The organism is Paenibacillus sp. FSL H7-0735, assembly GCF_038008505.1.
In the GTDB taxonomy this organism is placed as follows: domain Bacteria; phylum Bacillota; class Bacilli; order Paenibacillales; family Paenibacillaceae; genus Paenibacillus_AQ; species Paenibacillus_AQ odorifer.
In genome coordinates, this window is the sequence record NZ_JBBOZH010000001.1 from 1499460 (window position 1) to 1614802 (window position 115343).

At 43.3% G+C, this 115343-nt stretch carries 106 protein-coding genes, 1 pseudogene and 1 riboswitch (2 of these 108 cut by a window edge); of the genes and pseudogenes, 88 read left to right on the forward strand and 19 right to left on the reverse strand.

Going from position 1 to position 115343, the window contains the following annotated elements:
* Positions 1-130, forward strand: the 3' end of a protein-coding gene (locus NSS82_RS06905) for an adenylate/guanylate cyclase domain-containing protein (protein ID WP_076272081.1). The gene continues 608 nt to the left of window position 1, outside the view; 130 of the gene's 738 nt are visible here — the last part of the coding sequence; its start codon lies beyond the left edge, outside the window; its stop codon occupies positions 128-130.
* Positions 131-138: 8 nt separating this feature from the next.
* On the opposite strand, the gene NSS82_RS06910 is transcribed toward NSS82_RS06905, so the two are convergent.
* Both NSS82_RS06910 and NSS82_RS06915 read right to left on the reverse strand, forming a co-directional pair.
* Positions 139-1104, reverse strand: coding sequence for an adenylate/guanylate cyclase domain-containing protein (locus NSS82_RS06910; protein ID WP_076272080.1), 966 nt, complete (start codon positions 1102-1104; stop codon positions 139-141).
* A 57-nt stretch (positions 1105-1161) separates the two neighbouring features.
* Positions 1162-1506 (reverse strand): helix-turn-helix domain-containing protein, encoded by a 345-nt coding sequence (locus NSS82_RS06915; RefSeq protein WP_076272079.1) that lies wholly within the window; start codon positions 1504-1506, stop codon positions 1162-1164.
* Between the two features lie 143 nt (positions 1507-1649).
* Between NSS82_RS06915 and NSS82_RS06920 the strand changes: the two genes are divergently transcribed.
* The 4 genes from NSS82_RS06920 to NSS82_RS06935 all read left to right on the forward strand — a co-directional run bounded on the left by NSS82_RS06920 (position 1650) and on the right by NSS82_RS06935 (position 6227).
* A complete protein-coding gene (locus NSS82_RS06920; protein ID WP_076272078.1) occupies positions 1650-2087 on the forward strand; it encodes a hypothetical protein in 438 nt (145 codons plus the stop codon).
* Positions 2088-2090: 3 nt separating this feature from the next.
* Positions 2091-4544 (forward strand): AAA family ATPase, encoded by a 2454-nt coding sequence (locus NSS82_RS06925; protein WP_076272077.1) that lies wholly within the window; start codon positions 2091-2093, stop codon positions 4542-4544.
* Between the two features lie 18 nt (positions 4545-4562).
* Entirely contained in the window at positions 4563-4841 is a 279-nt protein-coding gene (locus NSS82_RS06930; RefSeq protein ID WP_076272076.1) for a hypothetical protein, read from the forward strand.
* A gap of 186 nt (positions 4842-5027) precedes the next feature.
* Positions 5028-6227 (forward strand): AlbA family DNA-binding domain-containing protein, encoded by a 1200-nt coding sequence (locus tag NSS82_RS06935; RefSeq protein WP_076272075.1) that lies wholly within the window; start codon positions 5028-5030, stop codon positions 6225-6227.
* Positions 6228-6296: 69 nt separating this feature from the next.
* Here the strand turns inward: NSS82_RS06935 and recJ are convergent, their stop codons facing one another.
* Positions 6297-7946 carry a single-stranded-DNA-specific exonuclease RecJ gene (gene recJ, locus NSS82_RS06940; protein ID WP_081386535.1) on the reverse strand — a complete coding sequence of 550 codons (1650 nt, stop codon included), beginning with the start codon at positions 7944-7946 and terminating at the stop codon, positions 6297-6299.
* 127 nt (positions 7947-8073) lie between these two features.
* Here recJ and NSS82_RS06945 point away from each other — a divergent pair, with 127 nt between their 5' ends.
* The gene (locus tag NSS82_RS06945) at positions 8074-8736 is read left to right on the forward strand and encodes a hypothetical protein (protein ID WP_076272074.1); all 663 of its coding nucleotides are present in this window, start codon (positions 8074-8076) and stop codon (positions 8734-8736) included.
* 80 nt (positions 8737-8816) lie between these two features.
* Here NSS82_RS06945 and NSS82_RS06950 read toward each other — a convergent pair whose 3' ends face one another.
* Positions 8817-12359: a PIN domain-containing protein gene (locus NSS82_RS06950; protein WP_076272073.1), complete on the reverse strand. Its 3543-nt coding sequence runs from the start codon at positions 12357-12359 to the stop codon at positions 8817-8819.
* Between the two features lie 205 nt (positions 12360-12564).
* On the opposite strand from NSS82_RS06950, the gene NSS82_RS06955 reads away from it, so the two are divergent.
* The 15 genes and pseudogenes from NSS82_RS06955 (at position 12565) to NSS82_RS07025 (ending at position 30128) form a co-directional block, all read left to right on the forward strand.
* The gene (locus tag NSS82_RS06955) at positions 12565-13032 is read left to right on the forward strand and encodes a hypothetical protein (RefSeq protein WP_076272072.1); all 468 of its coding nucleotides are present in this window, start codon (positions 12565-12567) and stop codon (positions 13030-13032) included.
* Between the two features lie 326 nt (positions 13033-13358).
* Positions 13359-14156, forward strand: a complete 798-nt coding sequence (locus NSS82_RS06960; protein ID WP_076272071.1) for a TnsA endonuclease N-terminal domain-containing protein — start codon at positions 13359-13361, stop codon at positions 14154-14156.
* Positions 14157-14168: 12 nt separating this feature from the next.
* On the forward strand, positions 14169-16349 hold the full coding sequence (locus tag NSS82_RS06965) for a Mu transposase C-terminal domain-containing protein (protein WP_081386534.1): 2181 nt from the start codon (positions 14169-14171) through the stop codon (positions 16347-16349).
* Positions 16350-16354: 5 nt separating this feature from the next.
* Positions 16355-17998 (forward strand): ATP-binding protein, encoded by a 1644-nt coding sequence (locus tag NSS82_RS06970; protein ID WP_076272069.1) that lies wholly within the window; start codon positions 16355-16357, stop codon positions 17996-17998.
* Between the two features lie 15 nt (positions 17999-18013).
* The gene (locus NSS82_RS06975) at positions 18014-19912 is read left to right on the forward strand and encodes a TnsD family Tn7-like transposition protein (protein ID WP_256718375.1); all 1899 of its coding nucleotides are present in this window, start codon (positions 18014-18016) and stop codon (positions 19910-19912) included.
* A 5-nt stretch (positions 19913-19917) separates the two neighbouring features.
* On the forward strand, positions 19918-21807 hold the full coding sequence (locus NSS82_RS06980; protein ID WP_178944163.1) for a TnsD family Tn7-like transposition protein: 1890 nt from the start codon (positions 19918-19920) through the stop codon (positions 21805-21807).
* A gap of 315 nt (positions 21808-22122) precedes the next feature.
* Entirely contained in the window at positions 22123-22635 is a 513-nt protein-coding gene (locus tag NSS82_RS06985; RefSeq protein WP_076272066.1) for a hypothetical protein, read from the forward strand.
* 55 nt (positions 22636-22690) lie between these two features.
* Positions 22691-23044 carry a hypothetical protein gene (locus NSS82_RS06990; RefSeq protein ID WP_076272065.1) on the forward strand — a complete coding sequence of 118 codons (354 nt, stop codon included), beginning with the start codon at positions 22691-22693 and terminating at the stop codon, positions 23042-23044.
* A gap of 489 nt (positions 23045-23533) precedes the next feature.
* Positions 23534-23872 (forward strand): annotated as a pseudogene (locus tag NSS82_RS06995) (type II secretion system F family protein); the annotation flags it as partial.
* 13 nt (positions 23873-23885) lie between these two features.
* Complete coding sequence (locus NSS82_RS07000; RefSeq protein WP_076272063.1) at positions 23886-24074, forward strand: Flp1 family type IVb pilin; 189 nt, start codon at positions 23886-23888, stop codon at positions 24072-24074.
* On the forward strand, positions 24071-24742 hold the full coding sequence (locus tag NSS82_RS07005; protein WP_256718374.1) for a TadE family protein: 672 nt from the start codon (positions 24071-24073) through the stop codon (positions 24740-24742). The genes NSS82_RS07000 and NSS82_RS07005 overlap by 4 nt, the downstream gene beginning before the upstream one ends.
* 27 nt (positions 24743-24769) lie before the next feature.
* A complete protein-coding gene (locus NSS82_RS07010) occupies positions 24770-26998 on the forward strand; it encodes a hypothetical protein (RefSeq protein ID WP_076272061.1) in 2229 nt (742 codons plus the stop codon).
* A gap of 18 nt (positions 26999-27016) precedes the next feature.
* On the forward strand, positions 27017-27997 hold the full coding sequence (locus NSS82_RS07015; protein ID WP_076272060.1) for a TadE/TadG family type IV pilus assembly protein: 981 nt from the start codon (positions 27017-27019) through the stop codon (positions 27995-27997).
* A 25-nt stretch (positions 27998-28022) separates the two neighbouring features.
* Entirely contained in the window at positions 28023-28532 is a 510-nt protein-coding gene (locus tag NSS82_RS07020) for an A24 family peptidase (protein WP_076272059.1), read from the forward strand.
* Positions 28533-28595: 63 nt separating this feature from the next.
* The gene (locus tag NSS82_RS07025; RefSeq protein WP_076272058.1) at positions 28596-30128 is read left to right on the forward strand and encodes a DUF6382 domain-containing protein; all 1533 of its coding nucleotides are present in this window, start codon (positions 28596-28598) and stop codon (positions 30126-30128) included.
* 27 nt (positions 30129-30155) lie between these two features.
* On the opposite strand, the gene NSS82_RS07030 is transcribed toward NSS82_RS07025, so the two are convergent.
* Positions 30156-31058, reverse strand: coding sequence for a TIGR01777 family oxidoreductase (locus NSS82_RS07030; protein ID WP_306031458.1), 903 nt, complete (start codon positions 31056-31058; stop codon positions 30156-30158).
* Between the two features lie 48 nt (positions 31059-31106).
* On the reverse strand, positions 31107-31568 hold the full coding sequence (locus tag NSS82_RS07035) for a DUF2621 domain-containing protein (protein ID WP_036681700.1): 462 nt from the start codon (positions 31566-31568) through the stop codon (positions 31107-31109).
* A 172-nt stretch (positions 31569-31740) separates the two neighbouring features.
* Between NSS82_RS07035 and NSS82_RS07040 the strand changes: the two genes are divergently transcribed.
* The 14 genes from NSS82_RS07040 (at position 31741) to NSS82_RS07105 (ending at position 47311) form a co-directional block, all read left to right on the forward strand.
* Positions 31741-32850 carry a deoxyribonuclease IV gene (locus tag NSS82_RS07040; protein ID WP_038569120.1) on the forward strand — a complete coding sequence of 370 codons (1110 nt, stop codon included), beginning with the start codon at positions 31741-31743 and terminating at the stop codon, positions 32848-32850.
* A gap of 65 nt (positions 32851-32915) precedes the next feature.
* Entirely contained in the window at positions 32916-33815 is a 900-nt protein-coding gene (purU, locus tag NSS82_RS07045; RefSeq protein ID WP_036681703.1) for a formyltetrahydrofolate deformylase, read from the forward strand.
* A 175-nt stretch (positions 33816-33990) separates the two neighbouring features.
* Entirely contained in the window at positions 33991-34740 is a 750-nt protein-coding gene (locus tag NSS82_RS07050) for an SAF domain-containing protein (protein ID WP_076272056.1), read from the forward strand.
* Positions 34741-34752: 12 nt separating this feature from the next.
* Positions 34753-35817 (forward strand): hypothetical protein, encoded by a 1065-nt coding sequence (locus NSS82_RS07055; protein WP_076272055.1) that lies wholly within the window; start codon positions 34753-34755, stop codon positions 35815-35817.
* The gene (locus tag NSS82_RS07060; protein ID WP_076272054.1) at positions 35814-37259 is read left to right on the forward strand and encodes an ATPase, T2SS/T4P/T4SS family; all 1446 of its coding nucleotides are present in this window, start codon (positions 35814-35816) and stop codon (positions 37257-37259) included. Before NSS82_RS07055 ends, NSS82_RS07060 begins: the two co-directional genes overlap by 4 nt.
* Before the next feature lie 12 nt (positions 37260-37271).
* On the forward strand, positions 37272-38321 hold the full coding sequence (locus NSS82_RS07065) for a hypothetical protein (protein WP_076272053.1): 1050 nt from the start codon (positions 37272-37274) through the stop codon (positions 38319-38321).
* An 11-nt stretch (positions 38322-38332) separates the two neighbouring features.
* Positions 38333-39202 carry a hypothetical protein gene (locus NSS82_RS07070; protein WP_076272052.1) on the forward strand — a complete coding sequence of 290 codons (870 nt, stop codon included), beginning with the start codon at positions 38333-38335 and terminating at the stop codon, positions 39200-39202.
* Positions 39203-39259: 57 nt separating this feature from the next.
* On the forward strand, positions 39260-39469 hold the full coding sequence (locus NSS82_RS07075) for a hypothetical protein (protein ID WP_036681712.1): 210 nt from the start codon (positions 39260-39262) through the stop codon (positions 39467-39469).
* 5 nt (positions 39470-39474) lie between these two features.
* A complete protein-coding gene (locus tag NSS82_RS07080) occupies positions 39475-39618 on the forward strand; it encodes a hypothetical protein (protein WP_155288092.1) in 144 nt (47 codons plus the stop codon).
* Positions 39619-39633: 15 nt separating this feature from the next.
* A complete protein-coding gene (locus NSS82_RS07085; RefSeq protein ID WP_036681716.1) occupies positions 39634-40014 on the forward strand; it encodes a hypothetical protein in 381 nt (126 codons plus the stop codon).
* Between the two features lie 20 nt (positions 40015-40034).
* Positions 40035-40532, forward strand: a complete 498-nt coding sequence (locus NSS82_RS07090) for a hypothetical protein (protein ID WP_076272051.1) — start codon at positions 40035-40037, stop codon at positions 40530-40532.
* Between the two features lie 36 nt (positions 40533-40568).
* Positions 40569-41237 (forward strand): hypothetical protein, encoded by a 669-nt coding sequence (locus tag NSS82_RS07095; protein ID WP_076272050.1) that lies wholly within the window; start codon positions 40569-40571, stop codon positions 41235-41237.
* Between the two features lie 5 nt (positions 41238-41242).
* Complete coding sequence (locus tag NSS82_RS07100) at positions 41243-43504, forward strand: PKD domain-containing protein (RefSeq protein ID WP_076272049.1); 2262 nt, start codon at positions 41243-41245, stop codon at positions 43502-43504.
* Positions 43505-43516: 12 nt separating this feature from the next.
* The gene (locus NSS82_RS07105; RefSeq protein WP_076272048.1) at positions 43517-47311 is read left to right on the forward strand and encodes a hypothetical protein; all 3795 of its coding nucleotides are present in this window, start codon (positions 43517-43519) and stop codon (positions 47309-47311) included.
* Between the two features lie 88 nt (positions 47312-47399).
* On the opposite strand, the gene NSS82_RS07110 is transcribed toward NSS82_RS07105, so the two are convergent.
* Entirely contained in the window at positions 47400-48032 is a 633-nt protein-coding gene (locus tag NSS82_RS07110) for a hypothetical protein (protein ID WP_036681725.1), read from the reverse strand.
* Positions 48033-48335: 303 nt separating this feature from the next.
* On the opposite strand from NSS82_RS07110, the gene tkt reads away from it, so the two are divergent.
* Positions 48336-50378, forward strand: a complete 2043-nt coding sequence (tkt, locus tag NSS82_RS07115) for a transketolase (RefSeq protein ID WP_076272047.1) — start codon at positions 48336-48338, stop codon at positions 50376-50378.
* A 33-nt stretch (positions 50379-50411) separates the two neighbouring features.
* Positions 50412-50729 (forward strand): pyrimidine/purine nucleoside phosphorylase, encoded by a 318-nt coding sequence (gene ppnP / locus NSS82_RS07120; protein WP_076272046.1) that lies wholly within the window; start codon positions 50412-50414, stop codon positions 50727-50729.
* 1745 nt (positions 50730-52474) lie between these two features.
* Here the strand turns inward: ppnP and NSS82_RS07125 are convergent.
* Positions 52475-53377 carry an NAD(P)-dependent oxidoreductase gene (locus NSS82_RS07125; protein WP_076099037.1) on the reverse strand — a complete coding sequence of 301 codons (903 nt, stop codon included), beginning with the start codon at positions 53375-53377 and terminating at the stop codon, positions 52475-52477.
* A gap of 234 nt (positions 53378-53611) precedes the next feature.
* Between NSS82_RS07125 and NSS82_RS07130 the strand changes: the two genes are divergently transcribed.
* From NSS82_RS07130 to NSS82_RS07140, 3 genes are all read left to right on the forward strand, one after another.
* Positions 53612-54967, forward strand: coding sequence for a glucose-6-phosphate isomerase (locus NSS82_RS07130; protein WP_036681734.1), 1356 nt, complete (start codon positions 53612-53614; stop codon positions 54965-54967).
* Positions 54968-55113: 146 nt separating this feature from the next.
* Complete coding sequence (locus NSS82_RS07135) at positions 55114-55746, forward strand: YigZ family protein (protein WP_076104841.1); 633 nt, start codon at positions 55114-55116, stop codon at positions 55744-55746.
* 3 nt (positions 55747-55749) lie between these two features.
* Positions 55750-56331 (forward strand): TetR/AcrR family transcriptional regulator, encoded by a 582-nt coding sequence (locus NSS82_RS07140; RefSeq protein WP_036681739.1) that lies wholly within the window; start codon positions 55750-55752, stop codon positions 56329-56331.
* A gap of 146 nt (positions 56332-56477) precedes the next feature.
* Here NSS82_RS07140 and NSS82_RS07145 read toward each other — a convergent pair whose 3' ends face one another.
* On the reverse strand, positions 56478-56879 hold the full coding sequence (locus NSS82_RS07145) for a secondary thiamine-phosphate synthase enzyme YjbQ (protein WP_036681742.1): 402 nt from the start codon (positions 56877-56879) through the stop codon (positions 56478-56480).
* Between the two features lie 208 nt (positions 56880-57087).
* Between NSS82_RS07145 and cysT the strand changes: the two genes are divergently transcribed.
* The 7 genes from cysT (at position 57088) to NSS82_RS07180 (ending at position 64766) form a co-directional block, all read left to right on the forward strand.
* Positions 57088-57903: a sulfate ABC transporter permease subunit CysT gene (gene cysT / locus NSS82_RS07150; RefSeq protein ID WP_038569140.1), complete on the forward strand. Its 816-nt coding sequence runs from the start codon at positions 57088-57090 to the stop codon at positions 57901-57903.
* Entirely contained in the window at positions 57900-58697 is a 798-nt protein-coding gene (locus tag NSS82_RS07155) for a sulfate ABC transporter permease subunit (protein ID WP_036681745.1), read from the forward strand. The genes cysT and NSS82_RS07155 overlap by 4 nt, the downstream gene beginning before the upstream one ends.
* Position 58698: 1 nt before the next feature.
* Positions 58699-59763 carry a sulfate/molybdate ABC transporter ATP-binding protein gene (locus NSS82_RS07160; RefSeq protein ID WP_076104838.1) on the forward strand — a complete coding sequence of 355 codons (1065 nt, stop codon included), beginning with the start codon at positions 58699-58701 and terminating at the stop codon, positions 59761-59763.
* A 317-nt stretch (positions 59764-60080) separates the two neighbouring features.
* Positions 60081-61148, forward strand: coding sequence for a sulfate ABC transporter substrate-binding protein (locus tag NSS82_RS07165; protein ID WP_076272045.1), 1068 nt, complete (start codon positions 60081-60083; stop codon positions 61146-61148).
* 139 nt (positions 61149-61287) lie between these two features.
* The gene (locus NSS82_RS07170) at positions 61288-62073 is read left to right on the forward strand and encodes an MBL fold metallo-hydrolase (protein WP_076272044.1); all 786 of its coding nucleotides are present in this window, start codon (positions 61288-61290) and stop codon (positions 62071-62073) included.
* 309 nt (positions 62074-62382) lie between these two features.
* Positions 62383-62964 carry a GNAT family N-acetyltransferase gene (locus tag NSS82_RS07175; RefSeq protein WP_076272043.1) on the forward strand — a complete coding sequence of 194 codons (582 nt, stop codon included), beginning with the start codon at positions 62383-62385 and terminating at the stop codon, positions 62962-62964.
* 56 nt (positions 62965-63020) lie between these two features.
* Positions 63021-64766, forward strand: a complete 1746-nt coding sequence (locus NSS82_RS07180) for an ABC transporter ATP-binding protein (RefSeq protein ID WP_341109722.1) — start codon at positions 63021-63023, stop codon at positions 64764-64766.
* A gap of 71 nt (positions 64767-64837) precedes the next feature.
* Here NSS82_RS07180 and NSS82_RS07185 read toward each other — a convergent pair whose 3' ends face one another.
* Positions 64838-65641, reverse strand: a complete 804-nt coding sequence (locus tag NSS82_RS07185) for a Cof-type HAD-IIB family hydrolase (protein WP_036681768.1) — start codon at positions 65639-65641, stop codon at positions 64838-64840.
* A gap of 12 nt (positions 65642-65653) precedes the next feature.
* On the reverse strand, positions 65654-66601 hold the full coding sequence (locus NSS82_RS07190) for a DMT family transporter (protein ID WP_076104833.1): 948 nt from the start codon (positions 66599-66601) through the stop codon (positions 65654-65656).
* Between the two features lie 228 nt (positions 66602-66829).
* Between NSS82_RS07190 and NSS82_RS07195 the strand changes: the two genes are divergently transcribed.
* From NSS82_RS07195 to NSS82_RS07220, 6 genes are all read left to right on the forward strand, one after another.
* Positions 66830-67543: a metal-dependent hydrolase gene (locus tag NSS82_RS07195; protein WP_038569151.1), complete on the forward strand. Its 714-nt coding sequence runs from the start codon at positions 66830-66832 to the stop codon at positions 67541-67543.
* Between the two features lie 59 nt (positions 67544-67602).
* Positions 67603-69414: a cache domain-containing sensor histidine kinase gene (locus NSS82_RS07200; RefSeq protein ID WP_076272041.1), complete on the forward strand. Its 1812-nt coding sequence runs from the start codon at positions 67603-67605 to the stop codon at positions 69412-69414.
* Positions 69407-70606, forward strand: coding sequence for a response regulator transcription factor (locus NSS82_RS07205; protein ID WP_076272040.1), 1200 nt, complete (start codon positions 69407-69409; stop codon positions 70604-70606). Before NSS82_RS07200 ends, NSS82_RS07205 begins: the two co-directional genes overlap by 8 nt.
* A gap of 189 nt (positions 70607-70795) precedes the next feature.
* Complete coding sequence (locus NSS82_RS07210) at positions 70796-72127, forward strand: ABC transporter substrate-binding protein (RefSeq protein ID WP_076142159.1); 1332 nt, start codon at positions 70796-70798, stop codon at positions 72125-72127.
* A gap of 107 nt (positions 72128-72234) precedes the next feature.
* Entirely contained in the window at positions 72235-73110 is an 876-nt protein-coding gene (locus tag NSS82_RS07215; protein WP_076272039.1) for a carbohydrate ABC transporter permease, read from the forward strand.
* Positions 73111-73140: 30 nt separating this feature from the next.
* The gene (locus NSS82_RS07220) at positions 73141-73968 is read left to right on the forward strand and encodes a carbohydrate ABC transporter permease (protein ID WP_036681776.1); all 828 of its coding nucleotides are present in this window, start codon (positions 73141-73143) and stop codon (positions 73966-73968) included.
* A 90-nt stretch (positions 73969-74058) separates the two neighbouring features.
* Here the strand turns inward: NSS82_RS07220 and NSS82_RS07225 are convergent, their stop codons facing one another.
* Positions 74059-75060: a lipoate--protein ligase gene (locus NSS82_RS07225; protein WP_036681778.1), complete on the reverse strand. Its 1002-nt coding sequence runs from the start codon at positions 75058-75060 to the stop codon at positions 74059-74061.
* Positions 75061-75287: 227 nt separating this feature from the next.
* On the opposite strand from NSS82_RS07225, the gene cobD reads away from it, so the two are divergent.
* The 4 genes from cobD to NSS82_RS07245 all read left to right on the forward strand — a co-directional run bounded on the left by cobD (position 75288) and on the right by NSS82_RS07245 (position 78941).
* Positions 75288-76376 (forward strand): threonine-phosphate decarboxylase CobD, encoded by a 1089-nt coding sequence (gene cobD, locus NSS82_RS07230; RefSeq protein ID WP_076272038.1) that lies wholly within the window; start codon positions 75288-75290, stop codon positions 76374-76376.
* 129 nt (positions 76377-76505) lie between these two features.
* Positions 76506-77243, forward strand: coding sequence for an adenosylcobinamide amidohydrolase (locus NSS82_RS07235; protein ID WP_036681780.1), 738 nt, complete (start codon positions 76506-76508; stop codon positions 77241-77243).
* A 49-nt stretch (positions 77244-77292) separates the two neighbouring features.
* The gene (gene cbiB / locus NSS82_RS07240; protein ID WP_036681783.1) at positions 77293-78252 is read left to right on the forward strand and encodes an adenosylcobinamide-phosphate synthase CbiB; all 960 of its coding nucleotides are present in this window, start codon (positions 77293-77295) and stop codon (positions 78250-78252) included.
* Positions 78253-78260: 8 nt separating this feature from the next.
* Positions 78261-78941, forward strand: a complete 681-nt coding sequence (locus tag NSS82_RS07245; protein WP_076272037.1) for a histidine phosphatase family protein — start codon at positions 78261-78263, stop codon at positions 78939-78941.
* Positions 78942-79040: 99 nt separating this feature from the next.
* On the opposite strand, the gene catA is transcribed toward NSS82_RS07245, so the two are convergent.
* Positions 79041-79700 (reverse strand): type A chloramphenicol O-acetyltransferase, encoded by a 660-nt coding sequence (catA, locus tag NSS82_RS07250; protein WP_076272036.1) that lies wholly within the window; start codon positions 79698-79700, stop codon positions 79041-79043.
* A gap of 143 nt (positions 79701-79843) precedes the next feature.
* On the opposite strand from catA, the gene NSS82_RS07255 reads away from it, so the two are divergent.
* The 8 genes from NSS82_RS07255 to NSS82_RS07290 all read left to right on the forward strand — a co-directional run bounded on the left by NSS82_RS07255 (position 79844) and on the right by NSS82_RS07290 (position 87384).
* A complete protein-coding gene (locus NSS82_RS07255; RefSeq protein WP_036681786.1) occupies positions 79844-80380 on the forward strand; it encodes an AAA family ATPase in 537 nt (178 codons plus the stop codon).
* Positions 80381-80504: 124 nt separating this feature from the next.
* Complete coding sequence (gene pdxR, locus NSS82_RS07260; RefSeq protein ID WP_076272035.1) at positions 80505-81956, forward strand: MocR-like pyridoxine biosynthesis transcription factor PdxR; 1452 nt, start codon at positions 80505-80507, stop codon at positions 81954-81956.
* Between the two features lie 13 nt (positions 81957-81969).
* The gene (locus tag NSS82_RS07265) at positions 81970-82902 is read left to right on the forward strand and encodes a D-alanine--D-alanine ligase (protein WP_076224705.1); all 933 of its coding nucleotides are present in this window, start codon (positions 81970-81972) and stop codon (positions 82900-82902) included.
* Complete coding sequence (locus tag NSS82_RS07270; protein WP_076272034.1) at positions 82895-84058, forward strand: aminotransferase class I/II-fold pyridoxal phosphate-dependent enzyme; 1164 nt, start codon at positions 82895-82897, stop codon at positions 84056-84058. The genes NSS82_RS07265 and NSS82_RS07270 overlap by 8 nt, the downstream gene beginning before the upstream one ends.
* 95 nt (positions 84059-84153) lie before the next feature.
* The gene (gene cobT / locus NSS82_RS07275; RefSeq protein WP_076272033.1) at positions 84154-85215 is read left to right on the forward strand and encodes a nicotinate-nucleotide--dimethylbenzimidazole phosphoribosyltransferase; all 1062 of its coding nucleotides are present in this window, start codon (positions 84154-84156) and stop codon (positions 85213-85215) included.
* The gene (cobU, locus tag NSS82_RS07280; protein ID WP_036681798.1) at positions 85212-85760 is read left to right on the forward strand and encodes a bifunctional adenosylcobinamide kinase/adenosylcobinamide-phosphate guanylyltransferase; all 549 of its coding nucleotides are present in this window, start codon (positions 85212-85214) and stop codon (positions 85758-85760) included. The genes cobT and cobU overlap by 4 nt, the downstream gene beginning before the upstream one ends.
* Positions 85757-86572 carry an adenosylcobinamide-GDP ribazoletransferase gene (cobS, locus tag NSS82_RS07285; protein ID WP_076272032.1) on the forward strand — a complete coding sequence of 272 codons (816 nt, stop codon included), beginning with the start codon at positions 85757-85759 and terminating at the stop codon, positions 86570-86572. The genes cobU and cobS overlap by 4 nt, the downstream gene beginning before the upstream one ends.
* Positions 86573-87057: 485 nt before the next feature.
* Positions 87058-87384 (forward strand): YnfA family protein, encoded by a 327-nt coding sequence (locus NSS82_RS07290; protein ID WP_036681801.1) that lies wholly within the window; start codon positions 87058-87060, stop codon positions 87382-87384.
* Between the two features lie 1025 nt (positions 87385-88409).
* Here the strand turns inward: NSS82_RS07290 and NSS82_RS07295 are convergent.
* Positions 88410-90098: a methyl-accepting chemotaxis protein gene (locus tag NSS82_RS07295; RefSeq protein ID WP_076099024.1), complete on the reverse strand. Its 1689-nt coding sequence runs from the start codon at positions 90096-90098 to the stop codon at positions 88410-88412.
* A 367-nt stretch (positions 90099-90465) separates the two neighbouring features.
* Positions 90466-90511: riboswitch (PreQ1 riboswitch) on the forward strand.
* Positions 90512-90521: 10 nt separating this feature from the next.
* Here NSS82_RS07295 and NSS82_RS07300 point away from each other — a divergent pair.
* From NSS82_RS07300 to NSS82_RS07345, 10 genes are all read left to right on the forward strand, one after another.
* The gene (locus NSS82_RS07300; RefSeq protein WP_076272031.1) at positions 90522-91235 is read left to right on the forward strand and encodes a queuosine precursor transporter; all 714 of its coding nucleotides are present in this window, start codon (positions 90522-90524) and stop codon (positions 91233-91235) included.
* A 278-nt stretch (positions 91236-91513) separates the two neighbouring features.
* Positions 91514-92995 carry an AMP-binding protein gene (locus tag NSS82_RS07305; RefSeq protein WP_076272030.1) on the forward strand — a complete coding sequence of 494 codons (1482 nt, stop codon included), beginning with the start codon at positions 91514-91516 and terminating at the stop codon, positions 92993-92995.
* Positions 92992-94143, forward strand: coding sequence for a thiolase family protein (locus tag NSS82_RS07310; RefSeq protein WP_076272029.1), 1152 nt, complete (start codon positions 92992-92994; stop codon positions 94141-94143). Before NSS82_RS07305 ends, NSS82_RS07310 begins: the two co-directional genes overlap by 4 nt.
* Positions 94140-94541, forward strand: a complete 402-nt coding sequence (locus NSS82_RS07315) for an FAS1-like dehydratase domain-containing protein (protein ID WP_076272028.1) — start codon at positions 94140-94142, stop codon at positions 94539-94541. The genes NSS82_RS07310 and NSS82_RS07315 overlap by 4 nt, the downstream gene beginning before the upstream one ends.
* The gene (locus tag NSS82_RS07320; protein WP_051491210.1) at positions 94516-94857 is read left to right on the forward strand and encodes a MaoC family dehydratase; all 342 of its coding nucleotides are present in this window, start codon (positions 94516-94518) and stop codon (positions 94855-94857) included. The genes NSS82_RS07315 and NSS82_RS07320 overlap by 26 nt, the downstream gene beginning before the upstream one ends.
* A 2-nt stretch (positions 94858-94859) precedes the next feature.
* Positions 94860-95681 (forward strand): SDR family NAD(P)-dependent oxidoreductase, encoded by an 822-nt coding sequence (locus NSS82_RS07325; protein WP_081386532.1) that lies wholly within the window; start codon positions 94860-94862, stop codon positions 95679-95681.
* Entirely contained in the window at positions 95682-96482 is an 801-nt protein-coding gene (locus tag NSS82_RS07330) for an energy-coupling factor transporter ATPase (protein ID WP_036681818.1), read from the forward strand.
* A complete protein-coding gene (locus tag NSS82_RS07335) occupies positions 96467-97324 on the forward strand; it encodes an ATP-binding cassette domain-containing protein (RefSeq protein WP_038569181.1) in 858 nt (285 codons plus the stop codon). The genes NSS82_RS07330 and NSS82_RS07335 overlap by 16 nt, the downstream gene beginning before the upstream one ends.
* On the forward strand, positions 97317-98120 hold the full coding sequence (locus NSS82_RS07340) for an energy-coupling factor transporter transmembrane component T family protein (RefSeq protein ID WP_076272026.1): 804 nt from the start codon (positions 97317-97319) through the stop codon (positions 98118-98120). Before NSS82_RS07335 ends, NSS82_RS07340 begins: the two co-directional genes overlap by 8 nt.
* Positions 98121-98126: 6 nt before the next feature.
* Complete coding sequence (locus NSS82_RS07345) at positions 98127-99092, forward strand: NAD(P)H-dependent flavin oxidoreductase (protein WP_076147478.1); 966 nt, start codon at positions 98127-98129, stop codon at positions 99090-99092.
* 85 nt (positions 99093-99177) lie between these two features.
* On the opposite strand, the gene NSS82_RS07350 is transcribed toward NSS82_RS07345, so the two are convergent.
* Positions 99178-100272 (reverse strand): M24 family metallopeptidase, encoded by a 1095-nt coding sequence (locus tag NSS82_RS07350; protein WP_036681827.1) that lies wholly within the window; start codon positions 100270-100272, stop codon positions 99178-99180.
* A gap of 225 nt (positions 100273-100497) precedes the next feature.
* Between NSS82_RS07350 and NSS82_RS07355 the strand changes: the two genes are divergently transcribed.
* Both NSS82_RS07355 and NSS82_RS07360 read left to right on the forward strand, forming a co-directional pair.
* Complete coding sequence (locus NSS82_RS07355; RefSeq protein WP_038569185.1) at positions 100498-101340, forward strand: SDR family oxidoreductase; 843 nt, start codon at positions 100498-100500, stop codon at positions 101338-101340.
* A 25-nt stretch (positions 101341-101365) separates the two neighbouring features.
* Complete coding sequence (locus NSS82_RS07360) at positions 101366-101869, forward strand: GNAT family N-acetyltransferase (protein ID WP_036681829.1); 504 nt, start codon at positions 101366-101368, stop codon at positions 101867-101869.
* A 17-nt stretch (positions 101870-101886) separates the two neighbouring features.
* Here the strand turns inward: NSS82_RS07360 and NSS82_RS07365 are convergent, their stop codons facing one another.
* Positions 101887-102231 carry a winged helix-turn-helix transcriptional regulator gene (locus NSS82_RS07365; protein WP_076272025.1) on the reverse strand — a complete coding sequence of 115 codons (345 nt, stop codon included), beginning with the start codon at positions 102229-102231 and terminating at the stop codon, positions 101887-101889.
* 91 nt (positions 102232-102322) lie between these two features.
* Between NSS82_RS07365 and NSS82_RS07370 the strand changes: the two genes are divergently transcribed.
* The 10 genes from NSS82_RS07370 to NSS82_RS07415 all read left to right on the forward strand — a co-directional run bounded on the left by NSS82_RS07370 (position 102323) and on the right by NSS82_RS07415 (position 110457).
* On the forward strand, positions 102323-102583 hold the full coding sequence (locus NSS82_RS07370) for a YqkE family protein (protein ID WP_076272024.1): 261 nt from the start codon (positions 102323-102325) through the stop codon (positions 102581-102583).
* Positions 102584-102811: 228 nt separating this feature from the next.
* Positions 102812-103759, forward strand: a complete 948-nt coding sequence (locus NSS82_RS07375; protein ID WP_036681839.1) for an ABC transporter permease — start codon at positions 102812-102814, stop codon at positions 103757-103759.
* Between the two features lie 2 nt (positions 103760-103761).
* Entirely contained in the window at positions 103762-104706 is a 945-nt protein-coding gene (locus tag NSS82_RS07380; protein WP_076272023.1) for an iron chelate uptake ABC transporter family permease subunit, read from the forward strand.
* Positions 104700-105455 (forward strand): iron ABC transporter ATP-binding protein, encoded by a 756-nt coding sequence (locus NSS82_RS07385; protein ID WP_036681845.1) that lies wholly within the window; start codon positions 104700-104702, stop codon positions 105453-105455. The genes NSS82_RS07380 and NSS82_RS07385 overlap by 7 nt, the downstream gene beginning before the upstream one ends.
* Before the next feature lie 121 nt (positions 105456-105576).
* Positions 105577-106581: a siderophore ABC transporter substrate-binding protein gene (locus NSS82_RS07390; protein WP_303396593.1), complete on the forward strand. Its 1005-nt coding sequence runs from the start codon at positions 105577-105579 to the stop codon at positions 106579-106581.
* A 157-nt stretch (positions 106582-106738) separates the two neighbouring features.
* The gene (locus NSS82_RS07395; RefSeq protein WP_038569189.1) at positions 106739-107242 is read left to right on the forward strand and encodes a sigma-70 family RNA polymerase sigma factor; all 504 of its coding nucleotides are present in this window, start codon (positions 106739-106741) and stop codon (positions 107240-107242) included.
* The gene (locus tag NSS82_RS07400) at positions 107235-108428 is read left to right on the forward strand and encodes an anti-sigma factor (RefSeq protein ID WP_038569190.1); all 1194 of its coding nucleotides are present in this window, start codon (positions 107235-107237) and stop codon (positions 108426-108428) included. Before NSS82_RS07395 ends, NSS82_RS07400 begins: the two co-directional genes overlap by 8 nt.
* Positions 108429-108630: 202 nt before the next feature.
* The gene (locus NSS82_RS07405; protein ID WP_036681852.1) at positions 108631-109137 is read left to right on the forward strand and encodes a metallophosphoesterase family protein; all 507 of its coding nucleotides are present in this window, start codon (positions 108631-108633) and stop codon (positions 109135-109137) included.
* A gap of 101 nt (positions 109138-109238) precedes the next feature.
* Positions 109239-109700, forward strand: a complete 462-nt coding sequence (locus tag NSS82_RS07410) for a GNAT family N-acetyltransferase (RefSeq protein WP_076224728.1) — start codon at positions 109239-109241, stop codon at positions 109698-109700.
* 34 nt (positions 109701-109734) lie between these two features.
* Positions 109735-110457, forward strand: coding sequence for an HAD family hydrolase (locus tag NSS82_RS07415; protein WP_076272022.1), 723 nt, complete (start codon positions 109735-109737; stop codon positions 110455-110457).
* Positions 110458-110778: 321 nt separating this feature from the next.
* Here the strand turns inward: NSS82_RS07415 and NSS82_RS07420 are convergent, their stop codons facing one another.
* Together NSS82_RS07420 and NSS82_RS07425 are read right to left on the reverse strand one after the other, a co-directional pair.
* Positions 110779-111885 (reverse strand): FAD:protein FMN transferase, encoded by a 1107-nt coding sequence (locus tag NSS82_RS07420; RefSeq protein ID WP_076272021.1) that lies wholly within the window; start codon positions 111883-111885, stop codon positions 110779-110781.
* A gap of 173 nt (positions 111886-112058) precedes the next feature.
* Positions 112059-112991: a glycosyltransferase family 2 protein gene (locus tag NSS82_RS07425; protein WP_076147442.1), complete on the reverse strand. Its 933-nt coding sequence runs from the start codon at positions 112989-112991 to the stop codon at positions 112059-112061.
* Positions 112992-113226: 235 nt separating this feature from the next.
* Here NSS82_RS07425 and NSS82_RS07430 point away from each other — a divergent pair, with 235 nt between their 5' ends.
* Positions 113227-113949: a DsbA family oxidoreductase gene (locus tag NSS82_RS07430; protein WP_036681863.1), complete on the forward strand. Its 723-nt coding sequence runs from the start codon at positions 113227-113229 to the stop codon at positions 113947-113949.
* A gap of 138 nt (positions 113950-114087) precedes the next feature.
* On the opposite strand, the gene NSS82_RS07435 is transcribed toward NSS82_RS07430, so the two are convergent.
* A protein-coding gene (locus tag NSS82_RS07435) for an oleate hydratase (RefSeq protein WP_076128088.1) crosses the window boundary here: on the reverse strand, positions 114088-115343 show its 3' portion. 325 nt of this gene lie beyond the right edge of the window; the window shows 1256 of its 1581 coding nt (coding positions 326-1581); its start codon lies off the right edge, out of view — the gene reads right to left on this strand; the stop codon is at positions 114088-114090.

The following is a 115343-nucleotide window of genomic DNA, read 5'->3' on the forward strand; positions in this document are numbered from 1 at the left end:
AGTTAAATACGTAACTACTAAAGATTATTGGGGAAATGATCAGAAAGAAGATATTTGGAAATCAAATACCTTTCAATACAATGATAGTTGGGAAACCTATTACAGTACGAGTTATCATTGGCCCTTGTAACAAAAGGTCTACGGTAGCTCGAAAAACGCAAAATGGACATCTCCCCCATAAATCGTTTCGGTGAAATTGGATAGTGGTTCTTGTGTTTGTTTCTTCCACCAACCGTTCACTAACGCTTTATCTTCGGGAGACTCCATTTCTAGACCTTCATATACATCCTCTGTAAATAATATCGGCGGAGTCGTAAATGAGGAAGTCGAAGTACCCTGATAATGGATGAAAGAGGTGAAGTTTGGATCTTTATGATTAAGGACAGTAGAGGATGTCTTTTCCAGATTATCTAAGAAAGTAGTAATGTTTCTTTTGTACCAAGCTGATTGCTTTGAGTATTTATATTCATGGCGTTCTTCAATTATCGTTTCTTTTTGGGATAGGGTGGTTGTTTTATTCGCTGCATCTGTAAGTTTAGAGGCAACATTTGCGGGTCTTCCGAGCCAAACGAGCGATTTATTGGAGATATTTTCAGCACCGTACTTAATGATTCCATTTTTTGAAACCAGCATTTTCCCGTAATCGATGCCGATCCCGCACTGGATGTCATTTTTGTTGAAGTGTTTGTTTAGCAAATACTCGCTGATGGAATGCATGAGTATCGCGGTGTTTAGAGCATTGGTACAGCATTGATAAGAATCAAAAACGACCATTACACGGTCCCCTACAATCCCTCTGACCTTACCTCCATATTGCTCCGCCGCTTTGACCATGGAACGGATAAATGCAGAATAAAGCTTCGTGACCGTTTCCTTACGATGAGTAAGGTTGAGTTCGGTAGAGCGGCGAATATCAATGTATAGTACGCACGTTTCAATCAGCTTGACTTTTTGCTGCATTGTTTCCAAGTTCGGATATGTAATAAGGGAATCATCGATAGTAGGAACAAACATCGTCTCCGATACAACAATTTCGTAATCCGACGATAAGATGAGGTTGATTTCTTCATCCAACAAATTTTTCAAATCCATGATGCTCCCCATAGGTAGTACTCCTTAGAATTATAGATTTTAAAAAGCACTTGGCGGTTGCCAGGTGCTTTATTTTTGCATTTGTTTGAGTAATTCGGCAATTATAGGCTTTACCTTAAGAATTGATTGAAGATCCTGCTTGTACAACATGACGTTAATCTCCTGAATCTCTTTCATTTTTTCACTTTGTTTGGTTTCTCCAGTAAGGGAGTATGTAAAGAAGTCGGCTTCACTTACCTCAAGGGCTTGGGCGATTTTCTCCAAAGTTTGAAGCGAAATATTTTTTTGTCCCCGTTCAATACGTCCGACGTAGCTATACGAAGCCCCGATCCGTTCTCCGAGCGCTTCCTGCGTCAATTGTTTCTCTAGTCGTATTTCTCGAATTCGTAGTCCGATCGTTTCTAGTATGTTCATACGTCCCTCCTCTTCTTTGAGTCTAAAGAATAAAGGTAGACTCAAAAATGGACTGATAGGAACAAAATTAAATATAGTACCCCATAGGAACAATGTGATAAAATATCTGGGAAACTAAGGGAATAATTAAAGGGGGTCTATGGGTGGAGTGTTACAAACATCAAGGAATGAGTGCGGTTGCACAGTGTCACAACTGCGGGAAAGGGATATGCTCCGAATGTTCGGAACGATCTTCGCTGATGCTCTGCGAGTATTGTTTACTTGCGAATAATGAACAGGCGAAGAGGAAAGTAATCGTTAGTTTTGCATTTTCTATTATCTTTGCTGTCATTGGCGTATATGTTGGAGTTCACTCGGGGGTATCGGGTGTGGTGGGAGCCATCGGCTATGCTTATCTGGGCTTCAGTGTACCGTGGGGCTATTCGTTCTTTGGAAAGTTTATAGTAGCTCCTTATTTTAAGGCTATTTTGACCTTGTTTTTAGGCTGGGCTATTGCGCCATTCTCGATTTATCGAAACATCAAGGAACTTAAGACGATTCAAGCTGCGAAGCAAGATATCAGTAGCAACATGAGTGTATAAAACATGGAAAAAGACATGGATCGTACACTTAACATCCTAAATCGAATCTTTTTAAGCCTAACAGCTATCTATGCATTTATGGCTGTACTAGGTGCGTTTTCCAGCGATCCCGCTGTTGATAATGCCGAAGTCGTATTTATATGCTATGGCGCCACTGTTTTTTTTCTATTCTTATCAGGTCCTTCTCTCCATCGAAAAATAGCAGAGGTTTGTGCCATTATTGCTTACGGCTTTTTTGCTTTTAGCGTTGCGTTTGGCCTCTTTGGTTTGTCGATGGCAGGGTTTGCCGCAGGCATTGCAGTTATCGTTGCAATTATGCGTCAGCGATATCAAAACCTGGATTCCACGTTTCTCACGGGAGTGATGTTTGCCTACTGGATCGTTATGTATGGATTCTCGGCCACTCTCATTGGAAAGGTACCGCTAATTAATAAAGGCTGGGATGTAATTTTTTACCCTTTTTATTTTGAGGGAATTAAGCACATTGCACTTAGCTGGAGGGGGCTTTTTATCTTGTTCGGAGGTTGGCTATTTGCGCGGTTTGTGAACCGCGCTAGAATGGCTGCCTATCAAACAACCAAGCAGCGTACGGAAACTCCCGCGCAGGTTTATTCGCCGCCTGCGCGTCCAGTAGTTCAGCATGTTTCAGCAACATCGGCTCCTGCTCTTGCAGCACCTGCGCCAACTAACATTCAAGAGTTGGTTGATGGAGAGGAGTACGAAGAAGAATTCATAGAAGACCATGAAGATGAGAACGAAATCCCAGAAGATCGTGAAGAAGTGCTATATGCGGCCTTAGCGGCACTCGACGCCATGATCGGGCTGGCTCCATTGAAAGCAGAGATCCAAAGCTTTATGAAGCAAATGCAGGGACACTTGCTTACCCAGAGGCTGGGTAAGATCACTTCGTCGAAGCCGACGCTTCATATGGTCTTTACAGGGCCGCCTGGCACAGGCAAGACCGAGGTCGCACGTATTATGTCTGATTTGCTCTACGGACTGGAGCTTACCGATCAGCGCGTACTCATTGAAGCCGATCGCTCCAGTATTGTCGGAACACATATTGGTCAGACGGAAGAGAGAATGAATCATTTACTAGAAGCAGCCTGGGGCGGTGTGCTGTTTATTGACGAGGCCTATGCCCTGGCTAAACTCGATTCGCCGAATGACTTCGGCCAGGAGGCCATTGACGTGTTGATTAAAGCAATGGAGGATTATCGGGAGCATCTTGTCGTTATTATGGCAGGATATTCGAGTGACATGGAACGTTTCCTTAATATGAATCAGGGTTTCCGTTCTCGTGTGCCGTACACCCTTGCTTTCGCCGATTATACGCCGCATGAGCTGTCGCAAATTGCGCTGCGTATGCTAGAAGCAAAGGGCTATGATTGCAGCTTTATCGAGGGTGAAATCCAAGGGATCGTGAATTTCTGCCACCGTAATGGTGGGGTTCAGGGAAATGGTCGCTGGGCACGAAACTTTGTAGAACGCATCGTTAAAGAACACAACGTGCGAGTTTCGACAGACGCCAATCCTCAGTTGATCGGTAAAATCCTGTCAGACGATTTAAGGCTGGCCGCAGGCATGGGAGCTGCTCGCGCCGATGGCAATGTTGTCGCCGATGGCAAACGTGAACTGTGTGAAGAAGCACTGAGAGAGCTTCAGGCCATGGTCGGTTTATCCACTCTTAAAGAACAAGTCCAAAGCATTCTCTATCACGTGGAATTGGAACAAAAGCGAATGCAGCAAGGGCTGTCGACCGAAGCCATAAGTATGCATATGATGTTTGAAGGCTCGCCAGGTACAGGTAAAACGACGGTCGCACGCATTATCGGGAAGTTCCTGAACGGGCTGGGCCTCCTCGCGAACGGTCATGTGGTGGAGACGGATCGTTCGGGTATGGTCGGTAAATATATCGGCCATACCGAAGCAAAAACAAAGGAATTAATCAACCGTGCGAAAGGCGGCGTCTTGTTCATTGATGAGGCCTATGCACTCGCACGTTCGGAGTCCACAAACGACTTCGGTAAAGAGGCTATGGATGTCCTCGTGAAGGCTATGGAAGATCACCGAGCTGAACTCGTAGTGATTCTAGCGGGGTACAGCGAGGAGATGCAGAATTTGCTTTCGATAAATCCTGGATTAAGTTCTCGAATCCCATTCCGATTTAACTTCCCAGACTATGCTGCGAATGAAATTATCGAGATCGTCAAACGATCGTTTCAGTCTAAGCAGTTTCTCTTGACGGCTAGCGCAGTAGAGACCTTAGAGCAGCAGGTTACTGCTCTTTCCGCCCTGGCAGGCGGCGCGTTAGAGGGTAACGGCCGCTGGGCCCGAAACCTCGTGGATAACGTACGGATGGCGCAGAATAATCGCCTGGTCCGAACACATAGTAACGATAGCGATTTGATGACGATTGAGGCCGAGGATATTGAGCGTGCAATCCAGCATATATAAATCGAGAGGAGCGCGTCTATGGCGTTATTGGAATACGTTGCTGCCAAACTTGTAAAGAAAAATTCAACGCGAGGCACAAAATCAATCATGAATGAAGTTATTGGTTTGATAAAGGCTCTTGTATTGGGGATTTTGAAATGGGCGCTCTGGGTGTTCAATCAACTCGTTCCAAAGTGGGTTCGAATAGCGTTGTTCTTTATTGTGTTGTACTTTCTATACTTCTCTTATCAACAGTTTTCAGGGCACGATGGATTCCCTCAGATGATGGATGATTTAATGAATATATTTTTTCATTGATAGTACCTCCATAAATAGTAGGATAAGAAACGGTTGCCTTGGGCGACCGTTTCTTATTGAGCATTATCTATATATTAGAGTAATTTGTTATGGTAAAATGTTCTTAATATATGAATAGATTCAAATAATTAAAGAATTAAAGATATGACCTTTATTTGATGTAAAGTTTATTCATGGAGGTAATTTATGAGATTGTTTGGCAAAGTAACAAAAGACTTAAACCATGATGACATTGAACGACTTATACAGAATAAAGTAATGGAGTCGCGTGTACTTGACTACAAGCAAACAATGCCAAAACCGAATGATGCAGGTAAGAGAGAAATTCTTGCAGACATCACCGCAATGGCCAATACAGATGGTGGACTTTTAATATTTGGAATTCAAGAAGCACAAGAAGATGGGAAAAATGCAGGATATCCAGATAAAATCATTGGGGTCACAGCCCCAGACGGTACTGATTTAAATGTAGAGCAGTCTAAACAATGGCTCGATAGTGTAATTCGAGATGGGATTGAGCCAAGAATCAGTGGTATAGAATTTCAAGATATCATTTGTGATACTAAGGTTGTATTTATCATTAATATTCCAAGATGCTTACAATCACCTTATATGGTTAAGTTTAGTGGGGACTCTAAATTTTACGCAAGATCTAATACAGGAAAATATCAGATGGATGTGAGACAAATTAGAGAAGCTTTTTCATTAACTGATCATTGGAGAAATTCTTCTGAGGATTTTAGAAAGAAAAGAATTGAAATGTATCCTGAGAATGCAATTGGAATTTCTGCTTCTGAGTCTACTCTTTTACTTCAAGTTTTACCATTAGGAGAGAGAGAGTTAATAGATATTAAAGGAAAAGCAAAGCAAATTACTAACCTACTACCAGCTATATCAGCAACAGGTTGGTCCTCTGATTATAATTTAGATGGAATTGTAAAGCGTTCTGCTGATGGAAGTGGTAGCTATATCCAAATCTTTCGAAATGGAGGGATGGAGGCATCAGAACTTCTCAATTTTGCTGAGAAGGATTCAGATGGGAAATGGCAGTTATCTTTAGGGCTTATAACCACGTTATGCATGAAATATTTGCACTACTATTTAAAATTTGCGGGACACTACCAAATTGATCCTCCATTTGCCGTATATATAAACATTATTAATATGTCAGGATCTTATATTAAAACAGGAATTAGAGGAAAGGTTCCATTTGCAAATGGAAGAAATCAAGTTCTGTTACCAGGTGTGTACATTGATGATATGAGTGTGAATATTGATCAGGCGCTTCGCTCAAGTTTTGACATGATTTATCAATCATGTGGATTATCACATTGTACTGATTTCTCAGAAGATGGTGCTTTTACTATGGACTACTTGGAAGATTAGAAGTTCATATTCTTCATTTATATAAAACAAACGGACAATTATCGCGAATGGTGTCCGTTTGTTTTTTTTCTATATCAATTTTAAATCATTAACAATAAAATCTTTTTTCGTATAGGAATTTACACTGTACAAGAACTCGATGTGGCAGCTTTGGGAATCGGGAAAAAGAGGGGCTTTGTGAAATGCCAGAGCTTTTTTTCGATGAAATAGTAGGGAAGCGTGAACTTGTTCCTTCCCAAAGCACTCCACTCGATAGTGGCTTGGGATTGCAGAACTGTAATACAGTGGCTTCTCATTTCCAATGCCAAACGGCTCCATCATGAAATGGTGTTCAAAGAATTCATCTTCAAATTTCTGAATGGGGAGTTCATGATGAAACATTTTAGAGGGTTGGATGATGGATTGTTTTCGAGTCGCAATTTGAATCGCAGCCGTAAAGAAATCAAGCTGGTTGATTTCTAGCGAGAGCCCTGCTGCGGCGTGATGCCCGCCAAACGTCTTTAAGTACTGGCTACAATTTTGAATGGCGTCCACAATAGAAAACGACGTATTTGAAACCGAACGCGCAGACCCTTTCCCTCGCTCCGTAAACACGATGGCGGGCTTTTGATATTTCTCTGTAATTTTAGCGGCTAAAATCCCAATCAAGCCTTCATGTAGCTCATCGGCTACAACAATCAGATCTTGCTTAAAGAGACGCAGCCTCTGTATGGTCTCATCAACTTGCCCAAACTGGACCTCCGTCAGATATTTCCGCTTTTCGTTTAAATCAATCATAAAAATGATCGCATCTTCACGGCTTACTTTCTCTGTTAAGAGCTTGACCGCAAAATTAGGATTGCCGATGCGACCAACCGAATTAAAAATAGGAGCAATCAAAAAAGAAATGGTGGAGCTATCAATATTTGAAAGCCGTAGAAGTTGAAATAGTTTCTTGAATGGTTCTGAAGGATCGTTATTCATTTTGTAGAGCCCTAATTTAACAAGCGTACGGTTTTCGCCTACCAGCGGCATTAAATCGGCGACCGTCCCCAGTGCTACCAGCTCCAGATACTCCCAAGCGTATTTATGCCAATCGAGATCTTTACGCACGGCAAACAGCGCTTGGACAACTTTAAAGGCCACCCCAGCTCCGCACAGGTAGGTGCAAGGATAGGTATCATCTTGTCGTTTCGGATTGATAAAGGCATAGCATCTAGGGAGTTCGCCCGTGATCTCGTGATGATCCGTTACAATAACATCGATTCCTTTGACTACCGCAGCGGCTAAAGCCGCATGCGAATTCGATCCATTGTCGACAGTGATAATGAGAGCAGGATTTTCTTCTGCCATTCTCTCAACAGCTTCTGGTGTAAGCCCGTACCCTTCCATGCGAGTGGGTACCCTTACGGATACATTTCCTTTCAGAAAACAAAGCGCGCGATATAGCAGCGCACTTGACGTCATACCATCTGCATCATAATCGCCAAAGATGCAAATTCGTTGACCAAGCACAATAGCTTGATAGATGCGATACACTGCCTTTTTCATATCTTTAAAGAAGTAGGGATTGTGCAAATCGGATAAGTTTGGGTAGGCATAGGTGTGATATAAATCTTCATTTGTTATGCCAGCGGTAAGAAGAGCCTTTGTTAGAAAAGGGGGGAGTAAAAACTGGCGGGCGTAATACTGGACCATTCCAGGCGAAAATTGATCAGAGTCTTGTAACTGCCATTGCAAGTGCAACACCTCCACCTAACGGTATTGCCAAGAACGTATGTTTATAAACCACTCGTGATTTTAATTATTGAAAATAAGCTATTTGATTAGGTAGATTGAGAAGAGTTATGAAAGCGGAGGGGAATATGTGAATATAACAGATATTAACATTGAAGTGGTAAGTCGTGTCCTTGAACGGAATACAAGTCGAATTGAGAAGATGGAAGCCAAAATTAAATTGAGTCGAATGTTAAGCGAAGTGACAATCTTTACAGTGATAATTTTAGGGCTTTCTGCGTTATCCTATTATCTTTTTAATATTTTTGATTTCAGGTTTGCTTCATGGTTAATTAGTTTTATCCCAGTCAGTTTGCTTTATATTAAGAAAATTCCTAAAGTAGTAAGCGTGTGTATATTATTTTTAACCTTATTTATTATTTCAGGTTCTAATGCTATTACAAACTTGGTGTTGTTATTTCCTTTTAATATCAAAACCATTAACCCGCTTATGCCTAGTTATATAAGTCTATGTTTGGTATTATGTGTGATTTCCTCGATTTTGCTATGGTATTTTGTTCAACTTATGGTTGAGACAATACGAATTAAATATTTTAAAACAGTAATATTAGAAATCAAACTCATTGGAGAACCACCGCAATTATATAGATTAATTAATATCACTCGCCGAGGAGATTATATTGTCAACACAATGAGGGGAAAAAATAATTCGGAAAGAGAAGTGCTACTTAATCGAAGAAATATATTAATGGTTACATATATAACTGAGAAGGAAAATGAAAACGTCAGGTAGTATTTTTGACGAACTTTATATGGGATATGGCTTCAATCTAAAGGGGGCTCATTTAATAATAATGAACCCCCTCAATTCAATTAGATATTTTGTTGTTCTAACCAAGTGTGAATTTCCATTTTCATTTCTCTGAATCGATCTTGATTTGATGAAGAGAAAAGGGGCTCGGTAATATCCAATAGTTCTTGGATTACTTTGTTCGTGTTTTTGTTATGGGTAACGACAGTGCAAAGGGCCTCCGTAATCGATTGTTGCTGTGAGGAGGGTACATCATCTAACCAGATCCATTGTAGAATTACCCCACAAACGCCAAGAACATACTCATGACCTATTTGATCCTTCTTTAAATAATTCAATAACTGATGGATTTTATCGTCCAATACATACTCATTTTTCTGTAGATGATGTAGTATCGTAAATTCATTAATAGGAAGTAAAGTATACCCCATACTAAGTAAGTTCCCCATATCCTCAAAATAACGTCCTACAGTAATTCTTCTAATTAAAACCAAGTTGATTATCCACTCCACGGTATTAAAGGATTGAATGTTAAAAAGTTCTTTTGCAACCCCGCTTATATGATAACTATCTGACAACAAGTTCAAATGTTCATCTTTACATGCTTCCAAAGGCTGAAGTAAAAAGCTGATTTGATCATCTAATTCATTATTTGTTATGGGATTCCCAATTTTTGTACAGTTGTTATTGATCCAATATATGAATTCCTCGTTATTTTTAAGATATTTTTGCATTTCCTCAGCGCTATTTTTATGATGATTAACCTGTCCGTTGTTGTAGCTGAGGGTAGCTAATCCTCGCTCCCCTATCGTTTTTTTATGAGAATATTCGTTGGAAAGTTCATTATAGTCATTTTGATGAATATATAAATCGTACATCTCAGCTAGCTCATCAAGATGACCGAGCTCTCTAATCGTCAGAAGGGTATACGAATCACAGAAAACTTTTTTTGAATCCTTAGATATTGATACTCTGTGATCTATATCCTGAAGATCAGGACCTTGATATACCCCAAATTCCATATCTGAAGAGAAATAATAAATCCATGTTTCATAAGGGCCCTTGTTAAGGAAGGCAGCCAAGAAACTTGGAGGGAATTGATTTTCTTTCACTACGTTTAGCTTATGGTAGTAGGACTCACTATGGCTCTTCAGCATTTCAATGATTTGATCAGAAAGAGTTTTATCATCATTGAAGGCTTTAATGGCTTGGAAAATTGGAGTTTCTGTTGGGAAAGTTGCACTGAAATGTTCAAAGATGAAATGATAGGTATTAATCCATTCTGGTAAGGGATTGCTTAATTTTTGTGTAACGCTAAGGAACAAGGAAAAATAGGAACGCCAAACTTGAGGGTCCTGCTTTCCAATTTCGAACATTTTATAAGCATATTCTAATGACTGGTAATAGGCCTCGGCTTCCAAATAGCTCTTGCTTAGTAAATGAAAACGTTCTGCTGTAGGTTCTCCATTTATTCTTTTCTCTATAGAACGCAGCACGTTAAAACATTCTGTAATTGATCCTAAGCGAAGCAAACAACTCGCATACCTAGATAGAAACGTGATATCGTTTGTTTTTTGGAACAGAGCTTTATAATGTTCTTTTGCTGGTCCATACCACTCAAAGTTAAAGTATATCTCGCTAACAATCTCCCGTAAGACAATACTAGGTGTTGAAAATTGTTCAGCTAATTCTATGACGTTACTATACTCTCTTAGTTCATACAGACCTCTAGCGTAACGATTAACCATGGATTCATGTTGACGCCAAAGGGGGACTTTCTCGATTAACTTTACTAATTGCTGATAATCATTTGGTGTACCTCTGTTCATATATGCTTGTGATAAACTCATTGCAGCTTCTACAAACAATTCTTCAGATAAATTATCTATGCATGATTCCCAGTGTAAGATTGCATTGTCCCAATCGTGGAGAATTGTGGCCCTATAAGCCTTTAGGGCGTTAATCCCAACATGAGTGTACTGTTTAGCCTCTAGAGTATCAATTGTAGTTTGAATTTGAGAATGGTTTAAGGCACTTGCTAAGCTTTCTAAATATACAAAATAGTATTTTATTGAAAATTGATCATTCATATTTACAAGCTCGAATTGTTCTTCAAGTAAATCTATAGCTCGCTGAGGATTACCAGAGTTTGTATAAACATTAGCCAACACAACAATATCTTTAATGTCTACTTTACCTACTGTAATTCGTTCCTGAAGTAACTGAATGGATGTACTCCAGTCTTCATCGCATAAGCAACAATAAAGGAAACCGTTAAAGTAGAAGTCTTTATTTTCATATTCATGATTGTACAACCATTCAAACGTAATCTTTGCTTCCGAATAGCGATTACTCCACAATAAAATTGGTGCTTTTAGTTCCTGAAGACGTTTATTAATTCGCTCACTTTGTTTCTTGTGACTCTCTAACTTCTTTATGATGGGCAATATCAATTGATATTTTTCTTCTAAATCTATTATGCGTCCAGTAGAGCCCTGATCTTGAAGGTCTAAAACCATAGCTTCAAGCTTAATAAGCTGCCATGCGAAGTTTTCTGGTTCTGTTTCTAACATTTTTTGGGCCAATGTCAGGGTGTCATCAAACTGGTGATTTCCTAGCAACGTGTATGCACGAAGCACCTTCAATTCAGGTGCATCATATTTATCTAAAAGATCTATTGCTAATTGATGTTGACCTTGCCTTCTGTAAATTTCGACTGATTTTTCGATGTTAGCTGGAGTATAACCTTCTTTTTCGATGGCTCGATTAACGTATGTCAGAGCGTCTTCGAATCGTTCTTGGATAAGTTTAATCAATGAAAGCATACGGAACTTTCTTGATTCATTTTTACAATGATTAACTGCGGTTTGTAAGTAAAAGATAGATTCTTGTTCTTGTCCATTCATAATAAAGCAGGAAGCAATGACAGCATTCAATTCCATAATTTCTTCATCAGTGTGTACCTTTTTACTATGAAGTCTTTCGAGGGCTCTTTCACGTGCAATAAGTACATCACCCGCGATTATAAGTTCATTTAAATCGGTAAAGGAAACAGGTTCGAATAACTTATTTAACAGAACACTCTGTTCATTCAGTGTCTGATTAAACTGTCCTTGAGCAGCCTCCATTTTGTCAAACCCTTGTTTTAGGTCTTCCTTAAGTTCAAGATTCAGGGATCGAACTTGTGATAAAATCTGCAAAAATCCAGGATTCCAGTGAATTTCTTGGAAATCATGAATTTTGGCCAGGATTGTTATGAAAAATGCTTCAAGGTAGTCTTGGTACTGAGGGTATCTTTCTATATATGGAAGTAGGTTTAACTTTGATGACTCGAAATCTTCCATCGTTATCCCTTCAATAATCCAGCGAAAGATTTCATCACGGTTTATTTTATCTTCTAACAAATCATTTATTAACTCATCTGAAATGTCGAATACTGCTTTAGAGTCAGCAATTGCAGCCTTAAACATATTTTTAACTTGAGTTGAATAATTATCCTTGGACCACTTTGCTTGTAAATCACGATAAACTTTCATATTTTTAATTTGTGGCAATACATAAGCAAAGAATTTTCCCGCAATTCGTGAAAGTACAACTGGCTCCAATATATATCCCCTCAATCTCTATATAAAGTGAATTGATAAGATAAGTGTATCACTTTTATTACGGTGTAAACCAGAACAAGCGTAATGAAAAAAGATTGTCCGAGACTGAAAATTTATGCTTAGATTAATTTCTATACAGCAGGTATTTGCTAATAAGAAATTGAATTAGTTAATAGTTGGAAATCTATTTTTCTGAGGTGTAAATATGTACATACAGAACATTCGTAACTCGATTTCTAAATTTAATGATCAAGAATATGAACTTTTTCTAAAGAAGCTTAGAAATATATTGCGTTTTCAATATGGAAAAGAATCTTTAAAACCCTCTCAACTTAGACAGCGTGTGGATGAGTTTGTACATGGGAAAGAACCAAACAGTGATTATCTCGAAGCATACATGCTTACCTTTGATGAGATTAATAACAATGGGGCAATAAATGCGCTTCTAAACGGTAAGGTGGAGTCTCCACAGAACTTGCGGGAACTGCTTTTATATGTAACGGAAAACCATATATTTTCTACGAGGCTGTCAAAACATATGGAGGATGAAAAAAATTTGTTAGAAATTAGAAAACTGTTTTTCGGTTGTTTGCGTCATTGTTACAGTGACGATAAAGAACAGTTTTTTAAGAATCTGTATAGCTTTAATCACTTTTTAGAAATCAGTGAATAAATGGTATTTCAATTAATGTAATCCTCAAGTTACTTACTTGAGGTTTTTTTGTTTTGTAAAGGGGGTTTTAAAATTACGTTATTAGGGAATATAAGTAAAATAAAGGTATTATATGTTACTTGGAGTGCTTTTTCGTTATTTCCATTTTTCAAAATTCCCCATAAAAGCGCTTTTTTGAAAAAACCAAAATTATTAAGCCCCATAAAAATTGTAAAATATTGTGCTATGAATTCTTCTGGTTCACGATATATTATGCAAACAGAAACAATTTTGAACTGGAAGAAAGGATGCAGGACCTTGGAAATTCAGATTAGCGAGGAGGAACAATGGTGGCGATAAAAAAACAAAGAACGATTCTAGAAGAATACAAGTTTATGGTCCAGAAGGGGCGGGGCCAAGGTGAAGGACAATATTATGAGCCTTGGCTTAAAGTCAGAGAAATACCATCTAAAGGATTTTCTCATCGAATCTTAGGATGGAAAACGGGCAGAGTCCATCATTTGTTATCCAATCTGGAGCTTTCCTACTTTTATATATTGGAATGGAGATCAAATGTAAAGGATATTCGGGAACGGTACCCACTTGATCCAAAGCAAACACTTGAAATTGCGCATATGCTGAAAATTCGCCATCCTATTCACCCGAAAACAAAGCAGTTAAGAATAATGACAACAGATTTTTTCATTACCGATGAACAAGGCCAACACACTGCCATATCAGTAATGCCTATCACAAACCTAGAAAAAAAACGGACGATTCAGTTGCTGGAGATAGAACGAATGTATTGGCAACAAAAAAATGTTGATTTTGCAGTTGTTACTGATTTCGATATCCCTGAACCATTAATAGATAATATACGTTGGCTTCACAAAGCACGACGACTTATTGACGGCCCTGAATTCTTATCACAAGAATTAATCATGGAATTAGAATCTTATTTTTATAAGGTTATTAGCCAATCGTCTCAACCGTTAGCGCATTCGTGTTCCGAACTGGATCGTTATTATGATTTTCCGATTGGAACTTCCCTATGGATTGTTAGACACTTCTTTGCCAACAAGACTTGGAAAACGAATATGTTGGTGCCAATTGATACTGCCAAACCGTTAAAACTTAATAGCTAAGTAAAGGAGGATATGATGTTACCATTTGGAGTGAATTCATTAATTGAATGGTTTACAGGTGACAGTCCTGAAAGCAATCCAGTAAAAAGAATCTTATTTATTTCTCATAACAACGATAAAGTTATAACTTTTGATGTAAATGATCGTTTAGCTTTTCCACAAATCATGAATACAGAAGCGCTATTAGAGGATTTGAAAAATCAAGAAGCAAGTATTTTGACGGAGGATCGTTTTCTGCGTATGGATATTCCCGATGTAAAAACTAAATTGAAACATTTCGAAAATCGGGATAACGCATGGGGAAAAATTAAGGACATCGTTGCCGATGAACCAGATATTTATGATCCTTCGCTTCTTAGCGTGATGGTGGAAGAAGCAGCAGTTAAACATAATACCCAAATCAAATATATCTACAAATATCTACGAAGGTACTGGAGAGGCGGTAAGAACAAAAATGCGTTATTCCCAACCTTTAGTCATTGTGGTGCTAAAGGAAAGGATCGCCTTACAAATGGGGGGAAGAAAAGGGGAAGAAAATCAGTAGTTGAACTTATGACAGGGACTACAGGTGTAAATGTAGATGTGAATATGTTGTCTAAAATAATGGCTGGATACAGTATGTTCTATGAAAATCGAAAACGGTATTCTTTACGGAAGTCATATAATGAAACGATTGCTCATTTTTTTAGTATCGGCAAAAAAATGGAACGTGGTCATGAGGTTCATGTTTTGCCAGATCAGTCAAAATACTTTACGTATGAAACATATTTGTATTGGATTCGCAAGAAAAGAAATTTGAAGAAAAAGATCATTTCTCGCGAAGGTGAAAAGGAATTTAATCTGAACAAACGGCCTGTATTAGGAAAGTCCGAAAGAGAGAATTTTGGCCCAGGGTCCATCTTTCAGATTGATGCAACAATAGCAGATGTGTACTTGGTGAGTAGTTATGATCGTACCAAAATAATTGGGCGCCCTGTTTTATATGTGGTCATAGACGTATTTAGTCGAGCTGTTGTTGGTTTTTATGTGGGTTTGGAAGGTCCGAGCTGGGTCGGTGCTCAAATGGCATTGCTCAACACTTTTGAGAATAAAGTTGACGTCTGCCAAAGATTTGATGTCGATATCACTGAGCAAATGTACCCCTGCTGTCATTTGCCTGAAAAATTAATAGCGGATAGAGGCGAATTGATATCAGATCCTTCAGGTGCTCTGTCTGAAAATTTCAATATTGATGTAGTTAATACTCCACCGTATCGAGCTGACTGGAAGGGAATTGTCGAACAACAATTTCGATTGCTCAATTTAAATACCATTTCATGGCTACCAGGCGCCATTAACAAGCGGCACCGACAGAGAGGTGAACCTAACCATGCTTTAGATGGTACCTTGGATATAAATGAATTTACAAAAATCATTATCAATACCATTTTGAAATACAACAATAGTCATTATTTGCAGGGCTATGACAGAGATGAGTTTATGATAGCTAAACATGTTACACCAATCCCTAATCAATTATGGCAGTGGGGAGTACAACATCGAAGTGGGCATTTAAGACAATGGGGAGCAGATTTTGTAAAGCTCAATCTGATGCCTCAAAAGTATGCCACTGTTACCGAAAAAGGTATTCGATTTAAAGGGATGCACTACTCGTGTCCTACAGCAATAACAGAGCAGTGGTTTATAAAAGCTCGGAAAAGAAGCTGGAGAATAGATATCTCGTTTGATTTTCGAAATGTTAATGTAATTTATTGGCGTGAAAAAGGGACAAATCGATTTGAACGATGTGAATTACTTGAACGCGAGCACAAGTACATGAATCATCGATTTGAAGATACTCAAGAGTTGATTGCTCAAGAGCTGATTACAGCTAAACTTCAGGTAGCTGCTGAACTACAAGCGGATGTGGAGCTAAGCAGTATGAATAATGACATTAGCGAATCAGCGACTGAGCAGACGAAAGAACAACTTCAAATTGTTGATCTTAGTGACCGTCAACGATTAATGGGAATCAAAGAAAATCGAGCCCATGAACGTGAAAAACGTAGAGAAGAAGAGAAGTTTGATGTCGGAGGGACGTTTGATTCACAAGACGTCTGGGATGCACCTAAACCTGAAGTAGAAATACCTGTATTACCATCATCAAAATCAAAATCAAGGTTAGATATGATAAAACAAATGAAAAGAGGATGAATCATATGGCAAAGAAAATTTCAGCAACTGAAGGCGGTAAATATGTTTTCACAGGTAGAACTGTGAATGCAAACTATATTGAGCAGGAAGAACCGACATATCAACACAACCTGTGGATTGAAGCATTACCTCCAATCCTCACACAAGAAGAGGCATACCGCAAAATGAAACGATATCCCGTTTATGAAAATGAAGAACGAAAAAAATCGAATGAAGCTCGTTTGCATGCAGTACAACGAATTCGAACATATGTAGAACCATTGCCTATGCTCTTGGATTTGGAAGAACGTTTCTCTAGAATGATTCGTCAAGGGTATCTTGCTCGAAATCCGATCGATGCGGAATATGTAAGACAAATGAGAGCGGGTTTTACCGATTTAGAGCCAGGCGAAATTCCAGTGATACGTTCGTCTTCTGCGGGGTTTGCTGTGATTGGGCTTAGCGGTATGGGGAAAACAACGGCGGTTGAAAGTGTGTTAACACTTTATCCTCAGGTCATTCATCATACCCAATATAACAAAACTGTTTTTCATCGTTCTCAGGTAGTGTGGTTAAAGTTGGAGTGTCCTTCCAATGGCTCTATCAAAGGATTGTGCTATAAGTTTTTTCAAGTTCTTGATTTAATCCTTGGGAGTGATTATTACAATAAATTTTGTAGAGGTAAAGTCACTACGGAAGAGCTGATCCAGGACGTTGCCTTTATTGCCTCGACGCTAGGGCTTGGGGTCTTAATTATTGATGATATCCAGCACTTAAATGCGGCTAAAAGTGGTGGGGCGGATACTATGCTTAACTTCTTCGTGGATTTGGTCAATTCTATTGGAATTCCAGTGGTTCTCATTGGTACGAATGCTGTTATTCCATTGCTCCAAGGCACATTTTCTACTGCACGGAGATTTTCTGGTCAAGGTGATGTAATTTGGTCTAATCACGTCGAAGAAGATGAGGTTTGGGATTACTTTGTTGAACAACTTTGGAGATATCAATGGACGAATAAACCCACTATTTTAACAACAGCATTAAAGAAGACTTTATATGATGAATCACAAGGCATAATGGATATTGCAGTTAAGTTGTATATGCTTTGTCAGTGGAGCCTTATTGGTGCAGATAAAGAGCAAATTACGTCAACGCTTATTCGAAATGTAGCCAAAGAATCATTCCAGCTACTTAAACCGATATTGGAGGCACTCAAGAAGAAGCAAATCGGTAAATTAGCAAAAATACGAGATATTTATGTGGATGAGGAAACGATGGACAATTTCCTGAAAAATTCTAAAGAACGTGTCATGCTGCATGGGTCATCAAGCACAATGCATAATCAAAAAGCGGCAAACGCTAACGAGCAGGAAAGTGATCCGATCATGATTGTAACAACATATCTTTTAGATATGGATTATAAGCCTTTGATTGCTAAGGAAGCTGCTCATATTGCGGTGTCACAAAATGACCAAGCTACAGACATTAAAAAAGTGATAAAAGATGCAATGAATATAGCTTTCAATATGGATACGGATACGTCTTTTGGAGAATTATTATCGCCTGATGATATGCGGGCATTGACGAAGCCAATGTCAGAAACAGATCATTCCAGCAACTATGAGCGCTTAAAAGAAGCAGGTATGATCCAAACTATTGAATTGGAGTGAGTACAATTGCTGCCAATGTTTCCTAATCCGTACCCCGATGAAATTTTTAATAGTGTTATGGCTAGATATCATTTTTGGTCAAGAGGGAAAAGCTGTTCAGCTACCATTGGGGAGTTATTTGGAACGGAGAGGTTGGCAGCCATTGTTGATTTTCCATGTGGATTATCTTCATTACAGTCAAAAGTATCTGCTCATCACTCTTTTAAAGAGGAGAATTTGATTCAATATCACACTTTTTTTCCTTTGCACCAACCATTCTTGTCGTCTGAAAAAGTGGACGCCATCGTTTGTAAATTAAAGGTTGGAGGAAATAAAGGCGGTGGAGTACACGCACTTTTAGGTTATGGCGGCTCGTCGGTCAACATATTCTCGTCAACGCTTCGTTACTGTTCATGTTGCGTACAGGATGATATCGAACTGTACGGAGAAACATACTGGCATCGAATTCATCAGATTAGCGTAATTCAGGAATGCCCAATTCATAACAACCCACTGAAAATTTCGACCGTGCCGTTTCGTGACCGTCAGCATAAATATCAATTTGTTGATCTGAATGATGTAATAAATGGTCTCACCCCACGTCCATTAAAAAATAACGAAACTGAAGTGTATTTTAATTCTGATTTATTATCGAGTAATACACAGTATCTGCTCAACAATGTAGTAACACCATTGGATTTTGAAAGTTTTAGAAAACGCTATGTTTATCTGCTAAAGACTGCTGGGTATGCAAGCCTTTCAGGTAAGGTGAACATTTTAGCATTATCAGAAGATTTTGTTAAGAGGTATGGACGCAACTTTTTAGAGCAGATTGGCTGCTTGCCGAGCCCTAGTAATGAAAAGAATTGGCTGAATTCGTTCGCCAGATATTCCAGATTTATGATCAGTCCTGTCAAACACCTCCTAATGATGGCATTTTTGAAAATAACGGCTGCGGATTTCTTTGAAAATATATCATTTGATGAACCCTTTGGAAACGGACCTTGGCCTTGTTTGAATATCGGTGCGGACCACTACAGAAAAGAAGTTATACAAGCGGTGAAAATGAAAACTCATCCTAAAGATAAAAAAATCGTAATAGGAACATTTCAATGCGATTGTGGATTTGTATACACCAGATATGGACCTGAAAAGAAAAACTCTGAACAAGAACGATATTCATACAATTATGTTAAACAATATGGGGGTGTCTGGGGAGAAAAGCTGAAATATTTATTGACGGTTGAAAAGAAAAGTCAAAGGGAAGTAGCTAGCCACTTTCAAGTCAGTTGGATTACCGTAAAAAGGTATTCTGCTCATGGAGAGACTCGTAAACGATCACTTAAAATGTTGGTTCCAAAGCTGCCAAAAGGGTTTGTTCAAAAACGTTCTCTATATAGAAGTCAGTGGAGGGACCTTCAAATTCGATACCCTGAAAAAGGAAAAACTCAACTATCAATTCTTTTGCAAAACCCATTTTATTGGTTGAAAAAATATGATAAAGAATGGCTAGAAAAAAACTCGCCTCCACTTAAAAAGGCTATGCGATACAATCCATCTCCGATTGATTGGAATAAGCGGGATGAAATGTTGTTATTGAAGTGTAAAAAAGCCGTCCAACAACTTTTAAGTTCTAAAGAACCAGTACGGTTAACAATAAATTCGATTGGTGAAGTAACAAGTTCGGTGCGATTGTTGACTCGGAAAAAGTCTGAAATTCCTAAAACAATGGATTATATTCAACATATTGTTGAAAACCATGAAGACTTTCAGATTCGTCGTATTCAAAAGGCGGCAATTATTTTGCGGGCGAATGGAGAACGTCTTGTAGCCTGGAAATTGAGAGAGGCAGCCCACATTGAAAAGGCGGCATTGAGCAAAAAAGTGAATGAGCAAATCAATAAAATAATCAATGAATATGATTTGGGAGGATAATGAAAGTGATACCACTATTTCCAACCCCCTACCCTGACGAACTGCTGTATAGCATTGTGGCGCGATATCAATTTTGGAGTCGAAATCGATCATATGCTTCTTCTGTAATAGATCTTTTTAAAACTCCAAGTATTTCCATTAACGTTGATTTCCCATTTAAGATAGATCAACTTGTTGATAGCTTAAATTTATTATCCGATATGAACTCAGATTATTTTATTTCACATCATACGTACTTTTCTCTAATCATGCCCTTTATTCAAAAAGAGCAACAGAGCGATATTCTAGAGCATTTAAGAAAGGGCGGGGGGAAAATTAAGAATGTCGCCTCTGTTCTGGGTGCTAATAATGTAAAGCTTACCAATCAATTTTTAAAGTATTGCCCTAAATGTTACACCGCCGATAAACAAAAGTATGGGGAAGCATATTGGCATCGCACTCACCAACTTAATGGAATTAGCGTCTGCCCATTACACGAAATCGCATTAATAAATATATTTTGGATGAGACAATCAAAGATCATTGATATAAATCAGATTTCAGTTTCTTTAACCGATTTACAAAATGTTCCTATATCAAAATGGGATATTACTTTTTCTAAAATGACACAGTGGTTTTTCGATAACGAATTATCATTAGATATTATCAATTTAAAAGAAATTTACTCTGAACAGTTAAAATGCAAATCCTTAGCGTACCCATCGGGAGTCATAAAACATGTTGATTTGCTTGACGCACTCAAAGATTACTATGGTTTAGAATTTTTAAAGGGCCTTTCAACGATAATGAACGTTGATCTTTCAGTCCAACTGAAACGATTGCTTAGTTTGAATTTCACAAGCCCTCCTTTTGTTCACCCTATAATTCATTTTTTGCTGTTGGTATTTCTAGAAATAGATCTTAATCTATTAAGAAAGGATGTAGATTATTTTAAGTATCGTCCTTTCGGTCTTGGACCTTGGCCTTGTTTAAATCCTACATCAATGCATTACAAAGAACATGTAATTCCTGATTGCGAAATCAGTTGCAGTGCGAAGGATAGAATTAAACCTTTAGGTATATTTCGTTGCAGTTGTGGGTTCGAATATTCCAGGAAAGATGCAGATACAACTAAAGAGTCCGTTTATCAATATTCCACTGTTATTAAGTATGGTGAAATATGGGACAGGTCACTTGTTGATTTGGCACATAATAAACGACTTAGCTTCAGAAAATTATCAAAAAAACTCTTAATTAGCCCTGATTTAGTAAGGAAAGAACTTAAGCGTATTGAAGAAATGGGAATTGGAATACCTGATAAATACAATAGCTTCTTTAATACTAAAGCTCATCGTTTTAATGATTTAGATTCACTGAAATTTAAGTATCGTCAATCTTGGACTGAATTGATACAAAGATATCCTGATGCTGGAAGAAGTGATTTGAAATTATTAGATCCAAAAGTGCATAGATGGATTACAAAATATGATAATCAGTGGTATAAAGATATCACACCTTCAGCCAAGTCATCTGGTCGGAAGAAAAAAAACTGGAAAGATGAAGATAATTTGTTTTATGAGCAGCTTTTACAGGCAATAACGAAAATGAAAAATTCGAATAATAAGCCTTTCAGAATAACAAAACATTCTTTATCCCAATATATGAAACAATGTTCATCTGACACATTTATAAGAAAATTAGAAAGTATGCCACTGACTAAAGAACTCTTTTTTCAATCCATTGAAAGTCTAGAGGACTTTCAAATCCGTCGTATACAGTATGTTCTAAGAACTTTTATCGGTTCAGGGGAAGCTATTACCGTAAGTAAAGTGATGGTGAGGGCCTCATTATACGACGGAAGAGCTTCTAAAAGAGTTCTTGATTTTGTTGAAACTGAAGTAAAACAGCACTTATAATTACTAAATTTTGTTTGTAACAACATAAAAGGAGTGCCAAAACTGTTACCAGTTTGCACTCCTTTTACTTGTCACAGGAATGTGTTTCTTAATATCAGATTATTTAATTAATAATGAAGAACTTTATACGTTGTTAAGCGACATGGAAACGATATTTGATAAAAAGGAAAAAATCTAGTGTGTGATATTATATGGTTGTTATATCCAGTATATTTTGCGATTATCCTAGAAATAACATCTTTATTATACTATGGAAAATGCTGTTTTCCGTGGTACCATATTCTTACTTATTATAAAAAGAAGGGGCGTAGAAAAATGTCGGATTTTTCAAAAAAAGAAATTAATAAAAATGTGTTACATGATAACATTCGTGTATTTAAAATTAATAAAGAAGGAAATCCAATTACGGAGCTGAAATTAGATGATAAGTCTGGGGAAATAATTCAAATACAAGCTAGTATTAAGGATATAGAAGGAGAAACTCCTTCGTTAATCTCTATAATCGATTCAAGCGACATTGAAAGTGAAGTAAAAAGAGCTATTAATGAATACTTTAAAAAGGACACTCCAATAAAAAATCAAATCATTTTTCTGAAAGAGGATATAAATCAATTGGATCAGAAAGGAGATGAGAAGTTGAAAGAGAATTATGGAATAGCTGAAGATATTCAATCACTTTTTGGAGAAGTTGTTCAGAAGGCTACAAAAGAAGAGCTACAGATTGATGTAGACTCAGCTCGCGCCTCTTCTGGATACGATACTGTGGAAGAATATAAAAAAGCCATTTCTGAAGGTAAAGTTAAAAATTATTCAAGAGCCTTTTTTTGAACACGCGTGGGAAGCTGAAAATATTATAACGAGACTTGAAGATCGGGATGTTTTATTGAGATTAGGTAATTTCAAAAATATTCATGCGGGAGAAGAGATGAATTGGGCGGATTTCCCGCTTAGGTTTGTTGACGGTTCAGTTTTGATGATAGCTCAGACTTTAAGGCCATTGGGCAACAGAAAGTTGGAGTTAATTCAATCAATTTTTGTCTTTGTCAAAGTGGTGGAGGGAAGAGCTCAATATGTTTTTCATTATGATAAAGTTGTAGATATACCTAACCACCCTGATAACCACTTGCAAATTGAATTTGATAAAAGTGTTAATACTCCCAGATTTGATAAATATAAGTTTGTAGAGCTAGAGGAAATTATAGGTATGATTATTCGCGATGGATTAATTATGAATTAGGATTTCTTAATGAGAAAGAAGATTAGTAAACCTCATTCTGAACGATGAATGATTTCCTTCTTAAGGATGATTCCAGTTACCTCACCTCAGAATTAAATACCTTCCAGAGACTCTTCATGATATGTAACCTTATCACATTGAAAACTTTTTATGCCTCATGAAGGATAAAATTCTTGGATAATCCCCCAGAGTTTTCACTCATGTGAAGTTTTGATAATGAAAAGTGTTAAGACCATCGATTGCTATGATGGTCTTTTTATTATGGATATTGAATGTTGCGAATCTTTATTGCCAACATTAAATACCGCATTTTTTTGGCTAAAGAAATTTAGGGATGTTTTCATTGCCAACATTAAATATCACGCTTTTTTCGACGGAGAATCCAACTTTAAATTAATCATTGTTAACCTTCGACTCAAAAAATACATGTAGTATTAAGGATCTATATTTCCAACTTTATTTAACTGAAACATGGAAAGCCACCGAGGGGATGCGAATCATCCTCTGTATAAGGAGCTAATGATTATGACTAGTGAATGGGAGGGCGGATATTCCTTCCAGCAGGCGTTTGAAAATTTCAGCAAGAGATGCGCTGTGCAGGAGGTATCGGTATTCACAACGACAGTTCTGCTGAATTATCGCAGAGGTGGAGCGGATTTTGTGCTATCGCTACGTGATCTGTCGCGGATGCTGTGGGATAAACGAAAGGCACTTAGCCGGACGCGCGGAGAGCAGGCATCCTCCAAATTAGTTTTCCCGATGGTAGTTATCTTTTTAATAGTAATTGTACTGGTGGGAACGCCAGCATTTTTGATGTTAAAAATGTAGGAGGCTGAAGCTGATGGTATCAACAATGTTGGACAGTATGAAGAACTTTTGGGAAGACGAGAAAGGTTTAGGAACTTTGGAGATGATTTTGATTATTGCTGTCTTGATTGCGGTTGTTCTTTTGTTTAAGGACAAAATTCAAGAGGTAGTAGAAGCCTTAATTAAAACGGCGGGTGAAAAGAGCCAGGAAGTATTCGATTGAACAAGCTTAAGGGTGATCAAGGCAGCTTTACCATTGAAGCTTCACTTCTGTTGCCGATCGTCATGTTTATTACGATGCTTCTTTTGTTTTTTTGCTTGTATAGCTATCAGAAGTCCATGCTGTTGCAAGTGGCCTCAGGAGCTACTGAGCGGGCGGCTTACAACTGGGACAACAGTCACAAGGAGGTCTCTGGTTCTTACATGGCTGGTGAGTATGACTCCCTTTATTGGAGAATTGGGGATGATGCCTTGCTAGCCTCATTATTCGGTGCAGAAGCTGGCAGTGCTGGCGTGACAATAGAGTTGCCCGGTGAAGTATCAGATAAGGGTGATTTGCCAGTGCTTAAACTGGGCCATTCGTCTACCATGATTCCGGACAATATGCCAGGAACTATGCGTTATGCTCACAGCCTTACAGGACGGAGAGTAAGCGCTGAGTTAAACCGTCTGCTGAGCTTACAAGTGCTTGATAAGGTTCTATCGGATGAGGCTAAACCAACTGTCGAAGCCCAGTCTATCATTGTTGAGCCTGTTGAGTTTATTCGTACGGTCGACCTGATGCGTTATTTCGGAGCTAAATTTAAAGGGGGCCCTGAGGGCAGTGGATCAGCAGTTTACATGGATAAGAAGGATGCTTCTGCTATGCTGACCAAGCTTCAGGATAAGTAAAATCTCTGCTCAAGGGAGGGGGTTTTAATGAAAAGTAAATTTACCGGTTGTCCTGCTAAGGGCAAAACAGAAGGCTCAGTTACAATTTTTCTAATCATGGTGCTGGCTTTCGTCTTTCTTTTTACTGCTGTGCTGATTGATTATGCGCGAATTGCTGCGTTCAACGTTCAGGAGGAACGATTAGCGAGAGCCAGTGTCCGCTCTGTTATGTCTTCATATCATGTTGAATTACGAGAGAAGTACGGTTTGTTTGCATTTGGTGATAGCAATGGAGATATGCTGCTGTCCAAAGTGCTCAATGAAAATTTGCATAAAAGTGGGCGGGGGGATACGTTCAATCTCTTACCCTTTGCACTGGAATCCTCCTCCTTGGAATGGAGCCGGCCGCTGGGAAGTTATGATGTTTTTCGTCATCAAATACTGGAAGAGATGAAGTATAAGGCTCCGGTAGATTTCGCCTTGGAGCTGGCAGGTAAATTCAAACCGCTGTCAGGCGTAATGGCAGAGACCTCAAGAGCTACCGAATTACTTAGTAAGCTGCAACCTTTATATGATGAACGTGAAGAGAATTTGGATCTAATGTTAGAGCGGAGAAGCCAAGCGGCGGAGAGTGGAAGAAGAATACTGCTATGGATTATGAATCCGCCCGGGGATTCTATCTCGGCCCATTCGCTCGGAAGCATGCAAGCAGCCGCGGATATACCAGCACAGTATAGTGACTATCTCGGGAAATATTACGACGATCTGTATCGTGATAGTAAAAAGCCTGCAAAGTACACTTATCAGTTGGCACTTTATCAGAGCCGAACTTCAGAGATGTTATCGCGGCTCCCAGCCTTATTAACAACCTTTCGTGAAGAACATGGACAATCAATGGAGGAAGCGAAGGATGCGTTAAACAAGGCGCAGCAATTGAATGACGAGATGAGAGATGTTTTGGCAGCTTCCCGAATAAGTGGCGTAAATCTGGCGGACGATCCTGCTAAAGACTGGGATATTCCGGGAAGTTCAGGGGAAATAAGTGCTGAGCCACTTAAAAAGCTGCATGAACAGGAAGATGCCTTGATCCTCTCTTCGGCTGACATTAGTAGTATGGAGAATAGTTTATTTATGCAACAAAGTGTGTACGAATCCATTGAACCGACGGTAACAGGATTGTCAGCAGAGCTGCATGAAGCTTTGGGAGTCAACGGCGATTCCTACCAAATGATTTCCTCTGTTCTAGGGGCTTCGCATGTAGTGGACAACTATTATAAAAAATACGGTAAGAAGGGAAGTGTTATCGCTAGTGATTTGGCTTTTCTTGAACAGCATCGCAGCTCGGATAAAGCACGTAAGCAAGTAGAGTGGGAAGCCAAATCCAAGCTGGACGAGGTTAGAGCACTACTGAACAAGATTAGAATGCTAGGTAGCGGAGCGGCAGCTTCGATGGAACGTTATCAAATCCTTCATCAATTTTATGAGGACAATGTTTCATTTAACAACGGATTGGAGTCTCAATCCTCTGATAAATCTGAAGTATCCTCAGATCCCTATGCTGCTGGAAGTTCGGCGATGAAGGATATTGACGGGATTTATGCAGCAATGAGTGGCATTATGGGGGGCGCTAGAGACAGGCTTTTTCAAACGGAGTATTCCGCGCTTTATTTTCAGCATTTTGATGTTTCAAAGTTAGCTAGTCTGGCACTGAATTCTCTGGAAGACACTAGTGAGCTCACAGATCAGCTTGATCCTCGCGCTCAGGAGCTGGAATACATTTTATACGGATTTCATAATCCCGCGGGGAATGTGGCCGCAGCCTATGCCGAAATATTCGCGATGAGGTTGTCCATTCGCACGATGGAAGGTTTTATAGAGAAGGCAACCTTGGGAAATCCACTGGCTGTTCTAGCGGCGGCACTGTTGTATGGAATCCAGCATGCCATTCAGGATATGTTGCAGCTTTGTGAGAAGGATGCGATTCCTTTATCTAAATATATGCCGGCGCAGCTGACTTACCGTGATCATCTGCGACTGTTCATGATAATGCATGGAGGCGGGGAAGTGCAGCTATCGCGGATGCTGGCTCTGATTCAACTGAACACAGGAATAAATCCAGAGGAAAGAAACACCTATGTATCATCGGACATTAAGCTCCAAATGCAGTTATGGTTTCTGCCAGGTGTAGTTAAAATGTTGAATTATACTGCTGGTTTTCCGGGAGATGTACAAGGGAATAAGTATCTGAGGGCAGTAAAAGCTGATTATTCTTATTAGCGGGAGGTTGGTAAGGTGATGGGGGATGGGTATGGAATCAGAGGGGAGGACAAGGAAGAAGGTAGCATGGTAGTAGAAGCGGCGATGATTCTTCCGTTCTTTCTGCTATTCGTCCTGTTCCTGATATCTATCGTACAGATGACCTTGTATTCGACAGCTTTGCAAAGTACAGCATCAGACACTGTAAAGTCTATTTCAACTCATATGTATCCTGCGGCTTTGGCGGTGCAGAAATGGGGAACATCCAGCGAAGTAAGTGATGATTCAGGGTGGGATGACAGTGATCATTCTGCTGGCCTGAATTGGACTATTCCTCGCTTGTCACTTACTGATTGGGGCAATAGTTATGCTGAGTCTTTACCCAATCCGTTAAATGAGTGGGTTATGTCCGCTTTAGAAAGTGGTGAGGGACCGTTGCAGAAGCTTCAGGCAGAGACCAGTGAAAGTGTACTTGATCTTGCGATCAAACCTTTATTGAAACCATACCTGACATCAGATTTACTGGATTATGAGCGAATTCATGTATCCAATGTTATGGTGCCGGAGCTAAAAGAGGGTACTTGTCCATACCTTGGGCTAGTGGTTAGTTATAAGCTGCCGATGAAAGTCCCTTTTCTAAACCAAAGTATTGTATTAGAAGCAAGTGCTGTTGAACGTCTCTGGATCGGGGATACAGGAGAAGGCACAACCAAGGAGGGGAACGGTACTGGCCAACCAGAAGAATTCATTGAAATCTTAGAAAAGCCGAACCCGGCTGTAGCGAATAAGCAAGGCAAGGTTCGTGCCAGAATACCGCCGGATGCTTCTGCCAGCTTGTCAGTCTTTTATAAGAGCGGAGGCAGTACTGCCAAATATTTAGGCTGGAAACAAGCGGATGCAGATGGATATATCGAGTGGGAATGGAAAATTGGCGTAAATACCACACCGGGCTCGTGGCCGTTTGTTATACAACTGGATGACGGTAGATCTGTTGAGGTTATGTTCACAGTAGTGAAGTGAAAGGGTGGAAAAAGGAGTGTAATAAATGGCAGAGTGGGCATTTTGGGGATGTCTACCGTTTTTAGCAGCGGCACTAATTACAGATTTAAAGTCGATGAGAATACCAAACTGGATCACCTTGTCAGGCTTTTTCACTGGTCTGCTTGCACAAGGGGTGATAAATAGCTGGCATGGACTGCTGAGGGCTTTCGGGGGAGCTGCTGTAGGATTTACAGTCCTTCTGATCATGCATTTAATAGGGACGGTTGGCGCGGGGGATGTTAAGCTTTTTGCTGGAATCGGCGCGTGGACAGGGATGTTTTTTACGCTGCAAGTCGTGATGTACTCCGTACTATTTGGAGCTTTAATAGGCTGGCTAATTGTTTTAAAGAGACGGGAGGCGATCAGTCGTTCGCGTAAGATCATCAGCAGAATTTCTGGATTCATTTTATGGAAGAGCCCGTTACTATTAAAAAATAACGATAGTGAACTGTTGAAATTCCCTTTCATGCTGGCTGTTATCCCTGGTTCCATATGCGCTTATCTATACTTTTAGTTCGGGAGCTGATGTTTGTTGTTCGGATTAACCCATGATTTTATACAACAGGATGGTATATATATGATCCTTGGTGAACCCGAAGGAATACCTGCGGAGAAGCTTAATTTGATTCAGGCACGCATGCTGATGAACACCGACATTCCTCATCATTTGAGGCTGTTACTTAGAGAAATAGATATGAAGGTTACTATGGAATACGCTGTTTTACGCAAAAAAATGCTTAGTCATCTACTCAAAGGAGAGAAGCTAAGTATGAACTCGTTTTACGGGTTATTGCTGCAAATTGCCCAAGGCATGGAAGATGGCAGGTTATATATGCTGCGGGCGGAACAGTATGCTTTGCATGCAGATTACATTTTTATTGAAGGGTCGTTACAGAGCGGTAAAGTATACCTAACCTACATACCCATTCAGGAAAATAAGTCTGGTTCAAAGCTTGGAGAGTCACTCAAGACACTGATTATGGTGTTAATGGCATCTATCACAGAGCTTACTGGCAGTGGTGTGCAAAGACTATTGCAATATTGCAGTGAAGAGGGATTTACTCCAGCTGGCTTAAAGATTCTTTTATCAGAGTTGCTGACAGAAAGAGAGCCCGTTACACCTGAAAGACAGCTTCATGAAGGCGTAAAAGAATATCTAGTGAAAGAGGCAGCAGCTCCACCATTAAGAAAAATATATGAGCATCGCGAAGATAAGGAATTGGAGCTGCAGCCGACTGCTACTCCTTGGATCAGCAGCTATCCTAATCTTAAGATAAAAGAGGAGGAGAGCCTGTCTCTAAGCTTGGAGGATGAGCAGGTAACGAATCCACAAGCCTCAAGCTCAAGAACCTATATAGTGCTAGGGTTTCTATTAGGCGATGCACTACTGTGGAAGTTTCTATATTTGGATAGTCCCAAGCCGTTATGGCTTGCCGTCTGTGGAGTTGTGACGATTGTATTGGCTGTTTTAAGCTGGATGGTTTGGAGCGGAAGGCTAAAGGTTGGTAAAGAAGATGTTGATGGCCTGGGTGAGGATTCTGAAGATACTAACTGTAATCCGAGTCGAAAAGAATTGGAGTGGAATTTTGGCAGGAACCCTGTGACTTCTACGCGTTCTCCAGCAACAATTCCAAAGATAACTCCGCAATCCTCGGATTCAGCAGCTAGCGTTCCGGCGACACGTTATGAATCACTAGCAGAGGAACAAAGTTCTGTTAAAGCACCAGAAGCAATAGCTCCAACAACCTTATTATCACAGGAGAAACCGCCTGAGCAAGGACGACAAATCGAAAAGCTGGATCGGAGTATTCCTTATCTCCAAAGAAGCGGTGAGGAGGGCGAAGAGGCAGAGATGATCGAGTTAAATCGAACTAGCTTCATTATCGGCCGATCGGCAGAGGTGGCTCAATATGTGGAAAGATCAGAAGGCGCCTCTAGAGTACACGCTGAGATATCTAGAAGCACCAGCGGATATATTCTGAAGGATCTTGACTCCAGAAATGGAACGCTTTTTCAAGGTGAAGCCATGGTCCCGTATAAAGAGTATCCACTAACAGAGGGGACCACATTTAAAATTATAAAAGGAAGCTACACATTTCATACAGTATGAAGGTGAGTTCTAACGATGAATGTGGCTCTACAATTTTTGTTTTTTCAAATCTTCTAAAGCGACTTGAAGTGTAGGGAAGGTAAAGTCAAAGCCATGATTTAATGCCGCTGCGGGCAGGACGCGCTGACCTTTAAGTAAGATTTCGGATAATTCTCCGACTGCTGTTTTTAACAGGAAGGCTGGTAAAGGGAACCAATGCGGCCGTTTGTAGACTGTGCCGATCGTTCTGCCGAACTCTTCGTTCGTTACCGGATGTGGAGCAGTCGCATTAACAGGTCCGTTAATCGTTGGATTTTGCGTACAGAAATCAATTAGACGGATGATATCCGTCAGATGGATCCAAGAGAGCCACTGCTTTCCAGAGCCAATGTTTCCGCCAAAACCTAATAAATAAGGCAGCTTCATTTTGGGGAATGCTCCGCTCTCATTGCCGAGCACAACTCCGGTACGCAGCTTGACCACGCGGATATCATGGTAGGTTTCATCTGAAGCCTCTTCCCATGTCTTAACTACTTCTGAAGGGAAATCCATGACCTGGGCTGGTGAGGACTCATTAAAAGTATCCTCTAAAGAGGTACCGTAAATCGCCACGGCGGAAGCCTGAATGATTACGGAAGGCTTTTGCTTCATTTGATCTACTAACTTAGCTGCTGCGGAAACGGTTGCAAGTCGGGATTGCATAATCGCTTTTTTGCGACTTGGACTCCAGCGCTGGCTAAGGGAAGCTCCGGCGAGATTAATTAGGGCAGCTGCATTTTCCACTGGAGCGGGATTAGAACTTAGACTGTCCCAGGTGTGGTAACTCAGCTTAGGATGAATTGTTGTTGCGTCTTTTGGTAAATTCCGACCTACAATAGCAACTTCATTACCTGCTTGCAGCCAGTATTTTGCTAGTTCGCTACCTATAAAACCGGTGCCGCCACATATCACATATTTCAAAGGAGGGCCTCCGTTCTAAATCGTACAATTCATTAAAAATTACTTAAACAAATGCTGGTAAGCAGAGTAATCGATTTTATTCTTTTCGAGAAAATTGACAAGAAAACGGTTATCGCGCCGCGGTGTGGCAACTATGTAACCTTTAATACAGTGATCGCGAGTAACTTCTTTTGCATTGCTCTCGACTGCGATTTTTCCGATCTCGGCAGCAATAGAATGCTTCGCAATATCACGAAATGGCCCAGGTACAGGTTGAACAAGCTGGTCCAAAAAGGCCTTTGTTTCGTCACTCCAGAGCGGGCGGCTACGTTCCACCCAGTAATTTTGCCAGTCTAGCTTTGACTTTCCATCAGCTTTGGGCAGGACCTTTAGGAATTTGCGGAACATAAAAAAACCGCCGATACACATGGAACCAAGCAGCATAAATGTCCAGAAAGCGATAGAGTTCATAAACCAATTGCTCGGTGTGGATAATAAACCAAGTCCTGATTGGATAAACATGCATACACCACCTTTTGGCAATGAGGATTCTCACACGAATTATTCTCATATTAAAGTATAGCTTATTTCCAAAGTTTTGCGAAGCAGAACCCGGCATATTGGCCTCGTCTAGATTTATTTTTCCGATCACGGTAGAATAGGGGTTAATTCGTGAAGGAAGGAGGGAAGAAGTATGCTGAAAATAGGTTCACACGTGTCTTGCTCGGACAAGGGTCTTTTGACCGCAGCAAATGAAGCAAATGAGTATGGTTCCAGCTCGTTTATGATATATACAGGAGCGCCGCAGAATACGCGCCGCAAGCCGATTGATGCCATGTATCCCAACGAAGGGAAGCAGGTTATGAAAGAGAATGGTGTAGAGGAGATTGTTGTCCATGCACCTTACATTATTAATCTCGCTTCCTATAAAGAGAATACGTATCAACTGGCTGTTGATTTCCTGCAAGAGGAAATTCGCCGTACCCATGCACTTGAGGTCAAGCATATTGTATTACATCCAGGTGCGTTCACTGATAAAGATGCTGAATATGGTATTCAGCGGATTGCAGATGGTCTGAATGAGGTGCTTGGAGGCACGAACGAAACGGAAGTGCATATCGCTTTAGAAACTATGGCTGGTAAGGGAACAGAGATCGGCCGCAGTTTTGAAGAAATCGCTTCTATTATTGCTAAGGTCGAACATAACGAACGTCTGTCGGTCTGTCTTGATACTTGCCACATTCATGATGCTGGCTATGATATCGTTAATGATTTGGACGGTGTTCTCAACAAATTTGATGAGACTATCGGATTGAACCGTCTTGGTGTAATCCACATTAATGACAGTAAAAATCCATGTGGCGCTCGCAAAGACCGTCACACTCCAATTGGCTCGGGTTGGATTGGCTTTGATACGATTAACAAAATCGTACACCATGAAAAGCTGGAAGGTCTGCCTTTCATTCTGGAGACCCCATGGATTGGTAAGGATGCTAAGACACAACGTCCGATGTATGAGGTGGAGATCGCTTTGCTGCGTGGTAATGTAGCTGAACGGTTTGGAGCGGAATTCGTGCAGGATGTTGAAACATTACGTGAATTTTTTGCCAAGCAGGAGATCGATTCCCGTCAATATGTACTTAATGTCTGGGAGCTGCTGAAGAACGATGCCAAAGCTAAAAAAGCTGATCCACGTGAACCACTGGAGCGTCTATACGATGAAGTTGTCGCTGCCCAGCTGTTCCCGCAGCTAAGCGAGGAAGCTATTAATCATCGCTTAATTGCTTGGTTAGCAGGCAAATAAGTGCTCGTGAACGCTTAAGCTATACTTCAGATTGCGTATGTAGATGAGAGGATGGGAAGAGGGTCATGGAATTACACGTAAAAAGAAACAATTCGTCAGGTGTCGAGCATTATTCCAACCGGGCACGTATGCTCATTTCCTGTCCTGACGGACCGGGAATTGTGGCGGCTGTATCACACTTTCTGTATCAGCATGGCGCAAATATTGTGCAGTCGGATCAGTATACGATGGATCCAGATGGTGGAATGTTCTTTATGAGAGTCGAGTTTGACCTACCTGAATTAGGCGATCGTCTGGAAGAGATTCGCTCTCAATTTGGCGGAGTGGCGGAGCGTTTTAAGATGGACTGGAAGATCTTTAATGTCCGTCATAAGAAGAAACTTGCCATATTCGTCTCTAAAGAAGACCATTGTCTTGTTGAACTGCTCTGGCAGTGGCAAGCGGGCGATCTCGATGCCGATATTGCCCTCGTCGTTAGTAACCATTTGGATATGAAATCTTATGTCGAGTCGTTTGGCATTCCATTTCATCATATTCCAGTCACAGCGGATACTAAGGCTGAAGCAGAAAAACGCCAGTTAGAGGTCATCGGAGACGATATCGATGTTATTATATTGGCACGGTATATGCAGATTATCTCGCCGTCCTTTATTGAGCATTATCGCCATCAGATCATTAATATTCATCACTCTTTCCTGCCTGCCTTTATTGGCGGCAATCCATACGCCCAAGCGTATCAACGTGGGGTGAAAATTATCGGGGCAACTGCTCACTATGTTACTGAAGAACTAGACGGTGGACCGATTATTGAACAGGATGTACAGCGGGTAAGCCACAGTGATGATGTTATTGAGCTGAAACGGATTGGACGTACCATTGAACGTGTTGTTCTGGCTCGTGCGGTGAAATGGCATATCGAAGACCGGATTCTCGTCCATCAGAATAAAACTGTAGTATTTAAATAAAGGTATTCTCCGGTGAAAGCAACGGTTATGCCCGAGGGCTTTCACCGGAATCCTTTAATTTAATAGTTCACTAAATCTCTATCAGGTAAAAAAGCATTTTACCAGCAGCTTGGCTATTTATGCCAAGGTGCTTTTTGTCGTTCTCAAAAATCATGTAGTTAAGGAGGTGGAAGGTTTGGCGTTACAGCGGGGACGTTTGTTAAAACGTAATTATTTTTTCGCAAGTCTCATTTTGATTACTGGATTCGGGGGATTGCTAGGTTATGATCTCTATTTCAAGCCCTACGTGCTTTCCCAAACCGTGGTCAAAGTTAAGGTGCGAGCTGGGGAGTCTCTACCTAAAAATTATGAGCTGAAAGCAAGTGATTTATATCTGGATTCTGTTCAGACCAAGGACATACCCTCTGGTGTAATTACGGAAATCGCACAAGTGGAGTACAAAATTACGAATGTGAATCTGACTAACGGTAGTATTTTGACAGCATCACTGGTGGATGTTAGTGATTTAGAGCCTTTGCGGGATGAAGGTATATTTCCTATTCCGAAGGAGGCCATCTATGCCATTAATGGTTCGTTGCGAAGCCGGGATAAGGTAGACATTTATCTTGTAGAAGGTGATCGAGAGAAGCAGCGAGAGGCGCTCGTTTCAAATACAGGGGAAAAAGAAAACGAGGAGCAGGTGAAAGAACAAAGCTGGCTTAGCGATCCTGCTAAAGAGATCTTTTTATCTGGAGTTACCGTGAACTATGTGCGAACAGAAGACAATAATGATGTGCAGGATTCTGAGAAAGGTAACAACAATAACCGATTCACTTCTACTGGCAAAGTGGCGACACCAGAATTGAAGCTGAAGAAAAGTGAGGGTCAAAGGCTAGGACAATTTTTGGAGCAGGGCAAAAAGCTGTGGATCGTACGGGTAGAGTAGGGGGGGATTGCCTTGAAAATATTTAGTCTGGGCATAGATCAGTTAACGATTAATGATATCAAAAACGCGGGATTTAATGTAGTTACACAAAACGTGTATCCCGATCCGGCGCATACCGAAGGTCATATGTTAATGGTTACTAGTGACCAGGTATCTGTTCAAGCGCTTAGCGAGCTGCGGCACAAATATTCAAGTTCTACGATCCTGTATTTATATCTGCAAAAGGGAATTCGCGGCTATCAAGCTGTGCATATGTTATGTGAAAGCTTAGGTCTATATTTTATTCCTCCTCGTTCTACCTCGTCAGCAGTGCTAGAGAAGATTCGTTTTATCCTGGAAGAGGATGGCGAGGAACGGAGCAATTTGGTTGGCTTTTTTGGCTCAGGTCCAGGCATTGGTTGCACAAGTGTGGCGAAGCTGTTCGCAAGACGAATTGCTGCGGCAGGTCTACGTGTTCTTGTACTTGGTTTGGATCTATATGATCCCGGGTATGAGCGCAAAGCTACGATCAGTCTAGACAAACTGCGCCCCAAGCTTACAGGGAAGATGATTCATGATGAAGATTTCCAGCAATTGATTAGACAGGATGGCTATTTGTATCTACCGGGAAATTACGACTATTTAAGTGTTCAGGATTATCTGGAGGAGGAGATCGAATATTTCTTGGCTAGAGCTGGAGCAAATGCAGATGTGGTTATTGCTGATTTCGGTTCAATTCCCGAGAGTGCTGCGTGGTATGTCGGTATGCAAAAGTCGTCGTTACGCATGATTGTCACTCATCCTAAACATGAATACAGATTAGAACCTCTTTTCGAGCTTACGGGGCATATAGATCTGCGTCCGCATGATTTCCAGCTGATCATTAACCGCAGTAATGTGGAGGAAATATCTTCGTCCAAAAATATGGCCCTTAGATTTGGCACTGAAATCTTGCTGGAGTTACCGTATTACCAGCCCTTGCAGGAAAGCTTGCCTCTAGGCAAAAAAGAGCTGCAGCATGTGGATGATAAGGTACATTCTCTATTGGTGTCGATGGGATTAGCGCCAGAGGCCAAAAAGAAAGGGATATTTCTATGATTGAAACTCTCGCGAGTCGTCCACTCTTTTCTCTAAAACAAAGCGTGTTACGCACTAGCAAACCGGGCAAGGAAGATTTTTATGCTTTTTTACAAAAAATGAAGACCGAGATGAACGAAGGATTAGAACGTGAGGATGACGCTTACTTCGAGCTAAATGCAAAGGCATTAATTGGCGATCCGCAGGCAGTTAGCTTTTTTATGAATGAAATTGAGAAGTACTTACGAAAAACACCTTTTACTGGAAAGGTTCCAGAAGCGTACCGAACGGCGGCAGAGGCCCTGTATCACGAGTGGAAGGGTTTTGGACCAGCGTATCGTTGGTTTACGGATCGTGCATACAGCGAGTCAACCGGATTACAAATGATTGGGAAGCAAATTTTTTATAACCATAAAGGTGAGTTTATAGCTTATCCGTATGAGATGCCTTCACTGGATCGGGTCGAGCAGCTGAAGCGTTCCTTGCTAAAAAGTGATCCCAATAAAAAGCTGAACAAGGATAATCCTTCGGTGGAGTTCAAAATGGATGATCCGCTTTGGCCAGGTAGATTTATTCGGCTTGCGATTTGGGTATCACCTAGGGTCTGGGAGGGTTTTACTACGATATCACTGCGGCGACAGGTTGTGGAATTTCTGGATTTGGAGGATCAAGCGGGTACGGAATGTATCCCTGTGGAGGCGGTTGAGTTCATTCGGGCGTTATCGTCCACGTTTCGCAATACCATTATTGCGGGTGCTGTAGGGTCAGGGAAAACAACCTTTGCCAATACGATCGTTGGTGAGCAACTGCTTGGCTCTTCCTCCTGCATGGGAGTGGTGATGATAGAGAAACATCCGGAATCCATTTTACCGTATCAGATTAAAGGCCATCGGATTATTCCAATTCAAGCTGCGAATGAGGAACTGATGGAGGTGGGAGTAGAGTCGCTGCGGCATGACCCGAATATTTTGTATATGACAGAGATGCGTTATAACGAGTGGGAATTTTATTTGTGGAGTGGGGAAAAAGGATACGACGGGATTACCGGAACCTTCCACACTGTGGATTCGGAGGACATTCCTTATCAAGGTGCATTTGCTGTATCCACAAGAATTGGCGGGAGTCTTAAGGGGCATTTGATCTCTGCGCTGAAATCATGCGAGCTGGTGTTTATTTTGGAGAGTGTTCCGAACGGGAAGAAGCGGCTGGCGCGAATATCAGAAATCTTTTACGAAGAGGATAGAAATTCAGTGTTTGCTAATGATCTTATGCGCTGGGAGCCGCAGGAAATGTGTTGGTCTTACAATGACAAGCTGACGAAAAATCTGATGCTGAAAATGACTAAGAAAAATGCGCAGGCTACGCAGATTGTCCAAAAAGAGCTGGGACGACTTGCTTCAACAAAGCCGATGGATCAGCCGCTTAAAGAAAGCTTGAAATCTAAGATAGTACTTAATGAGTGAGGAGGTGCAGCTATGGATTTACTATTGTATATTTTTCGTTTTGTCCTTCATTTATGGATTGCGTGGGGACTGTGGTTACTCACCAAACTGCTCATCGAAAGGCATTTACGGCAGGTAGTCCAGAAAGTGGATTTTCGAATTAAACATAAGATGAGTATTTTTGGCAAAAGAGTCAGCTCGGTTAAAAAAAGGCTGTGGCTCTACCGCCATCTGGACAAGCTTCTCTATTTCGTACACCGGAAGTATGAACCGGGCATTAGCGTTATGCGTTTTGTTATGCGTACAGCCATTTTGTTTATTGCGGTTTTCTTATCAGGACTACTGACACTTAGTGAGCTCCCTGGAAGGTTGCGTTTTAACAATCCTTTTTTGGAGGGGATTACTTTTAATGAGGGACAGCCGATTCAGGGGGCGTGGAGATTTCCGCTTTTTATAGCTGTAATATCTGCGACGATTCCTTATTTTCGTATGAGATACATCTATGCACAGCGGAAGGTACATGGAAGCTACGATCTCCTCGATGTAGTCAAAATCTCCACCAAATTCACACATTTGTCGGTAGATTCGATCCTTGATCGGACAGCGGATTTTCTTACGGATAAAAATGTACTAAAGAGCCCTCTGAAGCTGCTAGGTGCCGCATTTTCTAATTACAGTAATGAGAAGGAGCTTGTTGAGGAGGCAGGGAGATTCTCCAGCGCGATTGGCACCACCTTCGCTTTAGAGTTTATATCAGATTTGCTCTATGCCGAGAAGGAGGGAACCCGTTATTTAAAAAGCTCGCTAATGCTGTTGAATCGTTCTATGGAGCAGCAGAGAGAGACGATTTTGACTGTAAAAGCAGGAAGTAGAGATGCGATCAGCCTTGGCTTATATGGGAATCTTCTGGTGCTGGTATCTACGGTTGGAACCTTTATGTATATGCTGAAGCCCGATGTCTATTTTCAACTGCAGTTCGAAACTACGGCAGGTCTTTCCTTTTTGATGGTGATCGTCTCCGGCCTTTTTATCTCTTTTGTGATCAGTACTATTCTTGCCAGACCCAAACTGGACTACCACTAAGGTGATGAACTATGGATAGATTATTACTACTAATTACAGTGATCGGGATCGTGTATATCGCATTACTTGTGTTTGTGAGCAGCAGCAGTAAGCAGGAACGATATCTTGTCCGACTGGGCATACGGTGGAATGCGCTGGGTGAACGCGTGCAGAGTGATAGATTTCAGCAATTATTGAATGAATGTGGTTTATCAATTTCAGCTCGAAAAGTTACGCTATTTCGTTATTCAGCGGCAATCATCTATTTATTTAGCCAAGTCGTCAGCAATTTCATCCGATCTGTTCCTTTTTCATTCTATGACCCTCTAATTGCTCTACTTATTCTCGTAATCAGCAGTCCGATGCGTTATCTTCCGCTTGGTTGGGTGTTGGCGTGGCTTCACCAAAAGACGAATATTCAAAAAGATGGCGAGTTGATCTCCTTCATTCGCCTCTATGAGAATAATCGCCTACGTAAGCGCGGATATGTGCAGTTTGGTGCTTTTTGTGGGAGTACAGCGGGACATTTTCAATATATACGTCAGGACTTGTATGAGCTGTCAGAACGGGCAGTAGATGAGGGTGTGGAGGGGGCGATTGAATGGTTTTGTGCCAAATTTCCGGATAACCATCACTTTATTAATGACATCCGGTCCATTTTACTGGCTACAGAAGGTATGGATGATGACACGGAAGCTGCAAACTATTTGCGTGAACAAGGCAAGATTATCTCCAAAATCTCCAGCGATCAGTATTTAAAAAAATGGTCATTCATCGGTGATCTATCGACGATTATTAATGTTATTCCATCGATTGCTACTTTTTTGATGATCGTTGCGATGGCGATGCAGTACATTTTGCTAATCAAAGGAAATTTTAATGGAGTCGGCATGTTCCAGTGAAAAATTGTATATTCAACCTTATTTTTAAAACCTAAAATAAAAAGGGAGAAATTAACAATGAAAAAAGACGCTATTTCTACAGGTTTGTTTATCGCTATCGGTTTTTTGTGTGTGGCCATCGTAATTGCCATTTTGATTCCTCTGGTGCGTGACGTGATTAATGCTGCCGATGATAATAGACCGACGATCCCGGGGGTATCTCTAACTCAACCGCTGGTTCCTAGCCAAACTGCTGTAACTATGTCCATGACTCACGTTTCGGTATAAATCAGATGAAAAAAGACTCTATTTCCGTCGCTATGTTTTTGGCCATTGGATTTATAATTGCGGGGATGTTTGTCACGGTAGCTACGCATATGATCGGCAGCAGTCAGGACGACATCATCTCACATACTAAGCAAGTGGAACAGTATTAGAAGGAGGCGTATCTAATGAAGGAGACTGTCCTCCGGGCATTGTTCATGTGGCTAGTCCTGTTTATTATCCTGCAGCCTATCTTCACCTACATAGATTATCTGCTAGATTTACAGGTCAAAGCTAATACGTCCTATATCACACAAAAAGCAGCAACAGAGGGGATGGTTACAGCTTCTATGCGGAATGAAGTAATTTCAAATCTGAAGGCGATTGGATTTTCTGAAGCTTCGATAGAAATTACGAGCAGTACAGACACCGTTCAAGAGCGAAAGCAACGAATTGATGTGTATGTAACCGCGCCGCGGATAAATCTGTTTCCTTATAATTTTTCTACGGTTTCGCAGCCGACTCGATATTATGGGCATGGATCAATTATGAGTGAGTATCTCGATTGACTAAGGGATGAGCGTAATTTATGGATTACATTATTAAGCTGGCATTTGTCCTACTGATCTTTATCTACTCCTGGTTCTTTCAGATCCAGAATCAGGAGTGGGACCAGCTGCGCAGCATGTTAAAAGACGCAAATAATATCGCTGTTCACGATGCCGCACAGGAATTAGATGAGACCGAATTGACTCGTGGTCGTCTGATTATAGATCCTACAGAAGCGTACGATACTTTTCAGCAAACCCTACAGAACAATCTAGGCCTTGATAGCGGCCTTTCCCCCCAAGGGGGCAGTCGCTTTAAGACACAAGTAAAGATTGTGAAATTCGATATTATTGACGATTCCGATGGGGTGACTTTTCCACTTTTATACGAGGATAGCGAATATGGCATAACCAAATACATCGCAGGTCCTTCGGTTATTGCCGTCATTGAGACGGAGCACCCGGTTCTGATCTCCAGATCCAAAACACAACAGCCCATCAGGGTACCAGCAGTTCAGGAGTATAAGTTCAATAAGTAATAAAAATCCAATTAAAGAAAAGGGAGAGATTCAGTGATGAAGAAGACCATTGTAAGGGCAGCTTTGACTACGACAATGTTATTTAGCATGGTATTGGGGCAGAACGTGATTACTAACGCAGCAGCGGTTACACCAGTAGCCACGGCTACACCAACAGCTACATCAAAACCTACTGCTACAGCAAAACCTACTGCTACACCAGTACCTATTATGAGGGATAACTTAAGTAAGTATGGTTTGAAAAAGGATTTGGAGTTGCCGGTTACGGTTACGGCAGGTGGGCTTAGTTATACGCTGGAGAAGTTTATGATTTATGATTTCAAGTCAAAAGATGCACAAAATCTAGTGAAGAAATATGATTATGATTCATTTAGTGCAATGGTTAGTAATCCTATGTACCTCATTTGGACTAAAATCACAATTATAAATAACAGCAACAAAACAGTAAAAAGAACATTGGATGATCATAAAGAAAAATGGACTTTAACTCTTCAGAGATTTGGGCAAATAGATGAAATTTGGCCTACGACCAACGCAAAAAAATATAATAATAAAGAAGCGCTTTATTATTATAGCCTTAAGCCAGGAGAGCAATTATCTACTTACCAAGCTTATTTATATGATCAAGACATTAATTATTTTGTTATTCGGTTATTTCATGACGGTGGATTTGATGAGAAATTCGTAGTTAACTCTCAGGGGTAGTAGGTATGAAAAAAATATTTATCTCAAGCATTTGCCTTCTGTTACTTATCCCACTTATGACATCCATTTCTTCAGTACATGCAGCCGAGACGAGATTGACCTCGCTTGCTATTCCTATTACTACAGGTTTGCAAGGGTCAAACAATGCAGCTAAAGATTTTTATTTAGAACTTCCTAGTGGAGTGTCTAGTTCATCATTCAAGATAGGTACTTTAAAATACAGTGGATCTAATGAAAAAATGAGCCTATCTTTGGAGAACTCGAAGATTAAAGTTACGTTAAAGGGAGTCTCTAATCAAAAATATATTAAAGGTGTGCAGGGTTATAGAGCTTCTTTTGAAGAACCGTATAAAACTGAAATCTATAATTCAATTTGGTTATATTCAGACGGAAGAAGATGGCAAATTAATGAGTACAGTGAAAAAAAGGATAGTATGGTGACATATGATAAGCCTACTGAGGATGGATATCCATCCAAGAATCCACCTGTAACCTCAGTAACTGCAGGTCCTTATCAAGAAAAAGATTACTTAAAATGGTATAACGGATCGAAAACCGAGATTATAGAATCTGAAGACATTATTCAGTCTACTATAAAGCCTAAATACACCAAAAAATCTCCATATGGAGAAGATCCAAGATTTAAAAATGGAAGAGTAATTATAAACTATACGATTCCTATAGGTGTTCCTTGGAAGGCTGAAAGTAATGATGGTTTAACTGGAAAGGCAGAAGGACGAAGATATCTAGCATTCGCAGAATATTATTACACCGCAGACGCCAAAGTAACCACCTACAGCTACGGGGGAACAGTCAGCTTTGAATACGGTCTCCCAGATGAAGCTACACTCACAGGTTCTGCAATTCTAGAACAACCTAATCCAAACCCAATTAAGTTTGATAATAAGAACGTGCCAGTTAAAATCGCTTTGAAGGGCGAATTGCTATCCTATAAAGATACTTCGAACATTTCAGAGTGGATTTTTTATGCCAAAGAGAAAGGTAATGAAAGCTCACTCCAGACAAAAAAGGTGTATACCAAAACCCTAACGGCAAACGAAACTTTCAAATTTGAAATTCCAAAGGAGAAAGTGGCAGGTAAAAGTAACTACAGTCAAGAGTACGAACTAAGTATAGTGGTGAGATTTAAGAATGAAGTCGTGACCAAAAGAAGTAAGTTCGACTCGTTAAAAGAATCTTTTACAGTCAAAGCAGGAGTGTATACAACCTCAGATCCTCCGGGAGGAGGGTTTCCAGGTCCTACATCACCGCCAGAACTACCGAGAGAGTTAAAACCTCCAGTAGCTCTTATAAATGCACCGAAAACTGTAAAAGCAGGACAAGAGTTTGTAGCCAGTGCAGCAGGGTCGTATGACCCTGATGGTTATATTACGGATTACTTTTGGGATACGCCTAATGCTAAGGGAGAATTGAGCACTTTGCCAAGGGGAACGCTTTGGTATGATAAAGACCATTTGGGGGAACAAACACTTGCTTTGACTGTAATAGACGATGACAAAATGACTGGAAGTACTAGCACTGAGATCAATGTCATCGAGCCAAAACCAGATGCATCTATCAGGGTAGATGGTACATTAAAGCAAAATCGAAAGGTTATCATACAAAGTTACGTTAGTAGCCCGACTCACTATCCGTTAGTAGATGCTAAGACTAAAATCACCATCACAGCCGTATCAGGTGGAACGAATTCTGATATTAAATATAGCGGATCCCTGAACGGAGTATATAGCAAAGATGTGCTATTCAAGAAGCCAGGGAAATATAAAGCAACCATTTTTGTGGAGAATACATTAGGGCTAACTGCGAGAAACGAAACAACTTTTAATATAGCACCAGACCAGAAACCTTTTGCGTACTTTACGATGGCTAGAACTGCGTATCGTAATCCTTCAGATGGTAATCAAGCGACCATATCAATAGATGATATGTCTTACTCTCCAGATCAAGATATTGTGGTTAGTAGGCTTTGGGAATACCGCTACGATTCAGATAACAACGGTAGTTTTACAGGTGAGCCATGGGCTATTTTTAGCAATGAGAATTTAGATCGTTTGAATCTCAAGGTAAAGGAAGTCGGAAAATACGAAGTAAGACTAACTGTATTTGAAGAGTTTGGTCAGCCGACTATTGCTGAGTTTGTGACGCAGGCTGATCGGCAATCCATAGATTCGGAAGCTACACAAAATGTAATCGAACGAATCTTTACGGTTAAAAATCAAGCACCTGATGTCGATTGGTCATGGTAGAGAGGATTAGAGATGCGGAAATTAAAAAAAACAATTTCAACGTTTATGGCCCTTGTATTACTACTTCTTTCATTCCCTGAATTTTATTCGGGGAGTGTTAAGGTAGAGGCGGCAGGTGACCCAAATATCGTCAATTTTATGGATATTCGTCTTGAAGGATTTAATAAAACAACTCCTTGGGAGCCTGCTATGGGGAATATAGGATCTTTGAATTTGAATATGCCTGCTATGACCCTAACCAATATTACTTTTAATCTAACAACAAGAATACTGCGCTACGATTATGTACCTGATGCGCCTGTAGTTTTAACATCAGGGGATATTAATTGGTACTATGATACGCAGCGTACTAGATTTCTTAATATTTACAGTTATATGTACAGGACAGATGGAAGTGGTAATACTGATTATGCTACTGATGCCTCATGGAGAATTGAAGAAATGCCACCTGTGAAAAGTTCGGATAGTCTTCAGTTTAACCTTGACAGAAATACGACCGCTTTTTATGAAAGTTATGCTTATCCAACGAAGTATGGAATTCCAAAAGCTCTTAAAGTCGCACTAAGAGCAAGTGATGCGCAACACCAACCTAACGAATGGATGAATGGTTGGCATAACAACGTATATTATGATTGGGATAACATACCTCTAATAATAAATTCAGCACCTACGCTCACAGTGACTACACCAAGCGAGCAGCAGCTACTGAATGAGCCAGGATTCAGTGGTATGAACATCGAGGGATATGTTCGAGATGTGGACAATAATGATCTAGTCGTTAGTGCTGAAATCCCTAATGTGTTCTATAAACAAGTCAATATCCAACAGGCATTAAATAATAAATGGTTTTCCATCCCAATAGATGTTTTGGCAGACGGAATTCCTCCTGGACGGCACAATATCATTATCAAGGTTGTGGATCCTTATAATTATAAGGATGAGAAATCGTTGGTCGTTAATGTATCCTATAGGCTTAGGAATAAATCCTTTATATTGATTAACACTCCTATAGACATATCAACCACATACAAGGACTATGAAGGAGATTTTAAATATCAAGAACGCTATAGATACGATCATAACCCGTATTTCTTCGATAATTCGATGGGTATCATTTCGGATAGTGGGTTATGGCGTTCAGAAAGGTATACCTCCTTTCCATATAGCGGACTCTATAACGCAACCTTTCAAGCACGAGATAATCCTAAAAACGATGACCGATTCGATGACTATCGTTTATGGAGTCGAGATAATTTATCCTCAATGACCTATCATGTTCATCGGAAGCCCATTGCATTGTTTGCTGCCAAACTGGCGTGGGGATCTCTTCAGCTAACAGATAGTTCCTACGATTTGGACCACATCACGGCTGTTAATAAGGGACTTATAGCTTGGCAATGGCAGTATAAAAAAACTGATTCTGGAATATGGACAGATGGTCAACCGCCAGCTCAATTACCGAGTTCTGGACAATATGACATACGCCTTAGAGTACGTGATGTCGATGGCGAAAATGGGTTAGGGGTCTGGAGCGACTGGTGTGTAAGGACGGTGGGGGCTGCAGGTAATCTACCTCCCGTAGCGCTATTTACTGTTGATCCTAATATTGTTTCCTATCGCAAAGCTACTACCATAACAGACAAATCGTTTGATCCGGATAATGATCCATTAGATATGTATTACTGGACGGTTATCAAAGATGGTTGGAACAAAGTTTGGGAGCATTGGGGTGGAGCTACAACGCCACCTAATATCGCAGCTTTTGGAATCGGTAATTATCAAATTAGTTTACAAGTGCATGACAACCGAGGTTTATGGTCAGATTGGTATCGCCAAAATGTCCAGGTGATTAATCACCCACCCGCAGCAGCATTTAACATGCCAGCTGAAGTATATCGAGATACTGTAATTACAATGGATAATCTAACACCAGATCCTGATGAAGATGGAGATTCGCTTGCTTATTTATGGTACGCCAAACTCAACAATAGTCCTTATTATTATGCTGGCAGTAACCGGAACCAATCTTTGACGATACGAGATCTTATTGCTGGAAACGGAATTTCACCGCAACAGGCTATATCAGAAGGATGGGAAATGCGCCTTAAAGCAACAGACGTACCTAATCCCTCAAGTATTGGAGCTTTATGTTCCAATGCAACACGTGTATTTACTGTTAAAAATCATGTTCCAACAGCTGCTATTAATGGTCCATCGGCATTATTCCAATATGATACCCGACAATATACATCTTTTGATGAGGATGGAGATCCCTCAGATCTCGCTAGTCTGCAATACTTCTGGAAAGTAACAGATAGTGATGGCATTACGCAATGGTTTCGAACTCCTAATATTGATGTTGATTTTCCTGAGTCCGGTATCTATACATTGGAACACTGGGTTATCGATCAGATCGGTGATAAGTCTAATATAGCTACGTTGAAGGTGAATGTTACTAAGAATCTAGCGCCCTCGATGACATTGATAACCCCGTCGGGAACCGTAACCAATCCATCCGTAATAGATGCCGAAATACAAGGAGATCCATTAATTAAATGGAATTATACAGATCCAGAGAGTGATCGGCAGGAGAAGTACCGTTTAGAATTTTTTTCAAAAGACGGACTCTTAGTTAAGACAGTTGAGAATCTTGACACCACAGGTCAGCTGCGGCAATATCAACTCCCTAACCATACATTCAATCGATTTGAATACTTCACTGTATATGGGCGGGCTTATTCCAAGTTATCCTGGTCAGAAATATCTAACGAAAAAACGTTTATCATCGACAATCCGCCGCAGCCTGGATTCACACTAATCACGGATACAGGTAGAGATGCTGCCAAAGAGCCGATTTATCGGACGGATCTTCTTAATATCAAGAGCAAAGCGACGGATCCAGACATTCCAAAAGGAGATACGATCAGCTATAAGTATGATTTGAAATCATCCAACGGGACGTACGGATTGGCTAGTACTCAAGCTGAATTTACGAAGAAATTCACCTCAAATGGCGTCTTTACCTTGAAACAAACCGTTACGGATTCTCTAGGACTGTATCGAGAGATATCTCTGATTATCACCGTAGCCAACCGTAAACCGACCGTAACGATAACGTACCCAACAAGTACTGACTCAAGTAAGCCTATGATCGCAAGTACGCTTACACCAATCATCAAGTGGGATTATCAAGATGAGGATGGAGATGAAGAACAGCGGTATAAGGTACAAATTATCAACTTGGCGACAGGGATGGTTAAGGTTCAATCTGGCGAACAAAATTCAAGTGCCAAACAGTGGCAAGTGCCCGCGGGAATATTGGTTGAGAACGAAAAATATGCCGTGGAAGTGGAAGCTTTTGATGGTTATAACTGGAGTAATATCTCAGCGCGTAAATATTTCATGGTTAATCTGCTGAGTATTAAAGGTGGGGTCCAGCACACAGAGGAATGGAATAACAACCGTAAAGGCTACAATTTGAACAAGAGCGGTAATGAGGAGAGTCCAAGAGGCTACAATGTGTTTTGGGCAGGTGAGCGATTTATATTGCAAGGGATAGCAACCGGTCTACCTGATACTGTTGAGGTAACGATGACGGGAGGTTATTCTACGCAACTAAATCCAACGAACAGTGACAAAACCTTGTGGACAGGCGAATTATATGATCCAGCATTTGTGAAACTTCCCGATGGTCCAGTGAAATTTACCTTCACAGCTAAGAATGAGTACAATACCAAAATAGATACAGTTACTGTTGTGATCGCTGGCGATTGGTCCGAATATTTTCGGAACCATCGTGTGAAGTAATGATATATCTACGACTTTATCCTCTTTTCATCTAAAAAGGGCTACGCGGAAATACGATCCGCATAGCCCTTTTTTTACGAGCAACAACTTATATAACTCCTTCAGTCCGTTCTTCATTCATTCTCATCATTCTTGTCGCAACGGAAGGTGTATGTAAAGGTATATTCGTCGAACGCGCAGAGGCTCTTTGAGCTCTACGCACATAATAGGATAACTTGCCGCTGAATATTTTATGGGAACAGAGTGAAAGAGCGAAATCCTCCGGGGTAACAAAGCAGGAAGGCTTATTCACAGGCTGAACTGCGGTATTTTCAAATAAGGAAGCAACAAAATGAGAGCAGAAATAAGCGTTCTCTCGATCTATTTTAACATTTAGAAGTACGCCGATCAGGCCTAAAAGATGGTATTTATAACGTTCCTGATTTTTCATCATCCCTTGGACATGATTGTACATGGCATCGTATTCCGTGGCACTAACACGTAACTGATAAATAGAGCAATTTGCGCTGCTATAAAAAGGGTGAATGAAATTTTCTTGAATCAGACCCGCGACGAATGGATTGTGCATTTTTTTTCTTCCGAAGCTGTACACCTCACGTAGTTCACTATCAAAGGCGATCGAAGCATGGTTCAGATCAGCTTTTGTAAACCACTTAATGAAACCACTGAAGGCTGTACCTGTACCGGTAAGCACAATATAAACATCCTTTTTCGAAGTCATGTTCAGAATTCCTTTCCACTTGGAGATATTGGATAATGAATGAAAATTTTACTTGAGTAACTCCATCTTACTTTATATTCGAGCATTGTAAAACAAACTTTAGTCGCAATAGAAAACTAGACCATAGGCTAAGTAAAAACCCGTCTCATGACATAGTTACTTTTGCGTATATAAATGCGTAGATATTGCAAAACATAAGCTGTCAAACAAAGAGTTTTTAAAAACAATTGGAATTGCTTCCACACTAGTGATACAATAAGAGTCAAAATGACATTCTTGAGATTTCAGAGGAGGAACTATTAAATGAGTGAACAAGAACAAGCGATCCAGAAGGAAGAAAACTCAACAGTAGATAACTTGTCTATCACAACAATTCGTACGTTGGCTATTGATGCTATCGAAAAAGCGAATTCCGGCCATCCAGGTATGCCAATGGGTTCTGCACCAATGGGCTACCAACTGTTTGCAAAAACAATGAATCATAACCCTGATCATCCAACATGGGTAAACCGCGATCGTTTTGTATTGTCCGCTGGACATGGTTCCATGCTTCTGTACAGCTTGCTGCACCTTAGCGGCTATGATCTTCCTATGGAAGAATTGAAACAATTCCGTCAATGGGGTAGCTTGACTCCTGGTCACCCGGAAGTTGGTCACACAGCTGGTGTTGATGCAACTACAGGTCCGCTTGGACAAGGTATTGGTATGGCCGTTGGTATGGCTATGGCCGAAGCTCAATTGGGCGCAACCTACAACAAAGAAGGACATAACGTAGTTGACCACTATACTTATGCTATTTGTGGTGATGGTGACCTTATGGAAGGGATCTCTTCTGAGTCCGCTTCTCTTGCGGGTCATTTGAAACTCGGAAAATTGGTTGTATTGTATGATTCAAATGATATTTCCCTTGATGGTAAATTGAATCTTTCTTTCTCCGAAAATGTAGCTCAACGTTTTGATGCTTATGGTTGGCAAGTTCTGCGTGTAGAAGACGGAAATGACCTTCCGGCTATTGAAAAAGCTATTGCTGAGGCGCAAGCTGAGACTAGCAAACCGACTTTGATCGAAGTGAAAACAGTTATTGGTTATGGTAGCCCTAACAAACAAGGTAAAGGCGGCCATGGCGGTACTCACGGTTCTCCACTTGGAGCAGAAGAAGCTAAGCTGACCAAAGATTTCTACAAATGGGTATACGAAGAAGATTTCTATGTGCCTGACGAAGTTCGTGCACATTTTGCAGAAGTGAAGAAAAACGGAATCGCAGCTAACAAAGCTTGGGACGATAAATTTGCAGCTTACAAAAAAGCATATCCAGAGCTGGCTGCACAATTCGAAACAGTAATCAATGGCAATCTTCCAGAAGGCTGGGATGCTAACCTTCCAACTTACACTACTGAAGATAAAGCAGTATCGACTCGTGTCGCTTCCGGTAGTGCGCTTAACGGTCTGACTGCTGGCGTTCCTCAGCTAGTGGGTGGTTCCGCTGACTTGGAAAGCTCCACTATGACGCATTTGAATGGTTTGACATCTTTCACACCAGAATCTTATGATGGCCGCAACATTTATTTCGGCGTACGTGAGTTTGGTATGGCTGCTGCAATGAACGGTATTGCTCTGCACACTGGTCTTAAAGTATTCGGAGGAACATTCTTCGTATTCACAGACTACCTGCGTCCAGCAATTCGTTTGGCATCGATCATGAAATTGCCAGTAACCTATGTACTGACACATGACAGTATTGCAGTTGGTGAAGATGGTCCTACGCATGAACCAATCGAACAATTGGCTTCCTTGCGTATCATCCCAGGTCTGACTGTTATTCGTCCGGCTGATGCTAACGAAACCTCTGCAGCATGGGCTTATGCTATGGAAAACAAAGAGAATCCGGTTGCTTTGGTTCTGACCCGTCAAAACTTGCCAATTCTTGCTGGAACCGTAGATGGCGTTCGTGAAAATATCAAACGTGGTGGTTATGTTGTCTCTGATTCCAAAAATGGCACTCCACAAGCACAACTTATCGCAACTGGTTCTGAAGTACAGTTGGCAGTTAAAGCGCAAGCTGCTTTGGCAGAAGAAGGCATCGATGTTCGTGTAATCAGCTTGCCAAGCTGGGATCTGTTCGAAAAACAAGACAAAGAATATCGCGATTCCGTAATTCTTCCAGGAGTCAAAGCTCGTCTTGCTATCGAAATGGCACAAACCTTCGGCTGGGAACGTTACACTGGTGACCAAGGCGATATCCTAGGCATCACTACTTTCGGAGCTTCCGCCCCTGGCGATAGAGTTATGAAAGAATACGGCTTTACTGTAGAGAACGTAGTTAGCCGTGTGAAAGCACTTCTGTAATTAACTGAATAATCATTAGGGGGAGAACAAGTAATGAGTCAGTTTAACAACGCAACGATCGAAAAAGCAGCCAATGTATATTATGGCGGACAAGTAACCAGCCGTACGGTAATTTTGCAAGATGGATCTAAGGTGACACTGGGCATCATGTTGCCGGGTGTGTATGAATTTGGTACAGAGGGTCCTGAAATTATGGAGATTCTGTCCGGCGATCTTAAAGTGCTGCTTCCCGGCACTGAGGTATGGCAGGAGATTAAGGGAGCGTCAACGTTCAATGTTCCTGGCAACTCTAAATTTGCGTTGGAAGTATTTGAAGTAACTGATTATTGCTGTTCTTACCCGGTTCTATAGAAAACAGACTTTTCTAAGGGTTGTCCTATAAGTAGCTTTTTTCATTGAGTGAGACGACCCGGATACACTTTAAAAATCGTAGAAGTCAGCAAAGCAGCGGTTCTCCCGTTATTGGAGGATCGCTGCTTTTTGTTGTGGCTGGTGATTGCTTGATGTTCAATTATGTATTCATCATTCTCTTTTGGAGCTTAAGGACGCAGATGACGTTAGGGTGGATATCGGATCATCACCAAATTAGTACCCAGTCATAACCATCCCCGCCGCGTACGGACGCAGACGACGTTAGCGCTGGAGCAACACTAATTTAACACTGGGTCAGCACCATTCCTACCACTTAAGGACCCAGATGACGCTATTAGCAAATTTATAGCCTTTTGAATAGGGTTTCGGACTCCAGTGCAGCTATTCCATAGAAACAGCCTCATAATTGGCATTTTTTATGCCAATAACGACTATGGAGTCCGATAGCATGCCAAATGTGAGATTATACTGCGAATAAGGTCAGCTGAGTCCGATAGCGCTGTGTCATCACCAACTTTAGGCACCCGGTTAGCACCAACCCACCGCGTACGGACCCAGATGACGTTAACACTAGATCAACACCAATGTAGCACCGGGTCGACACCAATCCTACCGCTAAGGACCCAGATGGCGCTATTAGCAAATTTATAGTCTTTTGAGCAAGTTTTCGGACACCAGTGCAACTATTCCATGGAAATAGGCCCATAATTGGCGCTTTTTATGCCAATAGCGACTATGGAGTCCGATAGCATACCAAATGTGAGATTACACTGCGAATAAGGTCAGCTGAGTCCGATGGCGCAGTGTCATCACCAACTTTAGGCGCCGGGTCCGCACCAACCCACTGCGTACGGACCCAGATGACGTTAACGCTGGATCATCACCAATTTAGTACCGGGTCAACCCCAATCCTACCGCTTAAGGACCCAGATGACGCTATTAGCAAATTTATAGTCTTTTGAGCAAGTTTTCGGACACCAGTGCAACTATTCCATGGAAATAGCCTCATAATTGGCGCTTTTTATGCCAATAGTGACTAGGGAGTCCGATAGCATGCCAAATGTGAGATTATACTGCGAATAAGGTCAGCTGAGTCCGATAGAGATAGCTGTGTACCGCAGAGGTTACCTAGTTAAAGGAAACTCGAAGTTTGGAGCGAGGGAGAGGTTCCAAATAATGCGGGGTATACCGTATTTATCAAGCAATCATCTTGGTAACCATTTTGCAACTAACCAGCAACTTCTCCAGTAGCACTCCAGTAACTATCCAGTAACTATCCAACTATTTAGCACTCCTTGAGTAACTTTTCTGCAACAATCCAACAACTCATCACTCCTTGAGCAACTTTACTGCAACAATCCAACAACTCATCACTCCTTGAGTAACTTTTCTGCAACTATCCAGCAACTCCACCAGCGACTAACTAGCCTAACCAGTAACTAACCAGCATTTCACCACTAATTCAGTAACTTTTTGCGACTAACCAGTACTTCGCGATCTTCTTAGTAACTATCTCGTCAACACTGCCACAACGTCCCGAGTAACTCTACAGCAACCAATATTTTCTTGCACTACAACTGTTAATTTGGTATTATAAATATACAAACAAACGTTCGTATATTTGGTTTAACAATGGAATTCTCCATAAAGAAAAGACCGCATCGCAATATCATGTGCGGGGCGGTCGTAAATGTTCTTATGAAGTAGGTATTGAGTTCTTTAATTTATTTATCGGATACATTTGCACCCATCTTTTGGCCGATCCACTCTTCGTAACATTTCACTACAGCAGAGAGATCTTCTTCACCATAACCTTGGGTGAATCCAGCTTGGAACATGCTTTTAGCCAAGCCCAGCATAGGAGAAGGAACGCCTGTTGAATCGCTGTGGGCAGAGGCAAGCTTCAAATCCTTAAGCATTAGAGCGAGGGAGAATTGATTGCTGAAATCATCTTCTATGATTTTACGTCCTTTAAGCTCAGCTTGTTTGCTGCCCGCTGAACCAAGTTGTACCAGTTCCAAGAACTTGTCTGCTGGTACACCTGATTTAACGGCAATGGCGAACCCTTCGGCTAGGGCAACATTATGAATGCCGACCATAGCATTGTGAGCCAGCTTGGCTACAGCACCGCTGCCGTTTTCGCCCATATGTAGCAGCTTCTTACCCAAAGTATCAAAGATATCACGATGTTGTTCTATGACCTCAGCACTACCGCCGACCATGAACACTAAGGTTCCTTCAATCGCTGCTGGTTTGCTTCCAGTTACTGGAGCGTCTAGGAAATGTCCACCACGAGCTTCTACAGCGGCGGCAATTTCGCGAACCAGTCCCGGTGAAATTGTGCTGGAATCAATAATTAGTCCACCGGGCTTCACAGCATCAAGAATACCATCTTGACCATAAAACACTTCACGAACCGAATCATCATTGCTGATCATGGTAATAATAACATCCTTACCCTCAGCCGCTTCGCGGGGCGTGAGAGCAGTCTGGGCACCTTCTGCTTCAAGAGGTTTACATTTGGCTGCCGTACGGTTGTATACCGTAACCTGAAAGCCGCCACGTAGTAAATTGGAGGCCATAGGCGCACCCATTGTTCCGAGTCCGATAAAACCGATTTGTTTCATTTATATAGCCACCTTCCGTTTTCTTTATTCTATCACGGCACTTAGTCCAGCACCACAGCGCACCTATGTCTTTTGATACAGGAAACGCTTCCAGGGAACTTTGGGAAACTTGGTTCTAATGCCCTCTATGTGCCCTAAGACCTTGCCAGTCAAGGCAAATTAAAGTATCCTAATTATAAAGTTGTAACAAACGGTTTTAAATTTAAAGAGATAAACAGGAGGTTACCATTACCGATGTCTAAGAAGATTAATTTTGACTACACAAAAGCTCTTTCGTTTTTTAACCAACAAGAAATCGACAACCTTGCCGCCCCAGTTAAGCTAGCACACGAACAGTTGCATAACAAGACTGGTGTAGGTTCTGACTACCTTGGATGGATCGATCTGCCGACAGCTTACGATAAGGAAGAATTTGCTCGCATTCAACAAGCTGCTAAGAAGATCCAAAGCGATTCCGAGGTGCTGATTGTAATTGGTATCGGAGGTTCTTATCTGGGAGCACGCGCAGCTATTGAGGCGCTATCGCATTCTTTCTACAATAACCTTTCTAAAGATAAACGCAAAACTCCAGAAGTTTATTTCGCTGGTAATAACATTAGCTCTACATACATCACGCATCTGCTTGATCTAGTAGAAGGCAAAGACTTCTCCGTGAACGTAATCTCCAAATCAGGAACTACTACTGAGCCAGCAATTGCTTTCCGCATTTTCCGCGCTGCGCTGGAGAAGAAATACGGCAAGGAAGAAGCTCGTAAACGCATTTACGCTACTACAGACAAGGAAAAAGGTGCCCTTAAGAAATTGGCAACTGAAGAAGGTTATGAATCCTTCATCATTCCAGACGATGTAGGCGGACGTTACTCCGTATTGACACCTGTAGGCTTGCTGCCGATTGCTGTAGCTGGCATTAACATTGAAGAAATGATGCAAGGTGCTGCTGCCGCTGCGGATGAGTTCAACAATCCAGATGTAGCTACTAACCAAGCTTATCAATATGCTGCAGTTCGTAACGCTCTATACCGTAAAGGTAAAACAACTGAAATCCTCGTCAACTATGAGCCTTCCTTACACTTTGTATCTGAGTGGTGGAAACAATTGTTTGGCGAAAGTGAAGGTAAGGACTTCAAAGGAATTTATCCTTCTTCCGTTGATTTCTCCACAGATCTACACTCCATGGGTCAATTTATCCAAGAAGGTAACCGCAACATTTTTGAAACGGTTATCCAAGTAGATCAAGTAGCTCATCATGTTACGATTGAGAATGATCCGGATGATCTGGACGGCTTGAACTTCTTAACAGGAAAGACTATGGATTTTGTGAATAAGAAAGCTTTCCAAGGTACAATGCTTGCACATACAGATGGTCAAGTACCTAACCTTATCGTTACTATTCCTGATCAAACACCATACACCTTTGGATATTTGGTGTACTTCTTTGAAAAAGCCTGCGGTATCAGCGGATACTTGCTCGGTGTTAACCCATTTGACCAACCAGGCGTAGAAGCATACAAGAAAAACATGTTCGCATTGCTTGGCAAACCAGGTTACGAAAAAGAAAAAGCAGAGCTGGAAGCAAGACTTACTGAATAGTATTGCAGTAGGTTTTACAATAGCTAGTTATCACAGAACATTCATACTAATGTAAGTCACCAGGAGCAGTCCATAGGTAATCCAATACCGGGACTGCTCCTGACATTATATGAAGACATCATATGTAAATAAGGACTGGAATAATTATGTTAGAACACTATCGAACGGTCCGCTCTTCCGGCTCAAAGGAAGTTGTGATCCGCAAATCCCGCTTCATTGGTCATGTTATGCCAGTGGAGAATGAAGAAGAAGCTTTGTTGTTTATCGAGGACATCAAGAAGAAACATTGGAACGCAACGCATAACTGTTCTGCTTATGTGATTGGGGAGAGAGACGAAATCCAGAGGCAATCGGACGACGGGGAGCCGAGTGGTACAGCCGGCAAACCGATTTTGGAAGTAATCCGCAATCAGGGAGTTAAAAATGTCGCAATCGTAGTTACCCGTTATTTCGGAGGCATTATGCTGGGTGCCGGTGGGCTGATTAGAGCTTATACGGATGGAGCAGTGCTTGCGCTTGAAGCAGGAGAAGTAATCACCCGTGTACTGAGACGAGAGGTATTCGTAGAGATCGAGTACACTTGGCTGGGCAAGGTTGAGAACGAACTTCGAGGAAGAGGGATTCAGACTGGCGAGACTTTGTTCACCGACAAAGTAACGTTGTTATGTTTGCCGCGAAATGATGAGGGTGAGACTTTTATGGCATGGATAACAGATCTAACCCAAGGGCAAGCCCTGATAACAGAAGGGCGGCGGATTTACTACAGCGAAGGGGATTAGTATATGGCAAGGAGAGCAGTGGAGCAGGAGTTGTCGAGGGAAAGGATTCTAGAGGCCGCTAGGCATCTATTTATAACCAAAGGGTATCGGGCAATTTCAATGCGAAGTATTGGTCAGCATTTGGGATATAGCCACGGCTCTCTCTATTATCATTTCAAGGAAAAGGCGGAGTTGTTCTACGCTATTGTTGTAGAGGATTTTAATCATGTGGCTGCTTTACTCAGCCAAGTAATGAATAAACCACCTGAAGAAGGAATGACAAGGGTAGAACAGCTGATTATGGAATTTATTAGATTTGGAATAGATCATCCCTATCAATATGAAATTATGTTCATGATTCGCGATGAGGAATTGCTAGCTTATTGTAGAGCAGAACAGGGACGATGTTTTGATTTATTCTCAAGTATTGTACGCCGTCATATGAAGGAAGAGGGATATGTGTCTGAGGACTGGCAGAATGTGCCGTTAACAATGTTCTTGTCTGCACACGGATTTATTTCTTATTATATCCAGGATAAAGTATCGTTTGACGATGTGAAAGAGGCAGCGTTAGCTCATATAAAGGTTTTATGTCGCAGCCTTTAACATGCTGTTTTTTTTATAGATCTTCACTTTAAAGCTGTGCATTGGTATAACACTGCTTCTCTGCTTGATGAAAGTATTACTAGACTCTAGTTATAGTCTAAATGGCCGCTCCGTAGCGATAACGGAAGCGGCCATTTGTATGTTTATTATCCCTCTACTATTTTTAAGAAACATTGCCGGCGTCTAGGTCCATCGAACTCACAGAAATAAATACCTTGCCAACGACCGAGAATTAATTCACCTTCGTGGATGATCAGGGTCTGGGAAGGCCCGGTAGTAATAGATTTAAGATGAGAGGCAGTATTGCCTTCCGCATGCCGATACTTCGGATGCTCCCAAGGGTAGACCTCATCCAGACGCATCAGAACATCATGCTTCACATCAGGATCCGCATTTTCATTAATAGCAATACCAGCAGTGGTGTGAGGACAATAAACTACAATTAATCCGTCTTGAATTCCACTTTTTTTTACATAAGAAATGACTTCCCGAGTAATATCACGCAATTCATCCCGCTTTGTAGTAGTGATCTCCAGAGTATGCAACATAATCATTCCCCTTCCTGTGAGGTGCCATTTTTTAGTGTACCTTTGATACATATATTTTAACCCAAATTCACTTGAAAGTAATTGACGGCGGTGAGAAGGATTTGGTAAAGTAGTAATAATATAAAACCAAGTATATAAATAGGAATAATTAATGAGGATTTTGGTTAGTATACCGACCGGTTATCCGGAGGTGGGAGGGCAAAAATCATTGAATTCGCTGCTTAGACACAAAGGCTGGACTTGGGGTTTCCGAACTACAATTTTGCTTTATTTTGTAGTATTGATCGTGTTGCCCATACTCGGGGTCTATTACAACTCTTTTTCTCTTGGTTTTGGCAATTTTGTGGAAAGCGTCAGCGACCCAATTGCTTGGAAGTCGGTGCTGTTAACCTTAAAGCTGGCGATTATCGCTACTTTAATTAATGTCTTGTTAGGAACTATGATTGCTTGGGTCCTTATTCGTTATCAATTTGCTGGTAAAGCGCTGCTAAACAGTCTGGTCGATTTACCTTTTGCACTGCCAACAGCAGTCGGAGGTTTGATGATTCTACTGCTGCTTGGACCAGGTAGCCTTATCGGCAAAGCAGCTGAGGCACTTGGATTTGAAATTGTTTTTCATCAACCGGCTATCGTAATTGCTATGGTGTTCGTGACGTTTCCATTCGTGATTCGAGCGGTTCAGCCCTTGCTGGAGGAGTTGGATCCATCCGAAGAGGAAGCAGCATATACAATGGGTGCCAAGGGGGCAAGGGTATTCTGGCAAGTTATTCTTCCATCTATGGCGCCTGGGATGATCAGTGGTGGGATGCTCGCATTTTCAAGAGCGCTTGCGGAATTTGGTGCAGTGGTACTCGTCGCAGGTAATATTCCGGGCCGTACGCTTGTATCTTCTGTTTTTATTTTTGGTGAAGTTGAAAGTGATAATCCGGTCTCCGCCGCTGCGGTTTCTGTTATTCTCTTGACCTTATCCTTTCTCATTCTTTGGCTGATTAATATGCTGCAGATGCGGGGGAGACGCTCATGAGAAAACTATGGATTGCTCTTACTTATTTAGTGTTTTTTTTGCTGATTGCTGCTCCATTAGGAAAAATGGCTATGGGTGCTTTTAGTGAAGGATTTGGTGGATTCTGGAATGCACTGACTAGGCCCGAAGCGCTGCATGCGCTAATGATGACTGGGCTTGTTGTGATAGTAGTTACGTTATTAAATACATTGTTCGGTATTATGATGGCTCTGTATCTTGTTCGGGCGAACTGGATCGGCAAGCGTCTAAAAGGATTATTGAACAGTATTGTAGATTTGCCTTACGCAGTATCCCCTGTAATCGGAGGATTGATGATTGTCCTGTTGCTGGGTCCCGATAGTACCTTGGGGGCGATTTTTGAGGGGATTGGACTAAAGATCGTTTATGCGATTCCCGGAATGATCATTGCCACTTTATTTGTTACCTTTCCTTTAATGGTGCGCGAGGTGATGCCGGTGCTTCAGGAGATTGGTTCACAGCAGGAGGAAGCGGCTTCGACATTGGGCGCTCGTAGCTGGACTATTTTTTGGAAGGTAACTTGGCCTTCGATTCGTTGGGCGGTTGTGTATGGTGTCATTCTTACGGTGGCACGTTCACTTGGAGAGTTCGGTGCGGTGCTCGTGGTCTCGGGGAACATTATGAATAAAACCCAGACGGCGACAACTTTAGTCTATCAGGATGTTGAGAATTTTAATGTAACGGCTGCTGGAGGAATAGCGCTAGTTCTGGCTGCATTTTCCGCAGGTCTGCTGCTGTTGATGGAATGGACCAAGAGAAGAAAGGAAGTGCAGTAATATGCATGTAGAAGTGCGGGGGTTAAACAAGCATTTTGGAGATTTTCATGCGGTCAAGGACGTCAATTTCACCATTACAAAAGGTCACCTGATTGGATTGCTCGGCCCAAGTGGAGGCGGGAAAACCTCAATTCTACGTATGCTGGCGGGACTGGAGTCACCGGATACCGGAGAGATTATTTTTCATGGTCAAACGGTGAACAATCTTCCTCCTCAAGAACGTGGGATCGGCTTCGTCTTCCAGAACTATGCACTCTTCAAACATATGACTGTATTTGATAATATCGCTTTTGGTCTAAAGGTTAAAAAGGCTAACAAAACAGCCATCCGCGATCGTGTTATGGAACTTGTGGAGCTTACAGGGTTAAAAGGGTTCGAGAAACGTTATCCGCATCAGCTATCAGGGGGACAACGTCAGCGTGTGGCTTTTGCACGTGCGCTTGCGCCTGAACCACAGCTGCTGCTTTTAGATGAACCTTTTGCCGCTATTGATGCGAAGATCCGCCAGGAGCTGCGCGCTTGGCTGCGTGAACTGATTGAACGTGTAGGTATCACCTCTATTTTCGTAACCCATGACCAAGATGAAGCGATTGAAGTAGCGGATGAAATCATGATTATTAATCAAGGACGCTTGGAACAAAAGGGTACCCCGTGGGATATTTACAAGGAGCCTAAAACACCGTTCGTGGCAACATTTATCGGTGAATCTACGCTGATTGAGAACGCTTCTGAGGTTAAAGGCTTTACAGGTGCGGGGGACGGCAAGCCTACCAAAGCACTGATTCGTCCTGAATATATTGAAGTGGGTAACCTGCATGAGTTCAAGATGGCTTCTGCCACGGAAAAAGGTGTTGTGAAACATCTGCATTTCCGCGGAAGCGAATGGCTCGTTGAGGTTGAAGTAAATGGCCACAAGCTGGTCACCTACCGTTCGTTGGAGAAAGAAACCTTGCAGCCGGGTCAGGAAATTTCAGTACTGGTACATCGGGCTTATTTATTTAATGATGAGCGCAGCTGGATCCAGGAGAACAACCTGAAAGAAGATCCAATGCCGATTTTTATTTAAAAATAAATAAAATGATTTTCAATTTTTTTTGATAGTAGCGAATGTGATGAGCTAGGATTAGAGGAACTGATGTGAAGGTAAGAAGTAATGAAGTGGAAGTTTGGAACTGTAGGAGCGGAGTGACCGCCTTTGTTTCCGGATTTAATCCGCTGAGAATATAAAATCAATAAATCTGGGAACAACAGCGGCCGAAAGTCCAAACATTCCACGTAATTACGGCAAAGACCAAACGTTGGTTACTTGAATTTTAAGTTTCAGCCATAGAGCTACTTTCAAGGAAATATTAAAAATCATTACCTCGAAGGATGTGGGCCGCAATGAATGTCAAAAGGAGCAGACAACTGCACGGATGTTTTGCTGCCCTAATGCTGGCTATACTCACACTGACAGCAGTCGGTTGCGGGAATGAGAAGGCAGTTACGACGATGGCAGAGCCTTCGAAGCAAGGGGATGTTACGCTGGTAATTGGCGCATACAGTGTGGCTAAGGATGCAATGCAGGATATTTTGCCGTTATTTGCTGCGAAGTGGAAAGCGGATACGGGTCAGGATATTAGTTTTCAGGAGTCTTATGAGGCTTCAGGGACACAGGCGCGAGCGATTGTAGGTGGATTTGAAGCGGATGTGACGCTGCTAGCCATGGAAGGTGATGTCGAGAAGCTAGTTAAGGCTGGACTCGTAACGCCGACATGGAAAGAGCAGGGTGAACAAGGTATGGTGACACGTTCAGTAGTTGCTCTTGGTACCCGCGAGGGAAATCCCAAAGGCATTCGCGATTTTTCGGACTTAGCCAAGCCGGGGATTAAAGTGTTATATCCCAACCCGAAGACCTCTGGTGGTGCGCAATGGGATATCAACGCGATCTATGGGGCTGGTCTGAAGCTGTCAGAGGAGCAGGAGGGCGCAAAGGATCCAGCAGCAGCCAAAGCTTTTTTGGAAAGTATCCATGCCAATGTAGAGTCTCTGGATAAAAGTGGCCGCGCTTCTATGGCAGCCTTCGAGTATGGAGTGGGGGATGTAATTGTCACCTATGAGAACGAACTGCTGGCGCGGATTGCCCAGGGAGTCAAATACGAAGTTATTATTCCTAAAAATACAATTCTGATTGAGAATCCGGCGGCTGTTGTAGAGAAATATGCGGATGAGCATGGGACACGCATAGCATCAGAAGCACTGGTTGATTTTTTGATAACCCCACAGGCACAAGAGATCTTTGCAAAATATGGCTTTCGTCCCGTGGATAAACAAGTCTATGCTGAGCACAAAAGCGATTACCCTGATCCGGCGGGCCTCTTTGATATTAACTATTTAGGAGGCTGGGATGAGGTGCGAAGCTCACTTTATTCCAAGCGTGGAATTTGGTATCAGGTACTTGCCGGAATATAAGGTAGAGGTATAACAAAAGAGTCATCCCAGCAGTTCTTCTGTGGTGGGGATGGCTTTTTTTGGTGGGTCTCTTTAAGATAGAGAGAGGGTAATTTAGATTTATTACTTCGTTGAAGAGAACCTGAAGGAGAGATAACAGATGGATACGTTGGTGTTTTTGGGTACAGGGGATGCCATGGGGGTTCCTCGGGTATATTGCAGCTGTGAGACCTGTACAGAGGCAAGGGAACAGGGGGAAAATATTCGCCTGCGCTCTTCTGTACTTATAGATAATGGCAGTGACTTTTTAGTGATCGATTGTGGGCCTGACTGGCGGCGTCAGATGGAAGCGCAGGGAGTACGAAATATGCGCAGACTGCTGGTGACGCACGCTCATTTTGACCATATTGGTGGGCTGCCGGAATGGGCGGATGCCTGCCGCTGGATGGGATATAAAGGCCAGCTCTATGCCCCAGCAGAAGTGATTCCGATTATTGAGCGGCAATATCCATGGCTGCGCAATCAGATCGAGATGATTCCTTGTGATGAAGGCATAGAGCTAGACGGCTGGACAATAGATACCTGGAAAGTTAACCATGGCAAAAATGGATACTCGTATGCTTTTCGTCTGGAGAAGGAGGGCTATGTATGGGTGTATTGTCCAGATTCCATTTCTCTAGGAGCTGAAGAGACACGCCTGATGCATGGAGCTGACTTGCTGGTCTTAGGTACAAGCTTTTATTACGAAGCAGCGGAGTTATCCACTCGTTCTGTATATGATATGACGGAAGCTGCGGAGCTGCTGCAAACTGTGAAGCCTCAAAAGGCAATCTATACCCATATGTCGCATGATGTGGATATGAGAAAATCATATATTTTACCGGAAAATGTTACGCTGGCCGAGACGGGGATGAGAATACCCTTAGGATCTTCAGATGAAATTTAGGTAAAAAGAAAACTCCCTTCATTTGCTGGAAGGGAGTTTTCTTGATCTTATTTAAACCTGTTATATTCCGCCTTGTTGAATCTGTTTAATTAACTCTTCAAGCCAATAAATGGAGTGGTCCGCTTTAGTTGAGATATTCACTAAATCAAAAAGGGACATCATTCGGGCAACTTCAGCCTGTTGATGTTCCTTTTGTGATTTCTATTGCATTCAGTATTCAGATCCCGATATATACTATATAATCAAAAAGCATATCGTATTATTTTTACATATTTAGAATAATTATCATCGCCAGAGGAGGAGTACGAAGTGGCTGACTCCAAGGATCCAATCCTGCTTGATTTTCCCGAGAGTTTTGAAACAGAGAGGCTGCTCATTCGTGCCCCTTTATGGGGAGATGGAGTTAGCATGAATGAGGCTATCCGTGAAAGTATAGATGAATTGAGACCTTGGATGGCTTTTGCTCAAGTAATACCCACATTAGAAGAATCAGAGAAAGTTACTAGAGAAGGCAGACTGGAGTTTCTAAAAAGGTATAAGCTACATATGCGTATTTTTAGAAGGGATACGGAGGGTTTTATCGGCTGCATTAGCCTGCATCATCTAAACTGGGAACTCCGCAATTTTGAGATTGGTTATTGGATCCGGAGCGCCTGTGCAGGCAAAGGATATATGACAGAAGCCGTAAATGGAATCACCAATTTTGCCATACGGGAACTAGGGGCGAATCGTCTCGAAATCTTTTGTAGTGCACGAAACACCAAAAGTGCCGCAGTAGCCGAACGTGCGGGTTTTACACTGGAGGGGATCCTGCGCAGTGCGAGTATTGGGTATGACGGGGAACGGCATGATAATAAGGTGTTCGCTAAGGTTAGAGGTATAGAATTTTAAGTGAGAGGGCTGGTTCTTTGAAGCAGAAAGGCGTATTTTCAAGATTAAGTACATATATGTTAAGGCACAAGCTCTTATATACGATTTTATTATTTACGACTTTATTTGGGATTGTTCTGGATTTAACGATTGCTTGGCTGCTCTCAGTAATTACGGATGCTGCGGTTAGACTCGATGTGAAAGCTTTTAAAGGGCTGGTTATTTTCGGATTAATCTACTTATTAGTGAGTGCAATTAACGGTTTCATCGATCGATATTTCAAAAATAAAATCTCTGCCAAGATCAGAAATGAGCTGCGGTTGGATATGATGCGGCATGCTTTAGCTCTTCCTCAGTCTTATTTTGACCGTAATCATTCCGGGGATTTATTGTCCCGCTTTACTAATGATAATCAATCTGTTGGTAATGCTGCAGGCGAGGTAATGATTGATCTAATCCGTAACCCTTTACTAGCCCTCGCGGCTTTTGGTTATTTGCTCTATATTAACTGGTTACTGGCATTGATCTGTTTTGCAATGGGGCCTTTGATGTTCCTTACGGGAAAAATCTTCGGTTCAGCGATGCGTGAGAACAGTGTGAAGATTCAGACTAATATGAGCAAGATTACTTCCTTTTTACATGACATTCTAGGCAGTAGTATGGTGTTTAAATCCTTTAGCATTGAACGCAGACTAATGAAGCAGTATCAGGAGCATAGTGAGAATATTACTTCTGAAGAATTAAAGCGGGGAAGAATTGAGGGAGCTACTGGCTCATTCTCCTCTTTTTTGGGAAACTTTACGTTTCTTCTGGCGCTGGTCGTGGCTGGTTATTTTGTGGCAAAAGGATCACTTGAGGTCGGTGCGATGATTGCTTTCATCCAGCTCATGAATTATTTAGTGATGCCGTTCTCGTCATTGCCGGGACTGATCAATTCGATGCAGCAATCACTTGGGGCGGCGGGACGGATCTTTGAGGTGTTGGATAGCCCGGTGGAGGTTGAGACCCTTCCAGAAGTGGAGACTAAGCAACCAGAATTTGAGAGTATGGTTATGTCGTCGATCTCTTTCTCGTATCCGGGAGCAGAGAGACAAAGTATAAACAAGATTAGCTTAGAGCTTCAAAAGGGAACACAGATGGCGGTTGTGGGACCGAGTGGTGGAGGTAAATCTACGCTTTTTAAACTATTGCTGGGATTGTATGAACCCGATGAAGGCGAAGTAATAATCAATGGGCAGCGGATCAACGAGATGAGTCCGGCTAAGCTTAGAAGTTATTTTTCCTATGTGCCGCAAGAGGCAGGTCTTTATACGGGAAGCATTCGTGATAATATCCGGAATGGAAATCCAGAGGCGGATGAGCAAGAAATTCTGGAAGCTTTGCGAAAAGCGAATGCCTATGATTTTGTAATGGAATTGCCTGAGGGACTGGATACTGATATTGGTGAGGAAGGCTCACGACTGTCCGGGGGACAACGTCAGCGGCTATCCATTGCAAGAGCAATTCTGAGAAACGCTCCTATTCTGCTGTTGGATGAAGCTACTGCTGCACTTGACAATGAATCAGAAAAACTGGTGCAGCAGGCTATTCGTAAACTAATGGGAGATAAAACTACACTCGTTATCGCGCACCGTTTATCTACGATTCAGAACGCTGATATCATTCTCGTGATGGAGAATGGTGAAATTGTAGAGAGTGGAACGCATGAGGTACTGCTTGCTGCCGAAGGAAGATATAATGATTTGTACTATTCTCAGCTAGAGCAGGAAGAAGAGAGTGGAATGGGACCCGAGAAAGTGGAATTAGCTTCTACAGGAGTTTGAGTTTTGGAATAAAAAGGGGTGCAGCAACGTCATGAAATATGGCGTTGCTGCACCCTTTTGCTTAAGGAAGTTTAGTTCACTTTATTAAGAATGAATTTATCAATCGCATATTTCACGCCATCGTCATTATTGCTTAGGGTCACAAAATCAGCGATTTCTTTCAGAGCAGGAATAGCATTCTCCATAGCGACGCCAAGTCCGGCAGCTTCCAGCATCTCATGGTCGTTCCAAGAATCGCCTACAGCGATGGTCTCGGAAAGATCACAGCCGTAATGTTTGGCTAGGAATTCAAGTGCAATGCCCTTGGTTCCTTCATGATGCATGATTTCCAGAAAGTGTGGTTTGGATTTGGTAATATGCACGGAATCACCAAGCAATTCATGCAGGATTGGAGCCAGTTCATCCAAGAAATCAGGATCATCGATAATTAGCATTTTTGGTGTTTTTTGCGGGACAAGCTTTTCCCAGTCAGGCTCAATAAAATATTGCGTTTTATTCAAGTCCGTATAGTCTTTGATCTTTTGGTTGTCTTCACGGGCATATAGCTTGTCGTCAATGTAAGTTTGCAGATGCAGATTATGCTCCACGCAGTAAGTGAACAGCTTGCGGACTGCATCTTGCGGGACGTAACGCTCATACAGTACTTTTTCATCGAGCAAGTTCTTAACGAGTGCACCCTGGTAAGTAATGATAGGTACGTTTAGTCCAGTTTGACGGGCAATGGCTTGAGCGGAAGCGTAAGCACGGCCTGTAGCAAGGGTTACAACAACACCTGCGGCAACTGCCTCTTCAAGCGCAGTTTGGGTAGCGGGTGTTACTTCCTTGTCATCATTAATCAGAGTGTCATCAATATCAATCGCGATCAATTTGTACATTTGTCTCTCTCCTTATCTCTTTCTAAATAAATGTAATTTGGAAAAATAACTCTTCTTATGTTGATTCTGACCCGGTTCCGGGCTCAGCTCTGCCATAAGCATAGCCCCCAGAATACAACCACAACCGAGCAGAGCGGACAACCCGAGTGTTTCCCCGCCAAAGGCTAAACCCGTCAGAACGGCAAATACCGGTTCTGTGGCATAAATAATGGCTACCCGCGATGGGGTAGTATATTTCTGACAGGCGGTTTGAATCCAGAAGGCAAAAGCGCTGGTTGGCCCAATGGAGATCAGCAGAGCCCAAAGCACATCTGGGTCCTTAATCAGCTCCCCGCTGTGGGCGAGCGGTGTTGCCCCTTCAAAAATAAGCGAGGCAGCAATACTGAACAGCCCAACGAAAGCAAGCTGCAGAGTAGCTAGCGGCAACGCCGGATAATGAGGTGCATAAACGCCAGTATAGGCTACCTGTAACGCAAAAGCTATGGCACATAGAAGAATCAAGGCATCGCCTTTATTCAAGGATAATGCAGAGCCCGTGAACGTCAACAGATAAAGCCCGATTGCGGCGAGTGCTGCACTGAACCAAGTGTATCGTGAAATCGCATGCTTCAATAGGGCTAGAGACAGAAAGGGAACTAGGACAACTGATAGCCCGGTAATAAAGCCGGTATTAGAGGTTGTTGTATATAGAAGTCCCATAGTCTGAAAGCCATAGCCCAAAAACAAAAAAAGGCCAAGCAGCAGAGAATCGCGTACCATGCGGAAACTTAGCTGTTTCCAATCCTTGCGGTAAAAAATAACTGTGATTAGAGCCAGCAACAGGGCAGCGCCCATAAAGCGGATGCTATTAAACGCGAGTGGTGGCAGCACCTTGACAGCATTTTGTACAATCAGAAAGGTACATCCCCACATCATCGCCACTAATAGCAGGCTAAAATCGGCTATACGGGAACGCTTCACTACTTAGGTCATCCTTTCTTCAGCAGCTGTCGCCTCTATGTAGACGACAAGGTCAAGTTGTCCAAATTGTATCGTATATTCATGGAGAGGACAAGATAGAAATCGCGTAAAGGCTTATATACTAAGCGATTTCAGCGTTTTATGTAGACAAAAAAACCGGGTCTTGATATACTTCGATAACCGCACATTTGTTCTTGTTTTTGCATCTTAGAAAGGAGCGGTTTCACTATGATGGGCAGATCCCATTTAATTATCAGCACCGGGGTTACCCTATCTGTTATGAGTTTGATGGCCCATGAGATTACAATCCCGGTTATTGCCGTCGCCGCATTAAGCTCGCTCCTGCCAGACATTGATGAACCGAATTCGTTACTGGTACGCAAGGCGATTCCTGACTTTCTGCTCAGGATACTACAGGTTGCTTTGATAGGAGCAGCGATTTATCTTTATTTTGCAGGAATCGTTGAAAGCCCTTGGAATATTGTACTGGCCCTACTTGTGGGGAGTGTAACTTTCCTGCCGGGAAGAAAGCTGCGGCATCTGGTGATGGTACTAATCGCTACTGCGGTATTTGCATACGGAGGGGCGTATGATCCTTGGAACTACATAGTAGCTTGTATACTCGTAGTTACATCACTTGTCCCGCATCGTGGATTGACTCATACCTTATATGCTGTTGCAGGCTGGAGCACTTTATTGTATTTTGCTTCATCGGGTATACAGGATGGTGGTAGTCTATGGATAGCAGGCGGCATGTCTTATGCGCTTCATCTATTGGCCGACTCTCTCACCCAAAGGGGAATTACGCCCCTGCCGCCCATTCCATTTAAGCTGCGTCTAAAGCTAATGAGTACAGGCACGAAAAAAGGTGGAGCTGTAGAGAATGTTTTTATCCTGCTCACACTCGCCCTAGTTGTATATGTATTTATACTTTCTCCTTGAGATTTACGGATATGAAGCACATAATGAATTACCGCTAGAACACACAGGAGGCGGCTGTTATGCGGGGGGATTCCTTAGTGAAGTGGTTTGGAAGATTGCAGATTCGTAATAAAATAATCCTTATTTTTATACCGTTGATCATTTTTCCATTGCTTGCTTTAGGCTTGCTCTCAGGGCAGATGTTCAGCCGTTCGATGATCGAAAAGGCTAAGTACAATTTTAAAGATGAATCCAAGCTCATCATGCAGCAAATAGATACGATTGTAAAAAATACGGAGAGTAGTGCCAACATTATAACTACCGACATCCATCGGATGTATGCTGAACGTTCGTTGTTATCCTCGACAGTGGAGCAGACGCGGTTTCGCAATTTAATGCAGAGCCAGCTTTCTATCGATCTGATTATTTTTCCGGATGTCGACTCTGCTGTATTTGTGGATACGGAAGGGCAGATATATTCCTCTTACGCCTACGGTAATCCTAACGAGCAGAAGGTATTCACCAGCGATATGCTGGAGAAGGCTAAAGAAAAAGGCAGCTACGGAGTTAACCGTTGGCTTCCCATGGAGCAGAGAGATTATCTGGTTAGTGATCCGGCAGTTCCGGTGCTCACACTGAGTAAAGTCGTGTACAATCTTAAAACGGGCAACCTAATAGGTACATTATTTGTGAACGTAAAAGAAGATGCTCTCTCTGCTTTTCTGGAAACCGCTAGAGAAACCTCTTCGGACAAGAAATATTTTATAGTAGACGGAACGCAAAGGACCGTGTCCACCCCTGATAAATCAAAGCTTCTACTGAAGCCTGAGGACAGACTGAACGGCAGTCTTAGGAAGACGGGAAGCTCTGTCTCGGAAATTATCGGCAAGGGGAGCGGGCGAGAGCTGGTCACTGTGACGTATTATGATAAGCTGAATTGGAAGCTTGTGAATACGATTTCGCTGCAGAAGTTAACTGCGGATATTCACCGTAATATAACGTTAACTATATTCGTGGGAATAGGATGCCTGTTACTGTCTCTGCTGCTTGCAGGAAAGCTGTCACAGATTATCGTAAATCCGCTTCTTCAAGTGACGAAGGCGATGCGTAAAGTAAGGGAAGGCGATCTGAATGTCACCTCACCAGTGACTACAGAGGATGAGACTGGGCTAATCTCCACCGTATTCAATTCCATGGTTGGTCGTATTCAGGAGCTGATGCGGACGATTACAAACGAACAAGTCCGGAAACGTGAATATGAACTAGCTCTGATCCATGCCCAGATTAAACCCCATTTTCTGTACAACACACTGGATACGATTTATGTACTCAACGATTTGGAGCTTAATGAAGCAGCTCGGGATACGACCAAGGCACTGGCAGATTTCTATCGGGTTGTTCTTAGCAAAGGGAACGAGGTTATTCCACTGTCCGAGGAAGTATCAAATGCAGCTGATTATTTGGCTATTATGCAGGTTCGCAACCCCGACGTATTACGTTACGAGATTAATATCCCGAAATTTCTCGAAGGAGTCAAGGTACCCAAATTGTCCCTGCAGCCGCTCATCGAGAATGCAATCTACCATGGATTAAAAACAAAGGGCAGTCAGGGGCTAATCTCAATAGAGGCTTATACACACGGAAGAGAAGTTATCATTACCGTGGAGGATAACGGTGTTGGCATGTCCGGGGAGCAGGTGTCGCGGATTGTAGAATACCGCTCACGAGAAGGAAAACCGGCATCCATTGGCATTTACAGCGTTCATGAACGGATTAAGCTGTATTTTGGAGAACCATATGGCCTATCGGTAGAAAGTAAACTGGGAAAAGGTACTGTTATGAAAATGACGATTCCCGGTACGGAAGCGCAGGGGGGCAGCGTAGATGTATAAAGTGATGGTTGTAGATGACGAGCTGCTGTTTCGTTATTATATGCGGACCAAGCTGGATTGGAGTAAATATGATTTCAGTGTCTGTGGTGAAGCGTCAAATGGCAGAGAAGCGCTGGAAGAAGCGGAACGGACGAAACCAGATTTGGCTTTAGTGGACATTAGTATGCCCTATATGGACGGTATGGAGCTGGTTACCCGGTTACAGGCCAATGCTCCTGATATGCTTATTGTTTTTGTAACAGGGCACAATGAATTTGATTATGCACAAAAAGCGATTCGCTTAGGTGTACAAGATTATTTATTGAAACCGTTTAACCAGCAAGAGTTTAACGAGATGATGATCAAGGTGAAGCAGCGCCTTCAGTCACATAAAATAGGTGCACGCAAAGCTGGGAAGCCGGAAATAATTGCAGAAGGAACGGCTTCCAATAAGCTCTTTCCACTCCAAATGGACGAGCAGAATTCCTCTGAAGGGATAGAGGAGTTCTCCTTTCCATCCAAAGAAATCACTCATCTTGGAATTCAGGATGCCATGCTGATGGCGTTAAAGATGGGGGATGGCGATGCAGCGGCGAAGGACATAAGCAAATTAATTGAGATTCTACGACGCCAGAGAGGGGGAGGCAGCTATTCCTTTACTCTATTAATGAGTATAGTATCCCTTTGCCTTGCCTATGCTGGAGAAAGAGGGATCAATCCGGAAAGTCTCTGGAAACCAGCAGGTTCACCGGAGCAGCGGCTACGGGAGATGGATAACTGGGATGAGACTGAAAGCTGGATAAAAGGCTTGTACAGTAAAGTCATTGATCAAGGTCGTGAGCACCGCCCCTCTAAGTCGTACAATTTATTCATTGCCGCCAAAGAGTACATCCGGGAGCATTATTCCGATTGTGAGCTGACAGTTGACCAGGTGGCGAATGGCGTTTATGTAGATACCAGCTATTTACGGAAGGTTTTTCGAAAAGAAGGTGGAATCTCTGTACTTGATTTCATTACCTATACTCGTATGAAGCAGGCCAAGGAACTGCTTGCTGGAGGAAATGTGAGACTGTCTGAAATCGCCGGTAAAGTGGGCTATAATGACCCGAATTATTTCAGTAAATGCTTTAAAAAACACTATGGCATGCCGCCGTCTGAATTTGAGCAGCTGGCTGCCCGTTCCCGCCATATTGGCGTTAATAATGAAATTTAATAAACATATTTGGTGGCGGCTCTCTGGTGAGGCCGCTTTCATTTTGTCCTGTTTATTACCGATTGTGCCCGATATGGCTCTTTTTGGGTCTTCAAGGCTCAAATATAATAGAAACAGGACGATGAAAACGCTAACAAATAGTGGATTCAACTAGCTCCACTAAATAGAGCATCAGAAAGGGGATTCATTATGAGCAACAAGCTATTCAGAACACTGGGGGTTGCAACCGTTTTATCCTTAGCTTTCTCACTTACAGCCTGTGGTGGTAACAATGCCGGAAACGGTGGTTCAACCTCTGAAGGTTCCAATACGACCGCTGGGAATACCGATAAGAAAATTCAAATAAAAATTTATGCACAGCATTTTGACGAAGATACTTCAAAGCCATTTGATTATGCCGTAGAGGAATTAAAAAAGGAAATGCCGGAGGTGGAGATTGTACTGGATGAGGCTGTTCAAGATGGCTACCAGAAGCTGAAAACATATGCCGCGACTGGGAACATGCCGGATATTTATGAAACAGACTGGCCTACGCTGCAAACCTTCGCCAAATCTAAAAATGTCGAGCTGCTTGATGAATACCAAGCCACCAAAGATTTCAAAGCGAATCTAAATACAGGGAATGAATCCCGTCTGATTGCCCCAGACGGTCATGTATATGCATTCCCATATACGGGAATTGAATTCCAAATGTTGTTTTACAACAAGGATATCTTTAAAGAGGTAGGCATCGAGATGCCGATCAAGACGATCGATCAGCTGGCTGAAGCGGCTAAGAAGCTTTCTACAGCAGGGTATACACCGCTCTCAATTTTCGCGAAGGAGAAATGGATCACTACTTCTTTTTATAGCGGACTTGTGACTCGTGAGGAGACGAAAGGGTTTGGCCCACTCGAAACGAAGGGAACGACAACATTGCCTTCGCCTTATGTAACAGCAGCAGAACAAATGAAGAAGCTGGAAGAAGCAGGCTTGTTCGACGTCAATGCTACGAATACCAATTATGATCAAGCTTCATCTTTGTTCTACCAAGGAAAAGCTGGCATGTTCGTCAACGGTCAGTGGGAAATCTACAGCAGTGCTGAGAAGCTTGGGGATAAAGTGGATTGGATGTACTGGCCAGCTAAGGACGAAGCGACTTATGAGAATAACAAAATGTACATTAACGGTGCAGGAGGTCCTGGTGGCTTTGCCGTTTCTCCAAGCAGCAAGAATGTAGAGACTGCAGTGAAAGTAGCTAGTTTCATCGCACAAAAATATAGCGAATACAAATATACACAGCTGGGTAGCCCGATCGTAGCGACTAAAGTGGATAAAGAAATGACCGGTAAAGTGCCTGCCATGATGAAAAGAATCGCTGAAGAAGTGCTGCCAAACGTGAAGGGGTACGCCAATGCGGTAAGCAGTGTTCAAATTAAAAATGCACTGGACGACAATACACAAAATATGTTGATCGAAGGATTCTCGGCTAAGCAGTTCACGGATAACATGAACCGAGTGCTGAACAAAGAAAATAAATAATTAGAGAAATAAAATAAATAAAAATTGGTCCATGCCCTGCCGCTCACCCGGATCGAGCCCTTATATCGGGTGAGCAGCTTGGCAAGGAAGGAGTGGAATCTTACCGCATGCATAAATACTTAGGTAATAAGAAAGCCATAATGCTGTTTCTGCTTCCCGCTCTGTTGATTTATAGCGTAGTGATTATCTATCCAGTGCTTCAATCCTTTTATCGTAGCTTTTTCGAGTGGGACGGGCTCAGTACGGCTACTTTTAACGGATTGTCCAACTATGTAGAGATGCTTGATGATCCATTGCTTTTGACTTCCCTTCGTAACGGCCTTATTTTTGCATTGGTACTCGCTGTATTTCAGATCGGATTGGGAACCATTCTTGCGCTTGCCTGTGCCGATCCGCGAATCAAAGGGCGTAAGTTGTTGAAAACAGCTTATTTTATTCCCGTAGTTCTGTCGGTTACGGTTGTTTGTCAGCTATGGATTGCCATCTACGATCCGAATAACGGATTGATCAATAGGCTTTTTGAAATTTTGCATATTCCTTATCAACAAAACTGGCTTACTTCTCCAACCACATCCATAATTGCGATTGCTTTTGTTAATGCCTGGCAGTTCATGGGTTACCAGTTCAGTCTTTTATATGCGGGGGTTAAATCTGTCCCTGAGCAGTACATGGAAGCTGCCACGATTGACGGTTGCTCCAAATGGATGGCGCATCGTAAGGTGACAATTCCAATGATGAAGGAGACGTTCAAATTCTGTCTGATCATTGCCATTACTTCAGGAATCGGTGCTTTTGTACAAATGTTGATTATGACTAACGGCGGACCGGGAACGAGTAACTATACGCTTACCTTTATGATTTATCGTTATGCATTCTTGGAAAGCAACTACGGCTATGCCTGTGCGGTATCGGTTGTGCTTGTCCTTCTGTCGCTTCTGGCCACCATTATTATCAACAAGACATTTGACCGAAATGAAGCATAAGGCAGTACGCCGGAAAGGAAAAGGAACGTTATGAAAAAAGTGAGAGCATTGCTCATACAGCTTCCCTTATGGATTTATTTTATCATTTCCATCTATCCGCTATTATGGATGATTTCTTATTCTCTGAAAAATAACGATGAGATTTTTGTCACCAACCCTTTCGGATTTCCGACTAATTTCCGGATTGAAAACTATGTGGCCGCTTGGTCACAGTTCAATATACCGCGATATTTTACGAATAGCCTGGTTGTCTCTACGATTTCAACGCTACTTATTATCATATTATCGCTGATGTTCTCATTCGCAATTTCCCGGCTGCGGTGGAGATTCCGTGAAGGGGTCAGATTGTATATGACGATCGGAATGTTCATGCCGCTGCAGGTAATTATGATTCCACTTGCCATACTCGTACGGGATTTACATCTGACTAATACCTACGGTGGGCTGATTGTTCCTTATGTCGCCATTGGATTGCCGTTCTCTTGTCTGGTATTCTACGGCTTTATGAAGGGTATCCCTGGGGAGCTGGAGGAATCCGCTTGTATGGACGGCGCGAATGTATACCGGATGTTTCTGCAGATTATTGTGCCGGTTGTAACGCCAGCTGTCGCAACAGTAGCCATTTTTCAATTTCTGAACAACTGGAATGAATTTTTGCTGGCTTATATTCTGATCTCTGATGAGGGGATGAAAACACTGCCGCTGGGTCTATTGTTCTTCCAAGGCCAATACAGCACAGACTGGGGTGGCATGGGGGCGGTTATGACGATGGCGAGTCTGCCAATGGTTATTGTCTATTTGTTCTTTAGTGAGCAGGTGGAACGGGCAATGACAGTTGGATCTGCTGTAAAAGGATAAAGCGAAGAGTATTAATTCATGCAAAAGAGGACTTCTGGCGAATGCGCAGGAGTCCTCTTTTTGATTCAAATCATGACCAGTGAATTCATCCTATTCCTCTAGGAAGACCAATCCGATAAAATCCTCCGGCTCAATACGACCGAAATAATGCTTCAAATCGAGATCAGCTAATGCTTCTCTAACCTCAGCCTCGTCATAACGTTTGCCACGAAGTGCATTTTCAACATCTACTACGTCACCGACTCCGAAGAAGTCACCATAGATTTTGATGTCTTTAATGAGGGAATCTTCAATATCCATCCGAATATCAATAATTCCGGCAGGGAATTTGCGCGTGTGCTTAACGTTGCTTTTTGGTGACAGACCGTAGTTCCAGTCCCAGTTCTGGTAGTGCTCCTTGGAGATCTCGTTAATTTTGTCCCAGTCGGCTTGTTGCAGCTTGTACTGAGGAACCTCAGAAGAATCCATGCCAAAGATCGAACGCAGCAGGCCGGCGCGGAACTCCTCGATCGTCATATCTGTACCCAGCAGCTCTTTGATATTCGCTACACGACTGCGTACGGATTTGGTGCTCTTTGATTTAAACTTCTCTGGATTCACTTTTAGAGAGGCTTGTACATCATCTAAATTAAGATTGAACATCAAGGTACCATGGCTGAACATACGTCCGCGTGTGGAGAACTGAGCGTTACCGGAAATCTTTTGCTCACCAACTTGCAGATCATTCCTTCCGCTTAGCTCGGCGTTAACGCCCATGCTTTGCAGGTAATCGATGACCGGTTGGGTGAATTTCAAAAAGTTATGAAAGGATTGGCCGTCATCCTTGGTAATAAAGCTGAAGTTCAAATTTCCAAGATCGTGATAAACAGCTCCACCGCCGGATAGACGACGTACGACCTGAATATTATTATCTTTTACATACTCTTGGTTAATTTCTTCGATAGTATTCTGATGTTTCCCGATGATGATGGATGGGCTGTTGATATAAAAAAGCAGGTAACTCTCGTCCATCGGCAAGTGCTTCAGCGCATATTCCTCAATCGCCAAATTGATGGATGCGTCAGTAATCCCTGTGTTATCAATAAAAAGCATAGTGAATTCCTCCGTCGCAGCAAAATTGATTACAACCTTCATTTTAAACCAAAAGCGGTTTTTTAACAAAAGAGATCACATCTTTGAGATTCATATCGGTTTGGGGGAAGCAGGGGATTTAGCTGGTTCCTTCTGCGAAAGCATTGACGTTCTTCCGGCAAAGAGGCAATAATGGTGGCAATGACATACATATCGTGCTAGAGAAAGTAGATAGAGGGAGTGTAATTATGCTTGAAAAATATGGTCATGGCGGTGATTTGCTGACGGCAGCGGAGCTCTATGGAGAAGCTGGGGGCACATTTCTCGACTATAGTGCCAACATCAATCCACTCGGTCCTCCACCGGAAGTTTTGGAGCTGCTTAGAACAGCACTGTCAACGGTGGTTACATATCCGGACCCTGGACACCGACGCTTTAAACAACTACTGGCGGAAAATCTTGGCGTAGATAGTGGCTGGTTAACCGTGGGTAACGGAGCAGCGGAATCTATGGCTTTGCTGCTGTTGGCGATAGCTCCGCAAAAGGTTGGCATCGTGGAACCTTGTTTCTCTGAGTATCGGCAGCTTTCCGTACAATTTGGCGCTGAAGTATTATCGGTTCAGGGGACCAGGGAACAGTATTTTCGCGCTGGAGTAGAGGAGATAGCCGGGCTGCTGGAACAGGTGGAGCTGTTATTTCTCGGACAGCCGAATAATCCCAATGGCGTTCAGTATGCTGTGGAGGAACTGCGCTTGTTAGCGCAGAAGGCTGAAAGCTGCGGGACTTATTTGGCTGTGGATGAAGCTTTTATTGACTTTATCCCGGAGTCAGAGCGAAATACACTCCTGCCGGAGCTGGAGCGGTTTCCGCATACGGTTCTGGTGCGGTCGATGACGAAGTTTTATGCGATTCCCGGACTGCGTCTCGGGTTTGCGATTTCACATCCGGAGCTGGCGAAGGCGATGAGCGGAAAGCAGGTCACCTGGAGTGTGAACGGCTTGGCGCTGCTGGCAGGGGAAGCTTGCCTTACAAGTGGACGTGACTATGAACAGCGCACGCGTGAGCTTGTTGCAGCAGAACGCGAAAAACTGCGGCAGGGTCTTATGCAGCTGGGCTGCGATGTCCCACCGGGAGAAGCCAACTTTCTGCTCTGTGGCTTGCCATCACCGTGGAGCGCGGCTGAGCTGCAGACTAGGCTTGGCCGCGTAGGTATACTAGTGCGCAGCTGCGCTATGTATGCAGGGTTAGGTGCTGAGCATATTCGAGTTGCCGTTAAGGGACATGAGGATAATGCCCGCCTTTTGCTGCAGATGGCGGAGATTCTAGCGACTAAGTGACAGGTGGATGTAGTCTTTAATGACTCTATGTGCGGAGCGAGCTGACAGTGCGATTGGCGGGGCATCCTTTCGCGGATGGTTGTAAGTATTTAATGAAAGAAATGAGCGGTGAAAGGAGCGGGATCGGCTATGGTGGAAGTGAAGATTCCATTTAATCTTGCAGGGGGAATCAGGGAGTATCGTCCGGCCGTCTGGCCAGGACTTGCTCTGCAGTGGAAGGATAAGCATCTGCTGCTGGAGCTGCCAGCAGAAGCGGATGGTTTATCGAGCGCGTTCTACGGCGGAGGAATGAACCGGCTGCAGCGGGCGGTCAATTTATATGTAGATCGCAATTACGAATGTAGTGATCCTGTCCAGGATATGGAGAATAAGCTGCGCGATTGGGGTTATCCTTTATCCGGCTGTGCCGGTCTGATGACGGCTGTACCGCTAGAGCATGCAGCGGTAGCTGAAGAGGACACGGGTTCAGCGGGGATTTTTGTTTGCGTTACAGCCGCCGCAGGAAATGCTGCGCGCTCAGGCGTGGAACGCAATGTATTGGCTGTGTATCGGCCGGGTACGATTAACATCATGCTCTGCATTGATGGCCGCCTGACACCGGCGGCCATGGTCAATGCTGTGCAGACAGCTGTCGAAGCCAAAGCTGCTGCGCTGGCAGATCTCGGGATTACCGATCCGGAGAATGGCCTAATCGCAACCGGCACAACTACGGATGCTATTGTGCTCGCTGTGAGCCAAAGCGGGAGATACAGCGCCGAGCATGTCTACGCCGGAACAGCAACCGATCTTGGAGGCGCTATCGGCCGGCTTGTATATAGCGCTGTGACGGGCAGCCTGCTGTCGGTGCAGGCAAGGAAGGACAGCTAATGACAATGGATAGCTGGAGAAGTAGAAGATTGTTCAGAGGTGATTGCCTGTGACAATCGCTTTGGTGTTGCTTGCGGCTTATGTGATTGACCGGATCGTAGGTGATCCGCGTAACCTGCCTCATCCCGTAATTGGTATGGGCAAAGCAATTACGGCTCTGGAGCGGGCGATCCGTCGTTTATGGTCCCGCCCGCAAAGCCTGCGCAGAGCTGGGGTGTTACTTCCGCTATGTGTGGCGGGCGGTGCTTGGGCACTGACAGCCATCCTGCTATGGCTGCTGTCATATATCTCACCTTGGCTCGTCTGGATAGCCGAGGTTTGGTTGATTTCAACCACGATTGCCTCCAAGGGACTAAAAGATGCAGGAATGGCGGTGTACGTGGAATTGCAGAAGGGTGATCTCCCTGCTGCCCGCAAGGCTTTGGGGATGATCGTGGGACGTGATACGACTTCGCTAGACGCCCCTGAAATTGTCCGTGGAACGGTGGAGACCGTAGCAGAGAATATTGTCGATGCGATTATTTCTCCACTTTTCTACGCGCTGATTGGCGGTGCGCCGCTTGCTATGGCTTATCGGGCGGTCAATACACTCGATTCAATGGTTGGTTATAAGAACGATAAATACCGTGATCTCGGCTGGGCATCTGCCCGGCTCGATGATGTTGCTAATTTCATCCCGGCACGGATTACGGCATTACTTTTGGCTCTATGTGCAGGGATGCTTCGTCTGGATTGGCGTAGTTGCCTGCAAATGGTGAAGCGGGATGCACATCTACATCCAAGCCCTAACAGCGGTTATCCAGAATCAGCTGTGGCTGGCGCACTTGGCATCCGACTCGGAGGCGAAAATGTGTATCATGGCGTCGCTTCTTTTCGGGCTTATATGGGTGATCCGGTACGTACGATGGAACCAAATGATATTATCCAGACCTCGCGGATGATGATGCTCTGCTCTTCAATATTTGTAGGTCTATGCGCGGTTGCGGCATGGATATGGATTGGAGGCTGAGCGTCGGTATGGCAATTCCCTCTATAGAGCTTGAGCTGGTGCTTATCCGACACGGGCAGACGAAATGGAATGTTGAGCATCGTTACCTGGGACATACGGATATTCCATTGCTTACTGACGCAAGTGAGCGGCTATCCCAACTTCAGCAGCAGAGCTGCATGCAGACTGAGTTATCAGGTGGTTTTTGGCGTGTGTTCTGTAGCGATTTGCTAAGATGTCGGGAGACCTTGGCTTTCGTAGCACCTTCACTAGAGCAGGACGCTGTTTACGATCAGCGGCTTCGTGAAATGAACTTCGGAGCTTGGGAAGGCTGCACCTATGAGCAGTTGAAAGATAACTCTCTATATAGAAGTTGGATTGATGATCCTTCAAAGGTTACACCGCCAGAAGGAGAATCATGGACAGAATTCGATGCACGGTTGCGTAGTTTCCTGTTGGATCTAGGTCAAGCTGCTATGGCTGCATTTGGATGCTGTGCTATCAAGGAGAAAAAAAGTGAGGTTACATCGAATAGAGTATTGGTAGTGACGCATGGGGGTGTAATCAGGAATTTACTTGCACAGTTAGTTCCTGGTCTCACATTCTACGATGCAGTGGCTCCTTCTCCCGGGAATGTAATGGTACTAACAATACTCTGGCAGCATGGACAATGGTCAGCTGATAAAGCTGATATTGTGGAAAAAGGATGATTACATGGAAATAAGGGTTCTACATCATTAGGAAAACCTAATAGGTGGAACCCTTTATGTTTGAACTATCGTTCGCAGTCAGCAGAATAACGTGGTTAATTAGAGGTTAGGTAACCATTCCTTATAGGTATCTGCACGTGATTGTAATTCATTATACAGCATGCTGGCATGGTAACCGTCGCACACGGCATGGTGGAATTGCCCCGAGATGGGTAATAGTATTTTTTTGTCTTGCTGAAAATATTTCCCTATCGTAAAGATGGGAAGTAGGTATGTTCCTTCGTTATACACGTTCAGGTTAAAGCTCGTGAAGCTGACCCACGGAATGCTAGAGATAGGGAAGGTGTTCGGTGGTTCGTTTGCTTTAGCGATAAATTGTTTCACGCTTCCGTACATTTTCATATCATCGAGATAACGGTTATAGAAATCATTAAACTGTTCACCGTACGAAGTCCAGATGCTTGAGAAAGTTTTATCATCATCATGGAAAATTGTAAAACTAGGTGACAAGCTATCCCAATAACCTAACCTACCTTCAGAATCAAAACATGTGCGGAATTCACTATGACGGTTCACCACCGTAGTTATCATGTGGATTAGTGCTGGGTACAGCTTAATTCCCTTATGCTTAAGCTCTGATAGTAGAAGGGTGATATCAATATTTACGGTCATGCTATAGGTGCATCTGACATTGTTTAAATAATGTTCAAAATAGGGTTTTCTACTCCAGTTATCAATGACAATCGGGTTAAAAATCATTTATTATGACCTCCTAAAATTATTTCATTTTTCATTTTTAGGAGGTCTGCTGGACTGATTTCACCATATCCTTATCACTATCCCTTGAGAAAGTATTTTGTAACGATGAGTATACCATCAATTGGAAGGGAGATGCATTTATAATGCTGAGCGAAAAGTTAGTTATTGAAAAATTGCTTCAGCAAAAGCGTACGAGTGTTGCTTCCATCGTAGTGATGATGTGCGGTGTAGCGGGGTCGGGTAAAACAACTTTTGCTAAAAAGCTGGAGAAAGAGGGATTCGCCAGACTTTCGATAGATGAAGATATTTGGGCCACGCACGGCCGTTTCGGGGTGGATTATCCAGAGCAGAATTATGAGTTCTATAAAGAAGAGTCGGAGATAAAACTGCGGGGGGAGCTGGTGAATCTGCTTCAGGCAAAACATCATGTTGTCATCGATTTCAGCTTCTGGCAACGTCAGAGACGGAACGATTACAAGCAACTTATTGAGGATTATGCTGGCGTGTGGGAACTGATTCACTTAAAGGTTCAGCCGGATGAATTACGTCAGAGACTGCTTATCCGGAGTGAACGTTTTGACGCCAATGCCGCATTTCCGATTACTGAGGACATATTAACCCGGTTTTTAAATGGTTTTGAGATCCCTGCTGGAGAAGGGGAGCTTGTGATCGAAGCATAGATCTGTAACTTGATTTTTGGGCATTTGTCCCCTCATAGAACCACAGCCGGATTAAAATCCCATGGCTGTGGTTCTTTTTTTAAACGAGTGATTGTGCCATGATAGTCATGGGGGCGATTGAGAGATGTTTAAGGATTTTAAGCTCATAGCCGGACGGCCGGTGTATATACAAATTAAAGACTATATGAAGCACTTAATCATAAAAGGCGGTCTGCAAGGCAATCAAAAGCTGCCCTCCACACGAGAGCTCAGCACATTGCTTAAGGTTAGCCGCAACTCCGTAATCTCTGCTTATGCAGGGCTTGAGGATGATGGCTTTGCTTATGCCGTGCAAGGGCAAGGAAGTTATGTTGCAGCTACGCCGCCCGGCAGTGAAACGATCTCTTCCTGGACGATGGACTGGAAGTCACGTCTCAATGATCACGCGGTGCTGGCAGAGGAACTGGATATCATGAAGCGCGGGATTCGAGCGGAGAAGGGGACGATCTCCTTCACCAGCATAGCGCCTGATGAGAGTCTTTTTGATCTGGATAATGTGAAGAGATCCTTTATGGATCGGATGTCGGTAGAAGGCAACGTTCTGCTAAATTACGGCTATGCCAAAGGGTATAAGCCTTTAATAGACTATTTGAAGCAGTATATGGAGCACAAGGGCGTTGAAATGAGGGGCAAGGATATATTGATCACCAATGGTTTTACAGAGGGGTTCGATATTGTATTGTCTGCTCTGAGTAAAAAAAATGGTTCGGTCATTTGTGAGAATCCGACGCATCATACAGCGATCAAAAATTTGAAGCTGAACGGTTTTGAGATCACCGGGATTTCGATGGAGCGTGATGGGATTGATTTGGCGGAGCTGGAGAAAGCATTGCAACAGCAAGCTTTTGACTGTGCATACTTCGTCCCTTCTTATCATAATCCGACCGGAATTGTAATGTCTCCAGAGAAAAGACAGCGGCTAATGAAGCTGATGAATCGCTACCAAGTCCCGGTGATTGAAGATGGTTTTAACGAGGAATTACGATATTCGGGCTCACATGTGGCTCCACTTATCGCAGCAGCAGGCAGCGGCAACAGCGTGATTTATCTCGGCAGCTTCTCCAAGGTATTATTTCCGGGACTACGTGTAGGTTGGGTGCTGGCGGATCAGGAGTTGATTAATTCCCTCGAAAGCGTCAAGCGCGCCCGTACCATTCATACCTCGACGCTGGATCAATCCATTTTATATCAGTATTTATTGGGTGGCCATTTAGAGAAATATTTGAAAAAAGCCAGAGCGGAATACAAACGAAAGTATGAATTAACCCTGCAATGCTGCAAGGATTTTATTCCTTATACGGCGCTGTCAGGGGACGGTGGCCTACATCTTTTTGTAACCTTCGCGGAGGGCTTTAATACAAGGACGCTGTTGGCGGCCTGTCATGAGCAAGGGGTTATTTTTACAGCAGGAGATATATTCTTCACAGACGGTAAAGGGCAAAATACGATACGGATCGGTTTCTCCAGAGTGACGGATGAGGATATCCGCAAGGGGATCGAGGTTATTGGCAGAACAGCTCGACAACTAATGGGATAAAGAGGTGCTTGAGATGAAAGTAGGCGTAATTATGGGCGGGGTATCCTCAGAGTATGAGGTATCCATGAATAGCGGTAGAGAAATATTGAAGAATCTAGACCCCAATAAATATGAAATTATTCCAATTGTGATCACCAAGCGTGAGGAGCTTATTGAGCAGGCAAAAGGGATCGATATCGCGCTGCTTGCACTTCATGGAGCTTACGGCGAGGATGGTACGGTTCAGGGAACGCTGGAGACGATGGGGATTCCGTATACGGGCAGCGGGGTTTTGTCTAGCAGCATTTGTATGGATAAAGATCTCTCCAAAAAGCTTATGCGCTGCGCAGGCGTCAACACAGCAGATTGGCTATGCTGGGACAGCATGAAGGATTATTCGGCTGAAGCGGTGGAACGGCTCGGATATCCGGTTATGGTGAAGCCATGTTCAGGTGGCTCGAGTATCGGAATGGAAAAAGTGAGCAGCAGCGAGGAGCTGTTGTGCGCAGTGCAGAAGGCTTTTGCCTGTGATCAGGCGATTTTGATTGAAAGCTACATTCAAGGCCAAGAAATCACCTGTTCTATTCTAAACGGAGAGCTGCTGCCTATTCTGGGAATTACCTCAGCAAATGCCGAGTGGTTCGATTACAGTGCTAAGTACGAAGAAGGCGGAGCAGATGAACGGGTCATTGAATTGCCTACTGAAGTGCATGAGCGGGTACGCGAGGCTGCCTTGAGCTGTTATAAAGCACTAAAATGTAGCGTGTATGCACGGGTTGATATGCTGCTTAAAGAGGGTATTCCTTATGTGCTGGAGGTGAATACGTTACCAGGCATGACGAAGGCCAGTCTTTTACCCAAAAGCGCGCAAGCGGCAGGCTACACCTTCAGCGGACTACTGGACGAAATCATCTCCCTTTCCCTAACGGAAAAGAGTGCAAAGGAAGAGGTGTACAGCCATGCATAATGAATGGATTGCTCCACGTGTGCGGGAGATTGCACCCTCGGGGATTCGGGCTTTTTTTGACCTAAGTGCGGGAAATCAGGATATTATATCGCTGGGTGTAGGGGAACCAGATTTCGTTACACCGGAGCATGTAAGAGCTGCCTGTATTCATGCCTTGAATAATGGGGAAACGATGTATACGCCAAATTCCGGGTTACTGGAGCTTAGAGAGGAGATCGCTACTTATCTGCACACAAGTTTCAAGCTTCGTTATGAGCCAAACGATGAGATTATGGTTACGGTGGGCAGCAGCGAGGCTGTGGACTTGGCATTACGAGCTTTCATTACACCTGGGGATGAGATTATCGTCCCTTCTCCCAGCTATATCGCATATTCGCCGATTACCCATTTGAACGGGGGGGTTACGGTGGAGGTAGAATCATCGGCCGAGCAGGGGTTTAAGCTTACTGCTGAAGCGTTACGGAAGGTGATTACTCCACGTTCGAAGCTTCTTATGGTGAATTTTCCGACTAATCCTACAGGTGCAGTAATGACTTATGAAGATTGGCTGCCTATTGCACAGATTGTAAAAGAGAATAACCTACTGGTCATTTCAGATGAAATTTATGCCGAGCTTACGTATGACAGTCAGCATGTCAGCATCGCCTCTCTTCCCGGGATGCTGGAAAGGACGATTGTGATTAGCGGCTTCTCCAAAGCTTTTGCAATGACTGGCTGGAGAGTGGGTTATGCTTGTGGCGATCGAGAATTAATTGCTGCGATGCTAAAAATCCATCAATATACTGCGATGTGTGCCCCGGTGCTCGGTCAAATTGCTGCGATTGAATCATTGCGCAACGGAATGCAGCATAAGGAACATATGAAGCAATGCTTCGATGAGCGGAGAAAGCTGCTGGTTAGTGGGTTTCGATCCATAGGACTACCTTGCCATGAACCTGCGGGCGCATTTTATGCCTTTCCTTCCATCGCTCACACCGGAATGAAATCAGAAGACTTCGCTTTGCAGCTGCTCAGGGAGGTCGGTGTCGCTGCGGTTCCGGGTCATGTGTTTGGAGCAGGCGGAGAGGGGTATATCCGCTGCTCCTATGCCGCTTCCTTACAAAAATTGACGGAGGCGCTGGAGAGAATCGAAGATTTTATGAAAGTGAAGTTGTAATTCTAGAAGTCCCCCTCTATCATAGATGGGGGCTTTTCTGCGAATATGAGATAGAATAGGTTATACGGATACATTTAATAGGAGGTTGTAATTTTATGTTTTCAGATATTCAAGACGTAATTAAACAAATCATACCGGCTGATGATCAGTCCATCCTCAAGGCGGAGCATCGGCTGAACATTCTGACCAAACCTCCGGGCAGTTTGGGACAATTGGAACCTCTCGCTGTTAAGCTCGCTGGAATTTCGGGTACAGAGCAGCCTAGTTTCACCAAACGAACAGTTGTTGTGATGGCTGCTGACCACGGGGTATGCTGCGAAGGGGTTAGCGCATTTCCACAGGAAGTCACGCTGCAGATGGCCCATAACTTTCTCAGCGGTGGAGCGGCTGTAAATGTATTGGCACGTCAAGCTGGGGCAGAGGTACAGTTTGTTGATATCGGCATAAACGGCGATCTTAGTCATGTCGATCTGATTGATCGTAAAGTGCGCCGGGGAACGGATAATATGGCTGTGGAACCTGCGATGAGTCGTGAGGATGCCATGAATGCTCTTCTTGTTGGGATAAGAGTTGCGCAGGAAGCGGTTAAGAACGGAACGGAGATTTTTATAACAGGCGAAATGGGCATTGGGAATACTACGGCTAGTGCTGCCATTCTATGTGCTCTCAAAGGAATAGCCCCTGAAGTAGCTGTGGGACGAGGAACGGGAATTGATGATGAACGTTTACTACATAAAATTGCAGTAGTGGAACGCGCCTTAAAGGTAAATCAGCCGAATTCAGCAGATCCGTTGGATGTATTATCTAAAGTTGGTGGACTGGAAATCGCTGGCTTGGCGGGACTGATTCTTGGTGCGGCTGCTAATCGGACACCTATCATTTTGGATGGTTTTATTTCGGGGGCGGCAGCGCTTGTGGCAAAAGCCCTTGCACCTGAATCCATCGCTTATATGATAGCCTCTCATGTATCAGGAGAACGGGGTCATAAGCTAATGCTGGAGCAGCTTGGACTTGAACCGCTGCTTAATCTCGGTCTGCGATTGGGTGAGGGAACAGGGGGAGTATTATGCCTTCATTTAATCGAGGCGATCTGCCGCATTTTGAGCGAAATGGCAACCTTTGAAAGTGCAGGCATCTCTGGAGCTGGTCAACGATGAGCATTCTTGTAACGGGAGGCGCACGTAGCGGTAAAAGTGGTTTTGCAGAAAAATTGATGCATTCACTGGCAGATCAGGCCTTCTATGTAGCAACCGGACAGGCTTTTGACGACGAAATGAAGGAACGGATTGCTCTGCATCAGCATCAACGAATGGAAAGTGGTTACGCTTGGGAGACGCTTGAGGAACCGTATGATTTACCAGATCTGCTAAAGCGATTATCGGGTGAAAAAGCGGTGCTCGTAGATTGTTTAACCTTATGGTTATCCAATGCATTATTGGCCGTGGAAGGTTTTGAAAATAGGCAAGAGCTTGTTGAGAGTGAGATAACAAGACTTGAAGACAGTGTGCGTTCTTTTCAAGGGACGCTTATTCTGGTCACTAATGAGGTTGGCGACGGGATTGTTCCGGAGTATGCGCTTGGCCGATTGTATCGTGATCTGGCGGGACGAATGAACGCCCTGATCGCTCGGCAATGCGAACAGGTCTTTCTAGTAACTGTTGGAATTCCGATTGAGCTTAAGAGCAGGGAGTATCGTTTATGAGGGAGCGTAGGGATGCGGCCGTAGCTGCCTTTCAGTTCTTATCCCGATTTCCTGTAAAAGGTGATCCGGGGTTCTCTCCTGAACTGCTGCGCCGCAGTGTGATCTTCTATCCCATGGTAGGCGCAGCAATTGGGCTGTGCGTAGCTGCTGGAGCAGCCCTGACGGGATTGCTTTTACCTGCTTGGCCAGCAGCAGTGATCACTCTGATTCTGTGGGTAAGCCTCACAGGCGGGTTGCATCTTGATGGCTGGATGGACAGCGCAGATGGTCTGCTCAGCTATCGGCCACGGGAGCGTGCCCTGGAGATTATGAAGGACAGCCGTGTGGGTGCGATGGGCGTACTCGCCTGCGTGCTGCTCCTGCTGTTTAAAGTTTCTTTGCTGGCAGTTCTAATCGAAGGCTACGCCTACTACGAGCTGCCGCTGCTCTTGGTACCAGCGGTCTGGAGCCGCTGGTATATGGTGCGGGCAATGGTGCGTTATCCCATTGCCCGTGGAGACGAGGGGCTGGCCGCGAACTTCGCCGGCCTTGCTTCCTCGCATGAGCGGCGCGCGCTGGCAGTCGCCGCGCTGCTCTCGCTGGCCGCCGCCGCTGCGCCTCTGGCGCTCGGCGCTGGCTTAGCCGCGTGGCCGCTGCATCTGGCGGCAGCTCTGCTGCTGCCGGTCGCGGCCTTGGCCTGCGGCACCGCAGCTGCGCGGCGGATCAGCAGCCGGCTCGGCGGGCTCACCGGCGACGTGTACGGCGCGCTGAACGAGCTGCTGGAGGTTGTGCTGCTGCTAGTGTTATTGCTGCTCCAGCACAATTTAATGTAAGCTCCACGGATGAACCTTGAGTAATTTGCTGTAGTAGCTCTACGGATGAACCTTGAGTAGTTTGCTGTAGGTAGCCCCACGGATGAACCTTGAGTAATTTGCTGTAGTAGCTCTACGGATGAACCTTGAATAATTTGCTGTAGGTAGCACCACGGGTGAACCTTGAGTAGTTTGCTGTAGGTAGCTCTACGGGTGAACCTTGAGTAATTTGCTGTAGGTAGCTCTACGGGTGAACCTTGAGTAGTTTGCTGTAGGTAGCTCAACGGGTAGACCTTGAGTGATTTGCTGTGGGTAGCTCTACGGGTGAACCTTGAGTAGTTTGCTGTAGGTAGCCCCACGGATGAACCTTGAGTAGTTTGCTGTAGGTAGCTCTACGGGTGAACCTTGAGTAGTTTGCTGTAGGTAGCCCCACGGATGAACCATGAGTACAATTTGTTATGAGTAACCTTTGCGTTTTTAGGAGATTGACAGGGAAGAGGGATGACATGTTATTTGCCATTCTGCTATTTATAATTGCTGGCCTTGCTGAGATCGGTGGCGGATATTTAGTGTGGTTATGGTTGAGAGAATCAAGGCCACTTTGGTACGGCTTAGTGGGGTCCTTGATTCTGATAGCGTATGGGATTATCCCTACGTTGCAGAAATTCCCTTCCTTCGGCAGAGTGTATGCGGCTTACGGCGGGGTGTTTATCGTGCTCGCGGTCTTATGGGGATGGCTTGTAGACAAGAAGACACCAGACGTATATGACTGGGTCGGAGCAGGTATTTGTGTGATCGGTGTATCGGTCATCCTCTGGGCACCGCGACACTAAGTTGAGTGATGTTTGCTTAGCCATAAAAGCTGAATGAAAGCTGAGTAACCTAGTTTTTACTGAGTGAGTAACTTGGCTTCGGACTCAGGGGACCTTATTTGCGAAAAAAGGGTTATTTTGGAGCGTTTTCGGACACCAGAGGCGCTATTTGAACAAAAAAGGCTGAGTCTGGGTTGATTATGAGGCCATAGCGTCTCTCGAGTCCGAAAAAGCCTCCAAATGGTAGTTTTTCGAGTAATAGCGGCATCTGAGTCCGCAAGCCAGCAGCAAATAGCGTGCTGAGGTCTAAGTGAGAGCTTCGCGCAAGCTAGTGCATGTAGCTGATTCTATTGCAGTAGGTAGCATCCACGGAGGAACTTAGAGTAATTTGCAGTAGGTAGCATCCACGGAGGAACTTTGAGTAATTTGCTGTAGGTAGCATCCACAGAGGAACTTTGAGTAATTTGCTGTAGGTAGCATCCACGGAGGAACTTAGAGTAATTAGCTGTAGGTAGCATCCACGGAGGAACTTAGAGTAATTTGCAGTAGGTAGCATCCACGGAGGAACTTTGAGTAATTTGCTGTAGGTAGCATCCATGGAGGAACTTTGAGTAACTTGGCTCCGGACTCAGGAGACCTTATTTGCGATAAAAGGGTTATTTTGGAGCGTTTTTGGACACCAGAGGCGCTATTTGAACAAAATAGGCTGAGTCTGGGTTGATTATGAGGCAATAACGTCTCTCGAGTCCGAAAAAGCCTCCAAATGGCAGTTTTTCGAGTAATAGCGGCATCTGAGTCCGCAAGCCAGCAGCAAATAGCGTGCTGAGGTCTAAGCGAGAGCTTCGCGCAAACTAGTACATGTAGCCGAGTCTAAGCGAGAGCTTCGCGCAAACTAGTACATGCACCCTGAGTCTAAGCGAGAGCTCCGCGCAAGCCTAGCGCATGCAGCCGAGTCTAAACGAGACCTCAGCAAGCGCTAGTGAGCCATAAACTAAAAACCCCCCTTCAACACTTTCGTGTGAACGGGGGTTATTGGTTTTCAAGCGTTAAATCTTAAATTGCTGCACAGCTTCTTGGAGTTTCTTGGCTTGCTCATACAGATGTTTAACGGTTTCTGCATGGCCTTCCAGTTCGACGCGCTGCCGCTCTGAGTTAGCAGCGAGTGTGTCCGCACTTTCTTGCGATCTTGATGTAATTTGTGCAGTTTCTTCGACGGAAGCACTGACTTCTTCTGTACTTGCCGAGATTTGCTGTGTAGCCGCAGATACGGATTGGATGCTGTGATTGATGCTTTGGATAAGGATCAAGAGGTGATTAAAGGCATCACCTGCTTCTGCTACCTTGCCGACTCCAGAGGCAACCTCAGAATTCACGTGGTTCATCTCAGTAACGGAGCGGCTCATATCTTCCTGAAGGCCAAGTAGGAAGTCACGGATCTGTTCGTTTGCGTTACGGGATTGTTCAGACAGCTTGCGTACTTCTCCGGCAACAACAGCAAAGCCGCGTCCATGCTCTCCTGCGCGTGCAGCTTCGATTGAAGCATTCAGCGACAGCATTTGGATCTGTTTCGTAATTTCAGTAATGCTGTGAACGACTTCTCCGATCATTACTGAACGCTCATTCATGATTTGTAACTGATCCAGCGACTGTAGGGAAGCACGTTCAACCTGGCGCATTTGCAGCACGGCACTTTGAGCAATTTCATTACCGCCACTTGCTTCAGCGGAAGCCTCACTGATTTGCTCTGTGACTTCATTCGCTGCTGAGGCAATACTTTGAATGCCTAAATTGATTTCTTCCATTGCTCTCGAGTTATCTGATGCACTGCTAGCGATAGTCGTACTACCTTTGCCGATTTCTACTACCGATGAGCTGGAGTGATCCGCCATATCGTTGAGAACCTCAACACGTTCTTTTAAAGAGTTGGAATCCGCAACGACAGTATTAGAGGTTACCAGTACATGTCCGATCATTTCTTTCAGGCGTTGGGTCATCGCTTGGAAGCTTACGGACAACTGTGCAACTTCGTCATTTCCTTTAACTGATAATTCTTCGGTGAAATCTCCCTCTGCGAGCCGGGCACTATAAGCTGCCAGTTTTGAGATTGGACGTGTTATACGCACACTCATAAACCATGCACCAGTTAGACCGATGATCAACGTCAGAAGTGTGATTCCGGCACTTGTCCATAGAATACTGTCTGTTTTTTCTTGAATGAAGCTTACGTCACTGCTTACACCGATAACCATCGTACTTCCGGGAATACCGATATAAGCTGTTTTATGTATACCATGTGCGTCGCTATATGTATCGCTTAGTCCAGTTTTTCCTTTAGAGGCTTGTTGCATTGCAGAGGATACGGTGACACTTTCTGCCCGTTGCAATTTTGCATCGTGATCTGCGGATAGAATCTCAGCTTCTTTCCCTTTCAGATTGACCAGAAAAATGGTTTCCACTCCATGTTGTTTCCTCTTTTCCTGAAAATAGAACTCGAGATTGGTGGCAGACTGATCGTTCTTATTTAGGGTTTGCTGGGCGTGCATTACGTTGAGATTCTTATATACGTCCTGAGCAGCGGCAGTAAGGATTTTGTTAATCTGTGGCATAACATAGCTGTTGAAGATATTGATGGAGATAAAGTAGAAGCTGGTGCTTAACAAAAGAGACGTGAGCAACAGAACAACAAATAATAAACGCGTGAATTTGCGACTGATCGAATGCTTGATACGAAACATATCGTTCTCTCCTTTTTTTATGGACGGTGAGGTCATTTCTTTTTTTGGTCTTCACTAGATACTCCAGGCCAACTGCTGGAAATTGGCGACCCGAGATATATTCCATAGTTATGTCATATTTCTACTAAATGGATCGGGAATAAGGTGTTTGATACTATTCTATAGAATTAACCTCTGGATGAATAGTGAAAGTTTTGTCCTATAGAGCATTTTTTTCTGAAAAAAATGAATTATTGCTGACTATTTTAGATAATTGTCGAAAAAAAAGAACTGGAACTACCAATTTCATATAAAAATATTATTTTTATGGATTGTTAAGCGCTATTGTGATAGAGTATTAATGTTTTGTTCCAAAAATTTAATAATGTAAGCCGCGGTTCGTAACCATCCCGCGTAAACAAAACTAGGAGGAGTTTCAGTAATATGTTTAATTTGTTGTGGGGAGTTTTATTTGTTATTGTCAATTTTGCCTTTTTTCTACTCTGTTACCGCCTGTTCGGGAAAAGTGGAATGTATGCCTGGGTAGGTATTGCTACTGTAATTGCTAACATTCAGGTAGCTAAGACGATTGCTATGCCATTTGATATTGTGATGACACTCGGAAATACGATGTATGTCACTTTGTATATGACCAGCGATTTGCTTAATGAGAAGTACGGAAGAGCGGAAGCACGTAAAGCGGTCTGGTTTGGTTTCTTCACCTTGCTTATGACTACAGTCATTATGCAGATGGTACTAGTATTTAAGCCACAGGAGACCGATATCGCTCAGTCTTCTTTGGAGACGATTTTTGGGCTGATGCCTCGACTAGCTTTGGGTAGTCTTACTGCTTACTTCATTAGTCAGTTCCTAGATGTTCGGTTGTACTCTTGGATTCGTAAATATTACAGCACCTCAAGTCAGCTGTGGATTCGTTCCAACGGCAGTACGATGATTAGCTCCTTTGTGGATACACTTATCTTCTGCACCATTGCGTTTGCGGGCTTGTATGACTGGAATGTATGGCTTGAAATTTTGCTTACAACTTATCTAGCGAAGTTCTTACTAACCGCAGTAAGCACACCTATCTTATATATCGCCCGAACCTTTACTTTTGCTGAAGAGGGTACACCATCGACCGTTCAAAAGAAGGACTAAACAACAATACAGCCAGCGCGTACCGATCATAATCGATGCGTGCTGGCTATTTTTTTAGTTGTAAGATGGACTTAATAGTTACATGAAAATGTGTACATAAAAATAATATAAAGCTAAAATAAGCTATCATAGCAATTTTAGCGGGTTAGTTTAACAGGAGCGCCTGCGATGGCGCTTATCACATATCCTTTAGTCTGGGCTGGACTTGCGGGGCAGTCCGATTGAAGAAAATGTATATAATTGGTAGTCACAGAAATTACGAACAGGTGTGATCAAGGATGAATCTAGTAGTTCCTATACTGCGTCATGCAGCACAGCAGCCTGACAACATTGCCTTAACCCATGACCTAGCAAGTCATACCTATACAACATTAGTAGAAACGATGCGGAGAATCGCGAATGGCCTACAGCAAAAGGGTCTGAGGCATGACAAAATCGCGATTTTATCTACGAATCGTATTGAATTTGTTGAGGTTTTCTTGGGGGCGATTTATGCGGGCTGTGTTCCCATTCCCTTAGATCCCAAATGGAGTGCTAATGAACTGCAGGTTATTATAGAACAGTGCCAGCCGACAATGATTTTTGCCGAGCCGGAAGCCGCAAAGAATCTGGTCCTCAAGGATCAAGCGATCCCAACACTGACCTTCTCAAATGAACGAACAAGTTCCTATGATCAGTGGCTGGCTGCCCTGAAGCCGGAGGCTGAGTTGGATGAGACGAATGAATTATTATTTATTGGCTTTACTTCAGGCACAACCGGGTTGCCCAAAGGTTATATGCGTACCCATTTATCATGGTTAAAAAGCTTTGAGGTCTCGAATATTGCTTTTGAATTGGACGCTATGAAGGATGTTTTGGCACCAGGTCCATTTGTGCATTCCCTATCCTTATTCGCCGTAATGCAGAGTCTATATTGTGGAGCAACCTTTCATATCACACAAAAATTTAGTGCCACGAAGGTGTTAGAGCTGTGCCAGCAAATTCCGGGTGTGGTGCTGTTCGTCGTACCAACAATGATCGAATCCATGATGTTGCAGGCTGTACCTGGGCAGATACAGATTGATGCGATTATTAGCTCAGGTGCAAAGTGGTCGGAGTTGTCCAAGAAAAGGGGCATGGAAGTGTTTGGTGGAGCGCGCCTTTATGAATCCTACGGTTCTTCAGAAGCGAGTTATATTAGTTATTTGAATGTTCTGACCGAGCATAATCCGACCTCTATAGGCAAACCTTATCCCGGGGTGCAAATTTCCATTCGTGATGAACAGTTCCGGGAAGTCCCTACTGGGGAGATTGGGCAGCTATATGTGCGTAGTGATATGATATTTTTAGGCTACCATCAATTGCCGAATGAGACAGCAGCAGCTTTTAGAGAGGGATGGCTTATTTTAGAAGACTATGTTTATCAGGATGAAGCTGGTTATTTATATATGGCGGGACGTTTGAAGAATAAAATCATATCCGGAGGCCTGAACGTTTATCCAGAAGAAATAGAGAGGGTGCTGGAGTTTCTTCCGGAAATAGATGAAGTGATGGTGCTTGGCGTGCCTGACGATTACTGGGGAGAACAGCTGATAGCCCTCGTGAAGTGGAGCGGAGAGCAGCATTTATCTGTCGACGAAATTAAGAATTATTGCCGCCAGTATTTAGCAAGCTACAAAGCGCCGAAGCAGCTGTTAACCCTGGATGAATTTATCTATACAAGCAGTGGAAAAATTGCCCGGCAAGCGATGAAAGACTATGTGAAAAGAGCGATGGTATGATAGAAGCAGTAATTGTCATGGCAAAACGTACACCGATTGGCAGAATGGGTGGCTTATTAAGTACACTTGAGCCGGAAGCATTACTGGCGCCGCTTATTCAGCATATTGTAGCCGAAACGAACTTGCCTAAAGAACTGATCGATGATGTCATTATTGGGAATGTTGTGGGCCCAGGAGGTAATATTGCCCGGGTAGCTGCGCTTGAAGCGGGGCTGCCTGTTTCGGTACCGGGCGTCACCGTGGATCGTCAGTGCGGATCTGGGCTAGAGGCAATTAATATAGCAGCAAGACTGATTCAAAGCGGCGCTGGTGAGATTTATTTAGCGGGTGGTGTCGAAAGTACGAGCCGTGCTCCATGGAAAATGGTTAAACCACAGACCTTAATGGGGGTTCCGCAGCTATATACCCGTGCACATTTTACGCCTAGCTCTTACGGTGATCCGGATATGGGAATTGCTGCAGAGAATGTAGCTCGGAAATACGGGATTTCTCGAGAAGAGCAGGATCAATATGCCTTGAAAAGCCATCAAAAGGCGGTTCATGCTCAGCAAAGTGACCGGTTTCAGCAGGAGATAGTACCTCTTCAGGTAGAGGGGCAGTGGGTGAACACCGACGAATGTCCTCGGGCTAATACGAGTCTGGACAAGCTGCAAAAGCTGCCGCCAATTTTTGAAGAAAAGGGTACCGTCACTGCTGGAAATGCCTGTCCTATTAATGATGGCGCAGCGCTTCTATTAATGATGTCTCGGGAGAAATGCCAGCAGCTTAAGCTGAAGCCTATTTTACGGGTCGTGGATGCGCAAGCTGCGGGTGTAGATCCGAACTATTTAGGGATGGGGCCTGTACCAGCTGTGCAAAAGGTGTTAAAACGCCAAAAGCTTACCGTTGCCGATTTAGATATCGTAGAGTTTAACGAGGCTTTTGCTTCACAAGTATTGGCTTCACTGAATGAGCTTCAAATTCCACAGGAAAAGGTCAATCTTGGCGGGGGGGCATTAGCAATAGGCCATCCATACGGAGCTTCCGGGGCTATTTTAATGACTCGGTTATGTGCTGAAATGCAACATGCTCCTTACCAACGAGGGCTTGCTACTCTGGGAATCGGCGGCGGGATAGGTCTGGCAACACTCGTGGAGGTTATGGAATGAACAGTGTCCGACATCAGATCCATATGACTGCTGATTGGATTTCGGACTACGCACAGAGTATCGAAGCACCCATGCAGACGATAAATGGAAAGCTGATTGCTCCTGCGACGATGCCTATTATTTTCTGGCAAGACTTCGATATTCCTTGGTTAATCATCGGTGAACCCTTGCTTCACGGCACTCAGAAATTTTCATATCAGGCTCCGATTACGGCGGGGATGATTTTGGATTGTGAATTAGCGTTAACGGGCGAGGTGCAAAAAGAAGGAAGACAGGGTAAACTGACTTTTTACATACATACGCTGGTTTGTAGGTGTGAGGGTAAGCTAATAGTCACCGCAGAAACAGTGTTAATTCGGGTAGGTGATGATCATGATAAAAAAGTGCGTAACAGCTGAAGCTATCCGGCAATATGCAGCTGCTTCCCAAGACTTGGCGCCTATACATTTAGATGTAGATGCCGCTGCCAAGGCTGGCTTGAAGCGACCCATCGCACATGGGATGTATCTTATGGGATTAGCCCAATCCTTGTACATTGCTGAGCACCCTACACAGTGGATCACACAATATGATATGAAATTTCATAAGCCTATAGAGGTCGATAGTGTCGTGATTTTTGATTTTGCAGCTGACGACTGCTTTGTGAAAGTGATCCTTACAACAGAAGCTGGCGATGTTATTGCTGCGGGAGCTTTTGCAGTGAAAGAGGTGTAGTGATGAATAGAGTAGCCTTAATTACTGGAGCAACAAGAGGGATCGGACGTAGTATCGCCATGCAGCTTGGTAAGTCAGGTTATATAGTGGTTGTAAATGGTACGAAACAAGTCTTAGTCGATGAGGTTGTGCGCGAGATCCGCCAGGCAGGCGGAGAGGCGCTAGGGTACGCTGCTAATGTAGCCGATCCAGTCGCAGTCACTGCCATGGTAGATGAGGTCATTGCCCGATACGGTCGTATCGAGGTGTTGATAGCTAACGCGGGGATTTTGCAGGATCAGAAATGTCAACGTATGACGGATGAACAGTGGAAGACTGTTCTGGATGTGCATTTAAATGGTACTTATTATTGCATTCAACGAGTATTACCGCATATGCGTGAAACAGGTGGGGATATCCTGTTGATGACCTCTGCTGCTGGACTAGCAGGTTCCGTGGGTCAGGTGAATTATAGTGCAGCCAAGGCTGGAATACTCGGCATGATGTGGACGCTCGCAGCAGAGCTGAAACGTGACCAGATTAGGGTCAATGCGATTTCTCCAGCGGCGTTAACGGATATGACCAGACCTATAATTGACCATCTGAGGGAAAAACATGCCAGTCGGAATGAACCTTTGCCTGACTTTTGGAGAATAGGTGACCCGGAGGATATTGCTTCCTTCGTGACTGCATTATTGAGGGAGTCCGACGCGGATTTAACCGGTGAAATCTTTGCTGTGAATGGATCAAAAGTGACAAAATGGGAGAAGCCTGCACCTGCATTTTCCGAGAACAGCATTGAGGCATTTTTTGCTGCTTGGCACCTTCAAAAGGGGAGTGAATAAATGCTTACCTTCGATCAAGTTTGTTTTTATTATAAAAAGGGACAACCTCTCCTGGAGGATATTAGCTTTACGATAGAAGCAGGGGAGTTTGTGGCGATAGTTGGCGCGAATGGTTCTGGCAAATCCACTATTGCAAAGCTCATGGACGGACTGCTGCTGCCACGAAAAGGGGCTGTACAATTTAAGAGCTTGGACACGGCAAAACCAACGGATCTTGCGGAGATCCATCAGCAAATCGGTTTTGTTTTTCAGAATCCAGAGGATCAGTTTATCACCACAACCGTTATGGATGAGGTGCTTTTTGGTTTGGAGAATATCCGTGTGCCGAGGGAGGAAATGCGCAGCCGATTGGATCATGCCTTGCAGGCCGTTCAAATGGAGGATTATCTGGAGGCTATGCCACATCAGTTATCTGGAGGTCAAAAGCAACGTGTCGCTATCGCAGCTATATTGGCGATGCGCCCGCAAGTCATTATTTTTGACGAGGCTACCTCAATGCTTGATCCTCAGGGAAGACAGCAGGTTCTTTCCATCATGCAAGAGCTGCATCGTCAAGGCCTGACCCTTATTCATATCACCCACCATATGGAGGAAGTGCTTGCAGCAGAACGCGTATTACTCCTGCACCAAGGACGACTTGAGTTTGACGGCGATCCACTGACTTTTTTTGAAACCATGCCTGTTGCGGACTATCAATTACATCTGCCCTTCGCAGTGCGTGTACATACATTGCTCCATTCAGCAGCACCGCTAACAGCCGATTGGAAGGGGATAATTCGATCACAATGGTCTACCAATTAAAAAATCTAAGTGTGAACTATGCCGATCATGTGGCTTTGCACAATATAAACTGCACTATTCCTGAGGGCAAATGGATTTCTATTATCGGTCCAACAGGCGCAGGAAAGTCTACCTTTGTCAAAGTGCTGAAGGGCTTGATTCCCACCGTAAAAGGAGACTATTGGATTAATCAGCAGCCTGCCAGCAGAGATGCCAAAGGGCGCTTAAAGGTTGTCCCTGAGTTGGGTTTCGTTTTTCAATATCCTGAGCATCAGCTATTCGAAACAACGGTGTATAAGGAGCTTGCTTTTGCTCTGAATCAACAGGGCGCTTCACGTCAGCAAATTACAGAGGCGATTGAAACGATTTTGCCACAAGTGGGTTTGCCTGAGGGAATTCTCCCCTTAAATCCATTCCAGTTAAGCGGTGGTGAAAAGCGCCGTGTAGCTATTGCCTCTGTACTGATGACAAATCCGAAGCTGCTGATTTTGGATGAACCGACAGCGGGTCTCGATCCTGCTAGCCAAGTGTCTTTGCTGAAGCTACTAAAGGAATGGCAGCAACAAGACAATCACACGATCCTCTTCGTTTCGCATCAGATGGATGATGTTGCCGAATACTCGGATGAGGTCATTGTTTTTCATGAAGGTCAGTTAAAAGGGCATCATGATATCAGAACATTGTTTCTGGAAAAGGAAGAATTACTGCTGGAACTTGGACTATCCTTGCCTGAACCCGTACAGCTCTTGAAGCTAATGGAGGAATTATCTGACCAGAAGATTGAAGTTGCCAGCTGTAAAGAGCAGGATATCCTCGAAGCGATTTTGCCGATTTGGCATTCGAGGGGGCAAGAGCATGGCTGATTCCGTATTAGTCGGTCAATATGTGGAGACACATTCGATTTTTCATCGTTTAGATCCTCGTACAAAGCTTGTGAGTATCGTGATACTCATGCTTAGCTTTATGATGCTTGGAACGGGGATTAGTTATGTTGTTGCAACCTTTTTTGTACTGGGAATGTTGTTACTGTCGAAAGTTCCTGTGCATTTTTTTTGGCGAGGGCTGCGGCCGGTATTATTTATTTTATTGTTTACTTTTGTTTACAATGCCGTGTTCACCAAAGGGACGGTTCTCTGGTCATGGTTTTTTATCGAGGTGACTGAAGAGGGACTGCGAATAGGATTACGTTTTGTATGGCGTATTATATTGCTCATCTTGTTAGCCTCAGTTCTAACCTTAACTACTAAGCCGCTGGACTTAGCTTATGGTCTGGAAAAGCTGCTTGCCCCTCTATCCAAATTGGGGGTACCCGTAGAACAGTTCTCTTTAATGATAGTGATTGCGATCCGTTTTATCCCTACCCTCAAGGAGGAGCTTGATCGTATCCTTCTCGCACAAAAGGCTAGAGGTTATGATCTTACAGTATTGTCACTGCCTAAACGGATATACGCGTACATTCCGATCATTATTCCTCTGCTCTTCACAACGATTCAACGTGCTGAACAGCTGAGCTATGCAATTGATGCGCGTGCTTATGGTAATGGTAAAGGAAGGACTTCTTTTAAAAGACTGCAATTTCAGCAGATAGATTATCTGGCAGGGGGAGTTGCCCTTTTATTTGCCGTGATTCTGCTTTGCTTAAAGATAGGAAAGGTGTAGATGAAGATGAAATGGAACACCCGTATTACGGAGTTATTGCACATAGAATATCCTATTATTCAAGGAGGACTTGCTTATTTAGGTTATGCAGACCTCGCGGCTGCGGTTTCAAATAGCGGTGGACTGGGTCAGGTCACAGCAATGAGTCTTCCGGATGCTGAGGCCTTACGTGCAGAAATACGGCGGGTACGAACACTAACAGACAAGCCATTTGGGGTTAATTTTGCTATCGGCATGCATGGGATTGGTTATGAAGACCGGGTGCAGGTCGCCATCGACGAGCAGGTTCCCGTGGTGAGCCTCACTGGAGGGAATCCAGCCCCTATACTGGAAATGTTACTGCCCACCGATATTAAAACGCTCGTGCTCGTCTCCTCACGCAGACAAGCCCAAAAGGCCGAACAATTAGGCGCTTCTGCGGTTATTGTTGTTGGGCAAGAGGGCGGGGGTCACTTAGGGCGTGACGATGTTGGAACCATGGTGCTCGTTCCTCAAGTGGTCGATGCGGTTAATATCCCTGTGATTGCTTCAGGTGGGATCGGAGATGGCCGTGGATGGATGGCTGCTCATGCGCTTGGGGCTGAGGGAATCGAAATGGGCACTCGTTTCGTTGCTACAGTGGAATGTGTGCACGCGGCTGCTTCTTATAAAAAAGCTTTAGTAGAAAGCTCAGAGTCGGATACGGTTGTAATCAAACGTTCTATTGGAGCACCCGCACGAGTGTTGCGTAGTGACTACATTGATCAAATCCTTGAAATCGAGCGCGTGACACCGACCTATGAAGCATTAAAAGAATATATCAGTGGTGCAGCCAACAAGCGCTGGATTTATGATGGTATCAAAGAAGAGGGCATCGGCTGGGCAGGTCAAGTAACAGGAATGATCCAAGATATACCTACAGTCGCGGAGCTGGTCGGCAGGATGGTTAAAGAGGCTGGGTCGATTCGCGGGATGTGGGGAACACAGGTTTAAATAAAAACAAACACAGAGCGGTGATTCTCTCATTATTGGAGGAATCGCTGCTCTGTGTTTTTGACCGTGGGCTTGTAATTCTTTTCTACAAATGAAGAATAGTCAGTTCCTTAGGGAAGCTTGTTAAGGTCTCTGCGCCTTCAGCTGTAATAATCAGATCATCTTCGATACGCACACCCGCTAGTCCAGGCACATAAATTCCTGGCTCAACGGTGAACACATTGCCGATCTCGATAATGTCATCGTTCTGTCCGTGAAGTGATGGATATTCATGAACATCCATGCCCAGTCCGTGTCCGACACGGTGCAAGAAATATTCCCCGAATCCAGCTTCCTCAATTACATCACGTGCAGCTTTGTCGACTGAGCCGAAAGGTGCTCCAGGATTGGAGGCAGCGATCCCAGCTTCGTTGGCAGCCAGCACAGTGTTATAAATAGTGATTAGCTTGTCGTCCACGGATTCAATTGCAAAGGTACGTGTAATATCAGAAGCATAACCATCGGCATACACCCCGATATCAAACATCAGGAAATCGCCTGGCTGAATGACCCGGTTGCCAGGAACACCGTGAGGTAGGGCAGTTTTCGGACCAGAAAGCACCATAGTGTCGAAGGAAGGACCGGAAGCGCCAACCTTTTTCATTAGATATTCTAGCTCCGCTACTAGATCGTTTTCTGTAACGCCTGTTTTTACGTGGGTAAGAACGCGGCGCAAGGCTTCCTCAACTAGCTCAGCGGCATGTTTCATGCGCTTAACTTCATCCGGGGTCTTTTTGGAGCGCATGCTGCGCAGCAATGGACCAATATCACTAAACCGTTCAGCTGGAACAGCAGCGGTTAGGTGTTCAAAACGGGCTACTGAGAAATGTTCCTTCTCTATGCCAAGAGTTCCAAGCTTGCTGCTGCCGAAACAATCTTTTAGCAGGTTATAGGGATTATCAGTGTCACTGTGAGTTAGGATTTTGGTGACCGAAGAAGCCGCTTGAGCCGCTTCTGCATCCAATGCAGGCAGAATGAGCATAGGCTCTTCTCCGCGTATCAGCAGCAGACCCAGAAAACGTTCATGCGGATCGCTGGCGAAGCCGGTTAAGTAGTAGACATGCTTGGGATCTGTTACGAGCAGGGCATCCAGGCCTTCGCCCGCCATTTGCTGCTCTAGGCTTGTCAAAGCATTATTCATAGTTGGTGTTCCCCTTTCAACTTCACGATTAGAACTGCAATATTCCTATTATAGATCAAAAATAGACCAGACGCACCTGACGAACTATAACTATCGTTGGCTAATCATGACATGAAGCTTTTCTTAACCCTACTAGTTGGTGTAACATATCTTTAAATATACTTCTCCTAAGGTTAGGCTAAAGCTTATTCGGGTACGGTTGTTGAGAGAGGAGTGATTCTTGGAATGAGAGGAACAATCGCACTTGTTACCGGAGCGAATTCCGGTATGGGGCTGGCTACAACAGTTGAACTGGCTCGCAAGGGAGCCAAAGTCATTATGGTTTGCCGTAATCGCCAGCGGGGAGAAGAAGCACTTGCTGCCGCCAAACAAAAGAGCCACTCCGAGGATATCGAGCTCATGTTGTGTGATCTGGCTTCACTTGAGAGCATTCGCAGCTTTGCTGAGGAATTTACTATGAAATATCCGGTTCTAGACATACTTATCAATAACGCCGGGGTAGTCACGATTAAGCGTCAGCTTACGAAGGACGGCTTTGAGATGGATCTTGGCGTAAATCATTTGGGGCATTTTCTACTTACAAATCTGTTACTTGAGTCGTTGCAGGCAGCAGAGCAAGGCCGTATCATTGTGGTTGCCTCCGGTGCTTACAAAATAGGTGCGCTCCATTATGAAGATCCAACCCTGGCTCGCCGTTTTAATCCTGCAAAAGCCTATGCCCGATCCAAGCTAGCCAATATTCTGTTCACGCGGGAGCTGGCTTCGCGTCTTCACGGAACAAGGGTGACGGTGAATTGCTTGCATCCAGGTGCAGTGGGGACGAATATAGGTGTAAACCGGCAGACAGGCTTCGGCAAGTCGGTACTTAAGTTACTCTCATACTTTTTCTTAACACCTGAACAAGGCGCCGATACAGCGATTTATTTGGCTACAGATCCTGATCTTGAAGAGGTAACCGGTCAATATTATTATCGAAGAAAGATTAAACAACTGTCTCCCAGAGCGCAGAATACAATAGAGGCCGAACGGCTGTGGCAATGGAGCCAGGAGCAGGTCGGCCTGAGTTAATTAACACATTTGGAGGAATTAAGGGATGAATTGGGAGAACAGCAGAATTGAAGATGCGACATCTGCAGACTTAGCAGCTATTGTAGATATTTATAACTCAACGATTGCTGGGAGGATGGTAACTGCAGATCTGGAACCCATTACTGTTGCAGACCGGGAGAAATGGTTTCTTGAGCATAACAGCCATCACCGTCCCTTATGGGTACTGAAGCAAGGAGATGAAATTGCAGCATGGTTCAGTTTTCAATCCTTCTATGGTCGTCCAGCGTATAATGCAACAGCAGAAATCAGCGTATACGTGAATGAAAAGTTCCGTGGTGGTGGTGCTGGCAGAATTCTTCTGACAGAGGCCATTGAGAAAGCCCCTAGTCTCGGAATTAAGAATCTAGTCGGCTTTGTGTTTGGACATAATGATCCAAGCCTTGGTTTGCTGAAAAAATTTGGTTTTAAAGAGTGGGGAATGCTGCCTGGTGTGGCTGAACTTGACGGTATAGAGCGTGATTTAGTCATTGTAGGCCTTAAAGTCTAAAATACCAGATAAAACGCTTACATTTTGAGAGTTGGATTTAGGCTATCGGTGTCGCAATCGACCCATTCTTTGGACCAACTCTGTAAGTCTCGGATGACTGATTCCAGGGCAAGACCTTTATCCGTCAAAGAATATTGGATTCGCACGGGGGTCTCTGGGAACACTTCTCGAAGAACGATCCCTTCCTGTTCCAGCTCTTTGAGCCGTTCGGAGAGCAGTCTTCCACTGATGGGCAATGCCGCTTCAATTACATTGAAACGTTGGGGTCCTTGAAGGAGCTGGTAGATAATTAAACCAGTCCAACGCCTGCCGATAATATCCATACTTTTTTGTAGCCGGGGACATAAATCATTGGACTTCATAGGGCTCACCTCTTAGTAAACATTATAAACGAAAAGACCAATAACTTAAACAAATTCCAATTTAATTCAGTACTAGAAAGGATGATGGACAGTGGCTAAAAAAAAGAAAATGCCTACCACACCAAGAGCCGCTACGAATGATGGCCCTGCTACGTTAAAAGACCTGCTAAGCAGTGATGTTCTAGGAAAGCTGAAGGCGCAATCTGATGCGTTGAAAGCGGAGGAAAATGACCGTAAAGAAGCTACCCGTAAGGCAGTGGAAGATCAGCGCAAGGCTGAGCAGAAGCGGTTGGAGAATGATTTTGCACATCTGCTGGAGAACAGTAATCAGGATTGGAAGAAATTCAAATAAATCCTATGGCTTAGCGCTAAAAATATGGCAGAGATTAAAGAGGCACCCGTTAGGGTGTCTTTTTTTATGTAACTTAAGCAGATAAGCCTAAGTCTTAATTATTTTAAATTTAAGTATATGAAAGGGTTGACCCTCAAAGTGGGCTTAGGTATAATTTAAAACATTGCGAATGAAAATCATTATCATAATATCGCATTTGTAAACTATTAAACAGATAAGGAACAACTCATGAAACTAAAATATTTGTCCCTACTTCTAATAGTATTTTCATTTATATCTTTGTTTATAGGCGTTAAAGATATATCCCCATTAGATCTCTTTCATCTTACGGAATCTCAAGCACAGACCTTGCTGGTAAGCCGGATTCCCCGGTTAGCCGCATTGATTATCGCTGGAGTCAGCATGAGTATTGCCGGATTAATTATGCAACAGCTGTCACGCAATAAATTCGTCTCACCGACTACGGCAGGGACGATGGATTCCGCAAAATTTGGTATTCTCGTATCCCTCATGTTATTCACAGGCGCAACGCCAATGCAGAAATTGCTTGTTGCTTTTGTTTTTGCGCTATTGGGCACCTTTATTTTTATGAGAATCCTGGATCGGATCAAGTTCAAGGATAGTATTTTTATCCCGCTGGTCGGACTCATGTTTGGCAACATTGTAGGCTCGATTACAACATTTTTTGCGTATAAAAATGATTTGATTCAGAATATCTCATCTTGGATGCTTGGGGATTTCTCGACGATTATCAAAGGCCAATACGAATTAATTTATATCAGCATTCCACTTGTCATTCTGGCGTATCTCTTCGCTAATAAATTTACGGTAGCCGGTATGGGCGAGGATTTCTCCGTCAATCTTGGCATGAACTACAAAGCGGTGGTCAACGTGGGATTGGTAATTGTAGCGTTAATCTCCTCTGTTGTCATTTTAACCGTAGGTACGATTCCATTTCTGGGTCTAGTAGTACCTAACATTGTAACGTTGTACATAGGGGATAACCTCAAAAAAAGTCTGGCGCATACAGCCATTCTCGGAGCGGTGTTCCTCCTGTTCTGCGATATTCTGGGCAGGCTCATTATCTATCCATATGAAATATCAATCAGTCTCACGGTAGGCGTCATCGGTAGTGGTCTGTTTATCTACTTGCTGATGAGAAGAAAGGCGAACTAGAGATGAAGACAAAACTAACTATATTATCAATAAGTGCTGTCGCCCTCATCGTCTTGTTTATGACGTATCATGCTTTGGGAAATTGGGACTACGTTCTGCCCAGCCGGGGAAGAAAGCTGGCGGCCATTCTGATTACCGGAGCTGTGATAGCTGTCTCTACCGTAGTTTTTCAGAGCATCACGAACAATCGTATTTTGACACCAAGTATTCTCGGGCTCGATTCCCTGTACATGTTAATCCAGACGTTCGGTGTTTATGCCTTAGGTTCATCGAATATGACCTTTATGAATAAAAACATCAACTTCTTGTTCTCTGCGTGCCTCATGGTCCTGTTTTCAGGCGTATTGTATAAGCTAATGTTCCGTAGGGAAGGACAAAATATTTATTTCCTGCTGCTGGTAGGGCTGATCATGGGGACGATGTTCCAGAGCGCGTCTTCTTTTATGGAAGTGCTTATTGATCCGAACGAATTCCTGATTCTACAGGGGAAAATGTTCGCCAGCTTCAACAATGTCAGCAGTGACCTATTGATTCTTTCCACCATTGTTCTGACGTTAACTATGTTGTACTTCCTGCGATTTGTTAAGTATTTGGATGTTATTTCGCTTGGAAAAGACGAAGCCATTAATCTGGGGATCAATTATGACTATGTAGTCAAAAGGCTGCTAGTTATTGTATCTATCTACGTTTCGATCTCGACGGCTTTAGTGGGACCAATCACTTTCTTAGGTTTGTTGGTAGCTAATGTAGGACACCAGTTGTTCCGTACCTATAAGCATGCTTATCTGATTCCTGGAACGATTCTGTTGAGCATTGTTGCGCTTGTCGGCGGGCAGTTCCTGGTCGAACGTGTTTTTGGATTCAATACTACGGTTAGTGTGATTATCAATTTTGCAGGCGGCGTCTACTTCGTCTATCTGCTGTTAAAGGAGAATAAGTCGTGGTAGAAGTTAAAAATTTAACCAAACGTTATGGCGGAGTAACCGTCGTTGATGATGTGTCCTTGTCCATTAAAAAAGGCGCAATCACCTCGTTTATCGGACCAAATGGTGCGGGTAAAAGTACACTGCTCTCCATGATCAGCAGACTTATCTCCAAAGACGCGGGAGAGGTGCTGATCGAAGGTAAGGAAATCGGTACCTGCAAAAGTAATGAGCTTGCTCGTAAAATATCGGTGTTAAAGCAGTCCAATCATATTAGCGTACGCCTCACTGTGAAGGAGCTCGTTTCTTTTGGGAGATTCCCGTATTCACAGGGGAAGCTGAGTCCGGAGGATCGGGCGTTCGTTGACGAAGCGATTGCTTACATGGATCTCCAAGAAATGCAGGATAAATATATTGATCAGCTCAGTGGAGGGCAACGCCAGCGGGCATATATTGCCATGGTCATGGCTCAGGATACAGAGTACATTCTGCTCGACGAACCGCTCAACAACCTTGATATGAAGCATTCCGTCCAAATTATGAAGGTGCTTCGCCGCTTGGTAGACGAGAAGGGGAAGACGATTGTGCTCGTTATCCACGATATTAACTTTGCTTCTTGTTACTCTGACTACATTGTTGCGCTTAAAAATGGAAGAGTAGCTTCCTCGGGTACAGCGGATGAAATTATAGATTCTGCAGTTCTTAAAGAGGTATATGACATGGACATTCCTATTGAAACTATAGGAGGCCGAAAAATCGGTGTCTATTTCTAAAAGGTAACTATTACTATGCGGATATTATTATGACGTAACGTAAGAAGTGAAAGGCGCCAGCTTCTTAACGCATACGCGAATAATTCAAATAGCTTCACTATAAAAATTAGGGGTGAATACATTGAAGAAGAACTTATCTTTACTGATTATGACAGTATTTCTTGCGGTAATCTTGGCGGCTTGCGGCTCCAATAATGCAGCAACTTCAAATAACAACACAGCAGCGGCAGGCAATTCGGAGGCTACTACTGCACCAACAACGGAAGCAACTACAGCACCAACAGAGCTTACTTTCAAGCATGCGCTTGGCGAAACAACTATCAAAAGCAATCCGCAAAAAGTGGTTGTTTTTGACTTCGGTACACTGGATACGCTGGATAAACTGGGCGTAGAGGTGACTGGAGTGCCTCAAAGTAATGTACCGGCTTATCTCTCCAAATATAACGATGCTAAATATGAGAATGTTGGTGGTTTGAAAGAGCCTGACTTCGAAAAAATAAACAGTCTTTCTCCGGACCTGATCATCATTTCCGGCAGACAACAGGATTCTTATGAAGAATTCAGCAAAATTGCACCTACTCTGTATGTGGCTGTAGATAATGCAAACTATATGGAATCTTTTACGAATAACGTGAAAATGCTGGGTCAAATTTTTGGAAAAGAAGCAGAAGTAGAAACTGAGCTTGCGACTATCAATGATTCCATCAAAGCTTTGAATACGAAGGCAACAGCTGATGGCAAAAAAGCACTTGTTATTCTCGCGAATGAAGGAAAAATCAGTGCTTACGGTGCAGGTTCCCGTTTTGGGATTATCCATGATGTGTTCGGATTTGCACAGGCAGATGATAAAATTGAAGTATCCACTCACGGACAAAGCGTATCTTACGAATATGTAGCGGATAAGAACCCGGATTATCTGTTTGTAGTAGACAGAGATGCGGTTGTGAAGAGTGATGGCGGTGAATCCGGTTCAGCTAAAAAAGCAGTTGAAAACGATCTAGTGAAGAATACAAATGCCTTTAAAAACGGTAAGATCATCTACTTGGATCCTAACTACTGGTATTTGTCCGGTGGCGGTTTAATATCCGTTAGCGAAATGCTCAAAGAAGTTGAAGTTGTTCTGTAAGCAGAGTAACTTGGTGAATTAAAAAGCCTGTTGGCGGGATTAATACTCCTTGCCAACAGGCTTTTTTCCATCGATTTACTGGTATATTCATACTAGTTGCTAAATTTATCTGTAACTTTTCAGGCTGGGATACGTGGTTAGGTTAAGGGGGGAGTGCATGAAGCGAAATTCATTGGATGAAATATATCAGATGTATGTGATGGATATTTACCGCTATTTGCGCTCCCTTTGTGGTGATCATTATGCGGCTGAAGATTTGATGCAAGAAACCTTTTATCGCGCTTATCTACATTTGGAGAATTGTAAAGAAGAGAAGATTAAACCATGGCTGTTCCGTGTCGCTTATAACGCCTTCGTAGATTATAAGCGAAAGGAAGGCCGCAGTACAGTTCAGAGTGAGGATTATTTCAAAAAGCTTGCTCATCCAGATACCACAGAAAGCACACTGCTTCATCAGGAACGTTGGGAAGAGATGAGGATAGCGGTAAGTGAGCTACCGGACAATCAGAGAAATGCACTGCTGCTGCATGATTTTCATGGGCTGAGTTATCGGGAAGCATCGGACATTATGGATGTGGGCTTGTCCCAATATAAGATATTGATCTTTCGGGCCAGACAGAAGCTGCGTGAGGCAGAGCGGAGGAGAAATGAACATGAGTGAAGAGTTTAAGGAGAAGTTAAGAAGGTATGGCGAAGGCACTCTTGCTGATGAGGATAGGGATGAGGTTGAGCGTGAGTTAGAGAAGATGGAAGCTTACCAGGCTTATCTGGATGAACTCATGGGCGAAGAAAAGCCGGCTCCAGATGAGGAGAAGAGCATAAAATTCGGAAAGGGTAAAAGAAACAGACCCGGCAAAGAAAAAAAGATCATCCGCCGTGGCAAGTGGAAAGCACGTATATCGAATACTTTAACGGTGATTTCTGCGTTTTTGATTTTTTTGATTGTCAGCAGTATCATCACAGCGGTATTTTATAGCACTGGAGAAAGAGGAGAGACTTACCGTGATGTCGTTTCTTCCGCAATTGCTGTTTCACAGCCGAATACGATCGTCCATTTGAGTAGCGATTCCGGACCGTTTTTTAGTATGAATCTGCAGGGTGAAATAATAAAACAAATTGGTGATGCGCGGATTAATGTTGGAGATTATTCGATGAAGTTTCTATTAGGCTGGCCTAGAATCTATAGTTATTCATGGACATATGAACGCAGTGGGACAGGTAATTACTTTATCTATCCCATTGAGAACCAGTCTGCAGAAAATAGGATGGATGACAGCAGTGAGTGGGAAAAACTAGAGAAGCTCCCTGAAGGTACGGTAGGAGAAGCCTATTTGTCTTTTGAACAATTTTTTACGACAGATGAGCTATTGAAGAAGTTTCAGCATAAAAATCTTGAACTTTTATGGTTCGCAGCAGATACAGGTCCAAGGACACAAGAGCCAGTAATAAATGATCCCTTAGGATTTCCAAGTATGCCTATCTGGCATGCTGATGATATGAAGGTGACACAAGAATCAAAGAAAAAGTGGGGTTGGTTTGGAGGGGTGACTAGCCGCACGAGTGTTTCTCCATCTGTTGACTCATATGGGGATGGTGAACTGCGTAATGCGAACTTCCTTAAGACACTGCACTTAATGCAGGAGCATAAATCGATCGCCAACAAGGTAATTCCGTTTATTGATCTGGATGACTCCATTAGCTATCTGGAGAAGAACGGAGTTAGGCTGTATGGAGCTGTCGTAACCGGTCCGGTTAAAGAGTTGCTCAAGTTAAAGGAAGAAAAATGGGTCAGTAATATTCATGTTGAAGAAGTAAGATTATGGAATTGGCAGGATAGAGAGAACTGAGTTGGGATGCTAAATACTGTAGAAGGTAGTAAGCGTAAATGATTTCTTCGTAATTACTTAATGGCAGTCGGATATGCCCTGTGTTAGTGGGGTGTACCCGGCTTTTCTGTGTGGGAGAAGTCACAGAACTTGCTTCTCGTTTAAGCAAATCGTACAATTATTTGAATATGAGATGAGTATGATAGATTAGGAGCTGAGTTATATGAAAGTAGGCGTGGTATCAGATACACATATGACAAGAATGGCTAAGTCTCTGCCCAAAGCGCTTGTTGCTGAATTCCGGAATGTAGACTTGATTCTGCATCTTGGAGATTGGGTGAGTATGGGAATCTACGATTTGTTGGCTGAATTAGCTCCAGTGGAAGGGATTGCTGGAAATAACGATGGAATAGAGATCATTGAGCGTTTCGGGGAGCGTAAGCTGCTAACGCTTGAGGGAGTCCGGATCGGAATGGTCCATGGGCATACGCCACACTCCCGCAAAGGAACGGACGGGAATGCGCTGCTTGCTTTTGCGAACGATAAGGTGGATTGTATTCTTTTTGGTCATTCGCATCAGCCTTTATTGCGGGAAGAGAATGGGATTCTGCTCTTTAATCCAGGATCGCCAACAGATAAACGACGTGAGAAACTGTATTCCTTCGGAATCTTGGATATCGAAGAGGGTAAAGTCAGTGCCCGGCATGTGTTCTACGATTCCAAAGAATAAGAATAATTGTCCAAATGATCTGGCGTTCACTCCATGGTGCACGGTACGGCTGAAATATACAATAACGTTAAAACGGCCAAGCCGGAAAGTGAGCGCTGAGGATGAACAACTATCGTATTGAACGTGTGATCTATGATGATTTGGAACGGCTTATCCCATTGTTTAATGAGTATCGGGTATTTTATGGGGCAGTCTCTGATCTGGATGGTGCACGTGCTTTTTTATCAGATCGATTGAAGCTGAACGAATCGGTAATCTTTATTGCGGTGGAGGGAGAAGGCGAGGAGAAAAGAGCGTGGGGCTTCACTCAGCTCTATCCCTCTTTTTCATCGGTCTCTATGGAGCGTCTCTGGATATTGAATGATCTATATGTAACTACAGAACTGCGGGGACATGGGCTCGGCTCCAAGCTGCTGGAAAGTGCCAGAGCTCATGCGCTCGCTACGAATACGAAGGGCTTGTCCATGACAACAATGACGGCGAATGTGGGGGCACAGCGTTTATATGAAGCGCATGGCTACATTCGGGATGATGATTTTTATACCTATAACCTTTTTTTCTAAAAGCTAGAGAGAAAGACGAGTAAGGGGCGTTAAAGTGGATACAAGTAATAAGTTGGCAATCTTTTTTGACCTTGATGATACCTTATATGATCATTTGGTTCCATTTAAAGAAGCGGTGCGTCAAGTACTTAAACCGGATGAGAGCAGTCTGGACTTTGCGGAATTATTTTATAAAGTAAGACATCATAGTGATGTATTATGGCCTATGTATTTACGTGGAGAAATTCCGCTGGAGGAAACTAGGGTACGCCGATTGGAGCTTGCTTTTGCAGAGTATGGTTTACAGCTTGATCGTGACCAAGCCACGGCGATACAAGCGGCATACATTGGCCGTCAGTACACCATTCAAATGATAGATGGAGTCCGGGAGCAATTGGAAAGGTTCATTGCTGCTGGTCATAAAGTAGGCATCATTACGAATGGACCCAAAGATCATCAAATGAAAAAGATTCGCGGATTAGGTCTGGATCAGATGATCCCCGAGGAGATGATTTTTATTTCTGACGCGGTAGGTCTGGCCAAACCAGATCCGCAACTCTTTTTGCATGTAAATCAGAAGTCTGGCACTTCACCAGACCATTCACTTTATATAGGCGATACCTGGGCTAATGATGTAGTAGGAGCGCTTGCGGCTGGCTGGAAGGTCTGCTGGTATAATCCGAGAGGCAGACAGCCGGCTACGGAACATAAGCCTAGTTATATTTTCACGAATTATAAGGAATTTAGCGAGTTGCCTTTGGTGCTGCAAAAATCTTGATCGGGAATTAATTAGGGAAAAACTCCCTGAAATTAACCGGTTAGAGCGCGAAATTGAGGTTATTGGGGAATTCCTCCCTAATAAAACCGAAATAAACATGTTTATAGCCATATTCGGGTGATTTTTAGGGAGGTTTTCCCTAATCGAAGGTTTACATTGAAAAAATCTAATGATTTTAGGGAGGAATTCCCTAATTATCAGGCTGCTGGGCGATGAATGGGCAATGAATATCCCTCAGCCACGCCAAAGAACCTTTATCCACAACAAAAGAGCTTGCCTCCCAAAGCCAACAACGGCCTTATGGGGGCAAGCTCTTTTCGTTTAATCAGCGAAGCTGTACGTAGGATCAGTCAGATTCATTCTTTCTTTAATGCCTGGTGTGGCGTAGATTTTGTTGTCATCGGTAATAAAGAAAGCTTCTACATCTTCAGGTAACGACTCCAGATATTTCATACCTTCTTCGATCCCCATCAAGAACACCCCAGTGGACAAAGCATCCGCATCTGTTGCATTAGGGCTCATAATGGTCAAGCTTTTGAGACCGTTCTGAGAAGGGTAACCTGTGCGTGGATCAAGAATATGGTGATAACGAACATTGTCTTGCATAAAATAACGTTCGTAAACACCAGAAGCATCGATGACCTCATCCGCGATTTTAATCGTTCCTAGTTGTGTGCCGCGGCTTTGGTCAGGGTCTTGCAGACCAATATTCCAATCCGTTCCGTTTGGTTTCGTACCTAACGCAATAATACTGCTGCCGCCGAGGTTGATCATTGCACTGTTAAGGCCTTGCTCTTTTAAATAATCAGCGATACGGTCAGCAGCATACCCTTTGCCGATACCTCCAAGATCCAGTACCATATTTTCCTTCAGTAGCTTCACGGTCTTAGCAGCTTCGTCAATTTCAACGTCCCTGTAATTGGTTAGGCTCTTGGCTGCATCGATAGATGCTGGATCAGGGACTTTATCTCCGCCACTACCGATGTTCCAGAGGTCGATCAGCGGACCAATCGTGGGATCGAATAGCCCGTCCATTTCTTTTGCATATTGCACGGATTGTTTTACAACATCTAAGGTCTCGTCCGAAACGACAACCGCTTCTTTTCCTGCTGCTTGATTGACTGCGTAAACCTCGCCGCCTTCTTTTGTACGGCTAAGCTCCATATCCATTCGCTCCAGCATTTGCTGGATATCATCCATATTTTTTTGGGCTACATTTTCTCCGAACACTTTGATATTCACGACCGTGTCATAGATATAAAAGGTCTGTGAGAGTGACTTGGCTTCGCCTTTTCCTGAAGCTGTTGCGCCACCCGGTGTTTCCGTCGCTTTGTCATCCTTATTTTTAGTAATTAGCCAAGCGCCGACAGCTATGACGACGATGACGATAACAACGAGGATCAACGTCGTTTTTTTGTTCTTGAACATATTCCACCATCCATAAAGTTAGTTTCTAAAACACATTATTACTATCATACCCTAGATCAGAAGTTGATGGAAATTAATTTCATGGCGTATTTACGTACAACTCCGTCTGCACGAAAAAAAAGCCCCGCAATCTGATTCGGAGCAACGCTGTGGATATAGAGGTAGCTATTAAGCTAATCTAGCATGTATTCACGGTATTTGTTTTTACGAGGATTCATTACGAAAAGGATTCCTTTGGCATAACCGCTAACGGCTTTAAAATTTCGTTTGAGAGTTTCTTTACCTGTAAGACAGGTTAACGTCCAGATCAATGCGGCATAATTCATAGGGGGTGCTTTACGTAAGTTGAGCAGATAATAATGATTGATGGCAGTAGCTCTTGCAACAACGCCCGCCTTATCCCGAGAACCCGGCGACTCATGATGAATGATTTTCATAGCCGGGTTAATGACAAGCTTGCCATAACGGCTAGCCAAATGGGACAAGTAAATATCCTCGGCAATGGAGTAACTTGTCATCCAGGGATAGGGTTTCATATCTTGTAATGCTGAGCGCCGGAATGACATATTACAGCCGTGAAAAAAATCGGTCTCAAAAACCTGCTCCTTCTCTCCCCAGAGGAATAGGGAGCCTGCAAACATGCTTGGGGATAATCTGCCCGGGGATCCGGACATTTGTCCGGTCAGCATGCCAAACAGCCGGCCCGGTTTGCTGCTGCGCATGCCTTTTGCCACACCGCCTACACCGACAATTGAATCGTCCGCTGCATAAGTATCAAGTAATCGTCGAATATATAAGGAATCATCTAATTCTGCATCATCGTCTAAATGAAGCACAATTTCAGCATTTACTAGTCCAAGTGACTCATAACGGGAAAGCCAGAGCCCCGGATTAGTCTTACGATGATATCGAAACTCAGCCTGTGGCAATTCGTTCAGTATGTTACGATAATAGGTTAATCTTTCTTCAGGAATCTCACCGTCATCCACAATCCAGAGCTCGATGGAGACATTGTTTAGCTGTGTCTGCTTGCTTATAGACTCTATGCACACTGTAAGGTCGTTTATACGGTTACGGGTAGGTATCACTATAGATACATCATGCATATGGGGATCTCCCTTCGGAATTTCTGGTGTAACTTCATTTTATCTGCCCTGAAGGGGAGCGTATATACCACTTTCGTTTACTTTTTGCTTTAGCATTCACATCTATAAATGTTATTTTAATAAAAGTTAAGTTTGTAATTTTGAGTTTTTAACTATATAATAGTAAGCGACGTATATTTAGTTATTACTCTTATATGACAGCTACAAATTATCAATAATATTAGGAGGTTTTTTCGTGAGAATAGATATCTGGTCCGATTATGCATGTCCTTTTTGTTATATTGGCAAAAGACGTTTGGAGAATGCGCTAAGCCAATTCCCGAACCGTGATCAAGTAGAGGTAGTATTCCGTAGCTTTCAACTGGATCCACATGCAGAGGTAAGTACAGACAAGAGTATTCATGAGCTGCTGGCTGCCAAATACGGGATGACCGTCGAAAAAGCAAAAGCAATGAACGCACAACTAGCGGAGCAAGCTAAAGATGTGGGCTTGGAATTTAATTTTGATACAGTGAAGCATACCAACACTTTTGACAGTCACCGACTGAGTCATTTTGCAAGCACAAAGGGAAAAGGTGCAGAAATGTCCGAACGTCTGCTGCGCGCCTACTTTACGGATTCATTAAATCTTGGAGATCGCAGTGTACTGGCTTCACTCGCTGCTGAAGTAGGTCTGGATCAAGCAGAAGCTGCGGCAATGCTGGAAACGGATGCTTTTGCGAATGAGGTTAATGGCGATATTGAAGAAGGAAGCCGTCTTAATATTACCGGTGTACCTTTCTTTGTATTCAACAATAAATATGCTTTATCTGGTGCACAACCAGGTCCTGTATTTACAGAGGTACTGGATACTGTGTGGGCGGAGGAACAAGCAGGACCAACGTTGCAAGTGGTTGGTAAGGGGAATTCTGAAGTATCTACCGATGATGGCTGCGCAGATGGATCTTGCAATATTTAAAGTTTGGATTCGAGTAAAACAAAAGAGCTGAGGGAGCCCTCAGCTCTTTTTGTTTTGATAAAACTGTTCTTTTGTTGCTTCCCACACTCAAAAACAAGCGCTCCCGATATCCGGAAGCGCTTGTCGCTGATTGTGGTTTTATCTGAAAGATGTAACAAAGCTTGAGAATAGTGTGCGTACATCGTATTGATATTGGTTGATTGGCTCAATAGGCCGTTCAATACCAAGTAGAGTATATACCGCAATTCTCGCTGCTCTCACGGAGTATTCTTCAGTGAATACAACGTCATCTGGAATTTCACAGAATTGTCCAATAAAGGCCAGGTTCGTGGAACCCTCAGGGACAACTTTTGGTCGGTCACTATTGAGTCTAGGCATAAACTGAGAAGTGATATAAGGCATCATGCAAGGAATACAGTTGGCGGTAGCCATGATCTCGTCCTTATGTTCTTCAAAGTGAAGATGACCGATCAATTCTTGCATAATTTCTTCGCCGGTACAATCACACATTCTCTTTTTCACGAAATCCCCAACTTTGTCTGGATACAGTCCGTAACCCCAGAACACTTTAACATGCTCAGGCTGATTGCGGAAATGCGGTTGGTAAGCTAGTACAACGGACATAAACCAGCTCGAATCCTTAAATGTGACCAAAGCGCCTGTGCCGGCACGGTTACGTGTGAAATTTTCCATTAGATCGAAGAATTTGGAGTCATGGAAAGTTACAGTAAAGGACTCCCATTTCGAACCGTCTACATGATCATCGAACGAAGAAGGATTGCCAAGACTTGGTTTCTTGGAAGCGATGTTTTCCCATAATTTCCACGAGCTTCCCTTGCCGTTAAGGCGTGGAGCAGAAGTCATAGAGCCAAGGCTGGAGCCTTCGGTCATAGAACCGTTTGTGATAATTACGAGATCATCTTCTTTTACATCAATCACATCTTTGACACCTTCGCGCACTACATTCATTTGGGTTACGGTAATTCCGTCACCTTTTTTGAACTGCAGATCAGTAACTGTACATTTCAGTGTGAAATCGACACCGAATGGTTCAAGATATTTGTGCAAAGGCAGAATGATGGAATCATATTGGTTATAAGGAGTGCGAGTTACACCTTCCAGTGTTTGAATTCTTGGGAATTCATGGAAGAAACGAAGCATATATCTTTTAAACTCTACAGCGCTGTGCCAAGGTTGGAATGCAAAAGTAGTAGCCCACATATACCAGAAGTTTGTTGTGAAAAAGTGAGGGGCGAACCAGTCGTTGATACGCGCTTTACCCATTTTATCTTCTGGTGTAATAATCAGCTTGCCCATAGCGAGACGATCAGCCATATCAAAACCCATGGACAATACATCTTCTACTTTGCCGTCTTTGTTTACAAGTCTGGCGT

Excerpts from the sequence above, each read along its gene's own strand:
- NSS82_RS06910 (WP_076272080.1), bottom strand. The coding sequence starts at position 1,104 with ATGGGGAGCATCATGGATTTGAAAAATTTGTTGGATGAAGAAATCAAC.
- NSS82_RS06915 (WP_076272079.1), bottom strand. The coding sequence starts at position 1,506 with ATGAACATACTAGAAACGATCGGACTACGAATTCGAGAAATACGACTA.
- NSS82_RS06925 (WP_076272077.1), top strand. The coding sequence starts at position 2,091 with ATGGAAAAAGACATGGATCGTACACTTAACATCCTAAATCGAATCTTT.
- NSS82_RS06930 (WP_076272076.1), top strand. The coding sequence starts at position 4,563 with ATGGCGTTATTGGAATACGTTGCTGCCAAACTTGTAAAGAAAAATTCA.
- NSS82_RS06935 (WP_076272075.1), top strand. The coding sequence starts at position 5,028 with ATGAGATTGTTTGGCAAAGTAACAAAAGACTTAAACCATGATGACATT.
- NSS82_RS06955 (WP_076272072.1), top strand. The coding sequence starts at position 12,565 with ATGTACATACAGAACATTCGTAACTCGATTTCTAAATTTAATGATCAA.
- NSS82_RS06960 (WP_076272071.1), top strand. The coding sequence starts at position 13,359 with ATGGTGGCGATAAAAAAACAAAGAACGATTCTAGAAGAATACAAGTTT.
- NSS82_RS06965 (WP_081386534.1), top strand. The coding sequence starts at position 14,169 with ATGATGTTACCATTTGGAGTGAATTCATTAATTGAATGGTTTACAGGT.
- NSS82_RS06970 (WP_076272069.1), top strand. The coding sequence starts at position 16,355 with ATGGCAAAGAAAATTTCAGCAACTGAAGGCGGTAAATATGTTTTCACA.
- NSS82_RS06975 (WP_256718375.1), top strand. The coding sequence starts at position 18,014 with ATGTTTCCTAATCCGTACCCCGATGAAATTTTTAATAGTGTTATGGCT.
- NSS82_RS06985 (WP_076272066.1), top strand. The coding sequence starts at position 22,123 with ATGTCGGATTTTTCAAAAAAAGAAATTAATAAAAATGTGTTACATGAT.
- NSS82_RS07000 (WP_076272063.1), top strand. The coding sequence starts at position 23,886 with ATGGTATCAACAATGTTGGACAGTATGAAGAACTTTTGGGAAGACGAG.
- NSS82_RS07010 (WP_076272061.1), top strand. The coding sequence starts at position 24,770 with ATGAAAAGTAAATTTACCGGTTGTCCTGCTAAGGGCAAAACAGAAGGC.
- NSS82_RS07015 (WP_076272060.1), top strand. The coding sequence starts at position 27,017 with ATGGGGGATGGGTATGGAATCAGAGGGGAGGACAAGGAAGAAGGTAGC.
- NSS82_RS07020 (WP_076272059.1), top strand. The coding sequence starts at position 28,023 with ATGGCAGAGTGGGCATTTTGGGGATGTCTACCGTTTTTAGCAGCGGCA.
- NSS82_RS07025 (WP_076272058.1), top strand. The coding sequence starts at position 28,596 with ATGATCCTTGGTGAACCCGAAGGAATACCTGCGGAGAAGCTTAATTTG.
- NSS82_RS07035 (WP_036681700.1), bottom strand. The coding sequence starts at position 31,568 with ATGTTTATCCAATCAGGACTTGGTTTATTATCCACACCGAGCAATTGG.
- NSS82_RS07040 (WP_038569120.1), top strand. The coding sequence starts at position 31,741 with ATGCTGAAAATAGGTTCACACGTGTCTTGCTCGGACAAGGGTCTTTTG.
- purU (WP_036681703.1), top strand. The coding sequence starts at position 32,916 with ATGGAATTACACGTAAAAAGAAACAATTCGTCAGGTGTCGAGCATTAT.
- NSS82_RS07060 (WP_076272054.1), top strand. The coding sequence starts at position 35,814 with ATGATTGAAACTCTCGCGAGTCGTCCACTCTTTTCTCTAAAACAAAGC.
- NSS82_RS07065 (WP_076272053.1), top strand. The coding sequence starts at position 37,272 with ATGGATTTACTATTGTATATTTTTCGTTTTGTCCTTCATTTATGGATT.
- NSS82_RS07070 (WP_076272052.1), top strand. The coding sequence starts at position 38,333 with ATGGATAGATTATTACTACTAATTACAGTGATCGGGATCGTGTATATC.
- NSS82_RS07075 (WP_036681712.1), top strand. The coding sequence starts at position 39,260 with ATGAAAAAAGACGCTATTTCTACAGGTTTGTTTATCGCTATCGGTTTT.
- NSS82_RS07080 (WP_155288092.1), top strand. The coding sequence starts at position 39,475 with ATGAAAAAAGACTCTATTTCCGTCGCTATGTTTTTGGCCATTGGATTT.
- NSS82_RS07085 (WP_036681716.1), top strand. The coding sequence starts at position 39,634 with ATGAAGGAGACTGTCCTCCGGGCATTGTTCATGTGGCTAGTCCTGTTT.
- NSS82_RS07090 (WP_076272051.1), top strand. The coding sequence starts at position 40,035 with ATGGATTACATTATTAAGCTGGCATTTGTCCTACTGATCTTTATCTAC.
- NSS82_RS07095 (WP_076272050.1), top strand. The coding sequence starts at position 40,569 with ATGAAGAAGACCATTGTAAGGGCAGCTTTGACTACGACAATGTTATTT.
- NSS82_RS07100 (WP_076272049.1), top strand. The coding sequence starts at position 41,243 with ATGAAAAAAATATTTATCTCAAGCATTTGCCTTCTGTTACTTATCCCA.
- NSS82_RS07105 (WP_076272048.1), top strand. The coding sequence starts at position 43,517 with ATGCGGAAATTAAAAAAAACAATTTCAACGTTTATGGCCCTTGTATTA.
- NSS82_RS07110 (WP_036681725.1), bottom strand. The coding sequence starts at position 48,032 with ATGACTTCGAAAAAGGATGTTTATATTGTGCTTACCGGTACAGGTACA.
- tkt (WP_076272047.1), top strand. The coding sequence starts at position 48,336 with ATGAGTGAACAAGAACAAGCGATCCAGAAGGAAGAAAACTCAACAGTA.
- ppnP (WP_076272046.1), top strand. The coding sequence starts at position 50,412 with ATGAGTCAGTTTAACAACGCAACGATCGAAAAAGCAGCCAATGTATAT.
- NSS82_RS07125 (WP_076099037.1), bottom strand. The coding sequence starts at position 53,377 with ATGAAACAAATCGGTTTTATCGGACTCGGAACAATGGGTGCGCCTATG.
- NSS82_RS07130 (WP_036681734.1), top strand. The coding sequence starts at position 53,612 with ATGTCTAAGAAGATTAATTTTGACTACACAAAAGCTCTTTCGTTTTTT.
- NSS82_RS07135 (WP_076104841.1), top strand. The coding sequence starts at position 55,114 with ATGTTAGAACACTATCGAACGGTCCGCTCTTCCGGCTCAAAGGAAGTT.
- NSS82_RS07140 (WP_036681739.1), top strand. The coding sequence starts at position 55,750 with ATGGCAAGGAGAGCAGTGGAGCAGGAGTTGTCGAGGGAAAGGATTCTA.
- NSS82_RS07145 (WP_036681742.1), bottom strand. The coding sequence starts at position 56,879 with ATGTTGCATACTCTGGAGATCACTACTACAAAGCGGGATGAATTGCGT.
- NSS82_RS07155 (WP_036681745.1), top strand. The coding sequence starts at position 57,900 with ATGAGAAAACTATGGATTGCTCTTACTTATTTAGTGTTTTTTTTGCTG.
- NSS82_RS07160 (WP_076104838.1), top strand. The coding sequence starts at position 58,699 with ATGCATGTAGAAGTGCGGGGGTTAAACAAGCATTTTGGAGATTTTCAT.
- NSS82_RS07165 (WP_076272045.1), top strand. The coding sequence starts at position 60,081 with ATGAATGTCAAAAGGAGCAGACAACTGCACGGATGTTTTGCTGCCCTA.
- NSS82_RS07170 (WP_076272044.1), top strand. The coding sequence starts at position 61,288 with ATGGATACGTTGGTGTTTTTGGGTACAGGGGATGCCATGGGGGTTCCT.
- NSS82_RS07180 (WP_341109722.1), top strand. The coding sequence starts at position 63,021 with ATGTTAAGGCACAAGCTCTTATATACGATTTTATTATTTACGACTTTA.
- NSS82_RS07185 (WP_036681768.1), bottom strand. The coding sequence starts at position 65,641 with ATGTACAAATTGATCGCGATTGATATTGATGACACTCTGATTAATGAT.
- NSS82_RS07195 (WP_038569151.1), top strand. The coding sequence starts at position 66,830 with ATGATGGGCAGATCCCATTTAATTATCAGCACCGGGGTTACCCTATCT.
- NSS82_RS07200 (WP_076272041.1), top strand. The coding sequence starts at position 67,603 with ATGCGGGGGGATTCCTTAGTGAAGTGGTTTGGAAGATTGCAGATTCGT.
- NSS82_RS07205 (WP_076272040.1), top strand. The coding sequence starts at position 69,407 with ATGTATAAAGTGATGGTTGTAGATGACGAGCTGCTGTTTCGTTATTAT.
- NSS82_RS07210 (WP_076142159.1), top strand. The coding sequence starts at position 70,796 with ATGAGCAACAAGCTATTCAGAACACTGGGGGTTGCAACCGTTTTATCC.
- NSS82_RS07215 (WP_076272039.1), top strand. The coding sequence starts at position 72,235 with ATGCATAAATACTTAGGTAATAAGAAAGCCATAATGCTGTTTCTGCTT.
- NSS82_RS07220 (WP_036681776.1), top strand. The coding sequence starts at position 73,141 with ATGAAAAAAGTGAGAGCATTGCTCATACAGCTTCCCTTATGGATTTAT.
- NSS82_RS07225 (WP_036681778.1), bottom strand. The coding sequence starts at position 75,060 with ATGCTTTTTATTGATAACACAGGGATTACTGACGCATCCATCAATTTG.
- cobD (WP_076272038.1), top strand. The coding sequence starts at position 75,288 with ATGCTTGAAAAATATGGTCATGGCGGTGATTTGCTGACGGCAGCGGAG.
- NSS82_RS07235 (WP_036681780.1), top strand. The coding sequence starts at position 76,506 with ATGGTGGAAGTGAAGATTCCATTTAATCTTGCAGGGGGAATCAGGGAG.
- NSS82_RS07245 (WP_076272037.1), top strand. The coding sequence starts at position 78,261 with ATGGCAATTCCCTCTATAGAGCTTGAGCTGGTGCTTATCCGACACGGG.
- catA (WP_076272036.1), bottom strand. The coding sequence starts at position 79,700 with ATGATTTTTAACCCGATTGTCATTGATAACTGGAGTAGAAAACCCTAT.
- NSS82_RS07255 (WP_036681786.1), top strand. The coding sequence starts at position 79,844 with ATGCTGAGCGAAAAGTTAGTTATTGAAAAATTGCTTCAGCAAAAGCGT.
- pdxR (WP_076272035.1), top strand. The coding sequence starts at position 80,505 with ATGTTTAAGGATTTTAAGCTCATAGCCGGACGGCCGGTGTATATACAA.
- NSS82_RS07265 (WP_076224705.1), top strand. The coding sequence starts at position 81,970 with ATGAAAGTAGGCGTAATTATGGGCGGGGTATCCTCAGAGTATGAGGTA.
- NSS82_RS07270 (WP_076272034.1), top strand. The coding sequence starts at position 82,895 with ATGCATAATGAATGGATTGCTCCACGTGTGCGGGAGATTGCACCCTCG.
- cobT (WP_076272033.1), top strand. The coding sequence starts at position 84,154 with ATGTTTTCAGATATTCAAGACGTAATTAAACAAATCATACCGGCTGAT.
- cobU (WP_036681798.1), top strand. The coding sequence starts at position 85,212 with ATGAGCATTCTTGTAACGGGAGGCGCACGTAGCGGTAAAAGTGGTTTT.
- cobS (WP_076272032.1), top strand. The coding sequence starts at position 85,757 with ATGAGGGAGCGTAGGGATGCGGCCGTAGCTGCCTTTCAGTTCTTATCC.
- NSS82_RS07290 (WP_036681801.1), top strand. The coding sequence starts at position 87,058 with ATGTTATTTGCCATTCTGCTATTTATAATTGCTGGCCTTGCTGAGATC.
- NSS82_RS07295 (WP_076099024.1), bottom strand. The coding sequence starts at position 90,098 with ATGTTTCGTATCAAGCATTCGATCAGTCGCAAATTCACGCGTTTATTA.
- NSS82_RS07300 (WP_076272031.1), top strand. The coding sequence starts at position 90,522 with ATGTTTAATTTGTTGTGGGGAGTTTTATTTGTTATTGTCAATTTTGCC.
- NSS82_RS07305 (WP_076272030.1), top strand. The coding sequence starts at position 91,514 with ATGAATCTAGTAGTTCCTATACTGCGTCATGCAGCACAGCAGCCTGAC.
- NSS82_RS07310 (WP_076272029.1), top strand. The coding sequence starts at position 92,992 with ATGATAGAAGCAGTAATTGTCATGGCAAAACGTACACCGATTGGCAGA.
- NSS82_RS07315 (WP_076272028.1), top strand. The coding sequence starts at position 94,140 with ATGAACAGTGTCCGACATCAGATCCATATGACTGCTGATTGGATTTCG.
- NSS82_RS07320 (WP_051491210.1), top strand. The coding sequence starts at position 94,516 with ATGATAAAAAAGTGCGTAACAGCTGAAGCTATCCGGCAATATGCAGCT.
- NSS82_RS07325 (WP_081386532.1), top strand. The coding sequence starts at position 94,860 with ATGAATAGAGTAGCCTTAATTACTGGAGCAACAAGAGGGATCGGACGT.
- NSS82_RS07330 (WP_036681818.1), top strand. The coding sequence starts at position 95,682 with ATGCTTACCTTCGATCAAGTTTGTTTTTATTATAAAAAGGGACAACCT.
- NSS82_RS07335 (WP_038569181.1), top strand. The coding sequence starts at position 96,467 with ATGGTCTACCAATTAAAAAATCTAAGTGTGAACTATGCCGATCATGTG.
- NSS82_RS07340 (WP_076272026.1), top strand. The coding sequence starts at position 97,317 with ATGGCTGATTCCGTATTAGTCGGTCAATATGTGGAGACACATTCGATT.
- NSS82_RS07345 (WP_076147478.1), top strand. The coding sequence starts at position 98,127 with ATGAAATGGAACACCCGTATTACGGAGTTATTGCACATAGAATATCCT.
- NSS82_RS07350 (WP_036681827.1), bottom strand. The coding sequence starts at position 100,272 with ATGAATAATGCTTTGACAAGCCTAGAGCAGCAAATGGCGGGCGAAGGC.
- NSS82_RS07355 (WP_038569185.1), top strand. The coding sequence starts at position 100,498 with ATGAGAGGAACAATCGCACTTGTTACCGGAGCGAATTCCGGTATGGGG.
- NSS82_RS07360 (WP_036681829.1), top strand. The coding sequence starts at position 101,366 with ATGAATTGGGAGAACAGCAGAATTGAAGATGCGACATCTGCAGACTTA.
- NSS82_RS07365 (WP_076272025.1), bottom strand. The coding sequence starts at position 102,231 with ATGAAGTCCAATGATTTATGTCCCCGGCTACAAAAAAGTATGGATATT.
- NSS82_RS07375 (WP_036681839.1), top strand. The coding sequence starts at position 102,812 with ATGAAACTAAAATATTTGTCCCTACTTCTAATAGTATTTTCATTTATA.
- NSS82_RS07380 (WP_076272023.1), top strand. The coding sequence starts at position 103,762 with ATGAAGACAAAACTAACTATATTATCAATAAGTGCTGTCGCCCTCATC.
- NSS82_RS07395 (WP_038569189.1), top strand. The coding sequence starts at position 106,739 with ATGAAGCGAAATTCATTGGATGAAATATATCAGATGTATGTGATGGAT.
- NSS82_RS07400 (WP_038569190.1), top strand. The coding sequence starts at position 107,235 with ATGAGTGAAGAGTTTAAGGAGAAGTTAAGAAGGTATGGCGAAGGCACT.
- NSS82_RS07405 (WP_036681852.1), top strand. The coding sequence starts at position 108,631 with ATGAAAGTAGGCGTGGTATCAGATACACATATGACAAGAATGGCTAAG.
- NSS82_RS07410 (WP_076224728.1), top strand. The coding sequence starts at position 109,239 with ATGAACAACTATCGTATTGAACGTGTGATCTATGATGATTTGGAACGG.
- NSS82_RS07420 (WP_076272021.1), bottom strand. The coding sequence starts at position 111,885 with ATGTTCAAGAACAAAAAAACGACGTTGATCCTCGTTGTTATCGTCATC.
- NSS82_RS07425 (WP_076147442.1), bottom strand. The coding sequence starts at position 112,991 with ATGCATGATGTATCTATAGTGATACCTACCCGTAACCGTATAAACGAC.